Below are 115,343 nucleotides of genomic sequence, written 5' to 3' on the forward strand. Positions count from 1 at the left end.
AGAGTAAGACTCCAAGTAGACTACTTGGTTGATAGGTCCCAGGTGTAAGAGTAGCAATATTCTTAGCTAAGGGATACTAATAAGTCGAGGGCTTGACCAATTATCTTACTGTGTATACAATTTTCAAAAACAAAAATTTTGAAAAAATTATAAATTACGAATTACAAATTATAAATTGGAAAACAAAAGTATCAAAAAAGTAATTCATTTAAAATTTATAATTGAAAATTTTAAATTGCCGAAAGGCTATATCTGGTGACTATAGCAGGAGGGTCACACCTGTTCCCATACCGAACACAGCAGTTAAGCCTCCTAACGCCTATGGTACTTGAGTGGTAACGCTCTGGGAGAGTAGGAAGTTGCCAGATCCAAATACATAGAATGAAAGCTCTATCTCGTAGGTCGAGGTAGGGTTTTTTTATTTTTAAAAATATTTCTTTTATAAGAATATTTTTTTTCTTTTTGTTCACAATAGATATAATAAGAAGGTTTCTTTTCACTGTACCTATATGATATAATGAAAAAGTACTATTGAAAAAAGGACTAAAGTACTTACTATGGTATAACATTAATAGGGAAGGAGATTATTCATGGAAGAACCGAGTAATAAAGAAGTACATAATAAAAATCAGTTCAAGTTCTTAAAGTTTAGACCCAAACTTGTATTGATTTTAACAATAGCTTTAATAGTATTTACCGCAACAATATTTAAAATTAAAAGTATAGAATCTTGGGCTTCTCAGGAAATAGTCAATGGGGAAGAAAAAGAAAACCTAAAACCAATTGCTTTGGAAATAAAACAGAATATAAGATCTAAGATGACTTTTTTAATAAATGGATATACTATATCAATTGATGGAAAAGATATAGGCACCTTAAAGACAAAAGAAGAAGCAGAAGATGTATTAGCAGAAGTTAAAAAGCCTTTTTTAGATCCTAAAGAAGAAGATTCAAATATTAAGGAGGTAAATTTTTTACAGGATGTAAAAATAGTTAAAAAGTTATCACCTTTATCTACTATAAAAGATAGAAAAGAAATTCTATCATTGATTCAAAAAGGAACTGAAGAAATTGAAACTCATATAGTAGAGCCAGGAGAAAATTATTGGACTATAGCAGATAAGTATAATATATCAGTAGATGATCTGATTGAAGCAAATACAGAAAAAGATCCAGAAAATATTCTTCCTGGAGATAAGATCAATCTAGTAGTTTTGAAACCTCTAATGACTGTTAAAACTATAGAAGAAACAGAATATGAAAAGGAAATTGAATATGATCTAAAGGTAGAATATGATGAAACTATGTATAAAAATGAGAAAAAAGTTAAGACAAATGGAACACCAGGAAAGAGTAGAGTAGTTGAGAAAATTATAAAACATAATGGTGTAGAAGTAGATAGACAGATAGTAAAAGAAGAGCTTATATCTAAACCTGTGGACAAATTAATAGTTAAAGGAACAAAACAAAGACCTTTAACCATTGCTACTGGATCCTTTACTACTCCAACTAGAGGCTCCATATCATCTAGGTTTGGGCAAAGATGGGGCAGAATGCATAGAGGTATAGATATTGCTGCAAAAGTAGGTACTCCTATAAAAGCAGCTGATGGTGGAACAGTTACATACTCTGGCAATAGAGGAAGTTATGGAAAGTTAGTAGAAATAAATCATGGTAATGGATATGTAACTAGGTATGGACACTGTAGTAAAATTCATGTAAATAATGGACAAAAAGTTAGTAAAGGTCAAATTGTAGCTTTAGTTGGAAATACGGGAAGAACTACAGGACCACATCTACATTTTGAAGTAATTAAAAATGGAGTTCATCAAAATCCATCTAATTATTTAAGTAGATAATATAAAGAGGAAGTCAATTGGCTTCCTCTTTAGTCATGTTTTAATAGGAATAATACAAATAATAAAGTTAAGATGTTTTCTATATATGGGTTTCTACTTGAAAAAGAAGGTTTTTCATTAGGCGCCAAGTTATTATTTCTATCTTCTAAAGAATCTTTGAAAAGTTTATTCAAACTTATCATACCAGAACCTTGATCTTCTTTATATTCTTTTAAATCTATACAAGATCTAGCAAGGCGTCTTTTTATTTCATCGGGAGATAGATTACTTTCTTTTTCAAGGAGTAATGCTATAGCACCAGATATTACAGGTGTAGCCATAGATGTACCACTTAAAGAAGTATAACCATTTTGTTTTGTATTAGAAAGAGACATTATATTTACACCAGGAGCTACTATATCAGGTTTATTTAGCCCTTCTTTTGTTGGCCCTCTACTAGAAAATGAAGCAATGGTATCATCACTAGTATTTGGAGTCCTTTTGTCATCTACAGCACCAACAGTTATTACATTGGGACTTATACCTGGTGAAAGAATAGATTTCTTAGAAGGACCACTATTTCCAGCTGCTACAACAACTACTAATCCATTGTCTGTTGCTTCTTTTGTTGCCTTACACAATGGATCTTTGGAACAAGGATTGTTCACAGGACTTCCCAGAGAAAGATTTATTATTTTGGTATTATATTGATCCTTAGTTTCAATAGCCCAAGATATGGCTTTAATAATATCTGAAGTATTTCCACTACCATTCCCATCTAAAGCCTTTATAGGCAATATATTAGCTTTTGGAGCTATTCCTGTATATTTTCCATTAGATGAATAACCGCTACCTGCAATTATACCTGCTATATGAGTACCGTGGCCATTATCATCATATGGTGAACTTCTATTGTTTACAAAGTCTTTAAAACCAACTATCCTTTCATTAGGTACTAATAGATCACTATGAGGACTTGTTCCGGTATCTATTATAGCAACAGTTACACCTTCACCAGTATATCCTCTCCTATGAGGTAGGTTAGCTTCAACAGAAGCTGAGGCTATATCTAGCAATGCAAATACTTTTGAATCAAAACTAATATAATCAATATCTATGTCCTCTGCCAACCTATATATGGACTCTGTACTCAATTTACATGCAATTCCTCCAATGAGAGGAAGACTAGATCTAACTTCTCCGGACATATCAAATATCAAGTTATTAAGTTTTGAATAGTTTTTACCTTGAACTATTACAGGTAATTCTTCTCTTGATTGAGATGAAAGTTTAGCACTTAAAATTGGACAAATTTTAGAATCTCTTATTCTTCTCATAACAATACATCACCTTCCTTGTTCTATTTTATGCTCAATAAAATGAAAAAGTGCTTATTAGATAATTTTTTCAAAAAAAGACTATATTTAAATGACTCAGTCATTTAAATATAGTCTTTTTACATTATATTATTCAAATATATACTTTGAATAATATTTTAATTCTTTGCTTTTTTTAATATAAGTTTATTTAATTCTCCAGCTATAATAGGTATTATACAAAATCTAAGAACAATACTCCAATCTTTAAAACCAATAGGATAGGTTTTAAAGATTCTTTGAATAGGTGGTATATATAATACTACCAATAACAAAGAGAAAGAAACTAATATAGCATATATCAAGGTTCTATTTGTGAAAAAGCCTATTTCAAAGAGAGTATGGGTTTCAGATCTACTAGAAAATGCTCTAATAAGCTCAGCACTAATAAGTGTTGTAAAGGCTATAGTTCTAGGTATTATAAGATCATTTGTACCATAATGCTTCAGTCCCCATAAGTAAGCTAACATAGTTGCTAATGTAATGGCTATACTTTGAACTGAAATACCTGTAATCATATTTTTATCAAGTATTGGTTCATTAGGATCTCGTGGCGACATTTCCATTATATCTGATTCTCCCTTTTCAACTCCAAGAGCTAAAGCAGGAAAACTATCAGTTATTAAATTAAGCCATAACAATTGTATAGGTAGTAGTGGAATAGGGAGATTAAATAAAATACTTAAAAATATTATTAAAATCTCTCCAATATTACATGATAATAGGAAGAAAACAAACTTTCTAATATTGCTGTATATTATTCGTCCTTCTTTTACAGCGGATACAATACTTGCAAAGTTATCATCAGTTAAAATAACTTCAGCAGTGTTTTTAGCCACGTCTGTCCCTGTAATTCCCATAGAAACTCCAATATCTGATTTTTTTAAAGCTGGTGCATCATTTACACCATCTCCAGTCATAGCAGTTATCTCTCCATTGGATTTTAAGGCTTCTACTATTCGTACTTTATGTTGAGGCGAGACCCTTGCGTATACTTTTATATTCTTAACCTTCTCTTTTAATTCTTCATCTGATATATTGTTTAATTCTTCTCCAACCATGACTTGATCCATATTTTCAGCTATGCCTAAGTCACTTGCAATAGCGAAGGCTGTTTCTTTATAATCTCCAGTAATCATTACAGTTTTAATGCCAGCTTTTTTACAGGTCTTTATAGATTCAATAGCTTCATTTCTTGGTGGGTCAATCATTCCAACTAGTCCTACAAAAGTCATGTTTTTTTCTATAGTCTCAGAGTCAACCTGACTAGGTATAGAATCATAAGTTTTGAAACCAAAAGCTAGTACTCTAAGAGCTGCTTTTGAAAAATCACTATTAGTATCCATTATAGTTTTTTTTAGTTCTTCTGTTAAAGGCTCTTCTTTTCCATTTAAATAAATATTATTGCATTTGCTTAAAACTATATCTGGGGCACCTTTTGTAAAAGATACAATTTTTCCATCTATAAAGTTTTCATGAAAAGTGGTCATCATTTTTCTATCTGAGTCAAAAGGTATTTCATTTATTCTAGGATAATTTTCATTTAATACACTTTTCTTTAATCCGCCTTTTTCAGCCAATGTAACCAATGATCCTTCTGTTGGATCCCCTATTATTTTATATATTTCATCTTCTTGGGAATAATCTAATGTAGCATCATTACAAAGATTAGCAATTGAAAGAAGAAGTTTTAATTCGCTATTTTCTAATGGTTCAATTTTTTTATTATTTACAACAAATTCTCCACTAGGTTCATAGCCTTTTCCAGTTATATCTATTGAATTACTTCCTGTAAAAACTTTAACTACTGTCATTTCATTTTGTGTGAGAGTACCAGTTTTATCAGAACATATAACTGTGGTACTTCCCAAGGTTTCAACAGCTGAAAGCTTTTTAACTATAGCATGTTTTTTAACCATTTTATTCATACCTAAGGCTAATACTATAGTTACTATAGCTGGAAGGCCTTCAGGAATTGCAGCTACTGCTAAACTTATAGCAACCATAAACATATCTAAAACTTTCCTACCTTGAAGTATTCCAATTAAAAATACTAATCCACATATTACAAGACAACCTAAACCTAAATATTTTCCCAACTGATCTAATTTTTTTTGAAGAGGTGTAGTATCATCTTCAAAAACTTGGAGCATTGTTGCAATTTTACCCATCTCAGTACTTTCACCAGTTCCTACAACTATACCTTTACCTCTACCATATGTAACTATTGTATTCATATAAGCTGTATTCTCTCTATCTCCTAAAGAAACTTCTTCATTCAATACAGCTTCTGCATTTTTTTCTACAGGAACAGATTCACCAGTTAGAGAGGCTTCTTCTATTTTTAGATTGGAGCTTTCTAACAGCCTTAAATCAGCAGGAATAATATCTCCTGCTTCTATTAGAACTATATCTCCAGGTACCAATGTATTTGCAGGAACTATACTTTTTTCTCCACCTCTTATAACTTTTGCATTAGGTGAAGCCATCTTTTTAAGAGCTTCTAAAGACTTTTCAGCTTTCCCTTCTTGAATAATTCCTAAAGTAGCATTAATAATTACTATAGCAATTATTACAATAGAGTCTGTTACTTCTCCAACTGCCATTGAAATAATACTAGCACCTATAAGTATTAAAACTAAAAAATCTTTAAATTGAGCAGCAATTTTTGACCATATACTACTCTTACCTTTCTCTTCTAATTCATTTAGGCCATATTTCTTAAGCCTTTCTTCTGCTTCATTATTAGAAAGGCCAGTATCTAAATTAGATGAAAGTTTTTCTATAGTATTATTAATACTTTGTCTATACCATTCCATATAATCTCTCCTCTCTTAACTTATATTTAGTATACCACTAAGTAAATAGTTTAAACCTTCAGTGTTAAGTTTTGGTATCCGTTGAATAATAGATTAAAAATTGATAAAATTTAATATAGGATAATAAAAAAAGACCTTTGTTTAAACATTTCTGTTTAAACAAAGGTCTTGCTTCCTAATCTTAGGACAACCAGCCGGGATTTCTCCGTATTGACGGCTAATTGTTTCAGCTACTCCCCTTTATTATGAACAATTATATAGTATGTAGAAAAATATTGCAATATTTTATTATGAAAAGCAATATATACATATAATGAAAGGGGAAGAAAATATGAAAAAATTTATATCTTTCGTTTCTATTGGATTTATTATCATTCTTTTAATTATTACCTTTGAAAGTTTTTTTATAGTATCAACTTATCCTAGTTATAAAAAAATAGAAAAGAAAAGGATTTTAAAAGCTACTGAAAAATATAATCTTTTAGAAGGACCACATTTTTCTATAAGATATAAAGATAGAGATAAAGACATAGCTAAAATTACTTTAGATATATTAGAAGAGCATTATGAAAAAGTATGTAAAAAGTTAGATTATTTTACCTATGAAAAAATTCCTGTTATTATTTATAATGATGGAGAAGAACTTTTAAAAACGATAAGATTGAAAACAGATATACCGCCTTTAGGGGCTTATTATAGTGGAGTAATAAACATTTTATCTCCATTTAATTGGGTAGAATATGAAGATAATGTGGAAGAAACTTATAAAGAAACAGGACCCCATATCCATGAATTTACTCATTTCTTAGTAGATGAAAAGACTAATGGAAACTATCCTATGTGGCTTACAGAAGGAATAGCATTATATATGGAAAGAGAATTAATGGGTATTGATTGGGAACTAGGGAAAGGTAAGACTAAAGATATAGACATAGAAAAATTAAATAATGATTTTAATGAAATTGAAATAGATATAGCTTATAGAAAATCACTTGAAGTGGTAGATAATATGATAGATAATTATGGTTTTAATAAATTTAACTTATTATTAGAGAGTCTTGGAATGGGTAACAATATAGATAGTTCAGTAAAAAAAGCATTAAAAGTAAATTTTAAAGATATTAATTAGTTTATATAATTATTTTGGACAAACCTAGAGAAAAACTGTGATAAAATAATGATTAGTACTAAAACCAGCTAGATACTAAGGAATCCTTAATATTTAGCTGATTTTAACTAGCATGTAATGTTAAAGTATTATATAATTGATATAATGTTTATGATTAAAATAATAAATATTTAAGGAAGAATAATAGATTTTTTGTACTTAATATAGAACATATTTGTATTTAGCTGTATAATATTATTGTTAAATTGAAAATTTATTCCTCCTATAGAAAGAGGGTTGATTATGAATAAAGTTATAATAGAAGGTGAAAATAAACTTAGTGGAAAAGTTGATATAAGTGGGTTTAAGAATGCTGCATTGCCTATTATTGTAGGAACAATTTTAGCTGATGATAAATGTAAAATAGATAATCTTCCAATGATTGGAGATGTTTATAATTTAGTAAAAATTATGGAGATGCTAGGATCAAAAGTCCATTTAGATGAAAGTGGTTATATGGATATTGATACTAGTACTATCAGTGATTCTATACTTATAGATGAAATTACAAGGAAAATGAGAGCTTCTTATTATCTTTTGGGTGCTTGTTTGAGCCGTTTTGGTGAAGTTAAAGTATTATATCCAGGAGGATGTAATATAGGAGTAAGGCCTATTGATCAGCATATAAAAGGATTTGAAGCATTAGGTGCTAAAGTAGAAGTAGAACATGGTGTTATAAGTTGTAAAGCTGATAAACTTATAGGTAATAAAATATATTTGGATGTGGTAAGTGTTGGGGCTACTATAAATATAATGATGGCTGCTACTATGGCAGAAGGTACTACCATCATTGAAAATGCTGCTAAAGAACCTCATATAGTTGATATGGCAAATTTTATAAATGCTATGGGAGGGGATATAAGAGGAGCAGGAACTGATATCATAAAAATTAATGGTGTGAATAAGCTTCATGGATGTAATTATTCTGTTATACCAGATCAAATAGAAGCTGGAACTTATATGATAGCAGCAGCAGCAACAAAAGGGGATGTAATAATAAACAATGTTATTCCTAAACATTTAGAACCTGTATCTGCAAAGCTTATAGAAATGGGAGTAGAAGTTGCAGAATACGGTGATTCTATACGAGTTAACGGCAATTCTAATATGAAAAGTGTAAATGTAAAAACCTTGCCTTATCCTGGGTTTCCTACAGATTTACAGCAACCTATGACTGCTTTATTAAGTGGAGTAAAAGGGACTAGTATAGTTACTGAAACTGTTTTTGAAGGAAGATATAAATATGTTGATGAATTAAAGAGGATGGGAGTAGATATAACTGTAGATGGAAGAACAGCTATTATTAAAGGTGTTGATACTCTTATGGGGGCTAAAGTTAAGGCTACAGATTTAAGAGGAGGAGCAGCTCTAATCATAGCAGGCTTAATGGCTAATGGAGTAACAGAGATAGAAGAGGCTTACCATATAGAGAGAGGATACGAAAACTTTATATCTAAATTATTGAATTTAGGAGCTAAAGTAAAAGAAGGATAAGTATTGGGGGAAATAAAATGGCATTTAAGTTTTGTTCTCTTTCTAGTGGCAGTAGTGGAAACTGTCAATATATAGAGACAGATAATATAAAGGTTCTAATAGATGCAGGATTAAGTGGAAAGAGAATAGAAAATTTACTAAAGGATATAGAAGTAGAAGCAAATACTATTGATTGTATTTTAATAACCCATGAACATACAGACCATATAAAAGGAGCAGGAATATTGTCAAGGCGCTATGATATTCCTATTTGGGCTAATGAAAAAACATGGATTAGTATGGAAGGTCCCATTGGAGAAGTTAAGGAAAAAAACATAAAAGTATTTGATACAGAAAAAGATTTTCAGCTTAAAGATTTAAATATATATCCTTTTAGAATTTCTCATGATGCTGTAGAGCCTGTAGGATTTTGCTTAGAACGTAATAATACTAAAATAAGTATTATAACTGATACAGGTTGGGTAAGTAATACTGTAAGGAGTAAAATAAAAGATTCATCATTATATCTGATGGAATCTAATCATGATGTTGAGATGCTTAAAGTAGGAAGATATCCTTGGAATTTAAAGAAGAGAATAATGGGTGCAGAAGGACATCTTTCAAATGAGCAGTCAGGAGAAGTAATTTCTGATATTATATCAGGAAATGGGGAAGTAGTACTCTTAGGGCATTTAAGTGAGGAAAATAATTTTCCGCTTTTAGCATATGAAACAGTAAAAAATATAATAGAAGATGTTGGAATAGATGTACATAAAGATATTACTTTAGATCTTACACATAGAGAGAAGGTAACTAAAGTATATAATTTTTAAAAATTGGGAGGAATATGTATGAACGATGATAAAAAACCTACCATGTCTTATTATGTAGATAGACCAATAGTAGATAGAAAACCTCCGAGAAAAAGAGGGAATTTCTTTTCTTATTTTTTAGTAGCACTAATTGCTGCAATAATAGGAGGGGTTATATCTTCTTATATTGCACCAACTTATTTATATGGAAAAGTACTTCCTACACCTAATATATACAAAAATGGAGTACAAAATAGTAAGCAAGAAATTAATATCAATCCTAAAAATAATATATCCGCAGTTACTGCTGTGGCTAAAAAATCTGTTAGTTCAGTAGTAGGTATAACTACAGTGGAAGTAGTTAGAGATTTCTTCTGGGAAAGAGAAGTGGAAGGTGTAGGTTCAGGAGTTATTGTAGATAGTAATGGATATATACTTACCAATTCCCATGTAATAGGAGATGGAAAAGCCAGACAGATTACAGTACTATTTGAAAATGGAGATAAAAAGACTGGAAAGGTACTTTGGTGTGATCCAGCATTAGATTTAGCTGTAGTTAAAGTAGAAGAAAAAGGACTACCAGTAGCAGAACTAGGAGATTCAGATAAATTACAAGTAGGTCAACTTGCAGTAGCTATAGGAAATCCATTAGGTTTAGATTTTCAAAGAACAGTAACCTCTGGAGTTATAAGTGGTCTTAATAGGAGTATAAAAGTAGATTCTACTAATATAATAGAGGATTTAATTCAAACAGATGCTTCCATAAACCCAGGAAATAGTGGAGGACCATTATTAAATGAAAGAGGAGAAGTAATAGGTATCAATACAGCAAAAATTCAAACTGGAGAAGGTCTTGGTTTTGCAATACCTATAAATTCAGTAAAACCTATATTGGAACAAGTTATAAAAGAAGGTAGCTTTAATACTGTAATGATAGGAATACAAGGCTTGGAGGTAGAAAGATATGAAAGTGCATTAGGTGTTGAATTAAATGTAGATAAAGGTGTTATAATATTAGAAATAGTACCAAATTCTCCAGCAGATAAATCAGGATTAAGAAGTGGAGATATAATAGTTAGCATAGATGATAATGAAATTGAAAATATGAACCAATTGAAAAAAATATTGTATAAATATAAAAAAGGTCAAAAAGCTAAATTAAATATTATAAGAGATGGAAAAGAAAAAACTGTAGAAATAGTACTTGATCAGATAAAACAATAGTATTCAATAAAAAGGCTTGACAAATTTGTCAAGCCTTTAAAAATACTTTTTTTGTACATAATATAAGTATAGAATAATATTGGAGATGATTAAAATGTATGTAGTGTGTAATGAACATCTGGAATTTGCTATAGAGGAATTTGTTGAAACTTATGAACAACCACCAGATATATATGAACTTCATAAGGTGAGTTTTACAGACTGGACAAGTCCACAAATTTGCCATTATTGTGATAGAGCACCTAGATACTTAGTTGTTTAGAATGTACAAAGGGGGATAAAGCCAATCTTATCCACATATTTAATAAAAAAACAATAAAGCACTGTGGATAAGTCTTGAAAAAGTTCTATTTGCTTCTAAGTTCTAAAAAGAATAATATGCTATAATTATATATATATTAATTATCTTTGAGGAGGAAAAGAATGAGAATACTTTTAGTCAACGATGATGGAATAAATGCGGAAGGTATTCAAGTTTTGGCTAAAGAACTTGAAAAAAAGCATGAAGTTATAATAGTTGCTCCAGAAGAACAACAAAGTGCAAAAAGCCACTCAATAACTATTACAAAACCTATAATAGTAAAGAAAGTTAATCTTAAAGGAATTAAAGCTGAATCCTATAGTATATCAGGTTCTCCAGCAGATTGTGTAAGGGTTGCTTTTGATAGATTGTTAGATGAACCTATAGATTTAGTTATATCAGGGACAAATATGGGTGTGAATTTAGGAATGGATGTTCTTTACTCTGGAACTGTTTCAGCAGCTATAGAAGCTAATATATACAATAAACCCTCTATAGCTATTTCAGCAGAAATTAAGAATGGAGTAGGATGTTATGAATTAGCAGCTAAATATGCAATGAAGATATTGGACAAAGTAAACCATAGATTTATGGAAAGTAATACTGTAATGAATATAAATGTCCCTTGTATTGATGAAGATGTAAAAGGAATAAAGGTTTGTAGAATTGGAGGAGTTATCTACGACTATTATTATGTTGAAGAGGGAAGTAAAGAAGAAGAAATATCTCTTGTAATAAGCGGTAGAAGGAAAAAAGAGTTTGAAAAAGATACAGATAGACACTATATAAGTAAAGGGTATATAACTGTTACTCCACTTCAATATGATCTAACTAATTTTAAGTTAATAGAAGAAGTTGAAGGATGGCTGAAATAGATAAATTTTGATATAATAGGTTTGTAGCAAAGATTTAATAATATATATAAGGGGGGCTTAAAAATGAAATCTTTAAAGGGAACAAAAACAGCAGAAAACTTAATGAAATCTTTTGCAGGAGAATCACAAGCTAGGACAAGGTATACATACTATGCTTCTCAAGCAAAAAAAGAAGGATACGTTCAAATATCTAATATATTTATGGAAACAGCAGAAAATGAAAAAGAGCATGCTAAAAGATTTTTTAAGTTTTTAAGTAAGGATTTAGAAGGAGAAGCTGTAGATATAAATGCAGCATATCCAGTAGCATTAGGGGATACTAAATCAAACCTATTAGCTGCAGCAGAAGGAGAAAAAGAAGAATGGTCTTCAATGTATCCTGAATTTGCAGATATAGCAGAAAAAGAAGGATTCTCAGAAATAGCTTACGTATGGAGAGAAATTGCAGAAGCAGAAGAACGTCATGAAATTAGATATAGAAAGTTATTAAGTAATATAGAAAACAACAAAGTATTTGAAAAAGATGAAATAGTAGAATGGAAATGTAACAACTGCGGGTATATCCATAGAGGAAAATCTGCACCAGAAGCATGTCCAGCATGTGCTCATCCTCAAGGATATTTCGAAGTATTTGTTGAAACTTATTAAAAATAAAAACAAGACTGCAGAGGCTTTTAGCTTCTGCAGTTTTTTATTGTCATAAACTATTTAAATATAAAAAATAAATGTTATAATAAAAAAGATTTATAAAAAGAAAGTGGAGGTAGAAATGAATATAATAATAATTGGAGTAGGGAAAATTAAAGAAAAGTTTATGCAAGAAGGTATAAAAGAATATTCAAAAAGGCTTTCAAGATACTGCAAATTGAAAATACTAGAAGTAGCAGATGAAAGTACACCAGAAAATTTAAGTGAAAAAGGAATTGAAATAATAAAAGAAAAAGAAGGGAAAAGAATACTTAGTAAAATATCAAATAACTCTTATATAATATCCCTTGATATAAAAGGAAAGAATTTATCAAGTGAAGAATTATCAAAGAAAATTGAAGATATAACTTTAGGTGGAACAAATGATATAATATTTATTATAGGAGGCTCATTAGGCCTTTCAGAAGAAATATTAAATAAAAGTAATCTTAAACTATCTTTTTCAAAGATGACATTTCCCCACCAACTGATGAGAATGATATTATTAGAACAAATATATAGAGGATTTAGAATAATGAAAGGTGAACCCTATCATAAATAGGCCAAGCTATGGGCTATAGGACAATGTTTAAGGGGTTACTATTAATTAGGATTAAATGATATAATGTATATAGGTAGATAATTGCGTCATTAGGAGGCTGTTTCATGAAAGATATCTCAAGAGGAAGTTATATTAAACTAATCAATTTAGTAATTTTATTAATACCCATGCCGTTTTTGTTCCACTACATAGAAACCTCTCTATTTACAAATAGCTCTATGTTTGCATTTTTAGGGACTTTATTATTTATAGTTTTAGCAGGAATAATATCTGTGAAAATTAAATCTAATTTCATTATTTTAATAAGTATTTTAAGTAATTTATTATCAATGGTGTTAGGGAGAATGTTTATAATTTCTCCAAACGAATCTTGGTTTAATCCTTTTGGAATGAATTTCGCTATTATATTTACTGGTAGTATTATTTTAACTGGAATATTGACAATACGGTTATTAGCAAGCAGAATATTTAAATAACGATATAAACTTTGTAGGGGAAATTCGTGTTAAATTTAATAACGCATAATTTTTATTATGTTCAACATATGGTAAACTTTTATTAATGGGGTATAATAAATATATAACATACCATTTAAGGGATAGTGATAAGATGGATATTATTAAAAAGTGTAAAGATATTTTAACGGAATATGAAGATATAATTTTTGCCTATATCTTTGGTTCATATGTTCAAGGAAAGATGAGAACAGATAGTGATATAGATATTGCAATATATTTGAAAAAGAAGATGGATATAAAGACATATCTTGAAATTAAGATGCATTTATCAGAAACTTGTAAAAAAGAAGTTGATTTAATTGTATTAAATGATGCTACTCCATTATTAAAATATCAAATTTACAAAAATAATATATTGTTGTTTACTCGTGACAAATCTATAGAAACCAGATATAAAGTGAAAACCTTATTTGAATATAGTGACATGAAAAGATATTTAGATTTATCTTATGATAGAACTATAGATAGATTAAAAGAAGAGGTGGAATCCAATGGTTGATGTAGAAGTAATTAAACAGAGATTAAATCAATTATCAACTTCTATAAATAAAATAGAAAGGTTTAAGGAAATATCTCTGGAAGGGTTTTTAAAGGATGATATTATACAAGATGTGGTAGAATATAATTTGTTTATAGCAATAAATATGATGATTGATATAGCAACTCATATTGTAGTAGATAATAATATGGGCAGTCCAGAAACATTAGGTGAAGCATTTAACATCTTAAATAAGGAGAAATATTTAAACGATGAGGAAACGAAAGTTTATAGGAATATGGTAGGCCTTAGAAATATATTGTCTCATGAATATATAAATATAGATAAAAAAATAATATATAGCATTTTAAAAAATAATTTAATTGATATAAAGAAATTTGTTATTTTTGTTAATGATAATTTTATTTAAGGATTAATATATATGCATTATAAAAGCAGTAGGTTTATTGTAGTTAAACCTACTGCTTTATTTATATATTTATTACTTTAATCTTAATTCTAATTATATTTTGATTGATAAATAAATTTTGCCAGTAGAACTGATGCGGTGAACCGTATAAGAAGATATATGAAGCAATAATAATTTTTAAAAAACAAGTTTTTTCTAAACTTGTTTTTTAAAAATTAGGCATGTAAAGGTTCCTTGTCATATATTTGGAGGTGGTGTTACTGAAAAATAGAGTTGAAGAATTACGAAAAAAACAAAATCTCAATCAAGATGAGTTAGCAAAGGTGCTGAGAGTGTCACGACAAACAATTAGCTCAATAGAAAATGGGAAATATAATCCATCTTTAGAACTGGCTTTTCATATTGCAGAGTTTTTTGGAAAACAAATTGAAGAAATATTTATTTATAAGGAGGAGGTTCAAAAATGAAAAGAAAAAAAGTACTGTATTTGGGAGCAGGGATTGTTGGTATTCTACTTATTATACTTGGGGTTTATATATTTAATTTAGGAGTTAATGAAATGCTTGGAGGTTTATGTTTTGGTATAGGAGGAGCTTGTGCTGCATTGGGTATTGGTTCTTTTATTAAGACTCTTTTAGTTTCAGATACTAAAAGTAAAGATATAGAAGAACTTTATTCTATAGAAAAAAATGATGAAAGAAATATCAGAATAAGAGAAAAGTCAGGTTATTTAACTGCACAGATTATGAACTATATATTATGTGGATTTGTTCTCTATCTTGGTTTTATGAAAGCACCATTAGAATATTTACTACCAGCAGTTGGGTTGATTGTATTTGAACTATTACTTATAATTATTTTATCCAATCACTATTCTAAGACCATATAATAAAATTAGGATTAATTTTAGTTATTGTTCAAAAAGTTATTTATATTGTATCTAAATGAAAATTATAGTTGTTTAATAGTTGAAAAATAAAATATTTTATTTATTTTTTTAAAAAGTGAAATAAGGTGGATGACTATGAAAAAATTCTAGAACAGGACAATATACAACATTATCTTATGTACGCAGACATTATAACGATAATTTAGAGATTAAATTTGATACTATAGGAAAAGACTGTTGGAAAGACCAAATTGGCAAATGGAAAACTGCTATTGACTATGAATTAGGCAAGGAGGGCTTCCTTAATGTTAAACAATAAAGGCTTTGATTTTTCTAAGGGCTTACCCAAAGCACTTGAAAACATACAGTTTGATTATATTATAAGTACTTATGCAATGCATCATTTAGAAGATAAAGAGAAAATAAATTTTATTAATAAATTAGATGAATATATTTCTAATGATGGTGAAATTATTATTGGAGATGTGGCATTTGAAACAAGAAAATTACTATAGCAGTGTAAAGTATGATAATTATTGGGATGATGAAGAAATATATTTTGTATTTGATGAATTAAAAGAATTTTTTCCTAAAGAAGATATTAGTTTTACAACCATATCTCATTGCGCAGGAATTATTCAACTTGGAAAATTGTCATAGCCTGTATTTATAGGGAAAAACTTATTTTAAACGGGTATGGACATATTTATAAAGGTGTTATTCCAGATTATACGAAATAAAGGGACTAGTGGATTTGTTATAATAAAAATCTACTAGTTTTATTTATATACTTAGATAATCTGTTATTTTATTAGATATATCTTAAACATATTCTATTTATTTTGTGAGTTAAATTAATACTACGAACCATATTATAGACTAGAATTAAATGGTATAATACGTGTAAGTAAAAAATGTGAAATAGGAGGTTTTATAATAAATGAAGAGTCAAAAGATAATTTTAATTTTTGAAATTATACTATGTATATTAGTTGGGATTGGTATGTTTTTGATTTCTCACTTTATTTATGCAGATGCATTTCGTATCAATTTTGTTATATCTTTATTAACTAGTTGGATTGTTATTACACTAATTGATTGGAAAAAGGAAATAAACACAGTTCAACCAAAGGTGCGTTGGTTCACTGTTTTGTTGATTATTATTACAATAGCTGGCTTTATTGCTTATAAACCTGATTTCTCCTACAGAGAAGGTAAGGGTATTGTTGTTCAACATGGGTATAAGAATCTTTCCGAATTACAGGATAAGTCGATTATATCATTTGGGTTGAAGAATACTCGTTTAGTTCCTAATGCATATCTTTATACTGGTGAAAAAAACAATGTTAAGTATTATATTTTGCTAAGCCCAATTGATGGAAAAATTGAGATAAAAAAGATAGGCGATGGAAATTATTTAGATGAGTATTTTGAAATGAAATAAGGACAAAAAATGAGTAATATCTTTGATGGTTTATGTGTCGCATTTTTCATATAATGTATAATAGTATAAAAATATTTAATAAAGAAAATTTATATTAGGTGATGAAAAGATGAATATAAAGGAAATACATGACAAACAGGAAAAAAGAGAGATATCGGAGCGGATTTTAAAATCACTCCCTAATTGGTTTGGAATACCAGAATCTACACAGGAGTACATTAATAAAAGTAGTAATTTACCTTTTTTTGCAGCAATGGATGAAATAAAACCATTAGGTTTTATTTCAATTAAAGAAAACAATCAATATACTGCTGAGATTTATGTTATGGGGGTTTTGCCTGATTATCATAAACAAGGAATTGGTAGAGATTTATTTAATAGAGCTTTACTAAAGACCATGGATATGAATTCTTGCAAGTAAAGACTCTTGATGAATCTCATCCTGACATTTATTATGCAGATACAAGGAAATTTTATTTATCAATGGGATTTAAACCATTGGAGTGCTTGCCAGAATTATGGGGAGAAGAAAATCCTTGTTTGGTAATGATTCAGTGCATTAGGTAATTTGTATTAAATAGGATTAATAGGTAGCTCATCAAATAAGTTTTCAGTAACAGCATATAATATTTATTATACTTTCAAAAGTATAATAAATATTAACTAAATAGGGATGGTGAAAATTATGATTGAATTGCAGGGAAAATATGGCATGGCTAAAGTATTTACCAATAATATTGAGAGTGAAACGATGTCTCAAATAATCAACTTGCTTGATCAGGATTTTATTAAAGATGCCAAGGTAAGAATTATGCCAGATTGTCATAAAGGTGCTGGTTGTGTAATAGGGTTCACAGCTGATTTAGGAGATAAAGTAATTCCGAATTTAGTTGGGGTAGATATAGGATGTGGAATGGAAGTTGTCAATTTAGGGCAAATAGAAATTGATTTGGAAAAATTAGATAGTATAATTAATCAGTATATTCCAGCAGGATTTAATACACATGAAGGTAGAATTATCCGATATCCAAAGTTACAAGAATTATATTGTTATAGAAGTTTAAAAGGTACAAAGAGATTAGAAAGAAGCATAGGAACACTTGGTGGGGGTAACCACTTTCTAGAAATCAATGTAGATAGCAACAATAACAAATATCTTGTAATCCATTCAGGCAGTAGAAATCTAGGCAAACAAGTTGCAGAATTTTATCAAAATTTAGCAGTTGATTTATGCAGTGGAAAAGGGGACTATTTTATAAAAAGGGAAGAAATTATAAAAAAATATAAAGAACAAGGCAGAAGGAAAGAAATACAAAAAGTATTAAAAGAATTAAAAAAGGAATATGATGATTTGCAACCAAACTATCCAAAAGAATTATGTTTTCTAACTGATGAATTTAGGGACAAGTATTTGAACGATATGAACATATGTCAAGAGTATGCAAAATTAAATAGGGAAACAATGGCAGAGATTATACTACAAAAAATGTTTAATAAATCACTAGATGATTTTGAATACTTCCATACAGTTCATAACTATATTGATTTTAAGGACAATATAATTAGAAAAGGTGCAATATCAGCTTATGAAGGAGAAAAAGTATTAATTCCAATCAATATGCGTGATGGATCTATTTTAGCAATAGGTAAAGGCAATCCAGACTGGAACTATAGTGCACCACATGGAGCTGGTAGGATTATGAGCAGAGCACAAGCAAGAGATAATATTAGTTTAGAAGAATTTCAGAAATCTATGGAAGGGGTTTATACAACATCAGTAAAAGAATCAACATTGGATGAAGCTCCAATGGCATATAAACCTATTGAAGAAATAATAAATAATATAAAAGATACAGTGGATATATTGGATATAATCAAGCCTATTTATAACTTCAAGGCTTAAATCAGCAAGAATTATATGATATAAATAGTTTTATTATAAAGGAAAGAATACTTTTCCAATGAACAAAGGAGATGCAGGAGTATCTTTTTGGTTCAGGTGTGTCTTTATAGGATAGAGAATTATATCTATTTGATAATTAGAAAATAAAGTGATATATTTATTATAAAATTAACCAGTAATGGAGGCTGAAAATATGAAATATATATATGTAATTTTAATAACTATTTTACTTACTAGCATTAATGTATTAATAAGTAATCAACAACGAATAGAATCAAAATTAAATAGAATCATTATGCATTTTGAAATACCTGAACTATCTAAGGGACATATAAATGATGAGTTGAAAGATGAGTTGATAAAACTTGTTGAGGAAAATAAAAAAGTCAAGGCAATAAAAAAGTTAAGAGATGTTACTGGAATGGAGTTAAAGGAAGCAAAAAATTATGTGGACAGTTTATAATAAACAATGTAGTAAAGGAAGTTCATAAAAATTCATGCAATAATAATGAGGAAATTACAAAAAAATGAAACAAATCATTATTAAATGATATAATATTATATAGAATAAATTATATTTTTAAGTGTTTTTCTAAGGAGAAATTAAAATGTATATTTTTTTAATAATTATGCACTCCTTAATTCCAATTACAATGTTGGGGTTTGGTGCATTGTGGAAGAAGTATCCACCACAAAGTATAAATTGGGTCTATGGATACAGAACGAAAATGTCTATGAAAAGCAAAGAAACATGGGGATTTGCTCATGCTTATCATGCTAAAGTTTGGTTTTATAGTGGAATTATTTTGTTAACTGTTTCATTAATTGTTATGTTATTATTTAGAAAAAATTATGAAAAAATATTTACATGGATAATATATATTCAATTAGCAGTAATGATGTTATCAATAATACCAACTGAAATAGCATTACGAAAAAAATTTGATAAAAATGGTAAACTGAAAAATTAAGCACATATGTTATGGTTTATTTCTTTAAAGAAATAAATTAATTATTGGATTTAAAAATATATACTTTCCACTTATAGGGTTTACTTTTGTCACTAAAAGCAGTAGATTTTTATATAATCTACTGCTTTAGTTATGTTATATCTACTATCAAAAACATTCACTACTAAGTGCATTTTATAATATATTATTATATAAGCTATATTTCTGTGGTAAAAAATTAAATAAAGAATATCCATATATTATAGCAATAAATATAAAAATTAAGTACAAAGAAGACTGAACATATTTAGTTATCACTATTAATTACCTATTTAGCCCCCTAACCATTTTGGACAATCACACACGATTATAGTAAAATATAATCAACAGGAGGTTGCCAGAATGAGAAGCAAAAATACAAGATATCCAGAAGAATTTAAACGTCAAATAGTTAAAGAAGTAGAGGAAGTCGGTAATGCAACTTTAGTAGCAAGAAAGCATGATATTGTCCCAGGTACAGTAACAAGATGGGTTAGAGAATCTAAAGCAGCTAATAAAACCAATTATCCTCTTAATATAGATTATAGTACTAATTCTCCTTTAGATAAAGAGAACGAGCAATTAAAGAAGCTATTAGGTGAAAAAGATCTTGAAATAGCAATTCTTAAAGACCTGCTAAAAAAAACGAGCCAAGGATAGAAGATAAAGTAATCATAGCTAATAAATGGATAGGCTATGGATATCCAGTAACTAAGGTACTCAAAATACTTGAATTAAACAAATCAACCTATTACTTTAATATAAATAAAGATTCAAATAAAGAATCAATAGAAGATAAAAGATTAGTAAACAAGGGTGGTAGACCGATCTCAGGTTCATCTAACACTACCGATGGAGAAACCATTTGTGATGAACAAATTAAAGAATACATCTGTGAAATCATTGAATCTGAAGGGTTATGCTATGGTTATTACAAAATAACTATAATTCTAAGAAGAAAATTCAAATTAATTATAAATAAAAAGAAAGTATATAGATTATGTAAAGAATTAAAAATACTACGACCTCAGAGAACAGTTAAGCCAAAGTATCCAAGAAAGATAGCTCAAAATAGAGAGATTACAAAACCAAATTCTCTTTGGGAAGTAGATATTAAATATGGTTACATCAATGGTGAAGACAGGTTTTTTATATAGCTTCCTTTCTAGATGTATATGATAGAAACATAGTGGAATACCATATGGGTCTATCATGTACCGCAGAAGATATAGTCATAGCTCTTAAAAGAGCATTAATGAAACGTGGACTCTATAATAAAGAAACTGGATTAGTAATAAGGTCAGACAACGGGCCACAATTTATCAGTCATAAATTTGAAGATGCGTGTCAAGAGCTGAGTTTAGAGCATGAAAGAATACCATTTAAAACCCCAAATAAAAATGCTCATATAGAATCTTTCCATAGATTATTGGAAGATGAATGTTTATCAAGGTACGAATTTGAAAACTATGCTGAAGCCTACAAAGAAGTCTCTGAATACATGAAATCATATAATAAAATCAGAATTCATGGTTCCTTAGGATATATTCCTCCAATGGAATTCTATAGAAGAACCTTAAAAGGAACAGCAAAATCCTTAGTAGTAAGACTTTAATATTTTTCGCTTAGGAGCAAACCACATAAATATTTAGCTGAAATCAAGGGCCTGCGATAGCAGGGGAGTAGCCTTTACCCTTGATGAAGATAAATATTTATGTACAATAAAAGAAGCGAAAAACATTAAAATATAAAGAAGTTAAGAAAAAGAAAGTATTCGTGAGTTTTTGTCCAATATTAAGGGGTCAATCCGATATGTATCATAATTATTAGATGTTTTATCTAAATTATGAGTAACCTCTAATGCTCTAAACCAACCTTTTATAGTTTGTTTAAATATTTTCCTTTTACTCATTTTATTAAAGGCATAAAATAAATTATTTATTTGATTTGATAAATCTTCTCCATAAACATTTTTACAAGTTAATGTTAAAAATAAAAATCTATAGCTTTTTTCTTCTAAAGCTTTTTCCATGACTTGCGAAGCTTGTCCATAAATTTTTAAACTTCTTCTCCAAGAACACATTGGGCATAACCTCACTTTGCAGAAATTAGCACCATTCAACTTCTTTTCTCCTGTTTCTATATGTCTTTTATATTCCAAAAATGAACCACAATCCCTAATTCTATAATATTTTTTATCTCCTAATCTAAAATAAGATTCAGCTAATTCTATTGTTTTTAACTTTTTTTCTCTCCAAGGTCTTTCTTTTCCTGTTTTTGTTAAGTCTTTTAGTACTTCACATTCTTTTAATTCTATGTTATTATATTTATACAAGTGAATCAGTCCTTTCTGCAAAACCAGAAGGGAATAAAAAAATGAATAAGAAAATATAAAAACCCCCCTTTTTTTTACCTGTAGACATTGAAAGATACACACCTAAAGACATTCAACATAAATTCCTAGTGTTTCTATAGTATCAAGATAAGAAAAAACTATAAAAAAAGGAGGGGTATTACTATGAAAAAGAAAGTTATTAGCCTATTTACAAGTGTAATTATTATAACTATATTTCTTGCACCAATTGCATTTGCAAACTCTGCTTCATTTAAATTTACGATGAATAGAAAATATGTAAATGGTGCTAAAACTGGTCATACACATTCAATGACTGCTGGAAGAATGAGTATAAGTGGAAAATTAATAGTTAATAGTCTAGATCTAGGATGCAACTCAAGAGCAAACACCGTAACTATAAGTGTTTTTAAAAAACAATCTGGTCGTGATAAATATGTTGGCTCAACATCTGCTACTCCTAAATCGCAAAGTTTAGGTTCTACAACTAGTTTTTCAAAAGCATTTGGCAAGCAAACCGGTGGTACATATTATATAGTAGCTGGTAAAGCAGAGGATGATGGCTGGAATTTAAAAGGAAGAGGGACTCTAACTACAAGGTAAAAAATTATAAGAAAGTAGCTAAGTGACTCTAGAGTCACTTAGCTACTTTCTTATATGAATAAAACTATCAACTCATATAGTAAAAATTCATTATTTGAAAGGATGATTCTTATGATAGATTTTGATATAATAACGATACTAATTAGTACAATAATACTTTTTATTTTTATTTATATTATTAAAACCAAAACTGAAAAAAACAATATGTACATATTGTTTTTCAGTATATTTTATATTTATATGATTTTTGTTTTAAAATATACTATATTTCCAATTCCTGTAGATAACGAATATTTAAATATCATACGACAGGATTCTCGTTTTCTTAATAATATTAATTTAATACCCTTCAACTTTGGATTAATGGATACTTTATCATATGAACAAATTTTATTAAACATATTATTAACCATACCATTTGGTTTCGGAATATCTTTTATAACCAAAATTACTAAAAAAAAGATAATATTTTTAGGAATTTCAATTGGATTAATCATAGAAGGACTTCAACTTTTAATTGGTCTTATAGTAAATTATGCTTACAGATATGTTGATATTAACGATATAATAATGAACTTTATTGGAACTATAATCGGATACTTATTATTTATCCTATTTTCAAATATTTTTACGAAAATCATTAATAATAAGGATATAGAACTTAATAATTTTCTAAAATACATTTACAATGTATGCGAATCAAAAAAAGAAGAAGCTTAATTCATTTTTTGTTATAATAGAAAAATGAATTAAATATAAAAAAACAAACAATTAATATATTATATATAAAAAACACCCTAAAATGACCTGAACCCATTTAGGTTTACAGTCGAAATAATAAAAGCTATAGATGAGTAGGATTGAAAGAGATCCTACTTCTCTTATTTACTGGGGTACCCCAGTAAAATTTCTATGCAGCCATCATTCTATATTCTATTGGTGCAAATCCATCACATTTTTTCTGTGGTCTATCATTATTATAAAATTCTATATAATCTTCTATATCTTTTTCCAATTCTTCAAATGTATTGTATCCTTCTTTTTTAAATCTTAAATAATATCTTTCTGATTTTATCTTACCCCAAAATGATTCCATTGGACCATTATCAATGCATTTTCCTGGTCTAGACATGCTTTGAGTCATCCCTTGAAGCTCTAGCATTCTCTTAAACCCATAAGATGTATATTGATAGCCACGATCACTATGTATTAATGGCTTTGCTTTAAGATTGTTTTTTATAGCTTCTTCTAGTGTATCAAATACTAGCTGATTATTGTTTGAATGACCGATTTTAAATGCTACGATACTGTTATCATATAAATCCATAATTGCACTTAAATATGCTTTTTTATTAGCTCCATATTTAAATTCTGTTACATCAGTAACCCATTTTTTATTAGCCTTATTAGCAATAAAATCTCTATTTAGTATGTTCTCTGCTACATAATCAGGAGTAGACTTTACATAGTTATTCTTCTTTTTTCTTGTTACTGATCTTAGTCCTAATATTTTCATTAATCTATATATTCTCTTATGATTGTATTTTGCATCAAGTTTTCTATTTACAGCTAATGTCATCTGACGATATCCATAGATTCCATCAACATCTTCATAAACTTCTAATATTACATCTACTAATTTTGTATTTTTAATTTCATTTTCTGATTTGTTTCTATTTCTGTATTGATAGTACGCTTGTCTTGATATTCCTGCACATCTACATAACTCAGAGATAGAGTAGCCTTTGTTATGTAGTTCAGTTATGGCTGAGTGCATTCTAAAGGCAGGAACTCGGCCTAACGATACCTCTTCTCGAGTTCCTCTAATTTTTTTAGCAGAGCATTCTCCACTTCTAATTCTCTATTTTGTTTCTTAAGTTTTCTAATTTCAATCGCTAATTTATCTTCTTTTGTTAAAGAAGTTTCTTCCTTTGATTTACCTCTTCTATCGATTAAGCCTTGTTCTCCAGATTCTTCAAGCTTTCTAACCCAAGAGTAGACTTGCTGGTAGCTAACATCGTAGATTTTTGCAGTTTCTGAATAATTGTAGTTATTTTCTATGCAATATTTTGCTATCTCAATTCTTTCCTCATAAGTTGTTTTACGACCTTTTTTCATGGATTTTTGAATTCCTTTCGGGTAAGATTTTAATTCTTTACTAGTATTATACTTCAAAATCCATTTTCTCAAAGAAGAATTACTTCTTATTCCATATTTTGTGCAAATATCTCTTAGAGAACCTTTACCATTTAGATAGTCCTCAACAGCAGCAATTTTCAATTTTATTGAATACCTAGTCCATGTTCCTTTCTCCTTTATGCCATCAATACCAAATGCCTCATACTTCTTAGTCCAAATTCGAATGGTTTTCACATCTACATCAAATTCTCTAGATAATTTAGTAGCAGATTCACCATTCTGATATCTTTCTACCGCTATCAGTTTGATTTCTACACTATGTTTACTTCTTTCAGACATACAAAACCCCCTTAAAGTTTTAACAGGTTTTTATTATTTCACCTGTAAACTTTAAGGGGGTATGGTCAGATCTTATTGCCCCCATTTTCTTTCAATATTTTTTTAGTTCTAAATCTTGTATGAATATCGCAGGCAAGAACATTTTCTGTGTATCTTAAAATTGTTTTTGGGTCATTTGAAAATATAATTTCACATTCAGTACCATATTCTTCAATCAAAGACTTATAATAATCGATATAATCTATACCAGTAAAAATATGTTTATTATATCCAAAGTAATTACGAAATTCCTTTTCTGTTAAAGTATCTGTCCAAGGATTTATATTTTTCTCATCAAGTTTATTTATACTTACTAGAGAATTTCCTACCTCGTCAGAAGGAAATCTAAACATTAGGACTATTTTTTTAGCTCCCTTTGCTATACCACGAAGGCATATTGCAAAACGATTACGGCTTAAAATTGGAAATATAACACCGATAGTATCTTCTCCAAACTTTGAATGTATATCTTTTTCTATGTCCTCGATATTTGCATAGTTTCCTTGAGCACGAGCAACTACAGATTCAGTTATACCAACTATATCTTTATCTTTTATAGAGAAATCTTCTATATTTGAAGCTTTTAATATAGTGTTTGAAATAATTTCCGCTATATTGTCTCCTTCTTTGATAATTGGGGCACGAAGACCTCTAACAACAGTTCCTACTATTCTTTCCATTATAATCTCCCCTTAAATTTTAATTTTTATAAGCACCAACTTTCACTTTTAGTATATGTTATTTTGTGATATAAATAAAATAAATATACATAATACTAGGTATAAGAGGTGCTTATATGTCTATTAAATTAGATTTGTATAAAGTTTTTTGTGAAGTAGTTAAATATAGAAGTTTTTCTAACGCTGCAAAATCTCTTTATATGACACAGCCAGCTATTAGCCAAGCAATGATGCAGCTTGAAGAAGAACTAGGGATACGACTTTTTACGCGAACACCTAAAGGTGTGATACCAACAAAGGAAGGACAAATACTATTTGAATATGCAAACTCAGCTCTTAACTTAATTGATGTAGGTGAAAAAAAGATTGAGGAATCTAGAAATTTAATGGTAGGAGAACTAAGAATAGGTGTTGGTGACACTATTTCACGCTATTTTTTATTACCTTATTTAGAGGAATTCCACAATGAATATCCAAATATTAAGCTAAGGATTATAAACCGTACAAGTTTAGAATTATGTAATTTAATTAAATCAGGCTATGTAGATATTGCCATTTGCAATTTACCTATTGAAGATTCATCATTAGAAGAAAAAAAGTTAATAGATATTCATGATATATTCGTCTGCGGGAAAAAATATAAGGATAGGATTTCTTCACCTTTAACTTTCAGTGAAATATCAAACTTTCCATTAATTTTACTTGAGGCTAAGTCAAACTCAAGGCAATATGTAGAGAAATATATATTATCTCAAGGGGTTAGAATAGAGCCAGAGATTGAGCTCGGTTCTCATGATTTATTATTAGAGTTTGCAAAAATCAACCTAGGTATATCCTGTGTAATTAAGGAGTTTTCACAGGAGTATTTAAAAAATGGATCAATATATGAAGTAAAAACAGTTGAAAAAATACCTAAAAGAAGTATAGGGGTTTGTTCATTAAAAAGTGTTTCTCTTTCACCTGCTTCACAAAAGTTTGTTGAAATACTGCAAAGTTAACAAAAGGACAGATATGTTTCTGTCCTTTTGCCTATTTCCCTTGAATTTCTTTTATGCTTTTAAGCAATATAGATATAGTTCCATCAGTATTATTAAAAAATTCTATTTTATCATCGCCTGTTAAGAGGGATATAGGGACTTTTATCTCTATGCCATCATCTGTTACAAACTTTTGGGTTTTAGGTATTTTTTTATACATTGGTTCATTTACTTCTATAGTCTTTTCCTTTAACCCTCTTCTCTCTATCTCTTCTTCATATATATTTTGAAGTTCTAAATTTTCATTAAAGGCTTTAGTCTTTATATGATCTATATCTATAGTATCTGTTTCTTCTACAGATTCTACTATAGCATTTTTTATTTCTGCTATCTTTTTCACATCATCTTCATAATAATCTTGTACTATTTTCTTAGATACCTTGTTCACTATATCTATCTTTTCTTTATCAGATAAAGTATCCTTTGATTGCAATAAATATTTAGATATATAGTATTCTTTTTGGCCATTAATCTCATATTTCTTTTCCTTCAACAGTATAGAAAAATCTTCTAAATCTATTATTATGCATTCATCTATTTTTTGATTTATATTTGGAAGGGTTGTTTTTTGTTTTATTACTTTATTAATACGTTTATCCTCTGATTCCTCTACATAATGTATATAAGAAGATTTATAATTCAGTATGAAAAATCCTAAGTATTTTTTCCCATCTCCATTAAATAGTGAACAAATCAAATCACAAGGAGGTATAGAGGCATTTTCAGCCATTATATCATACATAAGTTGGGCAAATTCCTTAGTTTTTTCTATAAATGTATCGTTGTTTTCTGCAATTTCCATACATATATTTTTCACTGGATTTTCCTGGGTATCAAAGAAAGCCTTTTTAATATTTATATCATTAAAAACTTTTTCTATATGAATTTCTAAGAATTCTATTATATCGCCACTATATGGATGTTCAGCCTCTGATAGTGCAGGTATTCCTACAGAACTATCTAATATATGCAATATCATTTTTTCAATATTTATTCTATCGATTATAATCATCCCCTTTTAAAAAATAATATATTAATTATATCTATTATACTACGAAAAAGAAAATAGTCATTGTGGTATAATATATTATAAAATATGTAAAATCAAGGATGTAAAAGGAGATTTTTATGAGACTTAATAAATTTATTAGTTCAACTGGGCTTTGTTCAAGAAGAGAAGCCGATAAATTAATTAAACAAAATAAAGTAAAAGTCAATGGCAAAATTCCCACTATAGGGTATACTGTGAAACCAGAAGATATAGTAGAAGTAGACGGTAAAGTATTAGAAAAGAAAAAGGACTTTGTTTACATTGCATTAAACAAACCTGTAGGGATTACTTGCACAACAGAAAGACATATAAAGGGGAATATAATTGATTTTGTAAACTATCCTGAGAGAATTTTTCCGATAGGTAGATTAGACAAAGATTCAGAAGGGCTAATACTACTTACCAATGATGGTAGCGTAGTCAATGAAATTTTAAGAGAAGAAAATAATCATAAAAAAGAATATATTGTAACAGTAGATAAAAAGATCACTCCTTCTTTTATAAATGGAATGGCCAATGGTGTGAAAATCTACAATCCTGTTAGAAATGAATATACAATAACTAAAAAATGCGAAGTAATAAAATTAAACAATAGAACTTTTAAAATTATATTATCTCAAGGATTGAATCGGCAAATTAGGAGAATGTGTGCAAAGTTTAACTACAGAGTTGTAAGGTTGAAACGTATCCGCATTATGAACATTACATTGAAGGATTTGCCAGTAGGAAAGTGGAGATATTTAACAGAAGAAGAATTGAAAGATATTGGACGAGAATAGTACTTTAGAATCAGTGGTGTTTATGCACCACTAATTTTTGTTGTAGTTATTTTTCCATCTACTTTACTTAAATTTTTAATTTTTAAAGTTGGCTTACTAACTCCACAATCATCAACTATATCTTCAAAGATTTTAAATTCTTTTCTTTTAATTACAGTTTCAACTTTATATCTTTTATCTCCATTATTCCCACTAACGGAATAGTTATTGACTGTATATCCTGCATCTCTAAGTTCTTCTGCAATTTTTATCATTTTAGATTTATTATTTAAAAATAAATCTACTTCTAATATGCCAAGGGCCAATCTTTCCTCAATTTTATTCCCTATGAAAACTCCAGCAGATCTACCTAAAGCATATGCAATAGTGAAATGTAAACCATCAGAACTGGTGACTTTACCTACTATATTTGCAAATATTATAGCATCTACAAATACTAAAAGATATACTGGATTCATAATTTTTTTAGATATCAATATTGTTTTCAACGTTGATAAAACATTGGTAAAGGCTGTTATAAGAAATAAGACAACAAGTGGAATCAAAACATTTTGTGTCATAAAAAACACCTCCTTTTAATCAATATAAAAAAACTAACATAGTATTATGTTAGTAAATAGTTATTTATTTAAATTATTGGATTTTAGTACAAAACAAGAAAGATATTTAGATTCTTATGATAAATTTCATATAAGAAAAGAAACACTTAAACAATATTAGAAAAAAATGATAGGATATTGCCCAAAATACTTATTTATACCGAACCAAAAACTTATATCTTAAGACTAACTAACTTTTATAGTATATCATATATAAGAATATTTGCAAGGAAAAGTTATATTATTTAAAGAGTCAAGACAGGATAAATAAAACTATATATTCTTATACTATATATGATAGAATAGATTGAATAATCATTGGCAAGAATAAAGGAAAAAGAGAGGTAGCAGCTATTATGACAAATAATTTTAAGACCCTTGGAATTAGTAGTGAATTAGAAAATATGTTGAGGCAAAATGGTATAACAAAACCAACACCTGTTCAACAGGAAGCTATACCTGAATTATTAAATGGAAAAGATATTATAGCTCAAGCTCAGACAGGAACGGGAAAGACCCTTGGATTTATGCTTCCTATTATGGAGAGGATTGATGAAAACAAGCCTTACATACAGGCATTGATCATTACTCCTACTAGAGAGTTGGCAATTCAAGTGACTAATGAGGCTAAAAAACTTAATTCATTTAAAGATATAAATATACTAGCAGCCTATGGTGGGCAAGATGTGGAGAAACAATTGAAAAAGTTAAAGAGAGGTATCCATATAGTAATTGGTACACCAGGTAGATTATTAGACCATATTAGAAGAAAAAGCATCGATTTAAGTAAACTTAAAATGCTTGTATTAGATGAAGCAGATGAAATGTTGAATATGGGATTTTTAAAGGATATAGAGAGCATTATTCGTGAAACACCTAAAACACGTCAAACAATGCTATTTTCTGCTACAATGCCTAAAGGACTTCGATCTCTAGCTACTAGATATATGAGAGAACCTAGTCAGGTACAGATACAAGGTGAAAAGATAACTTTAGACGAAATAAAACAAATAGTAGTTGAGACTACAGATAGGAAAAAGCAAGATGCTCTTTGTCAGGTAATAGATGAAGAAAGACCTTTTATGGCAATTATATTCTGTAGAACGAAACGTCGTGTAAAAACTTTAAATAATGCTTTGAAACAGCGAGGATACAATTCAGATGAAATACATGGAGATCTTAGTCAGGCAAAACGAGAAAAGGCAATGAAATCTTTTAGAAATGCTGAAACACAATTTCTTGTGGCAACAGATGTGGCCGCTCGTGGGTTAGATATTGAAGGAATAACCCATATTTTTAACTATGATATACCTGAAGATGCTGAAAGTTATATTCATCGTATAGGCCGTACAGGAAGAGCAGGGAAAACTGGTATAGCAGTTACTTTCATTGCACCAAAAGATCGACAAGGATTAGAAACAATTGAAAGAAAAATAAGGATGACTTTAAAAAGGAAAAAGATTGAAACGGAAAAAAGGAAAAAAGATAGCAACTCTAAAAATAAAAGCTATGGAAGGCAAAATGGCTTTAAACCACAAAATACAAGGGGAAAAAAGTACAATAATAAGAATAAAAAAAGAGGAAAGAGATAAAAAATAGCCCTTACCAACAAAAGTAAGGGCTATTTTTTATAGTGTTAAATGCTTTTATTTAATATTGAGCTTTCCACATATTCTTCATAAGTTGTTTGTTTATCAATTAATCCATCAGGAATGATTTAAATAATTCTATTTGCTATGGTTTGTACAAATTCATAGTCATGAGAAGTAAATAATACATTGCTCTTATAGTCACGAAGACCATTATTAGTGCAGTGATAGACTCAAGATCTAAATGATTTGTAGATTGATCTAATACCAAAACATTGGCTCCACTTAACATCATTCTTGCAATCATACATCTTACTTTTTCGCCACCAGATAGTATTTTAGCTTGTTTTGAGGTTTCCTCTCCGGAAAACAACATTTTACCTAAAAACCCACGCAAAAATATTTCGGATTTTTCCTCTGAAAATTGGCTTAGCCAGTTTATAAGACTTAAATCTTGGAAGAGCTTTTACCCATCATATCTTAAACTTACGTTATTTACAGTTATCAAATCTATACCTTCCCTTACTTAAAATTTATAAAACACTAGTTATTATATCATAAAAATATAACAATTGCACCTTATTGAAACAGCTATAAGATGATATAATAGTATTAACTTATTTTTAGGAGTGAATCAATTGTCTAAATATATAGAATTGAATGAAATTAAGAAAATATATGAAATGGGAGAAGTGGAAATAGTAGCTTTAGATGGTATGAGTTTTTCTATAGATAAGGGAGAATTTGTAATAATAGTAGGATCAAGTGGTGCAGGCAAGAGTACTGTTTTAAACATATTAGGAGGAATGGATTCTCCAACTAGTGGTGAAATAATAGTAGATGGGAATGAGATAAGCAGATATAGTGGAAAAGAATTAACTTCTTATAGGAGATATGATATAGGATTTGTTTTTCAGTTTTATAATTTAGTTCAAAATCTTACTGCCTTTGAAAATGTAGAGTTAGCTACGCAGATATGTAAGAATCCCCTTGATGCTGAAATAGTTTTAAAACAGGTAGGACTTGAAGACAGAATGGATAACTTTCCAGCTCAACTCTCAGGTGGAGAACAGCAAAGGGTAGCTATTGCAAGGGCACTGGCTAAAAACCCTAAGCTATTATTATGTGATGAGCCTACTGGAGCTTTAGATTATAATACAGGAAAGTCTATTTTAAAATTACTCCAAGATACCTGTAGAGAAATGGGAATGACAGTAGTTGTTGTTACTCACAATACAGCTATTGTTCCTATGGCAGATAAGATAATTAAAATTAGAAATGGCAAGGTAGAAAATATCTCCATCAATGAGAGCCCAATTCCTGTAGAAAGGATTGAGTGGTAGATGAAAAATCCATTATTTAAAGATACCTTTAGGGAGATAAAAAAGACAAAGAGCAAATTCTTCTCTATCTTTGCAATAGTAGTTTTAGGAGTAGCATTTTTTGCTGGAATCAAGGCTACATCTCCAGATATGAAAATCACAGCAGATAAATATTTTGATAAATATCGTTTAATGGATATGAGGCTTATTTCGACGGTAGGATTTACTGATGAGGATGTAGATATTATAAAAGAACTGTCAGGGGCTGAAGGAGTTATGCCTAGTTATTCCATAGATGCATTGGTCAATATGGAGGATAAGGATTTAGTTTTAAATGTTCTTCCACTACCTATGGATAGGATAAATAATCCTGATGAATCCTATATTAACAGGACTAAATTAGTTAAAGGAAGATATCCTAAAAATTCAGGAGAAGCTGTAACTGAAAAGAGTAAGATGGTAGATATGGGATTTTCTATAGGTTCCAAAATAAAACTTTCATCAGGAACTGATACAGATATTAGTGAAAACCTTAAAAACGATGAATTTACCATTGTAGGAATAGTAGAAACCCCTTATTATATATCTACTGAAAGAGGTACGACCAATATTGGAAATGGAAAGGTAGATAGCTTCATTATGATTCCTGAAGAAAATTTTAAAATACCTGCCTATACTGATGTTTTTTTAACTTTTGAAGAAGCTCGAAAGACTTTTTCCTACGATGATGAATATGATAATATACTTGAACCTATAAGGAAGAAACTTGACAATACAGGGAAGGAAAGATCCCAGAGACGTTATGATGAAATAATATCTGAGGGGAAGGAAAAAATAGAAGACAGTAAAAAAGAGCTTAAAGAGGCAGAAGAAAAATCAAATAAAGAATTGGAAGAGGCTTATGAAAGGATTATAGAAGGCGAAAAAGAAATATTCAATGGTGAAAAGGAGCTAGCCAATAAAGAAAAAGAATTCTATCAAAGGATAAAAGAAGCAGAGGCAAAAATATCTAGTGGAAAAAAAGACTTAGAAAATGGAGAAAGGGAATACAAGAAAAGCATTGAGACTTTTAGCAAATATAAGGAAGAGGCAGAAAGTGGATTTGTTGAAGGAGAACAAAAGATAAAGGACGGCCAAAAGACATTAGATGAAAATGAAGCTAAACTTAATGAAATAAAAACTATCTTGGAAACAAATCCTAGTATGCCCGAAGAACAGAAGATAGTTTTAGAAGAAAAATATAGGAAAGGTAAGCAAGAATTAGAGTATGGAAGAAAAGAGTTGGAAAGAGCCAAGTTAGAGTTAGAAAATAAGAAAAGAGAATTCTCTTCAGCAGAGAACAAACTTATTGCAGCTAGAAAAAAGCTAGATGATTCAAAAGAGCAAATTGTATCAGAGGAGAAAAAACTTCAAGAAGCTAAGAAAAAAGCTGAAACTGAATTTGCTGCTGGACATAAAAAATTGGATGATTCTAAGAGAGAGCTTGAAAAAGGTAAAATAGATTATGAAAATGGAAAAAAAGAAGTGGAGGAAAAATTAGCAGATGCTCGTAAGAAAATAGAAGAGGAAGAAGAAGAATTAAAAAACATTAAGGATCCAACTTGGTATGTAATCAAGAGGAATCAAACCCTTGAGTTTATAGATTATGGTATGGCTGCAGATAGAATAGATGCTATAGCTCAAGTGTTTCCAGTATTTTTCTTCCTTATAGCAGCTTTAGTATCCTTGACTACTATGACTAGAATGGTTGATGAGCAGAGGACCTATATAGGCACACTTAAGGCTTTAGGATATGGGAAATTTTCCATAGCATTAAAGTATATATTATATGCAGGCCTTGCTAGTGTCAGTGGAAGTATAGTTGGTGTTCTAATAGGATTTAAAGTTTTTCCTACTATAATCTTTAATGCTTATAGGATTATGTACACAATGCCCCCTATAGTTACCACTTTCAATTGGTACTATGCATTTATTTCAATTGCTTTTGCAGTACTTACAACTACATTAGCTGCTTTGATATCTTGCTATAGAGAACTTAAAGAAACACCAGCACTGCTTATGCGGCCTAAAGTTCAAAAATCAGGTAAGAGAATATTTCTAGAAAGAATAAAGTTCATATGGTCTAGACTGAATTTTTCACAGAAGGTTACAGCTAGAAATTTAATCAGATATAAAAAGAGGTTATTTATGACCGTTCTTGGTGTTGGAGGTTGTACAGCATTGATGTTGGCAGGTTTTGGCCTAAAGGATTCTACAGTGGATATTGCTACCAAACAGTTTGATGAAATATATCAATACGATATAGTTGTAGGACTTAAAAAAGGTGTAGAATCAAGAAAATCAGTAAAACTTGTAGATACTATGGAAAAAGATGAAGATATTACTGATTTCATGCTTCTAAAAGAACAAAATATTGATGTAGCTGTAAAAAATGAAAAGAAAAATGCTTTTCTTGTTGTTCCTGAAGATATTGATAGGTTAGAAGATTTTATTCTTTTAAAGTCACGTATAAATCAAGAAAAGGTTCCTTTAACTAATGATGGAGTTATTTTAACTGAAAAATTAGCTAAAATGTTACAAATTGATATTGGAGATGAGATATCAATTATAGATGAAGAAAACAAGAAAATAAATGTAAAGGTAAATGGTATTGCAGAAAATTATGTATCCCACTATGTATATATGTCTCCAAAGCTTTTTGAAAAAGTCTATGGTGAAAAGGTTAAATATAAAGAATTTCTAGCTAACACTAAGGACAGCTCAGAAGAGTTTGAAAACAAACTTTCTAAAAGATTATTAAAGAGTCCTGAAGTCACTTCCACAACTTTCATTACAGGTGTGAGCAATAGTTTTAAAGACACAATAGGTAGCTTAAATTATGTAGTATTAGTATTGATTATTTCAGCAGGAGCTTTGGCTTTTGTAGTACTATATAATCTGACCAACGTAAATGTAAGTGAACGGCTTAGAGAAATTGCTACTATAAAAGTACTTGGATTTTATGACAATGAAGTATCTGCCTATGTATATAGAGAGAATACAATCCTTACTATCATAGGTATAGTAGTGGGATTGTTCATGGGAGTTTTTCTCCATAGATTTATTATTGTTACTGGTGAAATAGACTATATGATGTTTGCCAGAAATATTAAACCTATTAGCTATATATATTCTGCTATATTAACTATAATATTTGCAGCCCTAGTAAGTTTTGCAATGCATTTTAAACTTAAAGATATAAAAATGGTAGAATCTTTGAAATCAGTTGAATAGAACGATATATAATATGCCATTGTATATGAAGATACCCATGAAAAATCATGGGTATCTTTGTCCCTTAGAGGACGAGTTATAGCTGAATACTGTATTTTACAAGCTTTCAAGTTTGACATGAAATATTTCATAGGTTATAATTAAAAATATACTATACCTAATTTGGGTTTAATTATAATTTCTTGAATATTTAAAAAATATAAAGAGTAAAGGGGAGATTCGCTATTCAACCAACAAAAAAAATAAAATTTATTTTATCATTTCTAGTTGTAATGTTAATATTACAATCTAATTTTAATATATATTCTTATGCGGATAAAAGTAGTTTAGCTGCAAGTGAGAAACCAAAACTTGTTTTTGGAGATGCAGGTTGGGATAGTATAAGGATTCATAATAAAATAGCAGCAATTATAATTGAAAATGGATATGGGTACAAAACTGATGAAATCACAGGTTCATCTCCAATTGTTATAAAAGGACTTAGACAAGGTGATATTGACATATCCATGGAGTCATGGACTGATAATATTGCAGATGTCTACGAACCGGGAATAGAGAAAGGTGAAATTGTAGAACTATCAACTAACTATGATGATAATGCTCAAGGTTTATATGTACCTACATATGTAATAGAGGGAGATAGTGAACGAGGTATAGAACCTATGGCACCAGATTTAAAATCAATAAAAGATCTTCCAAAATACAAGGACGTCTTTAAAGATCCAGATAATCCAAGTAAAGGAAGAATATATGGGGCACCTCCTAACTGGTTTTCTGATGAAGTACTCCGTGGTAAAATGGATACTTATAATCTAAAAGAAGATTATGAATATTTTAATCCTGGTTCAGATACATCATTGAATACTTCCATTGTATCTGCATATGAAAAAGGAGAGCCTTGGGTAGGTTATTATTGGGATCCTACTTGGATAATAGGTAAATATGATATGACCCTTCTTGAGGACGAGCCTTATGACGAGGCGAAATGGGAAAATGGATATGCATGTGAATTTCCAGGTGTTAATGTAACAGTAGCAGTAAATAAAGATATGCTTGAAAAAGCACCAGATGTTGTAGAGTTTTTGAAAAAATATGAAACTAATACTCAGATAAACAGTGAATTGTTAGCATATATGCAAGATAATGATGGAGATATAGATAAAACTGTACAATGGTTTTTTACTGAGTATGAAGACCTTTGGACTCAATGGGTTCCAGAAGAAATAGCAAATGAAGTTAAAAAATCCACAGGCACTGAAGACGGTAAATTTGGATTTAGCTTAAGTAAGTTTCCTGAAAACATTAATATAGAATTTGGAATATATATAGAAAAACTTGTATCCTGGTTGACAAAACATTTCCAAGGTTTTTTTGATGGACTAGCAGCTATTATTAATTGGATTGTTAGTGGTATAAGAGGTATATTAGTAACTATTCCTTGGTTTATATTTATACTACTAATATTCTTATTGGGATGGAAAATGATAAACTGGAAATCAGGTCTTATATACGCCTTAATGATGTTCTTAATAGGTGGATTAGGTCTTTGGAATGAGATGATATTTACCTTATCCATAGTTATAACGGGAGTGTTAATATCTATAATAATTGGAATCCCTATAGGTATCCATATGTCTTATAATGATAAGGTAGAAGCCTTTATGAAGCCAATATTAGATGGTGCTCAGACTATGCCAAGTTTTGTACATTTGATACCTGCAATGATATTCTTTGGACTAGGTACCGTTCCAGCAGTATTTGCAACAATTATCTATTCCACTGCACCATGCATAAGATTCACCAATTTAGGTATTAGGGAAGTGCCAAAAGAAATGACAGAGGCTGCATATTCTTATGGTTCATCTTCTTGGCAAGTTCTTACGAAGATAGAATTACCTCAAGCAATGCCTACTATTATGGCTGGTATCAATCAGACTACAATGGCAGCAATGTCCATGGTAGTAATATCCTCTATGATAGGTTCCAAAGGTCTTGGGGAAAATGTACTCATAGCTATAAATAGGACAGATATTGCAATGGGCTTTGATTCAGGAATAAGCATAGTATTTCTTGCGATAATAATTGATAGAATTACTCAAAAAATATCTGATAAACACAAAGATATTTAATACGGAGTAAGGAAGTGAAAATATGACGGAAAAAATTATTGTTAAAAATCTAGTAAAAGTTTTTGGTTCAAGACCAAAACTAGCTTTGGAAAAATTGAAAAAAGGTTGGACTAAGAAAGATATATTAGAAAAAACAGGTCAGACTGTGGGATTAAATAATGTATCTTTTTCAGTAGATGAAGGGGAGATATTTGTAATAATAGGTTTATCAGGTAGTGGAAAATCCACTTTAATAAGATGTCTTAATCTTTTAAATAAGCCTACTGCAGGAGAAGTAATAGTAGATGGAGAAAACATTGTTAAATATGACAAAAATCAATTAAGAGAATTTAGACAAGAAAAAATGGCTATGGTTTTTCAACAGTTTGGTCTTTTTACCCATATGACAGTATTGGAAAATGTAGAATATGGTTTAGAAATTAAGAAAGTTGATAAAGATAAGAGACAAAAAATTGCTATGGAAGCCATTGAAGAAGTAGGGCTTAAAGGTTGGGAAGATAAGATGCCTAACGAACTCAGTGGTGGTATGCAACAAAGGGTAGGACTTGCTAGGGCTTTGGCCAATGATCCTGATATCCTTCTTATGGATGAGCCTTTTAGTGCCCTTGACCCTCTTATAAGAAGGGACATGCAACTTGAGCTTTTGGAGCTACAATCTAAATTGAAAAAGACCATTGTCTTTATTACCCATGATATCAATGAAGCTTTTAAATTAGGAGATAGGGTAGCAGTTATGAGAGATGGCTCAATAGTTCAGATAGGTACACCGGAAGAAATACTTAACAATCCTTCTAATGAATATATAGAGGATTTTGTAAAGGATATAGATCGTACAAAAGTAGTTCGTGCTAAGGATATTATGAAACGACCAAATGCTGTAGTATCATTAAATGCCGGTGTTAGAGTAGCAATAAAGGAAATGCAAGTAAATGATATATCAAGTGTTTTCGTAGTGGATAAAGATAGAAAAATACAAGGAATTGTAACGATAGATGATTGTATAGAATCGGCTAAAAATAATAGATCTTCATTGAAAGAAATATTAAAACAAGATTATTATACTACTAAAGAGGATGTTTATATTGAAGATTTAATTGATAAAGGTGCAAAGACTAAGTATCCTATAGTAGTAGTAAACGATGAAGGCAGGATGTTAGGTATAATTGTACGAACTTCTATTCTAACTGGTCTTTTAACAACAAATGGAGATTAAAATGAAGGGGCTGTTTTATAACTGATTTATCAGTTGTGAAACGCCTCTTTAATATTGTGCACCAGGAAAACCTCGTCATCCATATCAAAATTATTAGTCAAATCAAAACTAAAAGATAGTTGCATTTTTTTGATTTTTGCTTTATGATTAAACTCAGTATGGTTTTTCATGACAGATAAATTATACTAAAAAACAGGTCTTAGAGCCAGTGCTCTTTGACCTGTTTTTATTTTATGGGTTGTTTATTTTGAAACAGCCCCTTTTCATTTTTAATACTTTTGAGGATTGATATCAATATATTGTGTTATAATGTTTTCTGTAAGAAAATAAAAGACTATGTAGGAAGGATGTTATATGAATCTTTTAAATTTAGAAAATATATCAAAAAGCTATGGTGAGAAGGAATTATTTAAGAATATAAATCTAGGTATAAATGAAGGAAATAAAATAGGTCTTATTGGTATAAATGGAACGGGGAAAACTACTTTATTAAAAATAATTGCAGGATTAGAGGAGCCAGACAATGGTAGAGTGATTAAAGGCAATTCTGTTAGAATAGAGTACCTTCCTCAAAGCATTCCATTTGATCCAGATACGACTGTTAAAGAACAGGTTTTTAAAGGAAACTCTGAGAATATGATATTGGTTAGGGAGTATGAAGAAGCTATAAATAATCCTAATACATCAAATGAAAAAATCATAAGCTTAACTCAAAAAATGGATGTTGCAGGTGCTTGGAACTTAGAAAATGAAGCAAAAGCTGTATTGACTAAATTAGGAATTACAAATTTTGATGAAAAAATAGGTTCATTATCAGGTGGTCAGAGGAAAAGGATAGCTTTAGCAGGAGCATTGATAAACCCATCAGAACTTCTGATACTTGATGAACCTACTAATCATCTTGATAATCAGACCATAGATTGGCTAGAAGAGTATTTAACCAATAGAAAAGGTGCTTTACTTATGATTACCCATGATAGATATTTCTTAGATAGGGTTGTTAATCAAATTATTGAATTAGATAAGGGGTCTCTTTATACTTATAATGGAAATTATAATGATTATCTAGAAAGTAAAGTTGCAAGAGAAGAAATAATAGCAGCTAGTGAAAGAAAGAGACAAAGTTTATTTAGAAAAGAACTAGCATGGATGAAACAAGGAGCAAAGGCACGCTCTACTAAACAAAAGGCTAGAATAGAGCGTTTTAATGAATTAAGTGAGAAACCTTTAGATTTACCTAATGAAAAGCTTGAAATATCTGTAGCTAGTAGGCGTCTAGGTAAGAAGGTAATTGAATTAGAAAATATAGTAAAGTCTTTTGGAGATAAGAAAGTAATAGATGATTTTAATTATATTGTTTTGAGGAATGACAGAATAGGAATATTAGGGCCTAATGGTAGCGGAAAGTCTACCCTTATTAACATAATGTCGAAAAGAATTGAGCCGGATTTAGGTATAGTTGATATTGGTGAAACTGTGAAGATAGGCATTTATTCTCAAGAGAATTATCATATGGATGATGATATGAGGGTTATAGAATATATTAGAGAAGGTGCAGAGTTTTTAACAACAGCTGAAGGAAATAAGATAACTGCCTCTCAAATGTTAGAGAGATTTTTATTTCCACCAGATTTACAATGGACTTTGATAAGCGAACTTTCAGGAGGAGAAAAGAGGAGATTGTACCTATTGAGAGTACTTATGGAAGCACCTAATGTATTATTTTTAGACGAGCCTACCAATGATTTAGATATAGAGACCCTTACAATTTTAGAGGACTATTTAGATGATTTCTTAGGTGCAGTAATAGTGGTTTCTCATGATAGATATTTTTTAGATAGGGTAGTAGATAAGGTGTTTATTTTTGAGGGTAAGGGAAAAATTACTCAATATACAGGAAATTATACTGAATTTAAAGAGAAAAGGGATAAAATCTTAGAAGAGAATATCCCTAAGGTGAAAAAAACTTATAAAAAAGAAAAGCCAAAATCTAATAATAAGACTTTAAAATTTTCATACAACGAGAAAAGAGAATATGAAGAAATAGATAGTGTAATTGCTAAACTGGAAGAGGAAATAGAAAGCATAGATATAAAAATAGATAAGGCTTCTACAGACTATGTTCTATTACAAGATCTATTAGAAGAAAAAAAAGATCTAGAGAAAAAATTAGATGAAAAAATGGAAAGATGGGTCTATCTCAATGAGTTAGCTGAAAAGATTAAATATGGCAATGAGAAAGGATGTTGAAATGAATAAAATAGTGGTATTAGCAGAAAAACCCTCTGTAGGTAGGGATATAGGCAGGGTTTTGGGATGTAATAAAAAAGGGAATGGTTATTTAGAAGGAAATAAATATATTGTAACTTGGGCTTTAGGCCATTTGGTAACTTTAGCTGACCCTGAAACCTATGATAAAAAATATAAAACTTGGGAAATTGAAGATTTGCCAATACTTCCCAAGTATTTAAAACTTGTAGTTATAAAGAAGAGTAGCAAACAATTTTATACAGTTAAAAAACTTATGAACAGGAAAGATGTATCTGAAATTATAATTGCTACAGATGCAGGTAGAGAAGGAGAGCTTGTAGCTAGATGGATTATAGAAAAAGCTTATGTGAAGAAACCTATTAAGCGACTTTGGATTTCTTCTGTTACAGATAAAGCTATTAGGGATGGGTTTAACAACTTAAAACCTGGCAAATCCTATGAAAATCTTTATGAATCTGCTGTTGCTAGGGCGGAAGCAGATTGGGTAGTAGGAATCAATGTTACTCGTGCTCTTACGTGTAAGTACAATGCTCAACTTTCTTGTGGCAGGGTACAGACCCCTACGTTAGCTATGATTGCAAAGCGAGAAGAAGAGATAAAAAATTTTAAAGAAAAAGAGTATTATGGAATAATTGCTTCTACTAATAATTTAAAGCTAGTATGGCAGGATGGAAAAACTAAAGATATGAAAACTTTTGATAAGGCTAAATCTGATAAAATTCTTAAAGATATAAGAGGAAAGGATGCCCAAGTTATAGACATAAATAAAGTAGATAAAAAAAGTTTTCCACCGAGATTATATGATTTAACTGAACTACAAAGAGATGCAAATAGAATATTTGGTTATTCTGCTAAGAAGACCCTTTCTATTATGCAGAGACTGTATGAAAGGCATAAGTTACTAACATATCCAAGAACAGATTCTAGATATATTTCTGAGGATATAGTAGATACTTTGGAGGATAGGGTGAAAGCTTGTAATGTTGGAATGTATAGTAGGATAACTTCAAAGATTTTAAGGAAACCAATAAGAGGAAACAAATCTTTTGTAGATAATAAAAAAGTATCAGATCACCATGCTATTATTCCAACAGAAGAAAGAGCATTGTTGAGTGAGTTAAATTATGAAGAAAAAAAAATATATGATTTAGTAGTTAGACGATTTTTAGCAGTACTATACCCTCCTTTTGAATATGAGCAAACAACTATAAAAGCTAAAATAGATAATGAAATGTTTATTGCTAAAGGAAAAAGGGTTATATCTGAAGGATGGAAAGAAGTTTATTCCGATCATTTTCAGGAAGATGAAGAAAATAATGATATTTTAGAACAGGTATTGCCAGAGATAAATAAAGGTGGTATTCTAAAAATATCTTCTACTGTACAGACCAAAGGGACAACTAAAGCCCCAGCACTTTTTAATGAAGGTAGCCTATTGTCAGCTATGGAAAATCCAAAAAGGTATATGGAAGGTGAAAACAAGGATTTAATTGAAATAATCGGAGAGACAGGTGGTATTGGTACAGTAGCTACAAGGGCAGATATTATTGAAAAGCTTTTTAATACTTTCTTAATTGAGAAGAAAGGTAAGGATATTTTTATAACATCTAAGGGAAAACAACTTCTTGAACTAGTACCAGAAGACTTGAAATCACCAGCTTTAACAGCAGAGTGGGAACAGAAGCTAGGAGCTATAGCTAAAGGTAAGTTGAATAAGAAGGCTTTCATAAATGAAATGAAAGGATATTCGAAGGCTATTGTAAAAGAGATAAAGAATAGTGATGCAGAGTTTAGACATGATAATTTAACAAGGAGCAAATGTCCCGAATGTGGCAAGTATATGCTTGAAGTTAAAGGTAAAAAAGGTAAGATGTATATTTGTCAAGATAGGGAATGTGGCTATAGGAGAAATATCTCTAAGATCACTAATGCTAGATGCCCTAACTGTCATAAAAGATTAGAATTAAGAGGAGAAGGGGAAGGTCAAATATTTACTTGTAGTTGTGGATATAGGGAGAAACTTTCATCATTCAATGAGAGAAAGAAAAAGCATAGAAACCAAGTTTCTAAAAAAGATGTATCTAGATATCTCAAAAAGCAAAAGAAGGAAAATAATGAATCAATCAATACAGAGTTAGCAGATGCACTTGCAAAACTTAAACTTGATTAAGATTAACTATAGACTTGGTGGTGGGAATTTAATATGAAAAAGAAGAATGTTTTAATAATTTTATTAGTTGCAGTTGCTATTATTTCAATTATATTTGTTAGAAATATATTAACAATAAATAATCAAGAGGATAGTTTTAACCAAGAAGAGGCTTTAAAAAGCGATATTGAAAATCTTTCAAAATATAAGAGTAAGTATATGGGAGATGCATCTAATTTTTTAAATCTTAATAATAGGCTTGCCCTTTATGATATTCCAAAGACATTCCAGTTATATCCTGATGAGTTAATGGCTGAGATTAATTATGAAGAAGCAGCTTCAAATATTGATGAAGGTAAGATAAAAAGAGGATTGTTCTACAATTCAACAGCAAATTTTGTATTAATAGATAATCTAAAGGTATTGAAACTAAACTTTAAGGAAGTGTCATATACTATATCTAGGGAAAAACTAGAAAAATGGTATGGAAAAGAGCTTTCATCACTACAAGACTATGAACAGTGGAAAAAAGAAGTTGCAGACAAACTATCAGATACGGAGTATATAGATAAATTTATAAAAGAAAATGTAGAAATAAAAAATAAATAGATTTTTAAGGGTTGGGAGATTTTTCCTAGCCCTTTTATTTTTGTATATATAACAAAATAGACGGGTATAAGAATAATGTTATAATATAATTAATGTAGAATAGGGTCTAATTATGTAATAAATATTTATTAGTAACAATATTGAAATTTAGGAACATAAAATAATATAACAGCCTAAAGTTTTTGTATTGAGGGATATGAGGGGGATGATGTATATGAAAAACATAATAAAGACTTTAAATTATGCACTGGGGGCTTATATTATATATATAATAATATTTGGTGGTATCGTATTAAGTTTTTATAAGCACAACACTAGCAATTATTTAGAGACCCATCCAGTGGAAAGGTTTTGGGGAGAAAAAACAGGTCAAGATAGGGTGGTATTAGTAGAGGATAGATATAATTCAGGTATTGCTCGTATTGATTTTATAGAAAATGCCAAAGAAACTTTAGATATTTCTTATTATGCAATAGATAATGGGATATCTTCAGATATATTTTTAGGATGTATTTTAAATGCAGCAGATAGAGGTGTAAAAGTTCGTCTACTTCTGGATGGTTCTTTACAGAATATAATAGAAATGAAAGAAGCTAAATATACTATATTTCAACATCCTAATATTGAGCTTAAATTTTATGATACCTCTGGTTTTTTCCGACCATGGTCATGGAACAATAGGCTTCATGACAAATATATTATTGCAGACAATCAGATAGCTATGATTGGCGGTAGAAATATAGGAGATAGATATTTTGCTAAAGAAAGAAAAAATGGGGATATAGTAAATGATAGGGATGTAGTAATTATCAATACAGATAGTCAAAACACTTCGAATAGTGCTATTTATCAAATGAGGGAATATTTTAATTATATTTGGAATCATAAATATTCAAAATGTCCGGTGAAGAAACTTACTCAAAGGCAAGAGAGAAAAGGACAAGCAAAAGCTGAATATTTAAATAAAAATATTGAAAAAGTAAGAAAAGATAATCCTGAGATGTTTAATCAGTCTATTGATTGGTTAGCTATATCCTTACCAACTAATAAAGTAACACTAATACATAATCCTATTGAACGCTTCAATAAGGAACCTTGGTGTTGGTATGAGATTACAAATTTAGCAGAAAGGGCTAAAGAGTCTATTTTCATTCAAAGTCCTTATATTATTCCCACAAAAGATATGTTAAAGCATATAGGAACTATAGATGTTCCAAGGGAAAATATAGATATACTGACGAATTCCCTTGCTTCTACTCCAAATGCTATGGCTTATTCAGGACATATAAGGCACAGAAAGAAAATGGTAGACTTTGGAGCCAATGTATATGAATTTCAAGGACCAGGTTCTATTCATGCGAAGTCCTATATATTTGATGATAGAATTAGTTTGGTAGGTTCTTTTAATATGGATTCAAGGAGCACTTATCTCAGCACAGAAACTATGGTTGTTATTGACAGCAAAGAGTTTGCCAATCATTTAAAAAAGGTAATCGAGGACAATTCTAACAATAGTTTAAAGGTACTGGAGGATTATTCCTATGAATATAATTCAGCAGTTGAAGAAGGGGAAGTTCCTCTTAGTAAGGTTATTAAGATAAGGATTTTATCTATAATTACTTATTTATTTGATTATATGCTTTAAGAAAATCACACTCTAATTACAGAATGTGTTGAAAAAAACTCCACCTTGAGTATCAAAATTTCACATGTTTTTTTCAAACTAGGCGAAGGCAACAAATATATAAGAATTTTTAAAATCTGTCTACTAAGATAATGTTCGACAACATTTTCAAAATATGTGTGCTACAATATATTAAAAACATATTTAGAGTACTCTATATTTATTCAATTTTAGGAGGTAGGCAAGAAGAAGTTATATAGCCTCAAATTAGGTTTTTACAGTTTCAGTATACATTACTCAACACTATCATTTTTTATTTAAAAAATAGGAGAAGAATAGGATGAGAATGAATATCAAAAAAAAGAATTATAAAAATAAAATAGTATATAATAATTATCAGTTTTATGAAAATGCTGCATTGACTGGATTTATAAAAAAACAGGCGACAGAAGGCTATAGTCTTTGTGGTACAAAGGGAAAATTTTTAAATATATTAAAATTTTGTTATACAAAAGATGAAGTGCCAAAGTCATACGCTATTTTTCACAAGCATTTAGACAAAGAGATAGATGAAAAAATTGAAAATATGAAAACTTGCAATGATGAAATTATATCCCAAAATAATCTGTATATTGTATTTGAGAATACTTCTAGTGAAGTTAGTGAAATGAAATTAGAAACAATAGAAAAAAAGCAAAATATTTTACTTAGTGTTCCTATAAAAAAATCTATAGCTTTCGTTTCCATGTTATTTGTGGTCTCTGTAATTAGTTTGGTTCTAAAAATATTATCGGTAGAAGACGGGAATTTACATTTTAATCTTTTAAGTTTGGGACTTTACTTGGCTTTAATTATTACTTTCCTTTTTTATTTTACAGGTGATATACACGATATTATTGCAGGTAATGCAATATATATAGATGGAAAAATGTATTTTTCTAGTCGTACAAAATTCAAAGATATATTGTTTCACATTGGTGACATACTTAAATTTGGAATATTATTAGGGAGTATTTGCATTAGCATTATGCTTTTGTTAAATGTAAAGGATGAAGTCATAGCCATTAATATTCTAAGAATGTGGTTAATATACTGTGTTATTGGTTATATATCCAGGATACAGTTCCAACGATCGTATATATCCTTGCTGTTAATTGAAACCTTTCTAATAACACTCAGCTTCTTGTAAAATAGGAATTTTGGACTGACCCTTAATATTGGATAAAAACTCACGAATATTTTCTTTTTATTATATTATCTATATTTTAATATTTTTTCGTTTTTTATTACACATAAATATTTAGGGAATCGCTTAGGATAATCACAATTATGCTTTAAGAAAATGTTGACTACCGTATATTTTTTATATATAATTAAGTATTGGAATTAAAAATTTAATATATAAAAAACATAGTCTAAAAGCAGATGGGCGGCTTTACAACCCATTTGCTTTTTTATGTGTAAAAATAGAAGGAGGTATAGAATGAAGAAGTTATTTAGAGATAAGGAATTTTTTCTTACTATTCTTACATTGGTCATTCCTATAACTTTACAGAACCTAATTAGTTCATCCCTTAATATGGTTGATAATTTAATGATAGGAAAATTAGGAGAGAATGCAATTGCAGCTGTGGGATTAGTTAATCAATATTTTTTCATATTTATGTTATGTTTATCTGGTATCAATGCTGGTGCAGGCATATTTATGTCCCAATTTTGGGGCAGAAAAGATACTTTAAATATACGTAGAATGCTTGGGTTAGACCTTATACTTAGCATTATAGCGTCAATTATTTTTTCTTTTACGGCATTTATATTTCCTGAAGGTATAATGAAAATATTTACTAAAGACACTACTGTTATAGGTTTAGGTAGTCAGTATCTTAAAATCATTGGTATAACCTTTATATTTACTGGGATTACTCAGGGTTATTCTACAGCTCTAAGATGTACAGGAATAGCTAAGCCGCCTATGTTTGCCAGCCTCATTGGAGTACTAGTAAATGGCTTTTTAAACTGGATACTTATATTTGGACATTTTGGATTCAAGCCTATGGGAGTAGTAGGTGCTGCTATAGCTACAAGTATAGCAAGATTTATTGAAATGCTATTTGTACTTGTTTATTCCTATGGTTTTAACGATATTATTTCAGCTAAACTTAAAGAAATGATAAGTTTTAGTAATGATTTTGTTAAAGTTTATTTTAAAACGTCTTTATCCGTAATAATAAATGAAATAGTATGGGCACTAGGTATGACTGCATATTCAGTAATATATGCTAAAATCGGAATTAGTGCAGTGGCTAGTATGCAAATAGCAACCACTATTAACAATATGTTTATGGTTCTATGCATAGGTCTTGCTACAGCTGCTTCTATTATTATAGGTAATAAAATAGGGGCTGATGAAGAAGATGTAGCCATTGAATATGCAACTAAATTAGGTGTATTAGCTCCGTTGGTAGGATTAGTAACAGGTATAGCACTATGGATTACCTCTCCAATAATTGTAAAAGCATTTAATATAAGTGAAGAAACTCTTAATATTACAGTAACTGTACTTAAGATAATGGCTGTATTTGCACCCCTTAGATTTTTTAATGTACTCATGATTGTAGGTGTATTTAGGGGTGGAGGAGATACTATGTATTCAATGTTGGTGCAACTTGGAACAGTATGGTGTTTTGCCATACCAGCTGGTTTTATAGCTGCTGCATATTTTAAACTGCCTCTTAATAAAGTATATTTTATAATTTGTTTAGAAGAAGTAATTAAAATAGGATTTGAAGCAAAGCGTCTCCGTTCAAAGAAATGGATTAGAAATGTTGTAGAAGATGAATATATAATAGCTTGATAAAACCTCCTTAAATTGTTTTATTATGGAACAATTTAAGGAGGTTTTATATATAATGGACACTTTAAAACCAAATATTGTATCAACTTGACCCAATAAATAACTAGTGGTAATATTATATTGTAGAAAAGATTTTGAAAATTTAGTCTTTAATATCGTATTAGCAACAAAAAGGTACATATTATATCATTGGAGGGAAAGTTATGAAGAAAAAAACTTTAATTTTATTTGTTTTGGTACTTGCTTTAAGTTTAGCAGGTTGTGGAAATAATAATGAGTCTTCAGAACCTGCAGAAAAAGAGACTCCTAAAGAAAATAGAGAGATGATACTTGCTACAACTACAAGTACTCAAGATTCAGGTCTTTTAGATTATTTATTGCCAATATTTAAAGAAGACACAGGCATAGATGTCAAAGTTGTTGCAGTAGGTACTGGTGAAGCTCTTAAACTTGGAGAAAATGGTGATGCAGATTGTCTATTAGTTCATGCAAAGGAAAAAGAAGAAGAATTTATTAAAAATGGTTATGGTGTAGAAAGACATGATGTTATGTATAATGACTTTATAATAGTAGGGCCAGAAGAAGATCCTGCAAAGGTAAAGGAAAATGCTCCAAATGATGTAGTTGAAGCATTTAAAGCTATTAGTGAAAATGAAGTAGATTTTGTTTCAAGAGGGGATGAATCTGGTACCCATGTAAAGGAAAATGGTATCTGGGAAGTAGCAGAAATAGAACCGACTGGAGATTGGTATATTTCAGCTGGAAAAGGAATGGGAGCTGTTTTACAAATGGCAGATGAGAAAAAAGCTTATACATTGACTGATAGAGCAACATATTTGTCAATGGAAGATGATCTTGATCTAGTCATTGTAACTGAAAAAGATGAGAGATTATATAATCAATATGGGGTTATAATGTTAAATACAGAAAAACATGATATTAAGGAAGAAGAGTCGAAGGAATTTATAGATTGGATGCTTTCAGAAAAAGGACAGAAGCTTATAGGTGAATATGGAAAAGAAGAGTACGGGCAAGCTTTATTTATACCTAATGCAGAGAAATAGGTGATTAACTATGGAATTAGATTTTAGTGAAGTTATACCAGTTATATTATTATCTTTATATATATCTATATTTTCTACTTGTATTGCTTCAATATTGGGAATGCTATTTGGCATTCCCACTGCTTTATTTAAATTTAAAGGTAAAAGATTAATAGTCCATACAACGGATACTTTAATGAGTACTCCTCCAGTATTAATGGGATTATTAGTATATTTATTATTGTCTAGGAAAGGGCCACTTGGTAAGTTTAAATTATTATTTACTCCTACTGCTATGATAATAGCTCAGACACTTTTAGTATTTCCTATAGTTTTCGGACTTACAGTTTCCATTATATCTAAAACTGGTAAACCTATAATAAATACTTGTATAACTTTAGGAGCAAATAGGAAAGAAACTTTTTTTGCTATTGTAAAGGAAAATAGGGCTCAATTATTATCTATTATAACTATGGGTTTTGGAAGGGCTATTTCTGAAGTTGGTGCAGTTATGATGGTAGGAGGAAATATTAAAGGTTTTACAAGGGTTATGACTACTTATATTGCCCTTGAGACTGGAAAAGGAAATTTTAATGAAGCTATTTTTATTGGAATCATACTCCTTATTATATCTTTTGTTATTAATTATCTACTTCATTTGTTTCAAGGGAGAGAAAATAGATGAAAATACAGGTTATAAATGCAATAAAAAAGTATCACAATAAGAAAGTACTAGATGTAGATTATATTGAATTTAAACCTGGATATATATATGCGGTAATGGGTTTAAATGGTAGTGGGAAAACTACCTTGCTTCAGTCTATAGCAGGTATAAATAAATTGACAAATGGTGAAGTATTGTATGATGGGAAAGATTTTAAATATATAAAAGATAGAATAACTATGATGATGCAACAACCTTATTTATTTGATTGTTCTGTAAAAGAAAATATTATAATGGGACTAAAATTCAGAAAACTAGACAAAGATATTATTCAGTCTAGAATGGAATCCTATATTAAATATTTTGACATAGAGGAAATAATAAATCAAAATAGCAAGAAGCTATCAGGTGGAGAGTCTGCAAAGGTTGCATTACTTCGGACATTAATAATGGAAACAGATATTGTGTTACTTGATGAACCAACAGCTAGTATGGACGTGGAGAGCACAATATCAGCTGAAGGTTTAATGAAAAATATAATGAATGAAAATAGAATTTTGATAGTTGTTACCCATGACTTATACCAGGCAGAGAGAATAGCGGATTATGTAGTATTTATGGATAAGGGAAAGATAATAGAAATGGGAGAAAAGGAAAAAGTATTTAGAGACCCTAAAAACCATAAATTAAAATTATTGCTAAACAAATAGGAGGTTAAATATGATTAAGACTGCTGTTATAACAATAAGTGATAAGGGATCTAAGGGAGAAAGGGAAGATAAAACAGGTAAGGAATTGAAAGAGCTTTTGGAAAACGAAGGATACAGTATAGAACATTATAAAATAATACCAGATGAAATAGAAGATATAAGTAATGAGCTTGTTGAATTATGTGATTCTAAAAAAGTAAATCTTATTATTACAAATGGAGGAACGGGGTTTTCAAAAAGAGATGTAACTCCAGAAGCTACAGAAAAGGTTATTGAAAAATATGTACCAGGTTTTGGGGAAGTAATGAGGGCTAGTTCATTGAATATAACACCTATGGCTATGCTTTCAAGAGGAATTGCAGGAATTAGAAAAGACACCCTTATAATTAATCTTCCAGGAGGTCCTAAAGCTGCTATAGAAAACTTAAGAGCTGTATTGCCAGCTATACCTCATGGTATTGAAATATTATTAGGAAAAGGATCTGAATGTGCAAGGTAGTATTTATGGAAGATAGGAGTGATTGTGTTGAATTTATTTGATGTATTATCTGTTGAAGAGGCAAAAAAAGCCATAGATGATTATTTTAAATTTTATCCAAAGAGCGAAAAGGTAAATATTTTAGATAGTATGGGAAGAATAATATACGAAGATATAGTTTCTGAAATGAATGTGCCCCATTTTAGAAGGTCTACTGTAGATGGGTATGCAGTAAATTCTAAAGATATTAGAGGTGCAAGTGAGAGTATACCAGCTATTATGGAGTATAAAGGGGAAGTACTGATGGGAAGGGAACCTACTTCCAGTATAGAATTTCCTGGGGAATGTATATATGTTCCAACAGGAGGCATGATTCCAGATGGTGCAGATTCAGTAGTAATGGTAGAATATAGTGAAAAACTTGATGAAAATACGATACTTATAAATAAATCTATTCCCCATGGTGAAAATCTTGTGGAAATAGGAGAAGATATAGAAGTAGGGGAAGTAATTATAAAACGTGGAAGAAAGCTTAGACCCTATGAAATCGGAGTATTATCAAGTCTTGGTATAATGGATATTCAAGTATCTAAAAGGCCTAAGGTAGCTATAATATCTACTGGAGATGAAATAGTAAATCCAAAAGAAGAACCAAGTTTAGGAGAAGTAAGGGATATAAATTCTTATCTTATAGAATCATCTATTGTTGAGGATGGAGGTATTCCTATTAATTATGGAGTCGTAAAAGATGATATTGAAGATTTAAAAGATACTGTTGACGATGCAATTTGCAAAGCAGATATAGTTTTAATATCTGGAGGTAGCTCTGTTGGAAAAAAAGATATGACTATAGATGTAATAAATAGTTTAGGAAAACCAGGGGTATTTGTACATGGAATATCAATAAAACCTGGGAAACCTACAATAATAGGGAAAGTAAAAGATAAGATAGTCTTTGGACTGCCAGGTCATCCTCTATCTGCTGCAATAGTTTATAAGGTAATGGTTAAGTATTGTATAGATAAGCTTTTGGGATTTGAAGAAAAGGATTATCCTATAGTATGTAAATTTAGTACAAATTATCACAGTGCAAAGGGCAGAGAAGAATATCTTCCTGTAACCCTTTCACAAGATTTAGATAATATAGTTGCAACTCCCATATTTTCTAAATCAGGACTAATAAGTGGTTTTTCAAAAGCAGATGGAATTATGAAAATAGATAAGAACCTAGAAGGTATAGTAGAAGGGGAAAATGTATTAGTATACAAGTTTTAGGAGGGAAAATATGGATCAAAATATTTATTTATCTAATTATGAGTTAGAGGAAGCAATTGAACACTATTTTAGCAAAATAAATATAAATAGAGGAAAAGAGGTTATAAAGACTGAGGATTCCTATGGTAGAATAACGGCTTTACCAGTATATTCTAAGATATCTTCTCCATTCTATAATTCATCAGCTATGGATGGTATTGCTGTAGATAGTAGAAAAACAATAGGGGCAAATGAAAAAAATCATATAGTTCTTGAAGAAGGAAAAGATTATTTAGTAGTAGATACAGGAGATCCAATTCCTAAAGAGTATGATTCTGTAATAATGGTAGAGGATTTAATAAAGTTAGATGATGGAAAGGTAGCTATATATAAAAGTGCCGCATCCTATCAAAATATAAGACCATTGGGAGAAGATATTGTAGAAAATTCCCTTATAGTTCCTTCAGGACATAAAATAAGACCTGTAGATATAGGAGCTATATTGGCAGGAGGAGTAAATGAGATAGAAGTTTATACAAAACCTATTATTGGCATAATTCCAACAGGTACGGAGTTAGTAGAGCCAGGAGTAGAGTTGAAAACTGGAGATATAATAGATTTTAATTCAAGAACTTTTGCTGCCCAAGTTTTTGAATATGGTGGTATAGCAAAAAGATATGCTATAGTTTCTGATGACTATGAAAAAATAAAAGATACTGTAGATAAAGCTGTTTCGGAATGTGATATAGTTCTTATAAATGCAGGATCTTCAGCTGGTAGGGAAGATTATACTTCTAAAGTAGTGAAAGAACTTGGTCAGGTATTTATCCATGGAGTAGCAATAAAGCCTGGAAAGCCAGTTGTACTTGGAAGTATAGAAGATAAACCTGTAATAGGTATACCAGGTTACCCGGTATCGGCTTATGTAGTTATGGAACTTTTTGTAAAGAGAATTATAGAAAAGTATTGTGGTGAAAAAGAAAAAGAGCATAAAAAAGTAAAGGCAATATTATCTAGAAGGATTATGTCATCATTAAAATATCTTGAATTTGTAAGGATGAAATTAGGGAAAGTGGAAGATAAGCTTATAGCTACTCCTCTAAGTAGAGGTGCAGGCACTACCATGTCATTAGTTAGAGCAGATGGAATACTTGAAATACCTCAAAATTTAGAAGGAATTGAAGCAGGAGAAGAAGTAGAAATAAGCCTTTTAAAGGAAGAAAAAGATATAGAAAATACAATTGTATGCATTGGAAGCCATGACCCTATTATAGATATAATATCTGATTTAATTCATATGAGAAATGATGATTATTATTTATCATCAGCTCATGTAGGTAGTATGGGTGGAATTATGGCATTGAAAAAAGGAGAAGCCCATATAGCCCCTGTCCATCTTTTAGATATGGAAAGTGGAGAGTACAATATACCCTATATTAAAAAATATTTAAAAGACAAAGATATATTTCTAATAAAATGTGTAAAAAGAATACAGGGAATAATGGTTCCTAAAGGGAATCCACATGGTATTACTTCCATCAAGGATATATCTGAAAAGAATCTAAAATTTGTAAACAGGCAAAGGGGTGCAGGAACTAGACTATTATTAGATTATAATTTGAAAAAATTAAACATAGACCCAAGTGAAATTAAAGGATATGACAGAGAAGAGTTTACACATTTGCAAGTTGCAGCAGCTGTAGAAAATAATGATGCAGATTGTGGTCTTGGTATATATTCTGCTGCAAAAATGATGGGACTAGATTTTATACCAGTAGCTAATGAGGAATATGATATAGCAATTCCTAGTAAGTTTTTGGAAAAGCCAATTATAAATGAATTTATAAATCTTATAAAGAGTGATGAATTTAAGGAAAAGCTTGATGAGCTAGGAGGTTATGACTATAGGGAAATAGGAGAGATAATACGCCCTTAAAGGAGTTGTTTAATATGCTTGATAAATATGGTAGAAGGATAAACTATATGCGTGTATCTGTAACTGATAGATGTAATTTAAGATGTATTTATTGTATGCCTCCTGAAGGTATTGTTAAGAAAGATCATGAGGATATTATGAGATATGAAGATATTGCAAAAGTCATTAAGGCAGCTAGTTCATTGGGAATAAATAAAATTAGATTTACAGGTGGAGAACCCCTTATACTTAAAGATATAGACAAGCTAATCTACTATACTGGAAAGATTGATTCCATTAAAGACATTGCTATTACGACAAATGGAATACTTTTATATGATATGGTAGATGAACTTAAAAAACTAGGTTTAAAGAGGGTTAATGTAAGTTTAGATTCACTTGATAAAGAAAAGTTTAGAAATATTACAAGAGGTGGAGATATAGATAAAGTTGTGAAAAGTATTGAAAAGAGTCTATCTGTAGGAATAGAAGAGGTAAAAGTTAATACTGTGTTGATGAGAGGAATTAATGATGATGAAGTAGAAGATTTTATAAATTTAACAAAAGAACTTCCTATAACCATAAGGTTTATAGAGTTAATGCCAATAGGAGAAGGTGAAGAATTTTACAAGAAAAATTATATAGATTCTAAAGAAATTCTATTGAATCACAAAAATTTAATACCGATTGATTCTCAAAAAGGAAGTACGGCAGAACTATACAAGTTAGAAAATGCAAAAGGTAAGATTGGCTTTATAACACCTATGAGCTGTAAATTCTGTAGTGATTGCAATAGGATAAGGCTTACTTCAGAGGGGAATATCAAGCCTTGTCTTAACTCTAGAGAAGAGATAAGTATAAGTAAATATATAGATGATGACCTAATTCTTACAAAGAAAATAGAAGAAACAATTTATAATAAACCATTAGAACATTTTCTCATAGAAGATGGAAAGAGCAGAAGTAAAAAGAAAATGTATCAGATAGGGGGATAGAAATGGATTTAACCCATATAAATAAAGAAGGTAGGGCTAAAATGGTAGATGTAAGTAGTAAAGAGGATACTAAAAGGGAAGGAATTGCAGCTGCATCTATCTATATGAAAAGAGAAACCCTTGAAAAGATAGAAGAAGGGAGAATTAAAAAGGGTGATGTACTATCTGTAGCTCAAGTTGCAGGTATTATGGGAGCTAAAAGTACACCTCAAATAATACCTATGTGTCATCCTATAATGATAAATGGCTGTGATATAAGTTTTAATTTAGATTTTGAAAATAATAAGGTAGATATAAGATCGGAAGTAAAAAACACAGGAAAGACTGGCGTAGAAATGGAAGCGTTAACGGCTGTAAGTATAGCAGCATTAACCATTTATGATATGTGTAAAGCAATAGATAGGGAAATGGTTATTTCAGATATTATGTTAATAAAAAAGTCTGGAGGAAAATCAGGACTATTTGAAAGGGATGGGTATAATGGCAAAGGTAATAGCTATTAATATAAGTGAAAAAAAGGGAGAAATAAAACATCCAATAGAGAAAGGTTTTTTTAAAGAAAATCATGGATTAATAGAAGATGCTCATGCAGGAAAATGGCATAGACAAGTAAGTTTACTTGGTAATGAAAGTATTGAAAAAATGCAAAGATTAGGTATTGAAGGATTATCTCCTGGTAAATTTGCAGAAAATATAACAACAGAAGGTTTAGTATTATATGAACTTCCAATAGGAACTAAAATGAAAATAGGAGAGGTGCTAATGGAAGTCACACAAATTGGTAAAGAGTGTCATGAAGGCTGTGAAATTAGAAAGCTTACAGGAGATTGTATAATGCCTAAAGAAGGTATATTTACGAAGATTTTGAAGAGTGGGTGGATAGAACCTGGAGATGAAATTGAGATTTTATAATATTTATTTTATTTGAAGGGGTAGATATAGTGGAAAAAGATAAATTGGTTGAAGAAAATATTGAAAATATACTTGATTCTATTCCGGCAGGTATACTGACTTCAGATCTATCAGGAACTATAAGAATTATAAACAAAAGTATAATTAAACTATTTGGATATAGTGAAGAAAAAATAAAGAGCATGAAAATATGGAATTTAGTAAAAAATTGGAATATGGTACTTGATGAAGTTCATAATAATGGAAGCTTTACTAATGAAGATGTACAGGTAAATGCTCATACAAATAGACTTAAATTAAATTTAAGTGCATATCCTATATATGATTCAAAAGAGAGAATTGTTGAGATAACTTGTATCTTTAATGAAGTAAAAAAACCTAGAAAGCTTGCCAATAGATTGATTAAGAGCCAAGCTATATATACTTTTGATAAAATAATAGGTAAGAATCAAAATTTTATTGATATTATTAATTATTCTAAGCAAATTGCAGATAGTAGATCAAATGTAATCATTGTAGGTGATAGTGGTACAGGGAAAGAAGTTTTTGCTCAATCTATACACAACTATAGTAGTAGGAAAGACAAGCCTTTTATAGCTGTAAACTGTGGTGCTATACCTAGCAATCTAATAGAGTCTGAACTATTCGGATATGAGGAAGGGGCTTTTACTGGAGCAAGACCAGGTGGACATTTAGGAAAATTTGAGGCTGCAGATGGAGGAACTATATTTCTTGATGAAATAGGAGAGATGCCTTTAGATATGCAGATAAAACTTCTTAGAGTTATAGAAGAAGGGGTTATAAATAGAATTGGTAGTATAAAACAGATACCTGTAAATGTAAGAATTATATCGGCTACAAATAAGGATTTAAAAGATGAAGTGGCTAAAGGTAAATTTAGAAAAGATTTATTTTATAGGATAAATGTTATACCTATATATCTACCTTCCTTAAAAGATAGAAAAGATGATATACCTATTCTCATAAATTACTTTATGGAAAGAATATCTAAGCGTTTAAATAAAAGAAAGGTAGATATACCAATTGGGTATATGGAAAGACTCATTAATTATGATTGGCCAGGAAATATAAGGGAATTGGAAAATCTAATAGAGCTTATTATAAATACTGGAAGTATTAAGATATTAGATAAATTACAATTTAATACTGTAGAACCTACCCCTATTAAAAGTGAAGAAATAGATGAAACAATTTTTACACTTGAAACTGTAGAGAAGAAGTATATAGAAAAAGCTTTAAATAAGTTTGATGGCAATATTTCTCAAACGGCTAAAGCCCTTGGAATTGGAAGAAATACCCTATATAGAAAGATAAAAAAATATTCCATATAGTGTTACAATATAGAACTTTGGTCCATAACGGAACAAAACACTGCTTCAAAGGGGAACGTCAAGGAATAAAACCTACTCCTACTCCTTATAAATTAAAGGTTATTTTTTTGGCATAAAAATTGCAAAATATTTATATAAGAAATAACAAATTATAAGGGGGAAAATATTATGTATGGTTATAATGGAAAGGTTTTAAGAATTAATCTTACTGACAGGACTTATAAGTTAGAGAAACTTGATGAAAGTATTGCTAAAAAATTTATCGGTGCTAGAGGGCTTGGTGTGAAAACATTATTTGATGAAGCAGATCCAAAAGTAGAACCATTATCCCCTGAAAATAAATTTATTATAGCTGCAGGTCCTCTTACAGGTACTGCAATGCCAACTAGTGGTAGATATATGGTTGTAACAAAAGCTCCTTTAACTGGAACTATAGGTATTGCAAATTCTGGTGGTAAATGGGGAGCTGAGCTTAAAAATGCAGGCTATGACATGATTATTGTAGAAGGAAAAGCAGATTCACCTGTGTATGTAAATATTTTTGATGACAAAGTAGAGATAAGGGATGCTAAGCATCTATGGGGAAAGGTTTCATCAGAAACTACAGAGATGCTTCTTGATGAAACAGATAAAAAAGCAAAAGTATTATGTATAGGACCTGCTGGTGAGAAACTTTCACTTATGGCTGCAGTTATGAATGATATAGATAGAGCTGCAGGTAGAGGTGGAGTTGGAGCTGTAATGGGTTCGAAAAATTTAAAGGCTATAGCAGTTAGAGGTACTCAGAAGTTAAATATATACGATGAAGAAGAAGCTAAGAGAGTATCTTTGGAAAAAATAAAAATATTAAGAGAAGATCCAGTTGCAGGACAAGGGCTTCCTACCTATGGATCAGCGATTCTTGTAAATATAATAAATGAAAATGGTATACATCCTGTAAGGAATTTTCAAAAATCCTATACAGATGAAGCAGATAAAATAAGTGGAGAAACTTTAACTGAGAAGTATTTAGTTAGAAAAAACCCATGTTATAGATGTCCTATAGCTTGTGGTAGATGGATAAAATTAGAGGATGGTACTGAGTGTGGAGGACCTGAATATGAAACATTGTGGTCTTTTGGTTCAGATTGTGATGTATATGATCTAGATGCTGTAAATAGAGCAAATATGTTATGTAATGAATATGGTATAGATACTATTTCAACAGGGGCAACTATTGCAGCGGCTATGGAACTATATGAGAAAGGCTATATAAAGGATGAAGATATTGAAAAAGATGGATTATCATTAAATTGGGGAGATGCAGAAGCGGTTATTGGCTGGACTAAGAAAATAGGACTAAGAGAAGGATTTGGCGATAAAATGGCAGATGGTTCTTATAGATTGTGTGACTCATATGGTGTGCCAGAATTTTCAATGAGTGTCAAGAAACAAGAACTTCCAGCATATGACCCTAGAGGGGTTCAAGGGCATGGTATAACTTATGCTGTAAACAATAGGGGAGGATGTCATATAAAAGGCTATATGATAAATCCAGAAATTCTTGGATATCCTGAGAAATTAGATAGATTTAGTCTTGAAGGAAAAGCAGCTTATGCTAAGGTATTCCATGATTTAACAGCTATAATAGATTCATTAGGGGTATGTGTATTTACTACTTTTGGGCTTGGTGCCAAAGACTATGTAGATATGTACAATGCTGTTGTAGGTGAATTGCATGATGTAGATTCAATGATGCTTGCAGGAGATAGAATTTGGACCTTAGAAAAGTTATTTAATCTTGAAGCAGGTATAGATAGTACACATGATACTCTTCCAAGAAGATTGTTAGAGGAACCTGTTCCTGAAGGACCTTCAAAAGGATATGTACACCATTTAGATGAATTACTTCCTGAGTATTATGAAGTAAGGGGATGGGATAATAAAGGTATACCAACAAAAGAAACATTGGAAAAGTTAGACCTTGAAGAATATATAAAATAGATAGAAATTCGAAATTTTATTGAAATGAGGTGATACTTTGGAAGTAGAGATAAGACTTTTTGCCTCTTTTAGAGAAGGAAGAGAGAAAAAATATTTTTTTAAAATAGATAATTTAAATTTAACTGTCAGGGATATACTTGAAAAATTAGATATAGACGAAGAAGAAGTAGCTATATTATTAATAAATGGAAGAGATGGAAAAGTAGATAATGTATTAAAAGATGGAGATATAGTATCTCTGTTTCCACCAGTAGGAGGCGGTTAAATTTTGATAAGATATGAAAGAAATATGTCTGCTCTTTCAAAAGAAGAAAATGAAAAATTGAAAGATTTTCGTGTAGTGGTAGTAGGATGTGGAGGTCTTGGAAGCTATACAGTAGAGATGTTAGCTAGACTTGGAATAGGTCATATAACTGTAGTAGATGGAGATAGCTTCAGTGAATCTAATTTAAACAGGCAAATTCTTAGTAACAATCAAAATCTAGGTAAAAACAAAGCAGTTGAGGCTAAAAAAAGAATGGAAATAGTAAATGAATTAATTGAGGTCGTTCCAGTTACTAAGTTTATTGATGAATACAATGGGACAGATATTTTAAAAGGACACCATATAGTTATTGATGGCCTTGATAATATCGACACAAGATTTTTACTTCAAGAAAAATGTGAAGAGTTAAAAATACCTTTTGTTCATGGTGCAATAGGAGGTTGGTATGGCCAAGTTACAACTATTTTTCCAGGAGATAGAACATTAGACTTTATATACAGGAATAGAAGAAAAGAAGGAATAGAAAAACGTTTTGGTAATCCTTCGTTTATACCTGCATTGGTTTCTTCTATACAAGTAAGTGAAACTATTAAAGTACTAATTAAAAGAGGAGAAATACTGAGAAAGAAATTACTTGTTATAGATCTACTTTATCAAGATTTTAAAATCATCAATTTTCAATAAATATAGAATAAAGTAAAGGCTACTAGATTTAAATCTAGTAGCCTTTACTTTATTCTATATTATCTAGGGGTTCATCCCACAAGGGTTTCTACATTTTGACAATCTGTTAATAAAATAACTATTATAGACAATAGTTTGTGACTGTGATATTATAAAAAAGAAAGAACTGGTATGACCAGCATACCACTATAATAATATAAAATATTATTTTGAAAGGGTGAGTTTTATGATTAGGGAGAAGAAAGGTACAAAAATATCTATTATAGGAACAGGAGCTGTAGGGGCAACAACTGCTTATTCTTTAATCATTTCAGGTTTTGCAACTGAGTTAGTATTGGTAGATGTAAATAAAGAAAAAACTGAAGGAGAAGCTTTAGATTTAAGTCATGGTGCAGGATTTATAAAACCTGTAAATATAAATGCAGGTGAATATAAAGATACTAAGGACTCTGATATTGTTATAGTAACTGCTGGGGCAGCGCAAAAACCTGGTGAAACTAGATTGGATCTTGTTAATAAAAACATACAAATATTTAAAGGAATAATCCCAGAAGTAGTAAAATATAGCCCTAATTGTATTTTGTTAATAGTTTCTAATCCAGTAGATATATTAAGTTATGTGGCCTATAAATTATCTGGATTCCCTAAAGAAAGAGTCATAGGTTCAGGTACTGTACTAGATACATCAAGATTAAAATATCAAATAGGTAAGAGGTTTGATGTTGATGCTAGAGATATTCAAACATATATAATGGGAGAACATGGTGATACAGAATTTGTTGCTTGGAGTTTAACTAATATACAAGGAATATCAATAGATGAATATGCTAAAGAATTTAATTATAAATATGATGATAAATTTAGGAGAAGTGTTCATGAAAATGTTAAGAATGCTGCTTATGAAGTTATAAATAGAAAAGGTGCTACTTTTTACGCAATAGCTTTAGCTGTTAGCCGTATTGTAGAAGCTATACTAGGTGATGAAAAATCAATTCTACCAGTATCAACTTTAGTAGAAGATTATTATGGAGTAGATGATATATATTTAGGAGTACCTGCCATAGTAGGAAGAGATGGTGTTGAAAAGGCATTAAAGGTATCTTTAAGTGAAGATGAAGTGAAAGATTTTAAAAGTTCTGCAAAAACTTTGCAAGAAGTATTATATAGCTCAACTTCATTAGATGATTTAAAAGAAGGTTGCATGTAAAAAATACTATTTGTTTCCCCAAATGGGGAAGCAAATAGTATTTTTTTAATTTTTTATAGATTTTTTCATTTCATTATTCACAAATTCAAGATGGTCTGACATTGCTTTTTCAGCTGCCTTGATATCTTTGTTCTTTAGAGCTTCATAAATATTATTATGCTGTTGTTTTATGATTTCTTTATGTTTTTCTTTTATTAATATATTTTTTCTTGTATCTTTTATAGACGCTTCAATAAGGGATGAAACGGCATTTAATATACTTTGTAATAAGAAGTTTTTACTAGATTGAGCTATTTTGTAATGGAACATAACATCCAATTTTACTAATTCATCTTCAGAATTTGATGTTTTTGATGTATCTAATATTTTTTCTATTTCTTCTAATTCTTCATCTACAATTCTTTCGGCTGCTAAAGCAACAGAACCTTTTTCTATAACATGTCTAAGTTCTAATATTTCTTGGGCATTACTTTCTTTGATTAAGAATATTGTAGAAAATGGATCTAGCAATATATCCTCAAAGTTACTTTTTATAAAATTACCTTCTCCTTGACGAGATTCTATAAGTCCCATTATTTCCAATTCTTTAAGAGCTTCTCTAACAGAAGTTCTGCTTACTTGTAATTTTTCAGCCATTTTTCTTTCTGAAGGAAGTTTATCACCTTTTTGAAGGGATCCTTCAGAAACCATTTCTTTAATTTGTGCAATAACTTTTTTGGAAATACTTGTCTGTTTAATGGGAGTAAACATATTTTTCTTCCTCTCTGAATAAGTTGATTTTTAAAAGACTTTGTAGTTTTAAAACTAACTTAATTTTATATAAAATTAAGTTAAATTGCAAGATCTGAAAATTATATATAAAACATTTAAAATGAGATAAACTAGAAGATAGAGGTGATTTAATTGCTTGATATTGCATTGTTAGGGTCTGGTGGTGGAATGCCTATGCCTAATAGATATCTATCTTCCCTGCTTATAAGATATAATGGAAGGAAGATATTAGTAGATTGTGGTGAAGGAATTCAGGTGTCTATGAGAATACTTGGTTGGGGTTTCAAGAGTATTGATATTATATGCATAACCCATTGTCATGGAGATCATATAATAGGTTTGCCAGGTCTTCTTTCTACCATAGGAAATAGTGGAAGAACTGAGCCAATAACTATAATTGGACCTGAAGGTATAACCTATGTAATAGATGGACTAAGAAGGGTAGTTCCATATCTTCCTTATGATATAAATATAATAGAAAATCCTAAAAGTAGAATAAATATAATGGAAAATATGGACATAAAAACATTAGAACTCGACCATTCATTACCTTGTGTGGGTTATAGTTTCGGTTTAAAAAGGAATCCAAAATTTGAAGTTGAAAAAGCAATAAAAAATAGAGTACCGAAAAATTTATGGGGTAGGCTCCAAGATGGGGAAACTGTAGATTTTAATGGTATAAAATATAGTTCACATATGGTATTAGGACAGGAAAGAAAAGGTATAAAGTTAAGTTATATTACAGATACCAGACCTATAGATACTATACCAAAATTTATATATGGAAGTGATTTATTTATATGTGAAGGTACTTATGGAGAGGAAAAAGATCTAGATAAAGCCATAAAGAATAAGCATATGACATTTAGTGAGGCTGCACTTTTAGCTAAAAAGGGGAATGTAGAAGAACTTTTGCTTACCCATTTTAGTCCAGCTATAGAAGAACCAAAGTTGTATGAAGAAAATGCAAAAAATATCTTTTCCAATACAATTATAGGTATAGATAGATTTATTAAAACTTTAGCTTTTAAAGATGAGTGAATTGTTATTCATGTTATTATATAGACTTAATATAGTTGAATATTAAAACACATGCTCTTTTTAGTTAAAACTAAAAAGAGCATGTGTTTTAATTGTTATTCCATTATATTATCTAGGGGTTCTGAAATATCTAGATGTCCCATAAGGGTTTCTGCCTTTTGACCATCTATTAAAAATTGTACTTTATCTACACTTTCTAATTCTATTAGACTTTTAATTATTTGATCTAAAGTAAATCTTTCTTCTAATGATCCTCCATTTAAACCTTCTTGCTTAAAGTTTACAAATGCTGTTTTATCTGATACTTTGACATCAATTAATTCTACACCTGAAGGAATTACAGTACTTATACTATCATCTTCTGTTCCCTTCATTAGCTCTCTCACAATAGCTTCTTCTATTGGCATTTCATCGTATTTAACAACTCTTTTTTCAGGAATAAGTTTTTCTAATGATTCGTCTCCTGTTTCTATATATTTTTTATTTACAAAGTAAAGGGTTACTTCTTTTTCATTAACTTCCTCAGAAGTTTCTTCAGACTCTTCAGTGGCCTCTTCTTTTTCATCTACAGTTTCTTCTTCATTTTTTTCAACTTGCTTTTCTTCTATAACTTCCTCTTCACTTTCTTGTTTATCAATTGTTTTAGGTGCTTTTTCAGAACTACTACAAGCTGTAAGGCTTAAAAGCATTATAGCTGATAAAAAAATAGCAATATATTTCTTCATATTTTCTACCCCTTTCTATATTTGGATTTTATATAATGATGTTATTAATATTATATAGCAAATAAGGATAAAACTGAAGGAAAGCTTTAATATGAAGAAAATATTAAATCCAATTATACACTTTACTAATTTAGAACTAGGAATATAATAAGGATATACATATATTATACCTAGGGGAGGATGGAAATGAAAGTAATGATAGTTGGAGCAGGCAAACTAGGATATAAACTAGCAGAGGCAATGAACAATGAAGATATTGATGTAACATTGGTTGATGTAAATTCTAAAACCTTAGAAAGGATTAATAATCATTTAGATGTGTTAACCATTGCTGCAAATGGTATACAAATAGGGGTATTGAAAGAACTTGATATTGAAACCTATGATCTTTTAATAGCAGCAACAGATGGAGATGAAACGAACACGTTAATTTGTTCTTTAGCTAAAAGAATAGGCTGTAAAAGGACCATAGCAAGGATTAGAAATCCAGAGTTTACTGATCAATTGGATTTTGTTAAATCTGAAATGGGTATAGACTATATTATTAATCCGGATTTAACAACTGCCATTGAAATAGAAAGATATTTATTAAAAAACTATAATTTCCATTCAGGAGATTTTGCTAGTGGGAAAGTTTCCATGATTGATTTTAATATTAGAAATACAAAGGACTTTGTTGGAAAGAAGATAGAAGAATTAGATGGATTAGACGGTTTACTTATTACTGCTATATCAAGAGATGGAAACTTGATTATTCCAAATGGCTCTACTTGTTTAAGGGAAAATGATGTAATTTATGTAATTGGTAGAAGCTATAATATTGATAAATTGGGAGAAAGAGTTAGAATAAATGTAAATAAAAAGGATATTAAGAGAGCGATGATTCTAGGTGGGGGAAAAATTGGTTATTATTTAGCGAAGAGGCTATCGGCTTCTAATGTAAACGTAACAATTGTTGAACAGGATAAAAAAAGGTGTCAATACTTATCTGAAAAACTTGATAATGTCCTAGTAATTCATGGTGATGGAACAGATATAAATCTTTTAGAGGAAGAAGATTTAAGTGCTATGGATGCATTTATTGGTGCCACAGGATATGATGAAGAAAATTTATTGATGACATTAGTAGCTAAACAATCTGGTGTTAGTAAGGCTATTGCAAAAATAAGTAGGCCAAGTTATATTAATATAATAGATAAATTAGATTTAGATGTAGCTTTCAATCCTGTAAATATAACAGCGAGTAATATATTGAAATTTATAAGGGGTGGAAAAGTTGTTTCTGTGTCCTTTCTCCTTGGTGGTAAGGGGGAAGTTACTGAAGTCATTGCAAGTGAAGGATTGCCAATCATTGGTAAACCTATATCTGAATTGAGGCTACCAAAGGGCATTATTATTGGTGCAATTGTTCATAATGGAAATGTAATCATACCAGATGGTAACTCCATAATATATCCAAATGATAGGATTATTGTGTTTTCTTTAGAATCTGATATACCTACTTTGAAAAAACTTATAAATCCAAGAAAAGGAGGCATTTTCAGTGAATTATGGGGTAGTCATTAAAATATTAGGAAACTTATTAACTGTAGAAGCATTATTGATGATACCTTCACTATTGGTTTCATTGTATTATAATCAGTATGATAAAAAGGCTTTTTTAATTAGTATTTTTATAACTGGTGTACTTGGTTTTATCATGGGTAGGAAAGAAGAAACAAAGGAAAATATAAAGGCAAAAGAAGGACTAGCTATTGTTGCATTTGGGTGGATTTTGGCATCTTTTTTTGGCTCTTTACCATTTGTACTCTCGGGAAGTATTCCATCTTGGATAGATAGTTTTTTTGAGACGGTTTCTGGTTTTACAACTACAGGAGCTACAATTGTTGATAATGTGGAATCATTGCCTATGGGAATATTATTTTGGAGGTCTTTTACACATTGGATTGGTGGAATGGGTATATTGGTTTTTACTATAGCCATATTGCCTACTTTAGGAGTAGGAGGATTTCAAATATTTAAGGTAGAAAGTCCTGGACCTATGCCAGATAGGATTGTACCAAAGGTTAAAGATACTGCAAAGATTTTATATATAACCTATTTTATAATGACTGTTTTGGAGATAATACTATTGTTATTTGGTGGTATGTCACTGTATGATGCTGCAGTTCATACTTTTGGAACTGTAGGAACAGGAGGGTTTTCTATAAAGACTGCAAGTGTAGGAGCTTATGATAGTACTTATATACATATTATAATTGGAATATTTATGATTTTATCGGGTGTAAATTTTTCTCTATATTATTTTTTATTTCAAGGAAAATGGAAAGAGGTTTTTAAAAATGAAGAGTTAAGGTTGTATTTTGGAATAATATTTTCTTCTGTTATTTTGATAGCTTTAAATATAAATAGTGAAATATATAAAAATATTGGACTAGCACTTAGGGACGCATTTTTCCAAGTTGGTTCCATAATTACTACAACAGGTTATGCTACTACAGACTTTGATAAATGGCCAACTTTTAGTAAATCAATTTTATTTCTCCTAATGTTTGTAGGAGGATGTGCTGGTTCTACAGGTGGGGGAATAAAAAACATAAGAATATTAGTATTGTTTAAATTAGTTAAGAGAGAATTTTCTAAGATACTTCATCCCAGAGCAGTTATACCCATAAAGACAAATGGAGAAATAGTGTCTAATGAAACAGTTGCAGGTATAACAAGTTTTTTTGCACTATATATTTTTATATTTGTATTAGGAACTGTCCTTATTTCACTAGAAGGAATGGATCTTGTAAGTTCTTCAAGTGCCGTAGCATCAGCCCTTGGAAATATTGGACCAGGATTTGGTATTGTAGGTCCTGTTGAAACTTTTAGCAGTATTAGTTCTATGGGTAAATTACTATTATCGCTATTCATGCTATTAGGTAGGCTTGAGTTATTTACAATAATAGCATTGGTTTTACCTAAAACTTGGAGAAATGAAATTTTTTAAATAAGATATTTATTATCATCTTGGACTTCCAGCTAAAATACCTAAGACTGTATTTATTCAAAGTTATATAAGAGGATATTTTGTCATAATAAAATCTTTCTTTATGGATAGAAATTAATTTTGATATAAAAAGCTATTTAAAATAGTTTCGAAACTATTTTAAATAGCTTTTTTAATATAATATTTTATTAGTTTTATAATAATATTTTACAGTTTTTAAAAATATTTACTATTTGCTATAAAATAGATTATAATGATCTAAGGGGGGATAAAATGGGAAAGAAAAGGTTGTTAAACAAATCATTTCTTCTAATTATAATCTGTATATTAATTTCCACAACTATTTCAGGATGTAGTACTGGAAAAGAAAGTATGAGTATTTCCAATAGAGAACTTACTATGGAAGAGAAATTAGAGGATTTTGAATATATGTATAATATATTAGAAGAAAACTATCCTTTTTTCAAAGTAAATGAAAGGGTAAATGGAGTAGATTGGTTAGGGAATAAGAATGAGTATATTAAGAAAATAAAACAGACAAAAAATGACGAAGAATTTGTGGAGAAATTAAACGAGATAATAGGAGAGTTAAATAATGGACATACTCATTTGTTATCAAGGAATGAATATTTATATTATTATAAAACATATGAATATGATGGACATTTTATCAATAGACCTTGGGGGAAGGTATTAGATGATGAAAAAGCTAAGGCGAGATATAAATTAACTAAGGAAGATATAGAATCATTAGAAGATGATGTATATTTTGAACATACAAAGTCCCCTTATAAAACTGATATAATAATTCCTGATAAAGTTGCTTATATAAAAATTAGTGAAATGGATACACATAATTTGGATGAAGATAATGAAAGGATAAGAGAATTTCTAAAGAGTGTAAAAAAATATCCAAAATTAATAATTGATATCAGGGGAAATCCAGGAGGAGATGATCGTTATTGGATGTACAATATTATCCAACCCCTTATAAAAAGGCCTTTTACTGTAAATAACTTTATTTTTTCTAGAGGTGGGGAGTATACTAAAGAGTTTTATAGGTTTAAGTCTCCTAACTTAAAAAAGGTATCTAATTTAGATAAAGATTTAGTTAAACAATTTCCTAAAGAGGTACAATCAGACTTTAAATATTATACAAAGTCAAAAACAAAAATAAAACCGAAAAAGCCCATAGATTTTAATGGTAAAATATATTTACTAGTAGATAAAGGTGTATATTCATCTGCTGAAAGTTTTGCTTCCTTTGCTAAGGCAAGTGGATTTGCTACATTGGTAGGTGAAAGAACTGGTGGCGATGGAGTAGGTATAGATCCATTATTGTTTTCACTACCCAATAGCGGTCTAGTTGTAAGGTTTAGTAGTCAATTAAGCTTAAATCCTGACTATACAATAAATGAAGAAGTACAAACAACTCCACACATTAAAGTTAATCCCATTCCTCATCCAGATTATAGATATGATGAATGTATTCAAACTGTAATAAAAGATTAAATTTATAGCCTTAGCCAGTGATAGTTAAAACTATATTTGGCTAAGGCTTATATTATGATAAAATAAAAATAGAACTATAGTGAATTTTGACATTAATTATTCTAATAGGAGGAAAAACATGAAATTAGCTAATGTAGGAATAACGGTAGTAAATAAAAAAGTACCTCTTGTACTAGGGGACGAGGTTGTTCTTAAAAGAGAATTAGATTATAAATATGATAAAAATGCAATTAAATGCCTTAAAAATGGAGAATTTATAGGGTATGTTTGTTCTGATGATTATAAAGTGCCAGATAATTGCATAGTGAACAAGAAGTTAGTTCCCTATTTTAAATATCTTGATGAAATATCAGGCAAAATCATAACAAGTGATACCATAGTTTATGCTAAGGATGATGATAGGGCAGAAACAGCATATATTATAGAGATATACTTACCAGATATAGAAGCTAAAGAAAGGGAAAAAGAAAAAGTATTAAAAGTGTTGATAGATGGCAACATAGGTAAAGTTGGAGAAGAAAAGGAGCTATTAGCTAAATATAATTTAGAAAAAGAAGAAGTATTTATAGATGATAAACCTGTAGGAAATATAGTAGAATTGCGACATAAAGACAGTATATTAACAGATTATAAATATTTATTAGAAGATAATGCTGATATTTTAATAAAAGCAGAAGAAGGAAAATATCTCTTTGGAGAAATGGTTCTATCCAAGGAGTCAGAAGATAAAATTAAAGAAGAATATATGAAAAATTTAATTGAAGATATAGTTGAAAGAAAAATAGATACAGAAGAAAATATAAAGGATAAAATAGCTTATATCAATGAGAACAATATACCTAAATGCTTATTTACAAATATTCTTAAGACCTATATTAAATATGATGAAGAAGATTTGTGTTTTATGAAAAAGCCAGAATTTCTATACAGGGATAAATCTGGTGTTTTAAAAAGGGCATTACATTATCTAACTATGAAGGACAAGAATATTACATTGGTTGGAGAAAGAGGAGCAGGTAAATCAACAATGGCAGAAACTATAGCTTGGCTGTTCAACAGACCAGTTATAACCATATCTTTTTCCCGTGATATAGATAAATACGATATTTGGGGATATAAGACTATAGATATAACTGAAGAAGGAGAAAGAAAAGTAGTTTTTGTGGATGGGCCTCTTACAAAAGCAATAAAAAATGGATATATAACAATATTTGATGAGATAAATGTGGCAGATCCAGGGGTTTTAGAAAGTATGAACTCAGTACTTGACCATAGAAGACAAATCTACATTTCAGAATTAGGACAGATAAAAGCTCATGAAAACTTTATGGCAATCACTACAGAAAACGATGATACCTATCAAGGAGTAAATAAGTTAAATGAAGCTTTTAGGGATAGATTCATAAGAATAAGATGTACAGGCCATGATTCTATTAAAGAACTATTGAAATCTAAGAATCCATATATAAAGTCAGAAGTGTTGGAAGTTCTTGATGATATATATAAGGGTATAAGACTACTTATAAAAGAAGGGGAAATATCTGAAAAGAGTTTGACAATAAGAGGTTTTGAAAATGTTGCTATAAGCTATGATCCGGAAATAATAACTTTAAAAGAATCATTAATCGATTGTGTAGTAAATCAAGGGGATAATGAAGATGATAGAGAGCATATTATGAATATAATAAATATGGAAGTACTGTAGCTTAGGGGAGATATTTTAAAATGACTATGAATTATAAAGAAATTGTAGATTGTATTAAGGAAAAGGATTTAGAAAATCAATTATATATTTCTGCAAAATATTTATTGGGAAATAAAGATTTCGAACTATCTATAAAAGGAATGTCATCTTATATAGATGGTAAAGAAATAGTCATTGGACTACCTTATGACTTAATTGAAATTTCAAATGAAGAGGAACTCTATATATTTTTAATGGCGGCTATGGGGAATCAGGCTCAGCGTATATTATCTTCTCCTAAAGATGAAATAGGTAGAACTCAAAAGAAGATTTTTAAATATATGAGGAAAAAAAGAATTAGTGGACAGGTAGCAGAGAATATTTCATATTCTATATTGAATTCATTAGAAGATGGAAGGGTTGAAAATATCCTTGTAAACAATAAAAAAGGTTTTTCTAAATATGTGAAGTATGCAAGATATAAATATTATGTATCTACTAGGTTGGAAAAAGATGAATTATATGATTTTTTAAACTCCATATATATCTATGGAACTACAGGACTTTTACCAATTGGATTTGGAGAGATGTATGCTGGTACTAGATTAGGATACGAATTTTATAAGATTAAAGAGGATATAGATAAGGCAGTGCATTTGAAAAGCTGTAGACAGTGTATGGATATTGCAGAAAAAATAGGGGAGAAAATTTCAGATTATGTAAAAGATTTAGTAGGAGAAGAGGAAGAAATAGATGAAGATAAGATAATGCAAAAAAAGACTTCTCCAAAAAAAATGGAGGAAAAATTTAACCCTAATAATGAAAATGATACTAAAATAGATAATATGATGGAAAATGAAGATTTAGATGATGTAGAGAATAATGAAACCAATATGGAAGAGGAGATTAGGGAAAATACAAGTAAGAATATTGAACAAAACAAAACAATGGCAAAGAGAGATGTAGAGATAGAAAATTATTATCTAGGTAAGGGTGCAGCTCCCAATAGTTCTATAGAGATTAAAAGAATAGATGATGGGGAAGAAAAAATTAATGGAAAAGTTGAATTGCCATTAGATATTAAAAAAAGAGCTAAGAAATTTAATCGGGAAATAATTGAGATAATGGAGGAAAGGAAAAAGCCTCTAAGACGTAATCAAAAGAGTGGAATAATTGATACCAATAATTTATATAGATTTGATATATTTGATGATACAGATATATTTATAAAGAATGCTAAGGCAAATGAAATTGATACAGTATTTTATTTCTTAGTAGATGGCTCTGGAAGTATGAAAGAAAATAATAAATGGGAATATGCCATAGAAACTATGGCTGTATTAGAAGAAGCGTTGAAACAAATAGTTAAAATAAAGGTGGTAGTCTTCAATACTAGCTGGAAAAACACAGAGCATATAATTATAAAGGATTTTGATGATAATACAAAAAATACAAATCTTATATACACTAGTTATAAAAACAAGTATATAATTGCAGGAGGTGCCAATAAGGATGGAGCAAATATTAGAATAGCTTCCAAAGAGTTAGAGAAAAGGGATGAGAAGCAGAAAATATTATTTGTTCTATCAGATGGGATGCCTTCAGCATATCAGTATAATGGGCAATTTGCTATAGATGATGTAAAAAATGCAGTAAAAGAAGTTAGGGATAAAAATATGGAAGTCATTTCTATAATGTTTGGAAGTAGAGACTTTAGAAAAGAATATTATAATGTTTATAAGGAAATGTATGAAAAAAATATTATATCTGCCGAACCATCGGAGATTTTTGAAAAAGTAATTAAAGTTTTAAAAGATATATTTTTAAATAGTAATTAGAAGCCATGGTTATTTACTCATGGCCTTATTTTTAGTTAAAATTATTTGAAATGGGTATAAGATGTTTGCATGACAATTTTTTATATAGTATAACTATCATTGGACAAGCAATATAAATGAATTTAAGTAATGGGGGGTTAAAATGAAGCTTATTTCTTGGAATGTCAATGGCCTAAGAGCCTGCGTACGTAAAGGATTTTTAGACTATTTTAAAGATATTGATGCAGATATATTTTGTGTTCAGGAAACTAAATTACAAGAAGGACAAATAGATTTGGATTTAGAAGGTTATTATGATTATTGGAATTATGCAGAGAAAAAAGGCTATTCAGGAACAGCTGTATTTACAAAAGAAAAGCCTTTATCAGTTAAATATGGATTAGGAATTGAAGAACATGATAATGAAGGAAGGGTGATAACTTTAGAATTTGAAAAGTTTTACTTAGTAAATGTATATACACCTAATTCTCAAAGAGAGCTAACAAGGCTTGATTATAGAATGACTTGGGAAGATGAATTTAGGAGTTATTTACAACAACTAGATAAAGACAAGCCTGTTATCTTATGTGGGGATCTTAATGTAGCTCATAAAGAAATAGATTTAAAAAATCCAAAAACTAATAGAAGAAATGCAGGTTTTACAGATGAAGAGCGTGGAAAGATGACAGAACTTTTAGGTTCTGGTTTTATAGATACATTTAGGTATTTTTATCCAGATAAAGAAGAAGCCTATAGCTGGTGGTCTTATATGAGGAAATCTAGAGATAGAAATGTTGGTTGGAGGATTGACTATTTCATTGTATCCGAAAGATTGAAAGATAACTTAAAAGATGCTGAGATACATTCAGAAGTACTAGGCAGTGATCATTGTCCAGTTGCTTTAGAGATAGAGATTTAATATTTAAAATAAAAAAATTAGATATGAAGCTGTAATAATTATAAATTCATTTTTTCTTTATAATTATTACAGCTTTAAACTTTATATAGGTTTTAAAGGTGTAAATGAAGGATGGGATGGTTGAAACATGCATAGATGGTTGATATAATTAGGCTTATTGTTGATTTTAATAATTTTGGAGGAATATTTAGATGAATAAAGAGCAGAAAGAATTTTGTATTAAAGTAATTAAAATTTTACTAGGTAGCCTAATTTATTCTATTGCAGTTAACGGATTTATATCTCCTCATCATCTGCTAAGTGGAGGGGTAACAGGAATATCACTTATTTTACAGTATATATCTAATATTCCATCAGGATATTGGGTATTGATTATTAATATACCTATATTCATAATTGGATATAAGTTTGTAGATAGGGACTTTATTATACTAAGCTTTATTGGAACAATATCTATGTCCCTGTTATTAATCTTAACTAAGGATATTGCAAGTTATTTAAAGGTAGATGATATTGTTATATCAACTATATTTGGAGGAGTTTTAACTGGAATTGGAGCTGGAATTATATTTAAGGCAGGAGCATCTCAAGGTGGTACAGATATTATAGCTATTATTATTAGACGAAAACATGGTATAAAGATATCAACATTATATTTTATATTAAATGGAATTATTGCAGGGCTTGGAGTTTTAATTACTAGTTTAAAACTAACATTATATACATTAGCATTAATGTATATAAAATCTCTAGCTATAGATAAAGCGATTAATGCTTTCAATAAGAAGAAAATATTGCTTATTGTGACTTCGAAGGAACAAGAAGTATCAGAAGCTATAATAAATAGAATAGGTAGAGGAACTACATTCCTATATGGCGAGGGAGCTTATACAGGAATTAAGAGAAAGATAATATACTGTGTAGTTACTGAAAATGAATTGCATAGAGTTAAAAAAATGATTGAGGAAATAGATGAAACAGCCTTAATATCTATTTCAGATGCAATTGATGTTCAAGGTAGAGGATTTATAAAACCAGCAATATAAAAAAAGTAGCCTGATGGTTTTATCAGGCTACTTTTTTAAAAAAATCTAATATGTAAAACAAAGAAAAAAGTTAAGAAAGTATACTATTTGGGTAAACTAATAATAGAAGGAGAATTAAAAAAATATAGGAAAATAGTTTTTAAAGGGGGAGATAAAATGTTATTAAATAACAATGTTTTATTATTCCTAGATATAGTACCAAACTATGATAGAGGATTAAGAGAATATGAAAGAATTGAATATAAAGAAATTAAAGTTGATGATACTATAGGAAATTGAGGGGGAATAGCTATTCCCCCTCAATTATTTTTTATTGGAATATGTAATTTATTGTTATCTATGTTTTGGTTATCGAGTATACTTTCCATATACTCTTTCAGAAAGTCTGGTCCAATACTTTTTACTAATTTATATCCTGGAGATTTTCTTACTTCTTTTACATTTATGTTTCCAGATCCTTCGAAATATTTTAAGTTCAACTTTGCTAGGATTTCTGACATTAGTCTCATGTCTTTATCTGTATATTCATGGATATCGTATAAGTCATCATAAAACTTATAATAAGATCTGTTTTCAAAGAATTTTTTAGAGTATTCTTTAAAGTTATTTATATTCTTGTCATTTATATTGTTTTTACTAGCCCAACCTTCCATATCTATCCAAGCTGTACTATAATCGTAGCCTCTTTTAGGGCAATATTCTATAATACCATATTTATGAGGATATACACATAGAGCGCTAGTAGCTACATCGTATATTGAAATATTTTTTTCTTTATAGGATTTTATACTTTGAAGATGTATATGACCGGTTAAAACTAGTTCGATACCACAGTTTTTAAATATTTCTATGGCATCTTTATTGTTATTCAATGTATATCCTTCATTTACTACTTGACTATGATCTAATAAACTATGATGCATTACAGCTATAACTTGAGCATTTTTTTCTTTTGCTAAATCACTGCATTCTTTAATCCATTGGAGTGTTCCAGGACAAATCAATCCATCATGTTGTGGTCTATTAAATGTCATATTATTTTCATATTGATTAGTATCCATCATAAGAAGCCATAGATCTTTTGAAGGTGCTGCAAGATAGCTCAAAGAGTTTTCATCCCTAGAAATAGCATCGTTATAGCCAAAATCCCCATATATCTTGGCAAAATCTTTATCTGAAATGGTTTTAACTTTATGTTTTTTCTTTCCTTTAAATTCTACTGCCCAAGGATTTTTTATATCATGATTTCCTGGTATTACATAAACAGATGTACCTGAATCTTGAATAATCTTTAGTTTTTCAGAAAAATCTAAATGACTTTCTCTTTCTCCGTTATTTGTTAAATCACCACTAATAATGAGTACATTAGGTTTCTGATTTTTAATATCATAGATAAAGGCATCCATTATTTCTTCAATATAATTCAGTTGTTTACCATCTCCAGCCATAATAAAGTTTCTGTAGGCTTTTCCTCTATCGGTTAAATCTTTGGATAAGTAATGTGGGTCTGTTGCAATAAAGAATTTTATTCTTTTATTAGAGTCAATCGTGCAGGGTGGATTGGAACAGACAGGGCTAATAGGACAAACGTATAGCCATACAAAAAGGATTAAGATTACGAAAACTATAATTATTATAAACACTTTTTTGCTCCACATAATCATTCCCCTTATTTTTATTTCCATATACTTCATGATGATAAAAAATATTGTGAATAATTGATATAATACAATTATATCATATTATGAATATTTAATAATGATAGATAATGATAAAGTAAAATTAAACAATTATTATGGTAGGGAAATAAGAAATTATAATCAAAATAAGGAGTGAACATTATGAGTAAAGGGATAGGAAAAGAGTTTATGGAAAAAACAAAGTATCAATATTTAGAAGAACCTGATAGGGATAAGGGACTACCTCAACCACCTTTGGAAGTTGAATACAATCCTGAAGGGATATTTATAGAATTACCTTCTATAGAAGACATTGAAGTTAAAGATATAAGCTTAAAACAAGCTATAGAATCTAGGAAAACTACAAGAAAATATAAGGATATTCCATTGACTATAGAAGAACTTTCATATCTTTTATGGTGTACTCAAGGTGTAAAAAGGGTTATATTAAATGCTGCGACCCTTAGAAATGTTCCCTCGGCAGGAGCTAGACATGCCTTTGAGACCTATCTTTATATAAGGAAAGTTGACGGTATAAAGCCAGGACTTTATAGATATTTGGCTATTGAACATAAACTTATGGCGGTAAATTTAGATCCAGAAGTATCTGAAAAGTTTACTATTAGTTGTAGAAATCAAAAATTTATAAATAATAATGCAGTAACTTTTGTTTGGAGTACTTCAGTTTACAGAATGAAATGGAGATATGGTGAAAGAGGATATAGATACATACATCTAGATGCAGGCCATGTATGTCAGAATCTTTATTTATCAGCTGAAGCAATAGAGTGTGGAGTTTGTGCTATGGCAGCTTTTGACGATGATAAAATAAATGAATTACTTGGATTAGACGGAGAAAATAATTTTGTTATATATCTTGCTTCTGTGGGAAAGAAAAATAAATAGAATAATTAAATTACTAATAAATTAACATATGATAAACATTTAAAAAATAATTGTATAAAACGTTAATTTATAATATAATTATATATAGAGATTTACGTACAAATCTTTATGAAAAAGGGTGATTGAAATGAAACTTGTATATAAGGGAAAGACAAAAGATGTATATGATTTAGAAGACGGAAATTATTTACTTAAATTTAAAGATGATGTAACAGGGAAAGATGGAGTATTTGATCCAGGAGCAAATACAGTAGGTTTAACTGTTGAAGGTATGGGAAAATCGGGTCTTAAAATGACTAAATTCTTTTTTGAAAAGTTAAAAGAAAAAGGGATTCCTACCCATTATGTAGATGCAGATATAGAAAATTCAACTATGACGGTTAGACCAGCTAAGATGTTTGGAAATGGTATTGAAGTAATATGTCGTTATAGAGCAGTAGGAAGCTTTTTACGTCGTTATGGCATGTATGCAGAAGAAGGGCAAAAGTTAGACTCATTTGTTGAGATAACCCTTAAAGATGATGAACGTGAAGATCCACCTATTACAGAAGATGCACTTCATATGCTTGGAATACTTTCAAGAGATGAATATAAAATATTAAAAGAAAGAACTGTAGAAATATCTAATATAGTAAAAGAAGAGTTAGCAAAAAAAGGCATAGAATTATATGATATTAAATTGGAATTTGGTAGAGTTGGAGATAATGATGAAATTGCATTAATTGATGAAATATCAGGTGGAAATATGAGAGCATATAAAGATGGACAGTATATAGAACCATTAGAATTAGAAAAACTAATGTTAGAAAAATAGTAATATAATACTATATGATTTAAAACCTTTAAGGCATTATGCCTTAAAGGTTTTAGGGTTTTATTAGACTATTATATAAAAGAGGCATTAGATTGATTAAATAGAATATAATTTAATATCTACTAAAAAATCAGACAAAGCTCAATATTGACAAATATCAGAAAATATATTAACATAAAATAAATATAAACAATCGCTATAGTATAAAAAACATTTGTTATAAAAATAGACAGCTTACATTGAGGTAGACTGTCTATTTTTTTATTATATGTAAGTAAAGGGGGTTGAAGTATGGAATTTGTATTTGACTGGGAGGCAAATGAAGAAAAAGTTAGACAGTTTAAAATTTACATTGAGGAAAATAGGAAGAAGAAGGGTGCTTTAATGGCGGTACTCCACGAAGCTCAGGATTTATTTGGACATATTCCTATTGAGATTCAAAATATGATTTCTGAAGAACTTAAAATTCCACTATCTGAAATTTATGGAGTAGTTACTTTTTATTCTCAGTTTTCTCTGATACCGAAAGGAAAATATGAAATAGGAATTTGTCTTGGAACAGCTTGTTATGTAAAAGGTTCTAAAGATGTGCTCAATAAAGTTGAAGAAATACTAGAAATAGGTGTAGGAGAGACAACAGCTGATGGAAAATTTTCAATTAGTGCAACTCGTTGTTTAGGAGCTTGTGGCTTGGCACCTGTTCTTGTAGTTAATGATGATGTTTATGGAAAAACTACTCCAAATGATGTAGAAGGAATACTTAATAAATATAAATAGTTTGGAGGTGTAATAATGAAAAGTGTTGAAGAATTAAATAAGATTAGAGAAAAAGAGTTAAATAAAATAGCTTTAAGGCATGAAAAAGGAGAGAATTTAGAAAAAATCCATGTGCTAGTTTGTGGAGGAACTGGTTGCCATTCTTCTCAAGGAGATGAAATAAGAAGGCTATTACATGAAAAAGTAGTAGAAAAAAAACTAGAAAATAAAGTAGAAGTTGTATTAACAGGTTGCTTCGGACTATGTGAAGCAGGACCTAATATAGTTATATATCCAGAAGGTATATTTTATAGTCATGTTAAATTAGAAGATGTTGATGAAATAGTAGAAGAACATTTTTCTAAAGGAAATGTAGTTAAAAGACTATTATTTAAAGATGCATGTAAGGGTGATGAAGTAGTACCTGTAAATGAAGTTAATTTTTATAAAAAGCAAAAAAGGGTAGCTTTAAGAAATTGTGGACTTATAAATCCTGAGGATATTAATGAATATATAGCTTTTAACGGCTATGAAGCTTTGGGAAAAATTTTAACAGAAATGTCTCCTAAAGAGGTAATAGATATTATTAAAGATTCTAATTTAAGAGGAAGAGGAGGAGCAGGTTTCCCAGCAGGATGGAAATGGGATGAGGCCTATAACTATCCAGCAGATAAGAAATATGTAATATGCAATGCTGATGAAGGTGATCCAGGTGCATTTATGGATAGGAGTATTTTAGAAGGAGATCCTCATTCAGTATTAGAAGCTATGGCCATTATAGGTTATGCTATAGGTTCAGATCAAGGTTATATATATGTAAGGGCAGAGTATCCTATAGCAGTTCATAGGCTTGAAGTGGCTATAGAGCAAGCCAGGGAAAATGGATTATTAGGAAAAAATATATTTGGAACAGATTTTGACTTCGACATAGAGTTAAGGCTTGGAGCAGGAGCTTTTGTATGTGGCGAAGGGACTGCACTTATGGAATCTATTGAAGGAAGAAGAGGAATGCCTAGGGTCAAAATTCATAGAACTGCTCACAAAGGATTGTGGGGTAAACCTACTATTATAAACAATGTTGAGACTTTGGCAAATGTACCCGTAATATTTCAAAAAGGTGTTGAGTGGTTTAGAAATATAGGAACAGAAAAGTCCCCAGGGACCAAAGTATTTGCATTGGGAGGAAAAATAAAGAACACAGGTTTAGTAGAGATTCCAATGGGGGTAACCTTAAGAGATATAATATTCGACATAGGTGGAGGAATACCTAATAATAAGAAGTTTAAAGCTGTTCAAACAGGTGGGCCTTCTGGTGGCTGTATACCAAGCGAATATCTAGATACTCCAGTAGATTTTGAATCTTTAGGGGAACTAGGATCTATAATGGGATCTGGTGGAATGGTTGTAATGGACGAAGATAATTGTATGGTTGATATTGCTAGGTTTTTCTTGGATTTTACAGTAGAAGAGTCTTGTGGAAAATGTGTGCCTTGTAGGGAAGGTACAAAGAGGATGTTGGAAATATTGGAGAGAATAACTAATGGAGAAGGGGTCCCAGAAGATATAGATAGACTTGAGAGCTTATCTCAGACTATAACAGATGCGTCTTTATGTGGATTAGGCAAGACTGCTGCAAATCCAGTGATTTCAACATTGAAGTATTTTAGAGATGAGTATGAAGCTCATGTTTATGATAAGAAATGTCCTTCAGGGACTTGCCAAGCTCTTTCAGAATACTACATTACAGAAAATTGTATAGGATGTACTAAATGTGCTAGAAATTGCCCTGTTTCCTGTATAAGTGGAAAAGTAAAAGAAAGACATGTTATAGATACTGAAAAATGTATAAAATGTGGTACATGTATGGAGGCTTGTCCAGTAGGTGCAATAGTTAAAAAATAGAGTTAGGAGGCTTGAAATGAAAAATATAACTCTTACTATAGATGGACAAAAAGTAACGGTACCAGAAAATTTTACCGTTATAAAAGCAGCTGAAAGGTTAGGAATAGATATTCCAGCACTATGTTATGATCCTAATTTAGAAATAGCTTCAGCCTGTAGACTATGTTTAGTTGAAGTAGAAGGAAGTAAAAAACTTCAAACGTCTTGTTCACTTAAAGTTAAAGAAGGAATGGTTGTATATACAGAAAGTGAAAGAGTAGTCAATATAAGAAAGGAAATACTACAACTTATATTGGATAATCATCCAAATGATTGTTTAACTTGTCAAAAAGCAGGTGAATGTTTATTACAAAAGTATGCTTATAGATATGATGTAAAGTTTAGAGAACATGGAGGAGAAAAGAGATTGGGGTTAAGGGATACATCAAGCCCTTATATACTAAAAGATGATAGCAAATGTATACTCTGTGGAAAATGTGTGAGAACTTGTAATCAGATACATGATAGAGCAGTTCTTTCTTTTGCTCAGAGAGGATTTGAAACAAAAATAGTTGCAGATGGAGATTTTTCATTAGAAAAATCTAGTTGTGTATCTTGTAATAGATGTGTCACAGTATGTCCTGTTGGAGCATTAGTAGATAAAAGGCTTATTGGAAAGTCAAGGATTTGGGATGGAGAGGTTAAGACTGTTAAATGTAAAGTATGTGATTATGGGTGTAATTTTGAAGTATTATATAAGAATGGAAAGAGTGTAGCAGTAAGGGCTAAATCTCCTTCTAATGGAAGACCTCTTTGTTTAAAGGGAAGATTGACTACTGAACTACTCTATCTAGACAATCCAGAAACCCCTTATAAAAAGGAAGATGGAGAATTTGTAGAAGCTACTTGGAAAGAAGTATTAGGTTTAGAGGATATATTTGAAAAGATAATTAAGATTGATGATGAAAAATAAGGTGGAGATGAAAATGATTGAGATAATTATAAATGGTTTTAGGTGCAATGTTGAAGAAGATATAACTGTACTTGAAGCTTGTAAAAATATGGGAATAGAAATTCCAACCTTATGCTATGATGAAAGATTGGAGCCTTATTCAGCGTGCAGATTATGTGTAGTAGAGGTAGAGGGAAAAAAAGATCTTATGACATCATGTTCCCTAAAAGTAAAAGAAGGCATGAATATAAAAACCCATAGCAAAAAGGTTATAAAGGCAAGAAAAGATATATTAGATCTTTTATTTTCAAATCATCCACAGGATTGTTTAAGTTGTGAAAAATCTGGAGATTGCAAACTTCAAGATTACTGTTATGAATATGGCGTTGAAAAGGGTAGTTTTGCAGGTGAAAGGAAAAAATATCCTATTGATTATTCTAATCATTTCTATAGCTATGATCCAAATAAATGTATACTTTGTGGAAAATGCGTAAGGGTATGTTCAGAACTTCAAGGAACAAATGCTATTGGTTTAGAAGATAGAGGTTTTGATACAAAAGTTGTAGCACCTTTTGATAAAGGGCTTTCTAAATCTAAATGTGTTTCTTGTGGAAATTGTGTATCGGTTTGTCCTGTAGGAGCATTGGTACCTAAAAGTAAAGAAAGATATAGATATTGGGAGATAAAAAAGATGAGGACTACGTGTTCTTATTGTGGTGTTGGCTGTCAAATGAATCTACTAGTTAAAGGTGAGAAAATAGTAGGGGTGGAACCAGCTATGGAAAGTCCTAATAATGGACTTTTGTGTGTAAAAGGAAAATTTGCTTATTCTTTTATAAACCATCGAGATAGACTAAAGACCCCCCTTATTAAAAGAAATGGAAAATTTGAAGAAGCTACATGGGATGAAGCTTATAAAGTTATAAGGAATAAGATATATGAAATAAAGGACCAATATGGACCAGAAGCTTTCGCAGGTCTTACTTCGGCTAGATGTACTAATGAAGAAAATTATTTATTTCAAAAGCTATTTAGGACAGTTATAAAGACTAATAATGTAGATCATTGTGCCCGTCTCTGACACGCATCTACAGTTGCAGGTCTTGCAACTACATTGGGAAGCGGTGCTATGACCAATAGTATAGAGGAAGTGCTAGGTACAGATGCTATGTTTGTTATTGGTTCTAATACTACAGAAAATCATCCTGTTATAGGAAGTTACATGAAGAGGGCAAAGAAAGCCGGTGCTAAACTTATAGTAGCAGATCCTAGAAGGATTGAATTGGCAGAATATGCAGATGTATTTCTTCAAATAAAGCCAGGGACCAATATTGCATTATTAAATGGAATCATGAATGTTATTATTGAAAATGGATTGGAAGATAAGAGATATATTGAAGAGAATACTGAAGGTTTTGAAGGGTTGGTTAAAACTGTTAAGAAATATACACCTGAAAGAGTGGCTAAAATATGTGGAGTAGATCCAGATGATATAGTTAAAGCTGCTCTTATATATGGAAAGGCAGAAAAAGCAGGAATATACTATGCAATGGGAATTACCCAACATACTACAGGTACTAATTCTGTAATGGCTGTGTCAAATCTTTCTCTCCTATGTGGAAATATTGGTAAGGAATCAGCAGGAGTAAATCCTTTAAGAGGACAAAACAATGTTCAAGGAGCCTGTGATATGGGAGGGCTTCCAGGAGATTTACCTGGTTATCAAAAGGTAGTAGAATCAAAAGTTATAGAAAAATTTGAAGATGCGTGGAAAACTAAACTATCTACAAAACCTGGACTTACTATTCCTGAAATTTTTGATGGTGCGGAAGAAGGCAATATAAAGTTCATATATATAATGGGAGAAAATCCTATGGTATCTGATCCAGATATAAATCATGTGAAAAAAGCTTTAGAAAATCTTGATTTTCTAGTTGTTCAGGATATCTTTTTAACTGAAACGGCAGAACTTGCCGATGTAGTATTGCCAGCAGCATCTTTTGCAGAAAAAGATGGTACCTTTACAAATACGGAGAGGAAGGTACAGAAGGTTAGAAAAGCTATAGAACCTGTGGGAAATTCTAAAGCAGATTGGAAAATAATAATGGATTTAATGAATGAATTAGGTTATGAGAAAAAATATATAAATCCATCTGAAATAATGGAAGAGATTTCAAAAGTAACCCCTCAATACGCTGGAATAAACTATGAAAGAATAGAAAATGAAGGTATACAATGGCCGTGTCCAACAAAAGACCATCCAGGAACGAAGTATCTTCATAGTTCTTCTATTTCTAGAGGCAAAGGGTTGTTTGTAGCGGCTGAGTATGAGGAAAGTGGTGAAGTTGTAGATTTAGAATATCCTTATATACTTACAACTGGAAGAATATTATATCATTATCATACTAGGACTATGACAGGAAGAGTGGAAGGCTTAAATAGGATAGCTTCTAAATCTTATGTTGAGATAAATAAGGAAACTGCTAATAAATTGGGAATATCTGATGGAGAGAAAATAAGATTATCTTCAAGGCGAGGTAGGGTAGTTACATCAGCAAAAGTAACTAATATAGTAGAGAAAAACATATTATTTATGCCATTCCACTTTGCAGAAGGGGCAGCTAACTATTTAACTAGCAATAAATTGGATTTAATAGCTAAAATACCAGAACTTAAAGTAGCTGCTGTTAGGATTGATAAATTAAGTAGTTAATATCAAATTGATATATTAGGTAGGTTGATAAAAATGAGAAAATTTGGAACTGCTGCTATTTTAGCTGGTGGGAAAAGTACTAGGATGGGATTTGACAAACAGCTATTAAAGATAAATGAAAAAAAGCTTATAGATAAATTAGTATCTAAACTTAGTGTGGAATTTGAAGAAATAATAGTGGTGACTAATAGCCCGGAATACTATTTGGATTTTAATTTTAAGGTAGTTAAAGATATAATAGTAGAAAAGGGACCATTAAGTGGTATCCATGCAGGTCTTAAAGAATCTAATAGTCAATTTGTATATTTTATTGCTTGTGATATGCCAAATATAAATTTAAAATACATCAGATATATGAAATATAAAATTAGGGATTTAGATATGGATATTAAAGCTTGTGTAACTAGATTTGGAGTAAATATAGAACCTTTCAATGGCTTCTACTCTAAAGATATAGTATTAGACATAGAGGATTATTTAGCACAAGGGAAAAGATCTTTAAATCAATTAATCAAACAATTACAAACCTATTATGTAGAGGAAGAAGAAGCTAGAATGTTTAGTCCTAATTGGGATATGTTTTTAAACCTTAATACAAAAGAAGATCTAGAGTATTTTCTTAAAGACAATTGCAATATAAGCTAAGGAGATATATATGGAGGATATTACAAAGTATAATATTATTAGAATTAAAGATAGAGGGGTTTTAAAAGAAGAGGATACAGTAGTTATAGAATATCCTTTTACTATATTTTTAAATGATGAAGAAATTATAACATTATTATGCAGTCCCAACTCCCTTAAAGAATTAACTATTGGCTTTCTTCATTCAGAAGGTCTTATAGATTCTATTTCAGATATAGAAAAAATAATATTAGATAAAGAAAAAGGCATAGCCTATGTTTATTCTAAAAATACAAATAGATTAAATAAAAAGTTTCATGGTAAAAGAACTATTACATCAGGTTGTGGAAAAGGAACAGTTTTTTATAATGTAGTAGACTCCTTTAACTCAAAAAAAATAGAAGACAAAATAGACATTACAATAAAACAAATTATGGACCTTATAAAAGAATTCAATAAAAGCTCTCAACTTTTTTTAGATACAGGAGGGGTACACAGTTGTGCCTTATGTGATATTAATAAAATAATAATTTTTAAAGAGGATATTGGAAGGCACAATGCATTGGATAAAGTGCTGGGGAAAGCCTTACTTGAAGATATAGATTTTAAGGATAAGATTATTCTAACTAGTGGCAGAATATCTTCTGAAATTCTTATAAAGGTAGCTAAAAGACAGATACCAGTTATAGTATCTAGATCTGCTCCTACAAGTCTTTCAATAGATATAGCAAAGGAATTAAATATAATATTGATAGGCTTTGCTAGAGGAAAAAGAATGAATATATATTCTAATTTTCCTACTTTAAAAGTATAATAGAGGTGTTTTATATGTTTAATAATGGAGAAGTAGTAGCTATTTATATAAAGAATAAAAGAGGAGAACAAGAAAAGCTAACCCAAGAAGGTAATTTTAAAACTGGACATGGGCTAATAGGAGATATTCATTCTAAAGGTGGAAATAATCAAGTTTCCATATTTACTCTAGAAGGAAGAGAAAAAAATTCATCATTGGCTCATAAGGGTCTTTGTATGGAAAGATTTTATGAAAATATAACTATAAAAAATATAGATGTAAGCAGATTGTATATAGGTTTAAGGCTTATAATTGGAGAAACAATTCATGAAATAACTCAAATAGGTAAAAAATGTTTTCCAGAATGTAAACTTATAAGAAGTGGAGAAGTTTGTTCTTTAGCTAAAGAAGTTATATTTACCAAAATTATAAAAAGTGGAAAAATTAAAATAGGAGATAATATTATAATAATACAAAAGCCCTCATAAAAGAGGGCTTTTATTATGAAGAGCTATAATACTAAAGCTGCTATTGTTCCAAATATTATTAGTGGAATATTGAAGTGTAAAAATGTAGGAACACAGGTATCCCAAATGTGGTCATGCTGGCCATCAACATTTAATCCTGACGTAGGTCCGAGGGTGCTATCTGAAGCAGGAGAACCTGCATCCCCTAATGCTCCTGCAGTTCCTACTAGTGCAATAATAGCTGCTGGACTAAAGCCTAATGCTGAAGCCAATGGAACGTATATAGTAGCTATAATAGGAATAGTTCCAAAAGAGGTGCCAATTCCCATAGTGACAATAAGTCCTATAAAAAGCATTATAATAGCTCCAATAAATTTACTTCCTCCCATTAAGCCGGTAGCAGCTTCTACCAAAGTTTCCACTCCACCAGTTTCTCTTAAAACAGCTCCATAACCTGAAGCAACTAACATTACAAAAGCTATAAATCCCATCATGGAAATGCCATCACCCATTAAATTGTCAATGTCTTTCCATTTAAAAGCTCCAAATACTAACATAATAATAAGTCCAGCAATAGCTCCTAATGGTAAAGATTCTGTAATTACTTGTATTACAAAGGCTACAATAGCACCTGTGAGTCCAGCAATTTGTTTACGACATAAGTTATCAGATTGTTTTTCATCTTCTAAGTCATTGGCAACTTTATTTTCAAACACATTATCTACTATTTTATATTCTCTAGGTTTTCTATAGGTTATAAATATAGCTATTAGGAGTCCTATGGTCATTCCAATGCCTGGAAGCAACATTGATTTCCAAACCATTCCAGTTACTACATTTATACCGTTGGCAATAAGATTATCCCTTATAATATTATGAAAAATAAGACCAAATCCTACGGGGAGCATTACATAGGGCGCTTTTAGTCCAAAAGTAAGAGCACAGGCAACGGCTCTCCTGTCAATATTTAATTTATTCATAAGACCAATAAGAGGTGGAATAAGTATTGGAATAAAGGCAATATGAACAGGAATTAAATTTTGAGAAAGGCAGGCTATAATGGCAATTAAAAGAACTAATAATGATCTTCTATCATTAATAATATTAGATATACTTTTTCCAAGAAGATTTGCTACTCCTGTTTTATTAATAGCTGCAGCTAGTGTACCTAATAAAATATAACTAAGAGCAGTTTCAGCATTTCCACCCATTCCGTCAATTAATAGAGTCATGGTTTCAGTAAGATTCATTCCAGAGATTAATCCACCAGTAAGAGCTGCCAATATCAATGCCAGTATAACATTTAACTTTAATAGGCATAGTACAGTCATTACAATAACAGATAAGACTACTGGATTTAACAGCATGAAATTCCCCCTTTAAATATAATATTTTTTTAATTATAATACTTTATCACAATAATGTAAAGCAGTAAAACTAAATATGTAAAAAATAAAACTTTTGTCATATATTTATATGAGATTTTTAATGAATTAATTCTCATTATTATTTTGGTAACATGAGTTACCGATTTTTTTCCCTTTTAAGGTTAAAATACTATTAAGAAAAAATCAGTAACTTAACATTGTAGATTCGGAGGTTGGAAATATGAATAAATATTTTGATATAAAGGATTCACTATATGATATTGTAAAAAAATATCCAGAAACAATAAGCTTGTTTATTTCAATTGGATTTGAAGATATGAAAAATGAAGATAAAAGAAAGACTTTAGGAAAGGCAATTTCTTTAGAAACAGCATTATCTATGAAAAAGATAAATGTAGTAACCTTTACAGATAGACTTATAGAAATAATTGAAGATAAGAAAAATATAATAGATGAAACTTTGATTCAAAAAAATGAAAATAAAGAAGCAGACGTTAGAATTGATGGAGTACTTCCGTGTCCTGTGAGGATTCCACTTATGGATTCTTTTAATAAATGGATGGATAATGAAAAAGATAATCTAGATATTATAGTAGATTATGAGTTGAAGGCTGCTTCTAGCGGAATAGATTGGTTAAAGGAATCTTTAGAAGAAGCAGATTCAGAAGAGGGTATATCAGATATATTTATATCTGCTGGTTTCGACTTATTCTTTGACAAAAATTTGATGGGAAAATTTAAATCTAAAGATGTATTTAAAGATATGACTGGATTTAGTAGATTAAATACTGATTTTGATAATGAATATATGAATCTTAAAGATCCAGACAATCAATATTCAATAATTGGTGTAGTACCAGCAGTTTTTCTTGTAAATACAGAGGAACTAAATGGTAGAGAATTGCCAAAGAGTTGGGAAGATATACTAAGTGAAGAATTTGAAAATAGGGTTAGTTTGCCTATAGGAGATTTTGATCTTTTCAATGCTATTCTTTTAAATATACACAAGAGATATGGAGAAGATGGGGTTAAAAGATTAGGTAAATCCTTATTAAAAAGTATGCATCCATCTGAAATGGTTAAATCCCATATGAAGAAGATGGAAAGACCAGTAGTGACTATAATGCCTTACTTTTTCACGAAGATGACTAAAGAAGGTGGACCTATGGTAGCGGTTTGGCCTTCTGATGGTGCAATTATCAGTCCAATATTTCTACTTACTAAAAAGTCTAAGGAAAAGGAAATAAAACCTTTTGTAGATTTCTTTGCATCAAAACAGGTAGGAGAGATATTGGCTCACAATGGTAGATTTCCAAGTACTCATCCAGAGGTAGATAATCTGGTGCCTAAGGATCAAAAGTATATGTGGCTTGGATGGGATTATATAAGTGAAAATGATATTGGTGAAAAGATAAAAATATGTGAAAAAATATTTAATGAATCGATTTAGGGGTGATGTTTATGAATATAGCAACATTTTCAGGTCCTCCATCTTCTGGAAAGACCTCAGTAATATTAAAGACTATTGAAGCATTGAAACAAAGAGGTGTTTCTGTAGGCGTAGTTAAATTTGACTGTCTATATACAGATGATGATATCCTATATGAAAAAGCAGGAGTGCCAGTAAGGAAGGGACTTTCAGGTTCACTATGTCCAGACCATTTTTTTGTAAGTAATATAGAGGAAGTAGTCCAATGGGGTAAAAAACTTAATTTGGATTTCTTAATTACAGAAAGTGCTGGATTATGTAATAGATGTTCTCCTTATATACAAGATATTAAATCTATTTGTGTTATTGATAATTTAAGTGGTATAAATACTCCTAAAAAAATAGGTCCTATGTTAAAGTCTGCAGATATTGTAGTTATAACAAAAGGAGATATAGTATCCCAAGCGGAAAGAGAAGTATTTTCATCTAGGGTAAACTCTGTAAATCCAAAAGCTGTAACAATCCATATCAATGGGCTTACTGGACAGGGAGCTTATGAGCTAAGCACCCTTGTATATGATGAAAATGAAGAAATTGATACTGTAAAAGGTAAGAAACTTAAGTTTCCTATGCCTTCAGCATTATGTTCTTATTGCTTAGGTGAAACAAGGATAGGCGAAGACTATCAAATGGGTAATGTAAGAAAGATGAAATTAGGTGATGAAGATGATAGATAATAAAATGATAAATTCTATTTCACTAAAAGAATTGCAGGAAAAATACCCTTTTATAATAAACTATTTTTCTGATAATAAATTGAATATTGAAGGATTTGAAAATAGGACTTTTAAAGAATATTTAGATCATTTTTCAGAAGAGGATATAGGAGAATGGGCAATTGATACTGAAAAGCTTATGGAAGGCCTTTTGGAATATATAGAGCAAATGATAGAGTTTTTAGGGATTAAAGAGGAAAAAACTGTAGAGTCATTAACTATATTGGCAGGAAAAGATAAAAGTGGATGTAAAGAAAGATTTGAAGAGATAACTATTAATAAGGGAGATATTATTTCCATTGTAGGTCCTACAGGTTCAGGGAAAAGTAGATTACTTGCAGATATTGAATGGGCGGCTCAAAATGATACCCCAACTGGTAGAATAATCCTTATCAATAATGAAATACCAGATAAGAAATGGAGATTTTCTTCTAACAACAGACTTGTAGCTCAGCTTTCACAAAATATGAATTTTGTGATGGATTTAACTGTAAATGAATTTTTAGAACTTCATGCTAAAAGCAGAATGGTAGAAAACGAAGAGGAAGTAATAAAAAATATAATAGAAGCAGCTAATAATTTAGCTGGGGAAAAGTTTAAATTAGATACTCCTATAACAAGTTTAAGTGGAGGACAATCAAGAGCCTTGATGATTGCAGACACAGCAATATTAAGTTCTTCACCAATAGTATTAATTGATGAAATTGAAAATGCAGGTATTGATAGGAAAAAGGCATTAAATCTTTTAGTAAGTAGTGACAAAATAGTTCTAATGGCTACCCATGATCCAATCCTAGCGCTGATGGGTGATAAAAGGATTGTAATAAAGAATGGTGGTATAAACAAGGTTATAGAGACCAATATGGAAGAAAAGAAAATATTATTAGAACTTGAAAAAATGGACAAAACCATTCAAGGCATGAGAAATAGCCTTAGAAATGGAGAAGAATTAAATATGAATATATTTAAATAGAAGGAGGTTTTCTTATATGTCCCATGAAGGTTGTTCAGGAAGTTTTGAAAATGGGAAACAAGTTGCTGATAAGGTGAGACAAATGGGATTTGACAAACAATTTATGCCTGTACCACTAATAAAGAAATGTTCAGAATGTGGGGAAGAATTTGAAATGATACATTTTGAAGAGAAATGTCCAAAATGCAGTATGGTATATGCAGTTACACCTTGTCATGCATTTGATCCAGATAATATAATGCCAGCAGGAATTGATTATTAAAAAATTTATAATAGGTAACCTATGTTACCGAAAATTAATGTAAACTATAGTAGTATAGTTTACAGAAAGAAAAATTTAAGGGGGAATAAATAATGAGTATGTTTTGTTACCAATGTCAAGAAACAGCTGGAGGAAAGGGCTGTACAAAAGTTGGAGTATGTGGTAAAACAGCAGAATTAGCCCAACTTCAAGATTTGATGATATATGCAATAAAAGGTATTTCGGTACTAGGCGTAAAAGCAGATGAAATTGGATTTAAAATGCCTGGTTTAGATAGATTTATTATAGAAGGACTATTTATGACTATAACAAATGCAAACTTTGATAAGGATAGATTCTTTGAAAAAATAAAAGAAGCTCTTAAACTTAGAGATGAATTAAAAGCAGCTTTAATAGAAGAAGGTGTAGAATTAGGGGAACTAAAGGATCCTGCCACATTTGTAGTTAATTCAAAAGATGAAATTGAATTTAAAGCTGGTAGTGAAGAAGTAGGGATTTTAGCTACAGAAAATGAAGACATTCGTTCTTTAAGAGAATTAATTACCTATGGTGTTAAGGGAATGGCAGCTTATGCAGAACATGCCATGAATCTAGGATATGAAGATGAAGAAATAGCTAAATTTATAAGAAAAGCTTTAGCTGCTACTTTAGATGATAGTTTAACTGTAGATGATTTAGTTGCACTTACACTTGAAACTGGTAAATACGGTGTAGACACAATGGCATTACTTGATAAGGCCAATACATCAACTTATGGAAATCCAGAAATAACTGAAGTAAATATTGGTGTTAGAAACAACCCTGCAATACTTATATCAGGTCATGATTTAAAGGATATGGAAGAACTACTAAAACAAACAGAAGGTACTGGAGTAGATGTTTATACTCATGGTGAAATGTTGCCAGCTAACTACTACCCAGCATTTAAAAAGTATGATCATTTTGTAGGAAACTATGGTAATGCATGGTGGAAACAAAAAGAAGAGTTTGAAAAGTTCAATGGGCCAATACTATTTACAACAAATTGTATAGTTCCACCAAGTGCTTCTTATGCAGATAGAGTATATACAACAGGTTCATCAGGATATCCAGGGTTTAAACATATTCCTGATAGAGTAGATGGAAAGGCAAAAGATTTCTCAGAAATAATTGAACATGCTAAAAAATTACCAGCACCAGTTGAAATAGAAAAAGGAAAAATCGTTGGAGGATTTGCTCATGCACAAGTATTTGCATTGGCTGACCAAATAGTAGAAGCAGTTAAAACAGGAGCTATTAAGAAATTCTTTGTAATGGCAGGCTGTGATGGAAGAATGAAGAGCAGAAATTACTACACAGATTTTGCAAAAGCTCTTCCAAAAGACACAGTTATTCTAACAGCAGGATGCGCTAAATACAAATATAACAAATTGAACTTAGGAGATATAAATGGGATACCAAGAGTATTAGACGCTGGTCAATGTAATGACTCATATTCACTAGCTGTTATAGCTCTTAAATTAAAGGAAATATTTGAATTAGAAGATATCAATGATCTTCCAATAGCATACAATATAGCTTGGTATGAACAAAAAGCTGTAATAGTATTGTTAGCACTATTATACCTAGGAGTGAAAGATATTCACTTAGGACCAACTCTACCAGCATTCCTTTCACCAAATGTAGTAAATGTATTGGTTGAAAACTTTGGAATTAGTGGAATAACAAATGTAGAAGATGACATGAAGATGTTTTTAGAAGCATAGATATTAATAGAAAAACAGAGTGAAAAAATTCACTCTGTTTTTCTATTATATTTATAGTTTAATAGCTTATAAATTTGATTTAGATCAAAGAATTATATTTAGATATCTTCTATAATTATGATTACTATTAGCAATAATAAACTCTATAAAATTATTAGTATATTGCAAAAAAAAGTAAGTGGGAAAAAGAATTTATTTGATAGGAGTGATTATATGGGTTGTGAACATAATAATAAAACTTGTATGGAGTTAGTTCCTATATTTAGCAATTTAACATTTGAAGAAATGATGGAACTATCAAGAATCACAGTAGATAGGAAATATGAAAAGGGTGAAATGATATATACAGCGGGAGATAGTGGAGAAAAATTATTTGTAATCCATAGAGGAAAGGTTAAGATAACGAGATTTTCAATATCAGGAAAAGAACAGGTTATTCGAATACTAGAACCTGGGGACTTTATGGGAGAACTATCGTTATTTTCCCATACACCTCGTATAGATAATGCAGAGGCACTGGAGGATACAATTGTTTGTATTATAGGTGGGGATGAAATGAGAGAACTAATGACTAAATATCCAACTATTGCTTTGAAAGTATTAGAAGAATTAAGTTGTAGATTAGGAAGGGCAGAAAATCTAATTGAGCATCTAGGAATACATGACGTAGAAACAAGGATTATTGAGACTTTATTTGCCTGGAAGGATGAGAATGGAGAAGTTATATTAGGAATGAGTAAAAGAGATTGGGCATCTTATATAGGAATGAGCCAGGAGACTTTAAGCAGAAAATTATCTTATTTTCAAGATATGAATTGGATAAGGATGGTGGGACATAGGAAGATTATTATATTAGATGAAGAGAGTTTAAAAGCCCTTGTTTAAGGGCCTTAATTTACTTTACTTTCCAGCTCCTTGAGTAAATTTAAATATTTTTTTTTGAATTCCTTTTTCCTCAGCTTCTTTTTCAACCTGTTCACATTCTACATCTATTTGTTTTTTAATTTCCTCAGGAAGAGTTTTTTCCGCAAGCCTATACAGTGCTGTATTTTCTTTTTCAGTATGTCTATACAATAAATCTGTATATGAAATAGCATTAGCTATTATATCCAATCTTTTTTCATCATTACCTTTTTGATATTCCTTTAAAGCTTCTTCTAAATTTGAAGTATAAAGACGGCCCATATCATGTTCAATAAACATTCCAGTTATAGGACCATTATTAGCAAACTGCTTAAAGTTTTCACCCATGATTCTAAAAAGTACATTTTCTTCTTTCATGTGATGATGTTTATCTGCATAGTTTCTAATGAAATCTATTATTTTATAGAAATCATAATAATCTATTTCTTCATCAAGAAGAACTTTATAAGAATATTTTCTTATAACTTTTAACATTCTTCTAATATTCTCATGTTCTTTAATCATAATATCTATTGATTCCATACAATCACCCCATATTTATAATACCCTGTTTTGGGAAATATAGCAGGTTTTGTTAAAGATTTATAGGAAGTTAAAGGCCTAACTAATTTTCATCAGTTAAGCCTTTTTATTTAATCGGATAACAATCTTTTTTCTCCTTCTATAGCTCGGATAGGCGCAATATCTTGTGTAAATTCTAATGTACCTAGGTATTCACCATTTTCATCTCTAATGGCAAAATATCTAATAAGCACATATAAATCCCCCATTTTAATCCAGAAATCTTCACTATCTTTTTTGCCAGATTTAAAGTCAGCTAATAACTTCTCTACCACATGAACACTAGCAGGTGGATGACAGTTTTGTACACTTCGTCCTATTACAGCTTTTGTACGAGGGAAGATTCTATTTTCATCTTGAGAAAAGTATTTTACAATATCGTCTTTATCAATAAAAGTCATATCTCCTGGTATAGCATTGAATATTTGATTTATTTCTTCTGAAGATAGAATTCCTGTTTCAAATCTCACATATCCATCTTTCAGAGAATTATTTTTCTCTTTTCTATCTACATCTACTCTCTTTAACTTCCATTCAGTATCTGGAGAAATTATTGCATAGCCTATTTCATCACTCTCATCATATATTTCTATCCACTCATCTTCAGTTAATGTTTCCAAAGCCATAGGGAATAATATACTTTCTTCTTTAAAAATCATTTCTTCAATTTGTTTTGTTGCATGCTTAATTTTTTCTACAACTTCATCTTTATTGCCTCTATAATCTTTAAGTAATAGTTTAATTTCTTTCAGTAATGCCCTAATCTCATCATCTACTCCCCACATTACTTTTGGTGGAGCTGTGATATTATATTTTTCTAGATAAGGGAAAATTAAATTCTCTTTTCTGCTATAGTGTTTATCAATATCCCAAAGTAGATTGATATCTTCTATTAAGCTATTTATATTATCTGGACTATCTTCTTTGATAAATGCTTCTAACTTAGGATTGATGTTTTCTAAAATATGTTTTTGAATAGCATCATTTTCTTGTCTTAAAGTATGAATGGGATGCCCGGGAACTTCTTCTGGGTGATGTATTTCTTCAATAGAACCTTTAAATACTGCAGCGTGAACATCGCACAGGTTTTGAATTTCCTCTATTGGCAAACCTTCTTTAACCAATTCTTGTTCCATAGCAGATATTTCTGATGGAGAGACCCCTTCTATAGCCTTCCCAAATTTAGCTTTTACTTCGTCTACAGTTTTTCCAGTATGAAGTTCTCTAATAACTTCTTTTAATATTTCTTGTCTATATTCTCTATTATTGATTAATTCACTCATTAAAATACCTCCAATTTTAATCCACTTATTTATAGATTACCCTTTTAAGCTATATTTATATCGTATATTTATTGTATTGATTAATTTGGAAGATATCTTTGACATAAATCAAAAAGTATAGAAATAGATCACTTTAATATTGATTTATCTAATATGGTTATATATTTATGGTTATAATCAATAAGTTTCTCTTCCTTCATTTTTCTAAGCTCTCTAAAAAGGGAAGGACGTTGTATTCCAAATTTTTCTGCTAATTCTTTTTTTGAAATATTTAATTTAATATTGAGATCCTTTTGAGTATAGTATTCGTATGTTAAAAATTCAATTATCTTATCTCTGATACTTTTCATAGATATAAATTTGATAGTATCTGTAAGAACCAATGTTTTATCAGATAAGCAGTGAAGAAATCTAACTAAAAATGCTTTATTATTTTGGCAAAGTTCCAGTATGAACCCTCTTTTAATATGCAAAATTTCAGAATTTGAGGCAGATATTATGGTCATAGGATATTCATTATTATTAGAAAAGGCTAGGTTTCCACCTATAATATCTCCAGAAGAAAAGGTTGCAACTGTCAATACATCTCCATTTTCCCCTATTCTTTGAACTGCTATAGTCCCGTTTAGCAAAATATCTACAGTGCTACATTTTTCATTTTGAATATATATAATAGAATTTTTTTATAGTTTTTAATTTGATAATATTCATATTTAAATAGTTTATTAATTTCATCTGGAGAAAAGTTATTAAATAGATAAGTATGACTTATTAGTTCTTTATATTTATTAATAGTCATTTTAAAACCTCCAAAAAGTAACTATAGTTACTTTTTATTATACCATTATAAATTATAATTAAGAAGAATTAACTATGGAAGGGGATAGGTTATGGATATATTTACTATAGCACTATGGGTTATTACAGGTATATGGTTTGTTATTTCAATGATAAAGGATAGTGAGAAAACTTTAAAATCGATGAAAATGTCTAAAAAGATGATGGGAAATATGATAGGTCAAATACTAGGAATATTATTTTTAATAGGACTACTTCTTACATTTATTCCACCACATATTATTAAAGAATATTTAGGCAGTTCAAACACTATTATGGCTACTATTATATCAGCTTTAGTAGGTAGCATTACATTAATTCCAGCTTTTGTTGCTTTTCCATTAGTAGGTTCTATTGTAGATATGGGGGCTAGTATAGTTCCAGCAGTAGCTTTTTTAACTACTTTAACTATGGTAGGTTTTGTGACATTTAATTTAGAAAAGCAGGAATTTGGAAGAAAGTTTGCAATTGCAAGAAACAGTCTAAGTTTTTTAGCTGCATTATTAATTTCAATGGTAATGGGGGCAATATTATGATTGAAAAGTTGAAGAAAAATAAATTTTTAGCAACTGTTACTTTAATTTATGGAATATTATTTATAACCAATACAGATAAAGCAGTTTTATCTGTTAAAAATAGTGGATATTATATAAAAGAGATGCTTATAATCATGCCAGTTGTATTTTTACTTACATCTTTAATAGAAGCTTGGGTGCCTAAAAAAATGATAGTTAAACATTTAGGAGATAATTCAGGACTTAAAGGTTATTTTATATCTTTATTACTTGGTAGTGTATCGGCAGGACCTATATATGCAGCTTTTCCAGTTTGTAAGACTCTTCTTAATAAGGGTGCTAGTATATCTAATATAGTAGTTATATTAAGTGCTTGGGCAGTAATAAAGGTGCCTATGCTTGCAAATGAAGCTAAATTTTTAGGGCTTAAGTTTATGTTCATAAGATGGATTTTTACGACTATTTCCATTATTATCATGGGATATATAATATCAAAATTGGTTAAACGAGAAGATATACCTATGGAAGAAGAAAAGATAGAAGAGGATACTATATTATTGAGAAGGGAATATTGTATGGGATGTGGATTGTGTGAAAAAATGAGCCCACAATATTTCAAAGTTGAGAATAAAAAAGCTAAAGTTTTAAATAAGAATATTTCTTATAAAAATAAGAAAAAAGTCAAGGAAGTTCAAGATAAATGTCCAGCAAAAGCAATCAAAGTAGGATAACCTATGGGAAACCATAGGTTTTTTATTAATGAGATATTATAACGGAAGATTGAAGATTTAGAAAATTTAATATATAATATGATTATATAGATTCCAATAAAAAGGGGTGTAAAAGATGTTAAGATTAAAAAGTAAAAAGGAAGTTCTACAGGAATATGAAAGTAGATATCCAGAATTAGATAATTATTTTATGAATGAACTTTCTAAAGAATATGATAGATATGCCGAATTGCTAAAGGATTGTGAAACAAAAGAAGAAGCTTATAAAATATTTAGTAAAGAGATTAAAGAAAACGAAAAAAGATATAGGGATAATGCAATGTTAAACGGTCTTGAAGCTTCTCTCGATGGTCAATTTATGGAGATTTTAGCTCAATATGGTTTAATAAAATTTTTTAAAGATAATATACTAGATGATTAGTGTAAAATCAAATTCAGAGAGGAAATATTCACAGTTGACTTTCAATTAATATTTTAAGGTTTTTTTCAAATTTTAAGTCAGCTTGAATATTTCTTTTTTTAAATTTAGAATATTTTTTATGTTTTCTACGAAACTCTTGATTTAAGTGTCTTCTATTAAGTAGTCCATCAATATTCTGAGAGCTAATTACAAATCCATTTTGGTTTATACAAAATGCCCCTCTGGAAAGAGCCATAGCTGCTAAACTATAATCTTGTGTAATAACTATATCTCCCTTTTTCGCATGGTTAACAATATAAAAATCAGCACTGTCAGGAGTTGGTTCTACAGTAATAATTGTAGCATAATCATCATATATTTCATGATGATAATTTTTAACCACAATAATTTCTAAATTATATAACTTTGCTATTTTAATGGAAATATCCACTACAGGACATCCATCTCCATCTAATAATATTCTCATAATATCACCAGTTATAATTGTATCATAATTTTAACTATTATTCTGCATATTAAATTTATACTAAATGGGTATATATAAGTATTAAGTTTTGATATTCGGGTATAAAGTAAAAAATGGTTATTGGAAAGAGAGGAGATATTGATGGATTATATAAAACAAGTAAAGGAAATAGAAAAATATTTTAAAGATAATGAAAAGGAAGAAAAAGACTTTAAAATAGGTGTGGAGTTTGAACATTTTATAATAGATAAAGATAGTTTAAAAACCATCTCATACTATGGAGATAATGGAGTAGAAGAAACGTTAGAAGAATTGGTTTCAAAAGGTTGGAAAGACACATATGAAGGAAAATATCTTCTTGGACTTAATAAAAATGGAACTACTATAACCCTTGAACCAGGAAGTCAGTTTGAATTAAGTATAGGTGCAAGAAAAGATATAAAGGAGATAGAAAAAGAATATTTTAATGTTCTAAATGAAATAGTCCCTATTTTAGAAAGAAAAAATCAAGCATTAATTACAATTGGATATCAACCAGAGACTAAAATTTCAGATATAAAAATATTACCAAAACAAAGATATGCTTATATGTATGAATATTTTAAGAAGAGAGGAGCATTTGCTCACAATATGATGAAAGGTACTGCTTCTTTACAAGTATCTTTTGATTATAAGTCTGAAGAAGACTATATAAGAAAGTTTAAATTAGCCAATATTATTTCGCCAGTTATATATGCAATATTTGATAATGCTTTTTACTTTGAAGGAGAAACATGGAATAAGAGGAACTTAAGAACTCATATATGGGAAAACTGTGACAGCGATAGATGTGGAATAGTAGATATTGCATTAGATAAAGATTTTGGGTATAAGAAATATGCTGAATATATCTTGAATAGACCACCTATTTTTATTGATGATGGAGAAGAACTTTATTATACAGGCAATAAACCGTATAAAGAAATTTTCAATATAGATGATTATTCAATAGAAGAACTAGAACATGTTTTAACTATGTTTTTCCCTGATGTACGAACTAAAAAATATGTGGAAGTAAGAATGATGGACTCTGTACCATATCCATTAAATTTCTCTGCAATTGCGCTTTTAAAGGGAATATTGTATGATGAAAAAAATATTAACAATATTTATAATTATATTGGCGATATAGATATTCTGGATACAAATAAAGCTAAAGGAGATATAATTGAAAAGGGATTAGATGGAAAGCTAAAAGATAAAACTATTTATGAAATAGCTAAGTATATTATAGAAATAGCAAAGTCTGGATTAAACGAAGAAGAAAGAGAATACATTATTCCATTAGAAAAAATGATAAGTGAAAAGAAAACACCTTATGATATAACAAGGGATAAAGATAGTATAAGTAAAAAAGAAGCTTTAGATTGGTGTATTGTAAATAATTTAGTTAATATAGAAAAATAGTGGTATTTAAATACCACTATTTTTACCTATTTACAAAGTAATATTTTAGCTATACAATTTAAATTAAAAGGCATAGGATGGTGTTAGTATGAAAAGTAAGAGTACAGAAATTGCAAAGGCAGCTATTAAATTAGCTGTATCCACTAGAGAAGAAGAAAAAAGACTAATTAAAGAATTTGAAAAAAAGAATATAAAATCTACAGCTGTAGATATAGGTGGAGATTTAATCAATTCAATTCCAACAATAATAGAAAGAGCACTAGTAGCTTCCAAAAAAACAGGGATTATAAGAGAAGAGCATGTCTATGAAGGAGCAGTGGCAGGAGCAACCAAAGATGCTATAAGCCAAGTAGATTCTAAAGCAATGGGACTTAATTTTGGTGGAAAAATAGGCATAGCTAGGTATGGAGAACATCTTGCTGTATGTATATTTATAAGTATCGGATTGTTACATCTAAATGATTTGGCAATAGGGGTAGGTCATAGATCAATACCTCCAATAGACTAAATATATAATTTGATTTTTTAAAATTAATATTATTGACAAAGTATGTTTAAAAGTTTATAATATTTAGCATATTTAGTTTTTAAAGTAGTTTGGTAGAACAGTAGCTAGCCTTTGGGCTAAAAGTAGAATGGTAGGTTTTTAGAAGTCAAAAATAAATATGAAATTAGGAGGACGGTAGCATGGTAGGAAAAAAATGTGCTAGTCTAAGTAAATGCTTAGGCTTTATTTTGTTATTCACAGTAATCTTGTCTTTAAGTGGATGTTCATCCACCCAATCTAAAGAAATGATCTCAATAGGAATTAGCCAAATTGTGGAGCATCCTGCATTAGATAGTGCAAGGGATGGTTTTGTTGATGCTTTAAAAGAAAAAGGCTATGAAGATGGAAAAAATATTGATATTGATATTCAATTAGCTCAAGGGGATATGGCCTTGACTAAGACGATATCTGATAATTTTGTTTCCCAGAACAAAGATTTAATATTGGCTATCTCTACTCAGTCAGCTCAATCAGCTCTCCAATCTACTAATGAAACACCAATACTTTTTACAGCAATTACAGATCCTATTTCAGCAGGATTAGTAAAAGATATGGATAATCCTGATGGAAATATAACAGGTACTACTGATATGGCACCTATAGATAAGCAGCTTGAACTAGGAAAGAAGCTTTTTCCAAACACAAAGAAGGTGGGAATTATCTACAATACAAGTGAGGTAAATTCTCATGTTCAAGTAGATAAAGCTAAGGAAATTTCTAAAAGTATGGGAATTGATATAGTAGAAATTCCTGTTACAAATTCATCAGAAATAGATCCGGCTTTAAATTCAAAAATAAAAGAAATAGATTTTTTATTTCTGCCATCAGATAATTTAATAGCTTCTAGTATGCCTATTATTTCTAAAATTGCTGTAGAAAACAAAGTAGGTACAATAGGTGTAGATGAACCTATGGTTAAAAATGGAGCTTTAGCATGTGAAGGTGTAGATTACTATAAACTTGGATATGAAACAGGCCTTATGGCTGTTAATATATTAGAAGGCAAGGATATAAAAGATATTCCTGTTTCTACGTTGAAAGAAACGCAATTAACAATAAATGAAAAAATAGCAAAAGAGCTTGAACTAGATATATCAGAAGATATATTAAGGCAAGGGAATATAATAAAGGAGGGTGAATAATATGGATGGTTTTTTACTTAGCATCCTCCAACAAAGTTTTATTTTCTCCATTATGGTTATGGGAGTATATATAACTTACAAGATACTTAACTTTCCAGATCTTTCTGCAGATGGTAGTTTTACATTGGGAGCCAGTGTATCTGCTGCACTAATAATTAAAGGAGTAAATCCATATATTTCCCTGGTAATTGCAATGTTAGCAGGAGGGGTAGCTGGAGCTATGACTGGATTTTTAAATGTGAAGCTAAAAATAAAGGATATTCTTTCTGGTATTTTAGTTATGGTAGGATTATATTCTATAAACCTTAGGATAATGGGGGTTTCAAATGTATCCCTTTTTAATTACGAAACTATATTTTCTAATGGAAATATTATGTTTATAAATTTTTTTATATTAATTTTGTCTGCAGTATTATTTACATTATTTTTCAAAACAAAATTAGGATATGTAATGAAAGGTACTGGAGATAATGAAAATATGATTATATCTTTAGGATTAGATACAGGGAAAATTAAGATATTAGCCCTTTCAATATCTAATGGAATGATAGCTTTATCTGGTGGTATATTAGCCCAGTATCAAGGTTTTAGTGATATAAATATGGGAACTGGAACTGTAGTTATGGGTCTTGCTTCAATAGTTCTCGCCTATTCTATATTTAGGAATATACCTTTTTTAAATGCTAGTGTTCTATGTATAATAGGTACTTTTTTATATAGAACAAGTATAGCTTTAAGTTTAAAATTAGGTTTTAACCCAAGTGATTTAAAGCTTATTAGTGCTATTATTGTAATAATTGCTCTTACTTTTGGTAATGAATCCATTTCATTAAAGAAGTCATTTAAGCTTAAAAGAGGGTTACAGGGTATTTTTCAATCTAAAATAAGTTAATGGATAGGTGATGAATATGCTTCAACTAGAAAATATTTCAAAGACTTTTAATAAAGGAAGTATTAATGAAAATAAGGTATTTGATAATTTCAATATAAATATAGATAATGGGGATTTTGTTTGTGTAGTTGGAAGTAATGGAGCAGGAAAATCAACTTTTTTAAATATTGTTTCAGGAAAAGTTCCAGTTGATAGTGGCAGAATTACTTTAGATAAGTTGGATATAACCAGAGAAAAAGAATTTGAAAGATGTAAGAAAATATCTAGAATTTTTCAGGATCCATCCTTGGGAACTATTCCATCTATGACCATATATGAAAATATGTCTATAGCAGAGAATAAAGGAAATAGTTTTGGGCTTTCTTTTCTTAAAGAGAAGAAAAAAGAAAAACATTTTAAAGAACTATTAGAGGTTTTTGATCTAGGACTTGAAGACAAACTTCATAACCCTGTTTCTCAATTATCTGGAGGGCAAAGACAATCTTTAGCTTTGCTTATTGCAGCACTTGGGAATCCAGAGCTTCTACTTCTAGATGAACATACAGCTGCATTAGATCCTAAAACTTCTGAAATAGTCATGGATATTACTAATAAAATAGTTAAAGAAAAAAATCTAACCACATTAATGATAACTCATAATATAGATCATGCTATTAAATATGGGAATAGAATTGTAATGTTTCATAGAGGGGAGATATTGATAGATTTATCTGGAGAAGAAAAGGAAAGATTAACAAAGGAAAAACTATTGTCACTATTTAAAGATATGAATGATAGAAGCTTTTTTAGTTAAAATAAATAGGGCAAATAAGAAATTGTTAGTAATTTTTTATTTGCCCTATTTAATATTATCTATTTCTATAGGTATATTTATTTTTATAATACTTTATAATTTTGTGATAGAATATATTTATGTGATAATAGAAAAATAAAGTATTGGGAGGTTGAATACTTGAATAACGAGGAAAAGATATATTCTCTATTAGAAAAGTTATACTTGGAACTACAAACAACCAAAACGGAATTAAAGGATGAAATCCGAGGAGTTAGAACAGAATTAAAAGATGAAATTCAAGAAAACAGAAAATCTATTAATAAGAATACAGAATCTATTGGAAAACTTGAATATAAAGTGGATAAAGTCAATGATAAATTAGATAATATAGAAGCCAATAATGCCGATAGACATTTAGAGATAAGTAAAGAGATTGAAGAAATGAAGGATAACTTTAACAATGTTGAACAAATAACAGCAAAAAATTGGCAAGATATAGCTAGATTAAAATCTATAAGGTAAATATAATTTTAGGAGACGGATTATGAAAATGACAAAAATAAATATTATATATTCTATTTTAATTTATTAAAAAGGTGTTGTTCAAAATGATTGAATCATTTCAAACAACACCCTTTTTATATAGCTTTTGATGGTGAATCATAATCTTTTAGCGTATTCACTATATCTTCTAAATGCAGATCTCTAGAAGCTTTAACTAGTACAACTGAATCTTTAGTTACTACTTTATTTAAATCATTGATTAATTCTTTCTTATCCATATATGATTTAATATTGTTCCTTGGAATCATAGGATTAGCCCCTTCAGCAATATGTTTAGCAAGGGGACCAATAGTAAATAGGTAGTCTATTTGGCTAGGGTCCATTTTTTCGCCAACTTCTCTATGCATGGAGATTTCTTCATCTCCGAGGCCTAGCATATCCCCTAGAACAACAATTTTTCTATTGTATTTATCAAGGGAATACAATGTATCTAATGCTGCTAAAACACTTGCTGGATTAGACTTATATGAATCGTCTAATATGGTACATTTTTTAGCATGAATAAGATGATTTCTCATTCCTGTAATATCTGCTTTTTTAAGACCTTCTTGTATATCTTCAAAAGATATATCAAAATATTTAGCTGCTGCTATGGCAGTTGTAGCATTGTATACTTGATGTTTTCCCAACAGTCCTATATTAAAGATATGATGACTAGATTCATTTAGTTTAAAAGATACTCCACTTTCTCCAACATTTATTAATTTAGGACAATAAGTATTGTAGGATTCTTGTCCAAATGTTTCTACCTTAAATTTAGGATTTAATTCTTCTATTTTATTTTTAAGCAGTGGCTCATCTCCAGGGTATATAAATAATCCTTCTGGATTTAGATGATTTATAATTTCGAGTTTTGCTTTAGCTATATTTTCTCTAGTATATAGTGTTTCTAAATGAGCTTCACCAATATTTGTAATAATAGCTACATCCGGATTTGCAATAGATGAGAGTAAATCTGCTTCCCCAAATTCAGATATTCCCATTTCAATTACAGCTATTTCTATATCTTCTTCAAAACTTAAGATGGTTAAAGGAACTCCTAGATGGTTGTTTAAGTTTCCCATGGTTTTTCCAGTCTTATATTTAGTACTTAAAATGCCAGCTAACAAATCTTTTGTAGATGTTTTTCCATTACTCCCTGTTATTCCAACTATTTTCATACCTAATTGACTGGCATAGGATCTTGCTAAATCTTGAATAGCTGTTAAAGTATCTTCAACTAGAATTAAAGGTATATTTATATCAGTTGGAATTGGTTCATTCTTATTCCACAAAGCAGCTATTGCTCCACCTTTAATAGCATCTAATATGAAATTATGGCCATTAAACTTATCACCTTTTATAGGAACAAATAATTGACCAGGACATATGTTTCTGGAATCAGTAGAAACTCCGTTGATAATAATATCTTCATATTCTTTATTGAGCTTAGAATTTTTAATCATTTGTTCAATTTCTTTTAAATTTCTTCTAATCATTTTTCACAGAATTTGTCGCAGCAAATTCTATTTCCTCCTTTCTAGGATCTAGTATTTAAGAGATTATTTTTTTCTTCATGTTTTTCAAAAGCCAATTGGATAAGTATTTCAACTAATTCGGCATAAGTAGTTCCATCAGTAGCTCCCCATAGCACAGGCGTCATACTTACATTTGTAAATCCAGGCATTGTATTTACTTCATTTACATAAATTTTATTATCATCTGTAACAAAGATGTCTACTCTTGCAAGACCGTGACAATTTAATATTTTGAAAGCGTCAACAGCAGTTTCCCGTACTTTGTCACTTACTTCAGGTTCCAATTTTGCTGGTATTACTGGAATTAACTTGCCATCTATATACTTTGCTTCATAATCAAAGAATGGTCTTTCCATAATAAATTCTCCAGGTACAGAAGCTTTAGGATTATCATTTCCTACTACAGATATTTGCATTTCTCTAGCAATTATTTCTTCTTCTATAATTACTTTAGAATCATATAAGAAAGCTTCTTCAACCGCTTTTTCAAATTCTTCACGGTTCTCAGCTCTATTTATACCGACACTTGAACCTAAATTAGCTGGTTTTACATAGTATGGATAATCTAATTTTTTTTCAATTTCTGTATAGACTTTGTTTTTGTCTTTTTTCCAAGAAGGCATTTGAATAGAAGCATATTTTACTTGTGGTATATTATGTTTTGCAAAAATATCCTTCATTATTACTTTATCCATTCCTACTGCAGATGATAACACTCCATTTCCTACATATGGAATATTTAATAATTCTAAAAGACCTTGAATAGTTCCGTCTTCACCGTTAGTGCCATGTAGGGCAGGGAATACAATGTTTTTTTCATTATCATTAATTTGATGCAATAAAAAATCTCCTATAGATTTAGACACTGTATTTGAACTTGTTTTTCTTAGTTCATCTGGGTCTTCTATTTTACCTTCTAATAGTCCTAAAGGACACCAAATACCATCTATTGTAATATATATAGGATAGATATTGTACTTGTTCTTATCTAATGAGTTTATAACAGCAGAAGCACTTTTCAGAGATACTTCGTGTTCAACAGATTTTCCTCCATAAATAACATAAATATTTGTTTTCATATTTTTCCTCCTAACTGTACTTATGGTAAGATATCTACCATATTTTAAGTTTATTTTATAATATAAATATTTTTGGTAAGTAAATTTCTTATAAATAAGTTTAAAAAAGATCGTGACTAGTCTTTTATAATTTTTTCTGGATATAGATAATAAAATATAAAAGATATTATAAAAGAGAAAGTTGCCAATAAAGTAGTAGAATATATACCTTCTAATTGTACCACATTATTGCCCTTTATGATGTTTTGGAAAACATTTATATTTTTATTTAAAGTTAATAAAATAGGTACAAAGCCTGCGGATACTAAGAAAGCTAGTTTAAGAAAAAAACCTTGGAGACCAAAATAGAAACCTTCCAATTGGGTGGTGTTTTCTTTTGAATTCCTTGTGTTACACTATTGGTACCAAAGTATTTTATCAAAAATCCAGGCATAATCATAGCAATAGCAGAATATATAAGCCTAAAAATAGACTGCCAAGTAGATAAGTTTAGCCTGTCCTCATAAGATTGAGATAGTTCTGGTATAAGAGCATTGTAAGGTGCTCCTACTATTGTATAAAATATAAAAAATAGAGAACTCATAACCGATAAATACAATAGTATTGGTATATTATTTGGTGGATAAAAAAGGGCTATAGTACATAGTACTAATGGAATTGAACCAAAAGCAATAAAGGGAATCCTTCTTCCCCATTTAGAGTGAAAATTATCAGAAGCATATCCAACTAAGGGGTCAAAGATCATATCTACAAATCTAGATATGATAAGGGCTAATGCAATATATGCTGGAGATATTAAAGGTTTAAGTCCAGAATTTGCTGGTGGTAAATAGAAGTATACAACCCACTGAACGAATATCTGATCAATTATAGCGTAGCTAACACCTAATCCGTAAAATAACTGGGTTAAAAAGGAGAGTTTATTTTTAGTTTTCATTGCTACCTCCTATAAGATATATAGAATTTTATTTTTTTAATTATATCATAATAAATCTATTCTTACTATTTCTATTCTATATAATTATGGTGAATACTTAAATTAACATATAAACATTGTCATAAGCATAGTAGTCTTCATTTAGCATTATAAATATGATAATATAAAACAAAAGCAGGTATATTGATAGCTTCGAAAGGGGAAAAGAAATATTGGGAAACTTTCATATAAATAATAGAAGATACTTAGGAAGTAAATATAGACTAATACCCCTAATTAAAAGAGTAATAGATAAGGAATGTAGTAGTTATAATATATTTAGTGATATTTTTGGAGGAACGGGAGTTGTAGCTAATGCTTTCAATAGTCGAGAAAATAAGATTATAATAAATGATATTCTGTATTCTAATTACCTTTCATATATTACTTGGTTTAGCAATGGTGAGTATAATAAAAATAAAATAAGACAAATAATAGGTGAATTTAATAATATAAATGCAACAAAGGAAAACTATATTTCAATAAATTTTGGAAATAGATATTTTACAATGGAAAATGCCAGAAAAATTGGAGCCATAAGAGATGAAATAGAAAGTATCTCTTCAATGTTAACTTTTAGGGAAAAGGCTATATTAATAACATCTTTAATGTATGCAGTAGATAAAGTAGCTAATACATGTGGTCATTATGATGCATATAGGAAAAACTTGGACAATGTTCAATCTTTAAGATTAAAAATTCCCTTTATAAGGGATGATTATAATAAGAATAATGAAATATACAATGAAGATGCAAACAAGTTGGTAAGAAAAATTTCTTCTGATATTGTATATATAGATACCCCTTATAATTCTAGGCAGTATTCAGACTCTTATCATCTTCTTGAAAATATAGTTACATGGAAAAAACCTAAGTTAGTAGGAGTGTCTAAAAAAATGATAGATAGAAGTGATATAAAAAGTGACTATTGCACTGTAAAAGCTCCTAAAGTATTTGATGATTTAATACAAAATATTGATTCTAAGTATATTTTAGTTTCTTATAGTAATATGGGTAAAAAAGGACATGGGAGATCTAATGCGAAGATAAATGATGAAGAGATAGTGGAGAGTTTAGAAAAAAGAGGAAAAGTAAAAATATTTTATACAGATTATAAACAGTTTACCACAGGTAAATCTGAAATTATGAATTATAAAGAAAGATTATTTTTATGTAAATGTAGATAGGAAAGGAGATATTCTTGATAGCAGATACTAAAAAACTTATAAAGTCTCCATTAAATTATACTGGAGGAAAATATAGATTATTAGAACAGATATTGCCTTTATTTCCTTATGAAATTGATACTTTCATAGACTTGTTTTGTGGAGGGTGTAATGTTGGAATAAACGTATTAGGAAATAAAATTATATGTATAGACAATGAGAAACCTCTTATAAGATTACTTAACTCTTTTAAGTTAAGAGAAAAAGAAGAAATCTTTAATACAATTTATTATATAATTAAAAAATATAATCTTTCAGATTCATCTAAATATGGATATGAATATTATGATTGTGTTAGTTCTTCAGGATTAAGCTATTATAATAAGGAAAGATATTTGAAATTAAGGGATGATTATAATAACAGAAGTGAAGAAAATTTTTATTACGATATGTTATTCTATACAATGACTATATACTCTTTTAATAACCATATACGATTTAATAGGAACGGAAAATTTAATATTCCAGTAGGAAAAAGGGATTTCAATGAATCTGTTGAAAAAAAATTATCTTATTTCATAGATGAAATTAAGAAAAAAAACATTCATTTTATTTTGGATGATTTTAAGAGAGTAGATTTTAATACTTATTTAGATAATAGTTCATTTGTATATGCAGATCCTCCTTATTTAATAACAAATGCTACATATAACGAGCAAAACAAATGGGATAAAGCAAAGGAATTTCAATTATTAAATATATTAGATGATTTAAATGAAAAAAATATAAAATTTGCTTTATCAAATGTATTAGAAACTAAGGGGAAGAGAAATGAAATTTTAATTCAGTGGAGCAAAAAATACAATGTCAATTATTTAAATTATAATTATAACAATTCAAACTACCATAAGAGAGATAAAAAGTCTAATAATATAGAGGTACTTATTACAAATTATTAAAGTATATAAAACATAAATTATAGAAAAACAGCTATTAATCCTAAGGATTAATAGCTGTTTTTCGTCTTATAATATTCCTTAACTTTCTATTTGTAGACAACATATTATAATAGTGAGAAAATGAAAAAAATTATGGTGGTGGAATTTATGAATGAAAATAATTGTTTAAAAATAGGTATGAAAGCACCAGATTTTATTGCTCAAACTACTTTTGGGCCATTAAGACTTTCAGATTTTAGAGGAAAATGGGTAATTTTATTTTCTCATCCAGGAGATTTTACACCTGTTTGAACTACAGAATTCATTGCTTTGGCAAAGCAATACAATTCTTTTAAAGAAAGAAATGCACAACTTATAGGTTTAAGTATTGATAGTAATCCTTCTCATTTAGCTTGGGTTTACAATATATATCAAAATACTGGAATTCAAATACCTTTTCCTGTGATTGCAGATAGAGATGGAAGTATTGCAAGACTTTATGGGATGATAGCACCAGGAGAAAGTACAACTGCTACTGTTAGAAATGTATATTTTATTGATCCAAATCAGATAATCAGAGCAGTTTTAGTATATCCTCTTTCAACTGGAAGAAACACTTATGAAATGCTCAGATTATTAATTGCTCTTCAAACAGCTGATAGGGAGAAAGTGGCTATTCCAGCAAATTGGTTGCCAGGAGATCCAGTAGTTGTACCTCCTCCACAGACTTATGATGAGCTTTTGAGGAGACTAGAGGGAGAAGAAGGTTTATGTTGCGTAGACTGGTATCTATGTTATAAAGATATATACTAATATTAGTTGAAAGACCAATAGTTTAATTCTATTGGTCTTTCCTTATTAAAGAGGGAATTAAATGATTTTAATGCATAGAAAAATATTAAAAAAGCTTATATTGTGATAAAATATATAAAAGACAATTTTCAATAATAAAAAGAAGAAGGTGGCAAAATGAGAAGTTTTTTAAGCGATAATAATTCAGGTGTACATTCAAAAATATTTAAGGCTATGGAAGAATGTAATGTAGATCATCAGTTGCCTTATGGACAAGATATTTATACAGAAAAGGCTGTAGAAAAAATAAGAGAAGTTTTTGAAAAGGATGTAGATGTATATTTTGTAACTACTGGAACAGCTGCCAATGTAGTGGGACTTAGTGGTTTATTAAGACCTTTTGAGGGGGTTATATGTGCTGATACAGCCCATATAAATGTAGATGAATGTGGAGCTTTTGAAAGGTTTAGTGGTTCTAAGTTGTTATATGTACCCAATAAAGATGGAAAACTATGTATAGAAGATATTGAAAAGTTTCTTAATTCTTTAGGAGATGAGCATCAAACTCAACCTAAAGTTATTTCTATTGCACAATGTACAGAAATAGGAACTGTATATACAGTAGATGAAATAAAAAGATTAGCCGATTTTGCTCATGAAAACAATCTATATATTCATGTAGATGGAGCAAGAATAGCAAATGCAGCAGTATCTTTAGATAGGAGCTTTAAGGAAATTATTACAGATACGGGAGTTGATTTACTTTCCTTTGGAGGCACTAAAAATGGAATGATGATGGGAGAAGCAATAATATCATTTAATCCAGAAATAAGTAAAAATTTTAAATTTGTAAGGAAACAAGGTATGCAATTAGTTTCAAAAATGCGTTTTGTTTCTTCTCAATTTATTGCTTATTTAGAAGATGATTTATGGAGAGAAAATGCAGAAAATGCAAATTCAATGGCTAAATATTTAGAGGGTAAGCTTAAAGAAATAAATGGTGTAAAGTTGTGTAGAGATATTGAAGCTAACATATTGTTTATAAATATACCTACAAAATGGGTAGAACCATTAGAAGAGATATACCCATTATATGAAGAGGATGGAGAAATAAGATTAGTAACATCTTTTGATACTACAAAGGAAGATATAGATAAATTTATAGATACTATTAAAGAAATAGCTTCTATTTAAGTAAAGGTCCCATCTAGGGACTTTTATTTTCAAAGTTTTAATTATTTATAGGAGAGGATTTTCTTGATGATATATAGATTATCTACAAATGATGAAGTACATGGATATAAAAAAGTATAATAATACCTTAATAGTTACAGATGCCAATTTGTCTTCAGATACTTTAACAGGGGCTTTGGTTACTTCTACAGAAGCTAAGTTTGATATACTAGTAATTTGTATGATAAGGTCTATGTATGAGAATAAGTAATATTTACCTTGCATATTTGGAATAATAAATATATACTTTATAAGTCGTTAAATAAGGAAAAAGGAAGGAAGTTAAAATTTATATGGAAAAATTGAAATTTGAACATACAGAACTATCGAAGGAGATGAAAAAAGCTATTTCTGATATGGGATTTGAAGAGGCTTCTCCTATTCAATCTCAAGCTATACCGTATATTCTTAAGGGAAATGATATAATAGGTCAGGCACAAACAGGTACAGGAAAAACAGCAGCTTTTGGAATACCTATATTGGAAATGTGTGAATCTAGCAGTAAAGAACTACAGGCTATTGTGCTTTGTCCTACAAGAGAACTTTCAATACAAGTAGCAGAGGAAGTAAGAAAACTAGCAAAGTACAAAAAGAATATATATGTTTTGCCAGTTTATGGTGGGCAACCTATTGAAAGACAGATAAGGAGTTTGAAAAAAGGTGTACAAATAGTAATTGGCACGCCAGGAAGAGTCATAGATCATCTAAAAAGAGGTACTTTAAAGACTAAAAATGTAAAAATGGTTGTATTTGATGAGGCAGATGAAATGTTTGATATGGGATTTAGAGATGATATTGAGCTTATATTAAATTATATGCCTAAAAATAGACAGACTGTATTTTTTTCAGCAACAATGGCAAAAGAAATAATGAATTTTGCAAAGAAATATCAAAAGGACCCTGAAATAATTAAAGTTGTTCATAAAGAGCTTACAGTTCCTAAAGTGGAACAATACTATTTTGAGCTTAAAAGAAATATGAAAACAGAAATATTATGTAGACTTGTTGATATATATAATCCAAAGCTTTCCCTTGTCTTTTGTAATACAAAGAAAAAAGTTGATGAGTTAGTAATGGAATTACAAGGAAGAGGATATTTTGCCGATGGACTTCATGGAGATTTAAAACAATCACAAAGGGATAAAGTTATGGCTTCATTTAGAAAAGGAAATATTGACATTTTAGTTGCTACAGATGTAGCAGCTAGAGGAATAGATGTAGGCAATGTAGATATAGTATTTAATTATGATATTCCTCAAGATGATGAATCTTATGTTCATAGAATAGGAAGAACAGCGAGAGCAGGAAGATCTGGTAAAGCTTTTAGCTTCGTTGTAGGTAGAGATATACACAAACTTAAAGACATTCAAAAATATACTAAAACTAAAATAATTAGACATGAACTTCCTACATTAGGTGATGTAGAAGAAAAAAGAATGGATATATTATTAGAAAAGGTAAGAAATCAATTAGATAATGAAGATCTTTCTAAATACGAAAAAATTGTGGCTATTCTTTTAGAAGAAGAGTATAATTCTTTTGATGTTGCTTCTGCTATTTTAAAACTTTATATAGATGACAATAAAAAAGACGGTTATGAAGAAATAGATACAAACAATTTAAATAATGGTGCAGAAGCAGGAATGGTAAGGTTATTTATAAATATGGGTAAAAAACAGAAAATAAGTCCAAGACATATTATTGGAGCTATAACAAATAAAACTAGCCTTTCACGAAATGATATAGGAAAGATAGATATATATGATAAGTTTTCATTTGTAGAAGTTTCTAAAGAGAATACAAGTGAAGTTCTTGCAGGCCTTAAAAATTATAGGATAAAAGGTAAGAAGATGAATATTGAAATAGCTAATCCTAGATAATATATTAAAAATTCTTTTCTAAACGTTAGAAAAGAATTTTTTTATGAGGAAAATTATTTATACTACTGATGATACAGAAGGAAGTTATAATATTAAATGAAATATGTTATAATATATATGTCTATAAAAAGAGTTTAAGGGAATGAGCCTAGCAAAATATAGAAGAACCTTACCTTACTAAGGTAGGGTTCTTTTGGTAATAGATATGGAGGTGTAAAGTTGGGAGAAAAAACTAAACTTAAGCTTTTACATATTCTTAATATATTGAAAGAAGATTCTGATGAAGAAACAATTTTAACGACTAGTGATATAATAGATAAATTACAAGATAAAGGGATAATAGCAGAAAGGCGTTCAGTAATAAGGGATATAAAAACTTTAGAAGCTTTTGGATATGATATAAGCCTTTATGAGGAAAATAAACAGGGATATTATTTAAGAAGTAGAGAATTTGAGGAAGAAGAATTGAGAATACTTATAGATACAGTATCTGCTTCCAAATCTATAACTACAAAGAAATCTAAGGAACTTATTGATAAGTTAAAGAAACTTACTAGTAAAAATTTAGGTAAAAAGATTGTAGGACAAGTTTATGTAGATGAAAAAATAAAAAGTAAAAATGAAAGAATTTACTATAATGTAAATGCATTAAGCTCTGCTATTGAAGAAAATAAAAAGGTAAATTTCAAATACACAACTTATAATATAAATAAACAGTTAGAGTATAGGAAGAAAGGAAAAACTTACAAAGTAAGTCCTTATGGCTTAGGTTGGCATGAAGATAATTATTATTTAATAGGGATCCATGAAAAGTATGATAATATTTCACACTATAGAGTAGATAGAATAAAAGATGTAGAAATATTAGATGAAAGAAGGAAGATACTTAAAGAGTATGAAAATGGAAAAGAGTTTAATGTAGCAGATTATATAAATAAAACTTTTAATATGTTTACTGGAGAAAAGAAAATAGTAAAGATTCGATTTGAAAATCATCTTATTAATCCAGTTATAGACAAATTTGGAACAGATGTATTTTTAAGAAAAGATGGAGATGAAAATTTTTTAGTATGTGCAGAAATACTTATTAGTAAAGGTTTTATTTCTTGGCTGTTACAATTTGGTTCCTCCGCAGAACTTATAGAGCCGGTGGAAGTAAGGGACATGATAAAAGAGAAAGTTAAAGAATTGAAAAATATATATAAGTAAATTTTAAGGGAGGACATATCATGGAAACTGACATAGAATTTATATTAGACAATATGAAAAAGTATCTTTCAATACCAAGTCCAGGAGGTTATACTAAAGAAGCTATATTAAAAGTAAAAAAAGATTTTGAAAAATTTGGCCTTTCAACAAAAATAACTAATAAGGGAGCTTTGATAGGCACGTTAGAAGGAGAAAATGACCATAGACATGTTATGATAACTGCTCATATAGATACATTAGGAGCTATGGTTAAGGAAATTAAGGATAATGGAAGAATTAGGTACCATAGAGTAGGTGGAAGCAGTTGGGGATCAATAGAAGGAGAAAATTGTTATATTATAACTAGGAAAGGTAAGAAAATACGGGGATCTATTATTCCTAAAATAGCTTCTACTCATACTTATGGTGCTGAAAAAGGAAATGAAGCTAGAAATGAAGATAATATGTTTGTAAGAATAGATGAAATAGTTGAGAATAAAGATGATGTGCTTAAATTAGGGATAAATGTAGGCGATTTTATATGTATGGAGACAAGAACAGAAATAACTGATAGTGGATTTGTAAAGTCAAGGTATTTAGATAATAAATTAGCTGTAGCTATAGTCATGGAAATTATTCGTTATTTTAAAGAAAATAATTTAAAACCAAAATATACAACCCATTTTTACATAAGCAATTATGAAGAAATAGGACATGGTATATCAGTTATACCAGAAAGAACAGAAGAAATAATAGCTATAGACGTAGGAATTGTAGGAGAAGGACAACAGTCTAATGAATTTAGTGTAAGTATTGTAGCAAAAGATAGAAGGAGTCCTTATGATTTTGAATTTAGGAATAAATTAGTAGAAATAGCAGAGAAAAATAATATTAGATATGAA

At 29.7% G+C, this 115,343-nt stretch carries 110 protein-coding genes, 2 rRNA genes and 2 pseudogenes (1 of these 114 running past the window's edge); 94 read left to right on the top strand and 20 right to left on the bottom strand.

The window, feature by feature from the left end; genetic code table 11:
- From FYJ27_RS02825 to FYJ27_RS02835, 3 genes are all read left to right on the top strand, one after another.
- Positions 1-100, top strand: a 23S ribosomal RNA gene (locus FYJ27_RS02825); the annotation flags it as partial.
- 151 nt (positions 101-251) lie between these two features.
- Positions 252-368 (top strand): 5S ribosomal RNA (gene rrf / locus FYJ27_RS02830).
- A gap of 222 nt (positions 369-590) precedes the next feature.
- Positions 591-1,859, top strand: coding sequence for a peptidoglycan DD-metalloendopeptidase family protein (locus FYJ27_RS02835; protein ID WP_154482835.1), 1,269 nt, complete (start codon positions 591-593; stop codon positions 1,857-1,859).
- 29 nt (positions 1,860-1,888) lie between these two features.
- Here the strand turns inward: FYJ27_RS02835 and FYJ27_RS02840 are convergent, their stop codons facing one another.
- Positions 1,889-3,175, bottom strand: coding sequence for a S8 family peptidase (locus tag FYJ27_RS02840; protein WP_154482838.1), 1,287 nt, complete (start codon positions 3,173-3,175; stop codon positions 1,889-1,891).
- 158 nt (positions 3,176-3,333) lie between these two features.
- A complete protein-coding gene (locus FYJ27_RS02845; RefSeq protein WP_154482841.1) occupies positions 3,334-6,033 on the bottom strand; it encodes a calcium-transporting P-type ATPase, PMR1-type in 2,700 nt (899 codons plus the stop codon).
- 331 nt (positions 6,034-6,364) lie between these two features.
- On the opposite strand from FYJ27_RS02845, the gene FYJ27_RS02850 reads away from it, so the two are divergent.
- From FYJ27_RS02850 to FYJ27_RS02950, 21 genes and pseudogenes are all read left to right on the top strand, one after another.
- Positions 6,365-7,162 carry a peptidase MA family metallohydrolase gene (locus FYJ27_RS02850; RefSeq protein ID WP_195839063.1) on the top strand — a complete coding sequence of 266 codons (798 nt, stop codon included), beginning with the start codon at positions 6,365-6,367 and terminating at the stop codon, positions 7,160-7,162.
- Positions 7,163-7,444: 282 nt separating this feature from the next.
- A complete protein-coding gene (locus FYJ27_RS02855; protein WP_154482847.1) occupies positions 7,445-8,695 on the top strand; it encodes a UDP-N-acetylglucosamine 1-carboxyvinyltransferase in 1,251 nt (416 codons plus the stop codon).
- Between the two features lie 17 nt (positions 8,696-8,712).
- A complete protein-coding gene (locus FYJ27_RS02860) occupies positions 8,713-9,507 on the top strand; it encodes an MBL fold metallo-hydrolase (RefSeq protein WP_154482849.1) in 795 nt (264 codons plus the stop codon).
- Positions 9,508-9,525: 18 nt separating this feature from the next.
- Entirely contained in the window at positions 9,526-10,710 is a 1,185-nt protein-coding gene (htrA, locus tag FYJ27_RS02865) for a serine protease HtrA (protein WP_154482852.1), read from the top strand.
- Between the two features lie 94 nt (positions 10,711-10,804).
- A complete protein-coding gene (locus FYJ27_RS02870; protein WP_154482855.1) occupies positions 10,805-10,972 on the top strand; it encodes a CxxH/CxxC protein in 168 nt (55 codons plus the stop codon).
- Between the two features lie 161 nt (positions 10,973-11,133).
- The gene (surE, locus tag FYJ27_RS02875) at positions 11,134-11,886 is read left to right on the top strand and encodes a 5'/3'-nucleotidase SurE (RefSeq protein ID WP_154482858.1); all 753 of its coding nucleotides are present in this window, start codon (positions 11,134-11,136) and stop codon (positions 11,884-11,886) included.
- 63 nt (positions 11,887-11,949) lie between these two features.
- Complete coding sequence (gene rbr, locus FYJ27_RS02880) at positions 11,950-12,534, top strand: rubrerythrin (RefSeq protein WP_154482861.1); 585 nt, start codon at positions 11,950-11,952, stop codon at positions 12,532-12,534.
- Positions 12,535-12,655: 121 nt separating this feature from the next.
- Positions 12,656-13,135: a 23S rRNA (pseudouridine(1915)-N(3))-methyltransferase RlmH gene (rlmH, locus tag FYJ27_RS02885; RefSeq protein ID WP_154482864.1), complete on the top strand. Its 480-nt coding sequence runs from the start codon at positions 12,656-12,658 to the stop codon at positions 13,133-13,135.
- Positions 13,136-13,239: 104 nt separating this feature from the next.
- Positions 13,240-13,611 carry a hypothetical protein gene (locus tag FYJ27_RS02890; protein WP_154482867.1) on the top strand — a complete coding sequence of 124 codons (372 nt, stop codon included), beginning with the start codon at positions 13,240-13,242 and terminating at the stop codon, positions 13,609-13,611.
- A gap of 133 nt (positions 13,612-13,744) precedes the next feature.
- Positions 13,745-14,152 carry a type VII toxin-antitoxin system MntA family adenylyltransferase antitoxin gene (mntA, locus tag FYJ27_RS02895; protein WP_154482870.1) on the top strand — a complete coding sequence of 136 codons (408 nt, stop codon included), beginning with the start codon at positions 13,745-13,747 and terminating at the stop codon, positions 14,150-14,152.
- Complete coding sequence (hepT, locus tag FYJ27_RS02900) at positions 14,145-14,561, top strand: type VII toxin-antitoxin system HepT family RNase toxin (RefSeq protein ID WP_154482873.1); 417 nt, start codon at positions 14,145-14,147, stop codon at positions 14,559-14,561. The genes mntA and hepT overlap by 8 nt, the downstream gene beginning before the upstream one ends.
- Positions 14,562-14,815: 254 nt before the next feature.
- Positions 14,816-15,028, top strand: coding sequence for a helix-turn-helix transcriptional regulator (locus FYJ27_RS02905; protein ID WP_425330885.1), 213 nt, complete (start codon positions 14,816-14,818; stop codon positions 15,026-15,028).
- A complete protein-coding gene (locus tag FYJ27_RS02910) occupies positions 15,025-15,450 on the top strand; it encodes a DUF2178 domain-containing protein (protein WP_154482876.1) in 426 nt (141 codons plus the stop codon). The genes FYJ27_RS02905 and FYJ27_RS02910 overlap by 4 nt, the downstream gene beginning before the upstream one ends.
- A gap of 305 nt (positions 15,451-15,755) precedes the next feature.
- Entirely contained in the window at positions 15,756-15,965 is a 210-nt protein-coding gene (locus FYJ27_RS02915) for a methyltransferase domain-containing protein (protein WP_154482879.1), read from the top strand.
- Complete coding sequence (locus tag FYJ27_RS02920; RefSeq protein WP_154482882.1) at positions 15,943-16,110, top strand: hypothetical protein; 168 nt, start codon at positions 15,943-15,945, stop codon at positions 16,108-16,110. The genes FYJ27_RS02915 and FYJ27_RS02920 overlap by 23 nt, the downstream gene beginning before the upstream one ends.
- A gap of 280 nt (positions 16,111-16,390) precedes the next feature.
- Positions 16,391-16,894: a hypothetical protein gene (locus tag FYJ27_RS02925; RefSeq protein ID WP_154482885.1), complete on the top strand. Its 504-nt coding sequence runs from the start codon at positions 16,391-16,393 to the stop codon at positions 16,892-16,894.
- Positions 16,895-17,003: 109 nt separating this feature from the next.
- A complete protein-coding gene (locus FYJ27_RS02930) occupies positions 17,004-17,315 on the top strand; it encodes a GNAT family N-acetyltransferase (protein ID WP_229775453.1) in 312 nt (103 codons plus the stop codon).
- 264 nt (positions 17,316-17,579) lie between these two features.
- A complete protein-coding gene (locus tag FYJ27_RS02935; RefSeq protein WP_154482888.1) occupies positions 17,580-18,797 on the top strand; it encodes an RtcB family protein in 1,218 nt (405 codons plus the stop codon).
- 193 nt (positions 18,798-18,990) lie between these two features.
- Positions 18,991-19,260, top strand: a complete 270-nt coding sequence (locus FYJ27_RS02940) for a ribosomal protein L7/L12 (RefSeq protein ID WP_154482891.1) — start codon at positions 18,991-18,993, stop codon at positions 19,258-19,260.
- A gap of 145 nt (positions 19,261-19,405) precedes the next feature.
- Positions 19,406-19,768, top strand: coding sequence for an SdpI family protein (locus FYJ27_RS02945; RefSeq protein WP_154482894.1), 363 nt, complete (start codon positions 19,406-19,408; stop codon positions 19,766-19,768).
- Between the two features lie 381 nt (positions 19,769-20,149).
- Positions 20,150-21,401: pseudogene (locus FYJ27_RS02950) on the top strand (IS3 family transposase).
- Between the two features lie 141 nt (positions 21,402-21,542).
- Here FYJ27_RS02950 and FYJ27_RS02955 read toward each other — a convergent pair.
- The gene (locus tag FYJ27_RS02955) at positions 21,543-22,121 is read right to left on the bottom strand and encodes a protein rep (protein WP_154482897.1); all 579 of its coding nucleotides are present in this window, start codon (positions 22,119-22,121) and stop codon (positions 21,543-21,545) included.
- 183 nt (positions 22,122-22,304) lie between these two features.
- Here FYJ27_RS02955 and FYJ27_RS02960 point away from each other — a divergent pair, with 183 nt between their 5' ends.
- A complete protein-coding gene (locus FYJ27_RS02960; protein WP_154482900.1) occupies positions 22,305-22,742 on the top strand; it encodes a hypothetical protein in 438 nt (145 codons plus the stop codon).
- Positions 22,743-22,853: 111 nt separating this feature from the next.
- The gene (locus FYJ27_RS02965; RefSeq protein WP_195839064.1) at positions 22,854-23,462 is read left to right on the top strand and encodes a VanZ family protein; all 609 of its coding nucleotides are present in this window, start codon (positions 22,854-22,856) and stop codon (positions 23,460-23,462) included.
- Positions 23,463-23,652: 190 nt separating this feature from the next.
- On the opposite strand, the gene FYJ27_RS02970 is transcribed toward FYJ27_RS02965, so the two are convergent.
- A protein-coding gene (locus tag FYJ27_RS02970; protein WP_154482906.1) for an IS3 family transposase occupies positions 23,653-25,220 on the bottom strand; the annotation gives its coding sequence in 2 pieces (ribosomal slippage) (positions 23,653-24,602 and positions 24,602-25,220; 1,569 coding nt in all).
- Between the two features lie 65 nt (positions 25,221-25,285).
- Positions 25,286-25,939 carry a coenzyme F420-0:L-glutamate ligase gene (locus tag FYJ27_RS02975; RefSeq protein ID WP_154482909.1) on the bottom strand — a complete coding sequence of 218 codons (654 nt, stop codon included), beginning with the start codon at positions 25,937-25,939 and terminating at the stop codon, positions 25,286-25,288.
- 116 nt (positions 25,940-26,055) lie between these two features.
- Between FYJ27_RS02975 and FYJ27_RS02980 the strand changes: the two genes are divergently transcribed.
- Positions 26,056-26,937, top strand: coding sequence for a LysR family transcriptional regulator (locus FYJ27_RS02980; RefSeq protein WP_154482911.1), 882 nt, complete (start codon positions 26,056-26,058; stop codon positions 26,935-26,937).
- A gap of 31 nt (positions 26,938-26,968) precedes the next feature.
- Here the strand turns inward: FYJ27_RS02980 and FYJ27_RS02985 are convergent, their stop codons facing one another.
- Positions 26,969-27,988, bottom strand: coding sequence for a nucleoid-associated protein (locus tag FYJ27_RS02985; RefSeq protein ID WP_154482914.1), 1,020 nt, complete (start codon positions 27,986-27,988; stop codon positions 26,969-26,971).
- 116 nt (positions 27,989-28,104) lie between these two features.
- Between FYJ27_RS02985 and FYJ27_RS02990 the strand changes: the two genes are divergently transcribed.
- A complete protein-coding gene (locus FYJ27_RS02990) occupies positions 28,105-28,806 on the top strand; it encodes a pseudouridine synthase (RefSeq protein ID WP_154482917.1) in 702 nt (233 codons plus the stop codon).
- A 20-nt stretch (positions 28,807-28,826) separates the two neighbouring features.
- Here FYJ27_RS02990 and FYJ27_RS02995 read toward each other — a convergent pair whose 3' ends face one another.
- Positions 28,827-29,366: a DUF5698 domain-containing protein gene (locus FYJ27_RS02995; RefSeq protein WP_154482920.1), complete on the bottom strand. Its 540-nt coding sequence runs from the start codon at positions 29,364-29,366 to the stop codon at positions 28,827-28,829.
- Positions 29,367-29,761: 395 nt separating this feature from the next.
- Here FYJ27_RS02995 and FYJ27_RS03000 point away from each other — a divergent pair, with 395 nt between their 5' ends.
- Positions 29,762-30,997, top strand: coding sequence for a DEAD/DEAH box helicase (locus tag FYJ27_RS03000; RefSeq protein WP_154482923.1), 1,236 nt, complete (start codon positions 29,762-29,764; stop codon positions 30,995-30,997).
- A gap of 44 nt (positions 30,998-31,041) precedes the next feature.
- On the opposite strand, the pseudogene FYJ27_RS13010 reads toward FYJ27_RS03000, so the two are convergent.
- Positions 31,042-31,448, bottom strand: a pseudogene (locus FYJ27_RS13010) (ATP-binding cassette domain-containing protein); the annotation flags it as partial.
- Positions 31,449-31,677: 229 nt separating this feature from the next.
- On the opposite strand from FYJ27_RS13010, the gene FYJ27_RS03010 reads away from it, so the two are divergent.
- The 24 genes from FYJ27_RS03010 to FYJ27_RS03125 all read left to right on the top strand — a co-directional run bounded on the left by FYJ27_RS03010 (position 31,678) and on the right by FYJ27_RS03125 (position 61,900).
- Complete coding sequence (locus tag FYJ27_RS03010; RefSeq protein ID WP_195839067.1) at positions 31,678-32,337, top strand: ABC transporter ATP-binding protein; 660 nt, start codon at positions 31,678-31,680, stop codon at positions 32,335-32,337.
- A complete protein-coding gene (locus FYJ27_RS03015; protein ID WP_154482929.1) occupies positions 32,338-35,589 on the top strand; it encodes an ABC transporter permease in 3,252 nt (1,083 codons plus the stop codon).
- 272 nt (positions 35,590-35,861) lie between these two features.
- A complete protein-coding gene (locus tag FYJ27_RS12690) occupies positions 35,862-37,718 on the top strand; it encodes a glycine betaine ABC transporter substrate-binding protein (protein ID WP_229775454.1) in 1,857 nt (618 codons plus the stop codon).
- 22 nt (positions 37,719-37,740) lie between these two features.
- Positions 37,741-38,931 carry a quaternary amine ABC transporter ATP-binding protein gene (locus tag FYJ27_RS03025; RefSeq protein WP_154482932.1) on the top strand — a complete coding sequence of 397 codons (1,191 nt, stop codon included), beginning with the start codon at positions 37,741-37,743 and terminating at the stop codon, positions 38,929-38,931.
- 354 nt (positions 38,932-39,285) lie between these two features.
- A complete protein-coding gene (locus FYJ27_RS03030) occupies positions 39,286-41,181 on the top strand; it encodes an ABC-F family ATP-binding cassette domain-containing protein (protein ID WP_154482935.1) in 1,896 nt (631 codons plus the stop codon).
- A 1-nt stretch (position 41,182) separates the two neighbouring features.
- Positions 41,183-43,372, top strand: coding sequence for a DNA topoisomerase III (locus FYJ27_RS03035; RefSeq protein WP_154482938.1), 2,190 nt, complete (start codon positions 41,183-41,185; stop codon positions 43,370-43,372).
- A gap of 33 nt (positions 43,373-43,405) precedes the next feature.
- A complete protein-coding gene (locus FYJ27_RS03040; RefSeq protein WP_154482941.1) occupies positions 43,406-43,960 on the top strand; it encodes a DUF4825 domain-containing protein in 555 nt (184 codons plus the stop codon).
- A 214-nt stretch (positions 43,961-44,174) separates the two neighbouring features.
- The gene (locus tag FYJ27_RS03045) at positions 44,175-45,605 is read left to right on the top strand and encodes a phospholipase D-like domain-containing protein (protein ID WP_195839065.1); all 1,431 of its coding nucleotides are present in this window, start codon (positions 44,175-44,177) and stop codon (positions 45,603-45,605) included.
- A 319-nt stretch (positions 45,606-45,924) separates the two neighbouring features.
- Entirely contained in the window at positions 45,925-46,773 is an 849-nt protein-coding gene (locus tag FYJ27_RS03050) for a hypothetical protein (protein WP_229775455.1), read from the top strand.
- A gap of 294 nt (positions 46,774-47,067) precedes the next feature.
- The gene (locus tag FYJ27_RS03055) at positions 47,068-48,438 is read left to right on the top strand and encodes an MATE family efflux transporter (protein WP_154482947.1); all 1,371 of its coding nucleotides are present in this window, start codon (positions 47,068-47,070) and stop codon (positions 48,436-48,438) included.
- A 203-nt stretch (positions 48,439-48,641) separates the two neighbouring features.
- Positions 48,642-49,502: an ABC transporter substrate-binding protein gene (locus FYJ27_RS03060; RefSeq protein WP_154482950.1), complete on the top strand. Its 861-nt coding sequence runs from the start codon at positions 48,642-48,644 to the stop codon at positions 49,500-49,502.
- Positions 49,503-49,512: 10 nt separating this feature from the next.
- Entirely contained in the window at positions 49,513-50,166 is a 654-nt protein-coding gene (locus tag FYJ27_RS03065; protein WP_154482953.1) for an ABC transporter permease, read from the top strand.
- Positions 50,163-50,855 (top strand): ATP-binding cassette domain-containing protein, encoded by a 693-nt coding sequence (locus FYJ27_RS03070; protein ID WP_154482956.1) that lies wholly within the window; start codon positions 50,163-50,165, stop codon positions 50,853-50,855. The genes FYJ27_RS03065 and FYJ27_RS03070 overlap by 4 nt, the downstream gene beginning before the upstream one ends.
- 10 nt (positions 50,856-50,865) lie before the next feature.
- Entirely contained in the window at positions 50,866-51,354 is a 489-nt protein-coding gene (gene mog / locus FYJ27_RS03075) for a molybdopterin adenylyltransferase (protein ID WP_154482959.1), read from the top strand.
- Positions 51,355-51,381: 27 nt separating this feature from the next.
- Positions 51,382-52,608 carry a molybdopterin molybdotransferase MoeA gene (locus FYJ27_RS03080; RefSeq protein ID WP_154482962.1) on the top strand — a complete coding sequence of 409 codons (1,227 nt, stop codon included), beginning with the start codon at positions 51,382-51,384 and terminating at the stop codon, positions 52,606-52,608.
- 10 nt (positions 52,609-52,618) lie between these two features.
- The gene (locus FYJ27_RS03085; protein ID WP_154482965.1) at positions 52,619-54,523 is read left to right on the top strand and encodes a molybdopterin biosynthesis protein; all 1,905 of its coding nucleotides are present in this window, start codon (positions 52,619-52,621) and stop codon (positions 54,521-54,523) included.
- A 14-nt stretch (positions 54,524-54,537) separates the two neighbouring features.
- The gene (gene moaA / locus FYJ27_RS03090; protein ID WP_154482968.1) at positions 54,538-55,497 is read left to right on the top strand and encodes a GTP 3',8-cyclase MoaA; all 960 of its coding nucleotides are present in this window, start codon (positions 54,538-54,540) and stop codon (positions 55,495-55,497) included.
- Positions 55,498-55,499: 2 nt separating this feature from the next.
- Positions 55,500-56,000: a cyclic pyranopterin monophosphate synthase MoaC gene (moaC, locus tag FYJ27_RS03095; protein ID WP_154482971.1), complete on the top strand. Its 501-nt coding sequence runs from the start codon at positions 55,500-55,502 to the stop codon at positions 55,998-56,000.
- Entirely contained in the window at positions 55,969-56,409 is a 441-nt protein-coding gene (locus tag FYJ27_RS03100) for an MOSC domain-containing protein (RefSeq protein ID WP_229775461.1), read from the top strand. Before moaC ends, FYJ27_RS03100 begins: the two co-directional genes overlap by 32 nt.
- A gap of 29 nt (positions 56,410-56,438) precedes the next feature.
- Positions 56,439-57,761 carry a sigma-54 interaction domain-containing protein gene (locus FYJ27_RS03105; RefSeq protein WP_326831027.1) on the top strand — a complete coding sequence of 441 codons (1,323 nt, stop codon included), beginning with the start codon at positions 56,439-56,441 and terminating at the stop codon, positions 57,759-57,761.
- Between the two features lie 168 nt (positions 57,762-57,929).
- A complete protein-coding gene (locus FYJ27_RS03110; protein ID WP_154482977.1) occupies positions 57,930-59,744 on the top strand; it encodes an aldehyde ferredoxin oxidoreductase family protein in 1,815 nt (604 codons plus the stop codon).
- Positions 59,745-59,781: 37 nt separating this feature from the next.
- Entirely contained in the window at positions 59,782-60,009 is a 228-nt protein-coding gene (locus FYJ27_RS03115) for a MoaD/ThiS family protein (RefSeq protein ID WP_154482980.1), read from the top strand.
- Between the two features lie 3 nt (positions 60,010-60,012).
- Positions 60,013-60,693, top strand: coding sequence for a HesA/MoeB/ThiF family protein (locus FYJ27_RS03120; protein WP_154482983.1), 681 nt, complete (start codon positions 60,013-60,015; stop codon positions 60,691-60,693).
- Between the two features lie 226 nt (positions 60,694-60,919).
- Positions 60,920-61,900, top strand: coding sequence for an L-lactate dehydrogenase (locus tag FYJ27_RS03125; protein ID WP_154482986.1), 981 nt, complete (start codon positions 60,920-60,922; stop codon positions 61,898-61,900).
- A 45-nt stretch (positions 61,901-61,945) separates the two neighbouring features.
- Here FYJ27_RS03125 and FYJ27_RS03130 read toward each other — a convergent pair whose 3' ends face one another.
- Positions 61,946-62,650, bottom strand: a complete 705-nt coding sequence (locus FYJ27_RS03130) for a FadR/GntR family transcriptional regulator (protein ID WP_154482989.1) — start codon at positions 62,648-62,650, stop codon at positions 61,946-61,948.
- Positions 62,651-62,803: 153 nt separating this feature from the next.
- Here FYJ27_RS03130 and FYJ27_RS03135 point away from each other — a divergent pair, with 153 nt between their 5' ends.
- The gene (locus FYJ27_RS03135; RefSeq protein WP_154482991.1) at positions 62,804-63,712 is read left to right on the top strand and encodes a ribonuclease Z; all 909 of its coding nucleotides are present in this window, start codon (positions 62,804-62,806) and stop codon (positions 63,710-63,712) included.
- Positions 63,713-63,807: 95 nt separating this feature from the next.
- Here the strand turns inward: FYJ27_RS03135 and FYJ27_RS03140 are convergent, their stop codons facing one another.
- Positions 63,808-64,437 carry a GerMN domain-containing protein gene (locus FYJ27_RS03140; protein WP_154482994.1) on the bottom strand — a complete coding sequence of 210 codons (630 nt, stop codon included), beginning with the start codon at positions 64,435-64,437 and terminating at the stop codon, positions 63,808-63,810.
- Positions 64,438-64,623: 186 nt separating this feature from the next.
- Between FYJ27_RS03140 and trkA the strand changes: the two genes are divergently transcribed.
- The 8 genes from trkA to FYJ27_RS12875 all read left to right on the top strand — a co-directional run bounded on the left by trkA (position 64,624) and on the right by FYJ27_RS12875 (position 74,689).
- Positions 64,624-66,003, top strand: a complete 1,380-nt coding sequence (trkA, locus tag FYJ27_RS03145; protein ID WP_154482997.1) for a Trk system potassium transporter TrkA — start codon at positions 64,624-64,626, stop codon at positions 66,001-66,003.
- On the top strand, positions 65,981-67,432 hold the full coding sequence (locus tag FYJ27_RS03150; protein ID WP_326831028.1) for a TrkH family potassium uptake protein: 1,452 nt from the start codon (positions 65,981-65,983) through the stop codon (positions 67,430-67,432). The genes trkA and FYJ27_RS03150 overlap by 23 nt, the downstream gene beginning before the upstream one ends.
- Before the next feature lie 273 nt (positions 67,433-67,705).
- Positions 67,706-68,944 carry a S41 family peptidase gene (locus FYJ27_RS03155; RefSeq protein ID WP_154483000.1) on the top strand — a complete coding sequence of 413 codons (1,239 nt, stop codon included), beginning with the start codon at positions 67,706-67,708 and terminating at the stop codon, positions 68,942-68,944.
- A gap of 118 nt (positions 68,945-69,062) precedes the next feature.
- Positions 69,063-70,649 (top strand): AAA family ATPase, encoded by a 1,587-nt coding sequence (locus tag FYJ27_RS03160; protein WP_154483003.1) that lies wholly within the window; start codon positions 69,063-69,065, stop codon positions 70,647-70,649.
- 20 nt (positions 70,650-70,669) lie between these two features.
- Positions 70,670-72,466 (top strand): VWA domain-containing protein, encoded by a 1,797-nt coding sequence (locus tag FYJ27_RS03165; protein WP_154483006.1) that lies wholly within the window; start codon positions 70,670-70,672, stop codon positions 72,464-72,466.
- A 142-nt stretch (positions 72,467-72,608) separates the two neighbouring features.
- Positions 72,609-73,364, top strand: coding sequence for an exodeoxyribonuclease III (locus FYJ27_RS03170; protein ID WP_154483009.1), 756 nt, complete (start codon positions 72,609-72,611; stop codon positions 73,362-73,364).
- 191 nt (positions 73,365-73,555) lie between these two features.
- Positions 73,556-74,410: a YitT family protein gene (locus tag FYJ27_RS03175; protein ID WP_154483012.1), complete on the top strand. Its 855-nt coding sequence runs from the start codon at positions 73,556-73,558 to the stop codon at positions 74,408-74,410.
- Positions 74,411-74,566: 156 nt separating this feature from the next.
- Entirely contained in the window at positions 74,567-74,689 is a 123-nt protein-coding gene (locus FYJ27_RS12875; protein ID WP_264291937.1) for a hypothetical protein, read from the top strand.
- Between the two features lie 20 nt (positions 74,690-74,709).
- Here the strand turns inward: FYJ27_RS12875 and FYJ27_RS03180 are convergent, their stop codons facing one another.
- Positions 74,710-76,068, bottom strand: coding sequence for a metallophosphoesterase (locus FYJ27_RS03180; protein WP_195839066.1), 1,359 nt, complete (start codon positions 76,066-76,068; stop codon positions 74,710-74,712).
- Between the two features lie 183 nt (positions 76,069-76,251).
- Here FYJ27_RS03180 and FYJ27_RS03185 point away from each other — a divergent pair, with 183 nt between their 5' ends.
- The 9 genes from FYJ27_RS03185 (at position 76,252) to FYJ27_RS03225 (ending at position 86,016) form a co-directional block, all read left to right on the top strand.
- Complete coding sequence (locus FYJ27_RS03185) at positions 76,252-76,995, top strand: SagB/ThcOx family dehydrogenase (protein WP_154483018.1); 744 nt, start codon at positions 76,252-76,254, stop codon at positions 76,993-76,995.
- 127 nt (positions 76,996-77,122) lie between these two features.
- Positions 77,123-77,809 (top strand): phosphoribosylaminoimidazolesuccinocarboxamide synthase, encoded by a 687-nt coding sequence (locus FYJ27_RS03190; protein ID WP_154483021.1) that lies wholly within the window; start codon positions 77,123-77,125, stop codon positions 77,807-77,809.
- Between the two features lie 291 nt (positions 77,810-78,100).
- Positions 78,101-78,586 carry an NADH-quinone oxidoreductase subunit NuoE family protein gene (locus FYJ27_RS03195; RefSeq protein ID WP_154483024.1) on the top strand — a complete coding sequence of 162 codons (486 nt, stop codon included), beginning with the start codon at positions 78,101-78,103 and terminating at the stop codon, positions 78,584-78,586.
- A gap of 15 nt (positions 78,587-78,601) precedes the next feature.
- Positions 78,602-80,467: an NADH-quinone oxidoreductase subunit NuoF gene (locus FYJ27_RS03200; protein WP_154483027.1), complete on the top strand. Its 1,866-nt coding sequence runs from the start codon at positions 78,602-78,604 to the stop codon at positions 80,465-80,467.
- A 16-nt stretch (positions 80,468-80,483) separates the two neighbouring features.
- Complete coding sequence (locus FYJ27_RS03205; protein ID WP_154483030.1) at positions 80,484-81,419, top strand: NADH-quinone oxidoreductase subunit G; 936 nt, start codon at positions 80,484-80,486, stop codon at positions 81,417-81,419.
- A 13-nt stretch (positions 81,420-81,432) separates the two neighbouring features.
- Positions 81,433-84,111, top strand: a complete 2,679-nt coding sequence (fdhF, locus tag FYJ27_RS03210; protein ID WP_154483033.1) for a formate dehydrogenase subunit alpha — start codon at positions 81,433-81,435, stop codon at positions 84,109-84,111.
- A 33-nt stretch (positions 84,112-84,144) separates the two neighbouring features.
- A complete protein-coding gene (mobA, locus tag FYJ27_RS03215; protein WP_154483036.1) occupies positions 84,145-84,756 on the top strand; it encodes a molybdenum cofactor guanylyltransferase in 612 nt (203 codons plus the stop codon).
- Positions 84,757-84,766: 10 nt separating this feature from the next.
- On the top strand, positions 84,767-85,549 hold the full coding sequence (fdhD, locus tag FYJ27_RS03220) for a formate dehydrogenase accessory sulfurtransferase FdhD (RefSeq protein WP_154483039.1): 783 nt from the start codon (positions 84,767-84,769) through the stop codon (positions 85,547-85,549).
- Positions 85,550-85,563: 14 nt separating this feature from the next.
- The gene (locus FYJ27_RS03225; RefSeq protein WP_154483042.1) at positions 85,564-86,016 is read left to right on the top strand and encodes an MOSC domain-containing protein; all 453 of its coding nucleotides are present in this window, start codon (positions 85,564-85,566) and stop codon (positions 86,014-86,016) included.
- A 23-nt stretch (positions 86,017-86,039) separates the two neighbouring features.
- On the opposite strand, the gene FYJ27_RS03230 is transcribed toward FYJ27_RS03225, so the two are convergent.
- A complete protein-coding gene (locus tag FYJ27_RS03230) occupies positions 86,040-87,362 on the bottom strand; it encodes a Na+/H+ antiporter family protein (RefSeq protein ID WP_154483045.1) in 1,323 nt (440 codons plus the stop codon).
- Between the two features lie 241 nt (positions 87,363-87,603).
- Here FYJ27_RS03230 and FYJ27_RS03235 point away from each other — a divergent pair, with 241 nt between their 5' ends.
- The 6 genes from FYJ27_RS03235 (at position 87,604) to FYJ27_RS03260 (ending at position 93,453) form a co-directional block, all read left to right on the top strand.
- Positions 87,604-88,833, top strand: coding sequence for an ABC transporter substrate-binding protein (locus tag FYJ27_RS03235; RefSeq protein ID WP_154483048.1), 1,230 nt, complete (start codon positions 87,604-87,606; stop codon positions 88,831-88,833).
- Between the two features lie 11 nt (positions 88,834-88,844).
- On the top strand, positions 88,845-89,549 hold the full coding sequence (locus FYJ27_RS03240; RefSeq protein ID WP_154483051.1) for a GTP-binding protein: 705 nt from the start codon (positions 88,845-88,847) through the stop codon (positions 89,547-89,549).
- Positions 89,539-90,561 carry an ATP-binding cassette domain-containing protein gene (locus FYJ27_RS03245; protein ID WP_154483054.1) on the top strand — a complete coding sequence of 341 codons (1,023 nt, stop codon included), beginning with the start codon at positions 89,539-89,541 and terminating at the stop codon, positions 90,559-90,561. The genes FYJ27_RS03240 and FYJ27_RS03245 overlap by 11 nt, the downstream gene beginning before the upstream one ends.
- Before the next feature lie 16 nt (positions 90,562-90,577).
- A complete protein-coding gene (locus tag FYJ27_RS03250; RefSeq protein ID WP_154483057.1) occupies positions 90,578-90,823 on the top strand; it encodes a toprim domain-containing protein in 246 nt (81 codons plus the stop codon).
- 92 nt (positions 90,824-90,915) lie between these two features.
- Positions 90,916-92,568 (top strand): hydroxylamine reductase, encoded by a 1,653-nt coding sequence (gene hcp / locus FYJ27_RS03255; RefSeq protein WP_154483060.1) that lies wholly within the window; start codon positions 90,916-90,918, stop codon positions 92,566-92,568.
- A gap of 213 nt (positions 92,569-92,781) precedes the next feature.
- The gene (locus tag FYJ27_RS03260; RefSeq protein ID WP_154483063.1) at positions 92,782-93,453 is read left to right on the top strand and encodes a Crp/Fnr family transcriptional regulator; all 672 of its coding nucleotides are present in this window, start codon (positions 92,782-92,784) and stop codon (positions 93,451-93,453) included.
- Positions 93,454-93,468: 15 nt separating this feature from the next.
- Here the strand turns inward: FYJ27_RS03260 and FYJ27_RS03265 are convergent, their stop codons facing one another.
- The 4 genes from FYJ27_RS03265 to FYJ27_RS12695 all read right to left on the bottom strand — a co-directional run bounded on the left by FYJ27_RS03265 (position 93,469) and on the right by FYJ27_RS12695 (position 96,135).
- A complete protein-coding gene (locus FYJ27_RS03265; protein WP_229775456.1) occupies positions 93,469-94,014 on the bottom strand; it encodes a hemerythrin domain-containing protein in 546 nt (181 codons plus the stop codon).
- A 110-nt stretch (positions 94,015-94,124) separates the two neighbouring features.
- Positions 94,125-95,336, bottom strand: coding sequence for a DUF438 domain-containing protein (locus tag FYJ27_RS03270; protein ID WP_154483066.1), 1,212 nt, complete (start codon positions 95,334-95,336; stop codon positions 94,125-94,127).
- Between the two features lie 128 nt (positions 95,337-95,464).
- Positions 95,465-95,968 carry a Crp/Fnr family transcriptional regulator gene (locus tag FYJ27_RS03275; protein ID WP_229775457.1) on the bottom strand — a complete coding sequence of 168 codons (504 nt, stop codon included), beginning with the start codon at positions 95,966-95,968 and terminating at the stop codon, positions 95,465-95,467.
- 5 nt (positions 95,969-95,973) lie between these two features.
- Positions 95,974-96,135: a hypothetical protein gene (locus FYJ27_RS12695; RefSeq protein WP_229775458.1), complete on the bottom strand. Its 162-nt coding sequence runs from the start codon at positions 96,133-96,135 to the stop codon at positions 95,974-95,976.
- A gap of 91 nt (positions 96,136-96,226) precedes the next feature.
- Here FYJ27_RS12695 and FYJ27_RS03280 point away from each other — a divergent pair, with 91 nt between their 5' ends.
- The 3 genes from FYJ27_RS03280 (at position 96,227) to FYJ27_RS03290 (ending at position 97,840) form a co-directional block, all read left to right on the top strand.
- Complete coding sequence (locus FYJ27_RS03280) at positions 96,227-96,709, top strand: permease (RefSeq protein WP_154483069.1); 483 nt, start codon at positions 96,227-96,229, stop codon at positions 96,707-96,709.
- Positions 96,706-97,419 carry a permease gene (locus tag FYJ27_RS03285; RefSeq protein ID WP_154483072.1) on the top strand — a complete coding sequence of 238 codons (714 nt, stop codon included), beginning with the start codon at positions 96,706-96,708 and terminating at the stop codon, positions 97,417-97,419. The genes FYJ27_RS03280 and FYJ27_RS03285 overlap by 4 nt, the downstream gene beginning before the upstream one ends.
- 115 nt (positions 97,420-97,534) lie before the next feature.
- A complete protein-coding gene (locus tag FYJ27_RS03290) occupies positions 97,535-97,840 on the top strand; it encodes a hypothetical protein (RefSeq protein WP_154483075.1) in 306 nt (101 codons plus the stop codon).
- A gap of 28 nt (positions 97,841-97,868) precedes the next feature.
- On the opposite strand, the gene FYJ27_RS03295 is transcribed toward FYJ27_RS03290, so the two are convergent.
- A complete protein-coding gene (locus FYJ27_RS03295; protein WP_154483078.1) occupies positions 97,869-98,306 on the bottom strand; it encodes a YaiI/YqxD family protein in 438 nt (145 codons plus the stop codon).
- Between the two features lie 141 nt (positions 98,307-98,447).
- Here FYJ27_RS03295 and FYJ27_RS03300 point away from each other — a divergent pair, with 141 nt between their 5' ends.
- The 6 genes from FYJ27_RS03300 to FYJ27_RS03325 all read left to right on the top strand — a co-directional run bounded on the left by FYJ27_RS03300 (position 98,448) and on the right by FYJ27_RS03325 (position 103,630).
- Entirely contained in the window at positions 98,448-99,752 is a 1,305-nt protein-coding gene (locus tag FYJ27_RS03300) for a glutamate--cysteine ligase (protein WP_154483081.1), read from the top strand.
- Between the two features lie 88 nt (positions 99,753-99,840).
- Positions 99,841-100,260, top strand: a complete 420-nt coding sequence (locus tag FYJ27_RS03305; RefSeq protein WP_154483084.1) for a HutP family protein — start codon at positions 99,841-99,843, stop codon at positions 100,258-100,260.
- A gap of 179 nt (positions 100,261-100,439) precedes the next feature.
- Positions 100,440-101,441, top strand: a complete 1,002-nt coding sequence (locus FYJ27_RS03310; RefSeq protein WP_154483087.1) for an ABC transporter substrate-binding protein — start codon at positions 100,440-100,442, stop codon at positions 101,439-101,441.
- Between the two features lies 1 nt (position 101,442).
- Positions 101,443-102,333: an ABC transporter permease gene (locus FYJ27_RS03315; RefSeq protein ID WP_154483090.1), complete on the top strand. Its 891-nt coding sequence runs from the start codon at positions 101,443-101,445 to the stop codon at positions 102,331-102,333.
- Between the two features lie 16 nt (positions 102,334-102,349).
- Positions 102,350-103,126, top strand: a complete 777-nt coding sequence (locus FYJ27_RS03320) for an ABC transporter ATP-binding protein (protein WP_154483093.1) — start codon at positions 102,350-102,352, stop codon at positions 103,124-103,126.
- Between the two features lie 159 nt (positions 103,127-103,285).
- Entirely contained in the window at positions 103,286-103,630 is a 345-nt protein-coding gene (locus tag FYJ27_RS03325; protein ID WP_154483096.1) for a hypothetical protein, read from the top strand.
- Between the two features lie 116 nt (positions 103,631-103,746).
- Here the strand turns inward: FYJ27_RS03325 and FYJ27_RS03330 are convergent, their stop codons facing one another.
- The 3 genes from FYJ27_RS03330 to FYJ27_RS03340 form a co-directional block, all read right to left on the bottom strand.
- Positions 103,747-105,150 (bottom strand): UDP-N-acetylmuramoyl-tripeptide--D-alanyl-D-alanine ligase, encoded by a 1,404-nt coding sequence (locus FYJ27_RS03330; RefSeq protein WP_154483099.1) that lies wholly within the window; start codon positions 105,148-105,150, stop codon positions 103,747-103,749.
- Positions 105,151-105,191: 41 nt separating this feature from the next.
- Complete coding sequence (locus tag FYJ27_RS03335) at positions 105,192-106,268, bottom strand: D-alanine--D-alanine ligase (protein WP_154483102.1); 1,077 nt, start codon at positions 106,266-106,268, stop codon at positions 105,192-105,194.
- A gap of 313 nt (positions 106,269-106,581) precedes the next feature.
- Positions 106,582-107,205 (bottom strand): MFS transporter, encoded by a 624-nt coding sequence (locus FYJ27_RS03340; RefSeq protein WP_154483105.1) that lies wholly within the window; start codon positions 107,203-107,205, stop codon positions 106,582-106,584.
- A gap of 212 nt (positions 107,206-107,417) precedes the next feature.
- On the opposite strand from FYJ27_RS03340, the gene FYJ27_RS03345 reads away from it, so the two are divergent.
- The 8 genes from FYJ27_RS03345 to FYJ27_RS03380 all read left to right on the top strand — a co-directional run.
- On the top strand, positions 107,418-108,431 hold the full coding sequence (locus tag FYJ27_RS03345) for a DNA adenine methylase (protein ID WP_154483107.1): 1,014 nt from the start codon (positions 107,418-107,420) through the stop codon (positions 108,429-108,431).
- A 14-nt stretch (positions 108,432-108,445) separates the two neighbouring features.
- Entirely contained in the window at positions 108,446-109,369 is a 924-nt protein-coding gene (locus FYJ27_RS03350; RefSeq protein WP_154483110.1) for a Dam family site-specific DNA-(adenine-N6)-methyltransferase, read from the top strand.
- 177 nt (positions 109,370-109,546) lie between these two features.
- Positions 109,547-110,161 (top strand): peroxiredoxin, encoded by a 615-nt coding sequence (locus tag FYJ27_RS03355; RefSeq protein WP_226808517.1) that lies wholly within the window; start codon positions 109,547-109,549, stop codon positions 110,159-110,161.
- Between the two features lie 156 nt (positions 110,162-110,317).
- On the top strand, positions 110,318-111,334 hold the full coding sequence (locus FYJ27_RS03360; protein ID WP_154483116.1) for a threonine aldolase family protein: 1,017 nt from the start codon (positions 110,318-110,320) through the stop codon (positions 111,332-111,334).
- A gap of 88 nt (positions 111,335-111,422) precedes the next feature.
- Positions 111,423-111,584 (top strand): adenosylcobinamide amidohydrolase, encoded by a 162-nt coding sequence (locus tag FYJ27_RS03365; RefSeq protein ID WP_154483118.1) that lies wholly within the window; start codon positions 111,423-111,425, stop codon positions 111,582-111,584.
- Positions 111,585-111,666: 82 nt separating this feature from the next.
- On the top strand, positions 111,667-113,253 hold the full coding sequence (locus FYJ27_RS03370) for a DEAD/DEAH box helicase (RefSeq protein WP_154483121.1): 1,587 nt from the start codon (positions 111,667-111,669) through the stop codon (positions 113,251-113,253).
- A 219-nt stretch (positions 113,254-113,472) separates the two neighbouring features.
- Positions 113,473-114,462, top strand: a complete 990-nt coding sequence (locus FYJ27_RS03375; RefSeq protein ID WP_154483124.1) for a helix-turn-helix transcriptional regulator — start codon at positions 113,473-113,475, stop codon at positions 114,460-114,462.
- 20 nt (positions 114,463-114,482) lie between these two features.
- Positions 114,483-115,343: the 5' portion of a M42 family metallopeptidase gene (locus FYJ27_RS03380; RefSeq protein WP_154483127.1), read on the top strand. 177 nt of this gene lie beyond the right edge of the window; 861 of the gene's 1,038 nt are visible here — the first part of the coding sequence; the start codon lies at positions 114,483-114,485; the stop codon falls past the right edge of the window.

Source organism: Anaerosalibacter bizertensis (assembly GCF_009696605.1).
Classification (GTDB): Bacteria; Bacillota; Clostridia; order Tissierellales; family Sporanaerobacteraceae; genus Anaerosalibacter; species Anaerosalibacter bizertensis.

Bases quoted from the DNA above. Each gene is read 5' to 3' on its own strand.
- trkA (WP_154482997.1), top strand. From the start codon at position 64,624: ATGAAAGTAATGATAGTTGGAGCAGGCAAACTAGGATATAAACTAGCA.
- FYJ27_RS03240 (WP_154483051.1), top strand. From the start codon at position 88,845: ATGAATATAGCAACATTTTCAGGTCCTCCATCTTCTGGAAAGACCTCA.
- fdhD (WP_154483039.1), top strand. From the start codon at position 84,767: ATGGAGGATATTACAAAGTATAATATTATTAGAATTAAAGATAGAGGG.
- FYJ27_RS02940 (WP_154482891.1), top strand. From the start codon at position 18,991: ATGAAATATATATATGTAATTTTAATAACTATTTTACTTACTAGCATT.
- FYJ27_RS03130 (WP_154482989.1), bottom strand. From the start codon at position 62,650: ATGTTTACTCCCATTAAACAGACAAGTATTTCCAAAAAAGTTATTGCA.
- FYJ27_RS03045 (WP_195839065.1), top strand. From the start codon at position 44,175: ATGAAAAACATAATAAAGACTTTAAATTATGCACTGGGGGCTTATATT.
- FYJ27_RS02860 (WP_154482849.1), top strand. From the start codon at position 8,713: ATGGCATTTAAGTTTTGTTCTCTTTCTAGTGGCAGTAGTGGAAACTGT.
- FYJ27_RS03310 (WP_154483087.1), top strand. From the start codon at position 100,440: ATGGTAGGAAAAAAATGTGCTAGTCTAAGTAAATGCTTAGGCTTTATT.
- FYJ27_RS02925 (WP_154482885.1), top strand. From the start codon at position 16,391: ATGAAGAGTCAAAAGATAATTTTAATTTTTGAAATTATACTATGTATA.
- FYJ27_RS03100 (WP_229775461.1), top strand. From the start codon at position 55,969: ATGGGTATAATGGCAAAGGTAATAGCTATTAATATAAGTGAAAAAAAG.
- FYJ27_RS02935 (WP_154482888.1), top strand. From the start codon at position 17,580: ATGATTGAATTGCAGGGAAAATATGGCATGGCTAAAGTATTTACCAAT.
- mntA (WP_154482870.1), top strand. From the start codon at position 13,745: ATGGATATTATTAAAAAGTGTAAAGATATTTTAACGGAATATGAAGAT.
- FYJ27_RS02945 (WP_154482894.1), top strand. From the start codon at position 19,406: ATGTATATTTTTTTAATAATTATGCACTCCTTAATTCCAATTACAATG.
- FYJ27_RS03370 (WP_154483121.1), top strand. From the start codon at position 111,667: ATGGAAAAATTGAAATTTGAACATACAGAACTATCGAAGGAGATGAAA.
- mog (WP_154482959.1), top strand. From the start codon at position 50,866: ATGATTAAGACTGCTGTTATAACAATAAGTGATAAGGGATCTAAGGGA.
- FYJ27_RS03155 (WP_154483000.1), top strand. From the start codon at position 67,706: ATGGGAAAGAAAAGGTTGTTAAACAAATCATTTCTTCTAATTATAATC.
- FYJ27_RS02835 (WP_154482835.1), top strand. From the start codon at position 591: ATGGAAGAACCGAGTAATAAAGAAGTACATAATAAAAATCAGTTCAAG.
- FYJ27_RS03070 (WP_154482956.1), top strand. From the start codon at position 50,163: ATGAAAATACAGGTTATAAATGCAATAAAAAAGTATCACAATAAGAAA.
- FYJ27_RS03330 (WP_154483099.1), bottom strand. From the start codon at position 105,150: ATGATTAGAAGAAATTTAAAAGAAATTGAACAAATGATTAAAAATTCT.
- FYJ27_RS03225 (WP_154483042.1), top strand. From the start codon at position 85,564: ATGTTTAATAATGGAGAAGTAGTAGCTATTTATATAAAGAATAAAAGA.
- FYJ27_RS03000 (WP_154482923.1), top strand. From the start codon at position 29,762: ATGACAAATAATTTTAAGACCCTTGGAATTAGTAGTGAATTAGAAAAT.
- rbr (WP_154482861.1), top strand. From the start codon at position 11,950: ATGAAATCTTTAAAGGGAACAAAAACAGCAGAAAACTTAATGAAATCT.
- FYJ27_RS03065 (WP_154482953.1), top strand. From the start codon at position 49,513: ATGGAATTAGATTTTAGTGAAGTTATACCAGTTATATTATTATCTTTA.
- FYJ27_RS12875 (WP_264291937.1), top strand. From the start codon at position 74,567: ATGTTATTAAATAACAATGTTTTATTATTCCTAGATATAGTACCAAAC.
- FYJ27_RS02965 (WP_195839064.1), top strand. From the start codon at position 22,854: ATGATAGATTTTGATATAATAACGATACTAATTAGTACAATAATACTT.
- FYJ27_RS02995 (WP_154482920.1), bottom strand. From the start codon at position 29,366: ATGACACAAAATGTTTTGATTCCACTTGTTGTCTTATTTCTTATAACA.
- FYJ27_RS03320 (WP_154483093.1), top strand. From the start codon at position 102,350: ATGCTTCAACTAGAAAATATTTCAAAGACTTTTAATAAAGGAAGTATT.
- FYJ27_RS12690 (WP_229775454.1), top strand. From the start codon at position 35,862: ATGTTAATATTACAATCTAATTTTAATATATATTCTTATGCGGATAAA.
- FYJ27_RS03190 (WP_154483021.1), top strand. From the start codon at position 77,123: ATGAAACTTGTATATAAGGGAAAGACAAAAGATGTATATGATTTAGAA.
- FYJ27_RS02850 (WP_195839063.1), top strand. From the start codon at position 6,365: ATGAAAAAATTTATATCTTTCGTTTCTATTGGATTTATTATCATTCTT.
- FYJ27_RS03270 (WP_154483066.1), bottom strand. From the start codon at position 95,336: ATGAGTGAATTAATCAATAATAGAGAATATAGACAAGAAATATTAAAA.
- FYJ27_RS03295 (WP_154483078.1), bottom strand. From the start codon at position 98,306: ATGAGAATATTATTAGATGGAGATGGATGTCCTGTAGTGGATATTTCC.
- FYJ27_RS02915 (WP_154482879.1), top strand. From the start codon at position 15,756: ATGTTAAACAATAAAGGCTTTGATTTTTCTAAGGGCTTACCCAAAGCA.
- FYJ27_RS03285 (WP_154483072.1), top strand. From the start codon at position 96,706: ATGATTGAAAAGTTGAAGAAAAATAAATTTTTAGCAACTGTTACTTTA.
- FYJ27_RS03085 (WP_154482965.1), top strand. From the start codon at position 52,619: ATGGATCAAAATATTTATTTATCTAATTATGAGTTAGAGGAAGCAATT.
- FYJ27_RS12695 (WP_229775458.1), bottom strand. From the start codon at position 96,135: ATGACTATTAATAAATATAAAGAACTAATAAGTCATACTTATCTATTT.
- FYJ27_RS03165 (WP_154483006.1), top strand. From the start codon at position 70,670: ATGACTATGAATTATAAAGAAATTGTAGATTGTATTAAGGAAAAGGAT.
- FYJ27_RS02975 (WP_154482909.1), bottom strand. From the start codon at position 25,939: ATGGAAAGAATAGTAGGAACTGTTGTTAGAGGTCTTCGTGCCCCAATT.
- FYJ27_RS03060 (WP_154482950.1), top strand. From the start codon at position 48,642: ATGAAGAAAAAAACTTTAATTTTATTTGTTTTGGTACTTGCTTTAAGT.
- surE (WP_154482858.1), top strand. From the start codon at position 11,134: ATGAGAATACTTTTAGTCAACGATGATGGAATAAATGCGGAAGGTATT.
- FYJ27_RS03360 (WP_154483116.1), top strand. From the start codon at position 110,318: ATGAGAAGTTTTTTAAGCGATAATAATTCAGGTGTACATTCAAAAATA.
- moaA (WP_154482968.1), top strand. From the start codon at position 54,538: ATGCTTGATAAATATGGTAGAAGGATAAACTATATGCGTGTATCTGTA.
- FYJ27_RS03110 (WP_154482977.1), top strand. From the start codon at position 57,930: ATGTATGGTTATAATGGAAAGGTTTTAAGAATTAATCTTACTGACAGG.
- FYJ27_RS03010 (WP_195839067.1), top strand. From the start codon at position 31,678: ATGGGAGAAGTGGAAATAGTAGCTTTAGATGGTATGAGTTTTTCTATA.
- FYJ27_RS03180 (WP_195839066.1), bottom strand. From the start codon at position 76,068: ATGTGGAGCAAAAAAGTGTTTATAATAATTATAGTTTTCGTAATCTTA.
- FYJ27_RS03265 (WP_229775456.1), bottom strand. From the start codon at position 94,014: ATGGAATCAATAGATATTATGATTAAAGAACATGAGAATATTAGAAGA.
- FYJ27_RS03050 (WP_229775455.1), top strand. From the start codon at position 45,925: ATGAGAATGAATATCAAAAAAAAGAATTATAAAAATAAAATAGTATAT.
- FYJ27_RS02890 (WP_154482867.1), top strand. From the start codon at position 13,240: ATGAAAGATATCTCAAGAGGAAGTTATATTAAACTAATCAATTTAGTA.
- FYJ27_RS02930 (WP_229775453.1), top strand. From the start codon at position 17,004: ATGAATATAAAGGAAATACATGACAAACAGGAAAAAAGAGAGATATCG.
- FYJ27_RS03365 (WP_154483118.1), top strand. From the start codon at position 111,423: ATGATGAAGTACATGGATATAAAAAAGTATAATAATACCTTAATAGTT.
- FYJ27_RS03160 (WP_154483003.1), top strand. From the start codon at position 69,063: ATGAAATTAGCTAATGTAGGAATAACGGTAGTAAATAAAAAAGTACCT.
- FYJ27_RS03290 (WP_154483075.1), top strand. From the start codon at position 97,535: ATGTTAAGATTAAAAAGTAAAAAGGAAGTTCTACAGGAATATGAAAGT.
- FYJ27_RS03025 (WP_154482932.1), top strand. From the start codon at position 37,741: ATGACGGAAAAAATTATTGTTAAAAATCTAGTAAAAGTTTTTGGTTCA.
- FYJ27_RS03015 (WP_154482929.1), top strand. From the start codon at position 32,338: ATGAAAAATCCATTATTTAAAGATACCTTTAGGGAGATAAAAAAGACA.
- FYJ27_RS03280 (WP_154483069.1), top strand. From the start codon at position 96,227: ATGGATATATTTACTATAGCACTATGGGTTATTACAGGTATATGGTTT.
- FYJ27_RS02985 (WP_154482914.1), bottom strand. From the start codon at position 27,988: ATGATTATAATCGATAGAATAAATATTGAAAAAATGATATTGCATATA.
- FYJ27_RS03260 (WP_154483063.1), top strand. From the start codon at position 92,782: ATGGGTTGTGAACATAATAATAAAACTTGTATGGAGTTAGTTCCTATA.
- FYJ27_RS03315 (WP_154483090.1), top strand. From the start codon at position 101,443: ATGGATGGTTTTTTACTTAGCATCCTCCAACAAAGTTTTATTTTCTCC.
- htrA (WP_154482852.1), top strand. From the start codon at position 9,526: ATGAACGATGATAAAAAACCTACCATGTCTTATTATGTAGATAGACCA.
- FYJ27_RS03185 (WP_154483018.1), top strand. From the start codon at position 76,252: ATGAGTAAAGGGATAGGAAAAGAGTTTATGGAAAAAACAAAGTATCAA.
- FYJ27_RS03340 (WP_154483105.1), bottom strand. From the start codon at position 107,205: ATGAAAACTAAAAATAAACTCTCCTTTTTAACCCAGTTATTTTACGGA.
- FYJ27_RS03195 (WP_154483024.1), top strand. From the start codon at position 78,101: ATGGAATTTGTATTTGACTGGGAGGCAAATGAAGAAAAAGTTAGACAG.
- moaC (WP_154482971.1), top strand. From the start codon at position 55,500: ATGGATTTAACCCATATAAATAAAGAAGGTAGGGCTAAAATGGTAGAT.
- FYJ27_RS03250 (WP_154483057.1), top strand. From the start codon at position 90,578: ATGTCCCATGAAGGTTGTTCAGGAAGTTTTGAAAATGGGAAACAAGTT.
- FYJ27_RS03335 (WP_154483102.1), bottom strand. From the start codon at position 106,268: ATGAAAACAAATATTTATGTTATTTATGGAGGAAAATCTGTTGAACAC.
- hepT (WP_154482873.1), top strand. From the start codon at position 14,145: ATGGTTGATGTAGAAGTAATTAAACAGAGATTAAATCAATTATCAACT.
- rlmH (WP_154482864.1), top strand. From the start codon at position 12,656: ATGAATATAATAATAATTGGAGTAGGGAAAATTAAAGAAAAGTTTATG.
- FYJ27_RS03200 (WP_154483027.1), top strand. From the start codon at position 78,602: ATGAAAAGTGTTGAAGAATTAAATAAGATTAGAGAAAAAGAGTTAAAT.
- FYJ27_RS02990 (WP_154482917.1), top strand. From the start codon at position 28,105: ATGAGACTTAATAAATTTATTAGTTCAACTGGGCTTTGTTCAAGAAGA.
- FYJ27_RS03235 (WP_154483048.1), top strand. From the start codon at position 87,604: ATGAATAAATATTTTGATATAAAGGATTCACTATATGATATTGTAAAA.
- FYJ27_RS03035 (WP_154482938.1), top strand. From the start codon at position 41,183: ATGAATAAAATAGTGGTATTAGCAGAAAAACCCTCTGTAGGTAGGGAT.
- FYJ27_RS03030 (WP_154482935.1), top strand. From the start codon at position 39,286: ATGAATCTTTTAAATTTAGAAAATATATCAAAAAGCTATGGTGAGAAG.
- FYJ27_RS03175 (WP_154483012.1), top strand. From the start codon at position 73,556: ATGAATAAAGAGCAGAAAGAATTTTGTATTAAAGTAATTAAAATTTTA.
- FYJ27_RS02855 (WP_154482847.1), top strand. From the start codon at position 7,445: ATGAATAAAGTTATAATAGAAGGTGAAAATAAACTTAGTGGAAAAGTT.
- FYJ27_RS02870 (WP_154482855.1), top strand. From the start codon at position 10,805: ATGTATGTAGTGTGTAATGAACATCTGGAATTTGCTATAGAGGAATTT.
- FYJ27_RS03230 (WP_154483045.1), bottom strand. From the start codon at position 87,362: ATGCTGTTAAATCCAGTAGTCTTATCTGTTATTGTAATGACTGTACTA.
- mobA (WP_154483036.1), top strand. From the start codon at position 84,145: ATGAGAAAATTTGGAACTGCTGCTATTTTAGCTGGTGGGAAAAGTACT.
- FYJ27_RS02980 (WP_154482911.1), top strand. From the start codon at position 26,056: ATGTCTATTAAATTAGATTTGTATAAAGTTTTTTGTGAAGTAGTTAAA.
- FYJ27_RS03055 (WP_154482947.1), top strand. From the start codon at position 47,068: ATGAAGAAGTTATTTAGAGATAAGGAATTTTTTCTTACTATTCTTACA.
- FYJ27_RS03125 (WP_154482986.1), top strand. From the start codon at position 60,920: ATGATTAGGGAGAAGAAAGGTACAAAAATATCTATTATAGGAACAGGA.
- FYJ27_RS03040 (WP_154482941.1), top strand. From the start codon at position 43,406: ATGAAAAAGAAGAATGTTTTAATAATTTTATTAGTTGCAGTTGCTATT.
- FYJ27_RS02910 (WP_154482876.1), top strand. From the start codon at position 15,025: ATGAAAAGAAAAAAAGTACTGTATTTGGGAGCAGGGATTGTTGGTATT.
- FYJ27_RS03305 (WP_154483084.1), top strand. From the start codon at position 99,841: ATGAAAAGTAAGAGTACAGAAATTGCAAAGGCAGCTATTAAATTAGCT.
- FYJ27_RS02960 (WP_154482900.1), top strand. From the start codon at position 22,305: ATGAAAAAGAAAGTTATTAGCCTATTTACAAGTGTAATTATTATAACT.
- FYJ27_RS03205 (WP_154483030.1), top strand. From the start codon at position 80,484: ATGAAAAATATAACTCTTACTATAGATGGACAAAAAGTAACGGTACCA.
- FYJ27_RS03300 (WP_154483081.1), top strand. From the start codon at position 98,448: ATGGATTATATAAAACAAGTAAAGGAAATAGAAAAATATTTTAAAGAT.
- FYJ27_RS03170 (WP_154483009.1), top strand. From the start codon at position 72,609: ATGAAGCTTATTTCTTGGAATGTCAATGGCCTAAGAGCCTGCGTACGT.
- FYJ27_RS03140 (WP_154482994.1), bottom strand. From the start codon at position 64,437: ATGAAGAAATATATTGCTATTTTTTTATCAGCTATAATGCTTTTAAGC.
- FYJ27_RS02840 (WP_154482838.1), bottom strand. From the start codon at position 3,175: ATGAGAAGAATAAGAGATTCTAAAATTTGTCCAATTTTAAGTGCTAAA.
- FYJ27_RS03245 (WP_154483054.1), top strand. From the start codon at position 89,539: ATGATAGATAATAAAATGATAAATTCTATTTCACTAAAAGAATTGCAG.
- FYJ27_RS02845 (WP_154482841.1), bottom strand. From the start codon at position 6,033: ATGGAATGGTATAGACAAAGTATTAATAATACTATAGAAAAACTTTCA.
- hcp (WP_154483060.1), top strand. From the start codon at position 90,916: ATGAGTATGTTTTGTTACCAATGTCAAGAAACAGCTGGAGGAAAGGGC.